Raw genomic sequence first — 101,701 nt, 5'->3', positions numbered from 1 at the left:
TGTTCGCCCGCGGCGGCGTACCACCGTTCGGCCTCGGCCGGTTCGCCGAGCTGTTCCTTCAGCCGGCCCAGGTTGGCCATCCCGTCGGCGCTGCCGCCGCCGCTGTCGCGGTCGACCGTGACCCTCATCGGTGTGCCCGGGCTCGCCAGGCTTCGGCCTGGTCGGTGCGGCCGGTCGCGTCGAGTAGTTCGGCCAGCCGCTCGCTGGCGCCGAGGTGGCCCTGTTCGCCCGCGGCGGCGTACCACCGTTCGGCCTCGGCCGGTTCGCCGAGCTGTTCCTTCAGCCGGCCCAGGTTGGCCATCCCGTCGGCGCTGCCGACCTTCGCCGCCTCGGTGAACCAGCGCTCGGCCTCCCCGGTCACGCCCTGGAGCACGTACTGGATGGCCAGGTTGTTCATGCCGGTCGGGCTTCCGGACTCGGCGGCGCGCCGGTACCAGTCCATCGCCTCGTCGCGGCGGCCGGCGCGGCTGGCGAAGGTGCCGAGGTCGTTCATGGCGGCGGCGTGGCCCCCCGCGGCGGCCCGGCGGTACCAGTGCTCGACGTCGTCCTGCCGCTCGGGCCGGGGGAGCGAGGCGCCGAACTCGTACATCGCCCACGGGTCACCGGCCTCCGCGGCGCGCTCCAGCCACCGGACCGCCTCCTCGTGCCGGCCCGTCGTCCTGGCCAGCCACAGCAGGCACTTGACCGAGGTGACGTCGCCGCGCTCGGCCGCCGGGCGGAAGTGCCGTTCGGCGGCCTCCACCATGCCGAACTCGGCGAGCCGCGAGCACCACACGGTGACCTCGAACTCGTCGTCGACGGCGGCCGCCTGCGGCAGCACCGTCATCGCGGCGGGCCCGATGCCCCGGCCCAGTATGTCGTCGTCGCTCATGGCGCCAACCTACCGAGCGTGCCCCTGCCGGCCAGGAGAAAGCGCGGCGGCGAGCTGGCAGGAAGTGGCCGCCGCGACGCGCGCCGGCGTAAAGCGGACGCAACAAACCGCCCGAACGTTCTTCACGCCCGGGACGTACGGTGCGTGCTGCCCGCCACCCGTCAGAAAAGGGGCGAGAGGCGGGCATCCTTCGCACCTCATGAAGTAAGGCCCGACGTGACGACATTCCCCCGGCGTGTGAAACGCCTCGCCACCCTGCTGGCGCTCGCCTGTTGTGCGGGCCTCGCCGCCCCGGGCGTCGCCTCCGCCGCCCCCGGCGACGCCGACCCCGAGGTGGCCTCGGGCCCGTCCTGGTCCGTGACCCGTGTCGCGGGCGGTTTCGAGGTCTCCCTGGAACTCGACAGGACGCCGCCCGTCACGGCGAGCGCGCCCACCCTCGCTGTCGACGGCCGCGTCCTCGGCCCCGCGACCGAGTCGGCCGACGGGCGCACCCTCTCCCTGGTCACCAACGACCCCTCGGTGGCGGACGCCACCGAGGTCACCACCGACGCCTTCGGCAGTGAGGCGCCGGCCGGCGACGGCGAGCAGGTGGCACCCGCGCCGACCCCCGCCGGCGACCAGGAGGCGCTGGCCGCCGACCCGGCGCGCCGCGGCGACCACGAGGTGTACGAGGCCGAGTACGACTTCGGCGACCAGGCGGTCCCGCTGCTCAACATCGGCGGCATCCGCGGCGAGATGACGGGCAAGATCTACCTCCCGGACGGCCGCGGCGAGGCGCCCGTCGTCGTCTTCCTGCACGGCCGGCACACCTCCTGCTACGGCTCGGGCGCCGCCAACCCGGCCCGCTGGCCCTGCCTGGCCTCGCCGGACAGCACCGAGCAGCGGTTCCCCATACCCAGCCACCTCGGCTACGAGGACCCGGCCCGCGCGCTGGCCAGCAACGGCTATGCCGTCGTCTCGATCTCCGCCAACGCGATCAACGCCAACGACAACCAGCTCTCCGCCGACCACGGCGCCCAGGCCCGCGGTCAACTCGTCCTCGACACGCTGCGGATGCTGGAGCGCGCCAACGACGGGCAGGCCGTCGGCTTCCACGACGCGTTCACCGACCGGGACGTCAGCCTCGACGACGCCCTCAGCGGCGACCTGCGGCCGGCCGATCTCGTCGGCCGCCTCGACCTGGACGACATCGGCCTCATGGGCCACTCGCGCGGCGGCGAGGGCGTGGTCGCGGCCGCCACCCTCAACGACGCCCGGCCGGTGGCGCGGCAGTACGGGATCGACGCGGTGCTGCCGCTCGCGCCCGTCGCCTACGACCGCATCACGCTGCCCAACACGGTGACGGCGACGATCCTCCCGTACTGCGACGGCGACGTGGAGAACCTGATGGGCCAGCACATCGTCGACGACTCGCGGCACGCCTTCGACGACGACGTGCTCCGCTCGGCGGTCCTGGTGATGGGCGCCAACCACAACTACTTCAACACCGTCTGGACGCCGGGACTCTTCCCCGCGGCCACCGCCGACGACTGGGCCTCCTTCGCGCCGGCGGGCGACGACCCGACCTGCGACGCCGCCGCGGCGACCACCACCCGCCTCACCGCGGCCGAGCAGCGGGAGGTCGGCGTCGCCTACCTGGCCGGCTTCTTCCGTCTCGCGCTGGGCGGGGAGGAGGAGTTCCTGCCGCTCTTCGACGGCTCGGACGTGATCGCCCCCTCGACGGCCCCGTTCGCCACCATCACGGTCACCGCCAACCAACCCGCCCGCTCCCGTATGGACATCGCCACCTTCGAGCGGACGTCCACGGCCGTGCGCGCCTCGGGCGACGCCACCGCCGAGGTGTGCGCCAGCATGGGCGGCCAGGGCGGCGTCACCCTGCCGCAGCCCCGGCCGTTCTGCGCCACCACGGTCGACCAGGCGGCGCTCCCGCACTGGTCACCGGCCCTGTGGGCGCCGAACGTCCCCGCCTCGCCGATGCTCCACCTGTCGTGGACCTCGGGCGAAGGCGATCTCCGGGTGAGCCTGCCGCGCGGCCGGCGCGACCTCGGCGACTACGAGCGGATCGCCGTGCGGATGGCGGCCGACGCGTCCGTCGCCACCGCGACCGACGTCACCGTCAGCGTCACCGACGGCGACGGCGAGACGTGGTCGGCGCCCGTCTCGGAGCTCAACGCCGACGCCGTCACCCGGCTCCCCGGCGCGGGCCACCCCTGGCTGCGCAAGATCATCCTCCAGCAGGTCAGCATCCCGACCGCCGCCCTCGACGGGCTCGACCTCACCGACGTGCGCGAGGTGCGCTTCACGCCGGCCACGGACTCCGGCGGCGTCTACCTCTCCGACCTGACCGCCGAGAACCCGGCCGTCGGCGCCCGCCGCCCCGCCCGGCAGGCGACCGTCGACATCGCGTCGACCCGCGTCGAGGAGGGCTCGGGCCCCGGCACCGCGCAGGTCGCGGCCGTGCTCTCACAGCGCGTCGGCCACCCGGTCACCGCGTACGTCAGCGTCTTCGGCTCCGCCCAGGGGCGGGCCGGGGTCACGATGCGGGAGGTCACCTTCGCGCCCGGCCAGGTCTGTGTGCCGGTGTCGGTCCCCACCTACGGGGACACGCTTCCGGGCGCGACCGCGACGACGTCCTTCAAGGTCTCGGCGACCAACGTCTCGGGCGCCGTGATGGGCGACGCCGGCTTCGGCACGCTGACCGTCCGCGAGGACGACGGCGTCACGGCCGGTTCCCCGGCACCGGAGGTCGGCGAACAGGGCGACGTCTGCGCCGAGTACGCCGCCGCCGGGCGCACCGGCGGGCTGCGGCTCTCGGGACCGGTCACCGCCGGCTCGACCGTCGAGGTCGGCGCGCGGGGCTACCGGGCGGGCGAGAGCGTGGAGTTCACGCTGGGCGCCACGTCCCTCGGCCGGTCCTTCGCGGACGACCGGGGCGCGGTCGCCTTCGAGGCGGCGGTCCCGGCCGGCGCCCCGACCGGCGAGGCCACGCTCACCGCGACCGGCGCCGGCTCTGGGTACACCGCCGAGGCCCGGGTGCGGGTGCGGCCCGCGCGCTGACGCCCCGTCCGCCCCGCGACCGTGGTCGGGCCCTCGACGAGGGGCCCGACCACGGTCAGGGCTTGGCGGGGCCCGTCAGGCCCGTCACGACCTGTCAGGGCTTGAACGCGACGCCGGCCAGCAGGCTGACCTCGGCGTCCGTCATCGTCTCCCGGGCCAGCACGTGCAGGCGCGCGCTGGACTCGTAGGGGCGCCAGCGGTGCGCCACCTCGAGTCCCGGCTCCACCAGGTCGAGCCCGGCGAAGAACCGCTCGACCTCGGCCCGGGTGCGCACCTGCGCCGGGGTGCCGCTGGCCCGGTAGATCTCGACGGCCTTCGCCGTGGCGACGGGGTCGAAGTCCGGCGTGGCGTGGCTGATCGTCAGGGCCGAGCCGGACGGCACGGCGTCCAGCAGCGTCCTGACCACGCCGTAGGGGTCCCGGTCGTCCGGCATGAAGTGCAGCACCGCGCAGAAGCTGATGGCCACCGGCTGGCTGAGGTCCAGCGTCGACGTCAGCTCGGGGGCGGACAGGATCGACTTCGGATCCGTGCCGTCCGCCCTGATATACGCGGTGCGGCCCTCGGGGGAGCTGTCCAGGAGCGCCTGCGCGTGGGCCAGCACCAGCGGGTCGTTGTCGACGTACACCACCCGGCACTCGGGGGCGACGCTCTGGACCACCTCGTGCAGGTTGGGGGAGGTGGGGATGCCGGTGCCGATGTCGAGGAACTGCCGGATGCCGGCCTCGGCGAGCGTCCGCACGGCCCGGTGCATGAAGGAACGGTTCTCCCTGGCGAGCGTGATGATGCCCGGGTAGACCGTCAGGGCCTGTATGGCGGCCTTGCGGTCCGCCTCGTAGTTGTCCTTGCCGCCCAGGAAGAAGTCGTACATCCGCGCGGAGTGGGGCCGGCCGAGGCGAAGGTCCTCAAGCCCCACCTCGGGGATGGCGGCGGTGGCGGGCTCGTTGCCGTCCATGACAGCCTTTCGTCTCGACGCTGCGTGCGCTCACGGTGCCGCCATGGTAGTCGCGCGGCGCACCGCGACAACAAGCAACTCCCTTGCGCACCAGGCGAGTCAGGGCCGTCGTGGCGCACCGAGCCAGTCGAGGTCGACGATCGGCGTGCCGGGCGCGTGTGCCGTGACGGCCGCCACCAGCGCGGCCCGGTTCAGGCGCCAGGACTGGAAGGCGCGGCTGAGGGCCAGGACCTCGGGGGCGACATACAGCCCCGACACGGTCCTCACCGGGGAACCGCTCGGTCGGGGAGCGCCCGGAGGCGGTGGCGCGCCGGGACGGAGCCGGATCCCCAGGTGGCCCATCTGGTAGTCGCCCATGTCCGCCGTGAACAGCGCCAGCTCGGCGATGTGCGGCCAGGGCACGTGCACCTCGCGGCGGTAGACGACGCCCACCACGCGGCCCAGCGTGACGCCGTGCGCGTCGACGCGCAGCGCCACCCTGCCGGTGACCACCGCCACGGTGGGCACACCGACGAGGAGCAGGCCGAAGGCGACCATCAGCACGATCATCGTCGGCGATTCGCCGGTGAACGGCGCCATTCCGACGCAGACCAGGCCGATGGCGGCGAAAGGGACTTCCCGGTCGTGCCAGCCGTAGCGTTCCTCGTACATCGGACCCCCCGTTGCACCCTTGGTCAGAGCGTAGCGGGCGACCTGGGCAAGCGCCTCGCCCTGACGGCGTATTCGTACGGGCGCGCCGCTCGCGCCCTCCCGCGCGTCTTCACGCTCCACCCCGGCCGGTGTGGCGAGTCGTGCCGTGACGCACATACCCGTTATCCGCGGACCGAGCCGCGTCCGCGGGGTGTCGGGGGAGTCAGGGGGGTTGTGCCCATGACGTGGAATCCGCTGCTGCACTACGACTTCGTCACCCACGCCGCGTTGGACGAGACGGGACACGGCTTCCACGGCCGCGTGGAGCTGCCCGCGGCCGACCGCTGGGTGGACCGGCCGGTCGACGCGATCGCCACCGCGGTGCGTTACGACCATCCGGAGTCCAAGATCGTGACCGGCACCCGCCCCGAGTTCGCCGGTTGGCGCGGGCTGCGGGTGCGGGCGTACTTCAGGGCGGAGGACACCGTTGTCTCCCGCCGGCTCAACCTGGTCGAGGGCGACGGCTCGTTCGCCCTGTTCACCGAGCCGGGCGGGGTACTGTCCGGCACCATCAACGACGGCTCGCCCAGTTGGTGGGGCGTCTCCAGCCCGGTCGGCCGGCTGCGCGCCGGGCAGTGGCACCTCGCCGAGCTGCTGTACGACTCGGGGCAGGTGCTCACCCTCAGCGTGGACGGGCAGCTGCTCGGCGCCAGGACCACGGCCGGGCTGCCGATCCGCCCGGTCGGGGAGAACGGCATCCGCATCGGCTACTGGCCGGGCGGCGACTCCCGCTACACCTTCGACGGGCTGCTCGGCCCGGTCTGGGTGGACACGCTGGACGAGCGGGAGGAGCTCGTCCTGCCCCTCGCCAAGCTGCTCTGCGCGGGATCGGACGGCACCAGCCGGATGGAGCTGTGGGACGCCGCGCTGCGGCGGGAGCTCACGGGCGCGGAACAGCAGGCGCTCAGGGAGTTCGGCAGCACCGTCGCGGCCGGGGTGCGGCGGCTGGCCGGCATCCTCGTGGGCCAGGCCGCCGACCCGGCGGCCGCGCTGGACGCGCTCATGCCGATCGCCGTGGACATCGCCAAGCTGACCCAGGAGCACGAGCAGGCCGGCACCGACCTGTTGAAGGATCCGGCGCTGGCCCGGCTGTTGGAGCGGTTCCTGACGACGGCGGGCCAGGACAACCCGGCCGCGCAGCAGGCCTTCGGCTGGGAGGCGCTGCGGCTCGTCGCGGCCAATCCGCTCTCCCACGCGCGGTGGGAGCAGATCAGGCGGGGCCACCCGGAGTGGTGCGTGAGCACCTTCCCGGCCGGCGTCCCCGGCGGCGGCCCCGGCGCGTACGACTGGCTGGTGGAGTGGCTGGAGCGCTGGTGCGAGGACCAAGGTGGCCGAGGCCCCGGGGGGCCAGGAGGTCCCGGTGCTCCAGGAGGTCCAGGAGGCCCCGGCGGTCCCGGCGGTGGCCCGGGGCACGGCTGCGGCTGTGGCGGCCGTGGTGGCCGCGGCGCCTCCGAGGACCGCCCCGCGACGCACATCCACATCCACTGCGACCACCACGAGCCGGGGAGGCCGGCATGAGCAGGCTCGACACCATCCGTGCGTACCTCATCGAGCGCTTCTTCGAGATCCTGACCAGCGACCCGGACCTCGCCGGGCTCACCGAGCCGGCCGAACTGTTCGACCAGGACGGCCGGTTCGACGTCCCGGCCACCCCGGCGGGCTTCGTCCGCATCCCCACCACCACCGCCCTCGACGCCCGCGCCGACGCCAGCACCGACCCGGAGCAGCGGGAGCAGCTGGAGCGCTTCCGCTCCGTCCTGCAGAACACCCTCGCCGAGCTGTTCGGCCTGCTCGGCTACGACGACCGCGACACCGCCGACGTGTTCACGGCGGTGGCCGAGCGCTGCGCGCCCGTGCTGCGGCACCCGGACAGCCAGACGTACTGGCCCGTGGACATCGCCCGCTACCTGGCGTTCGACGACGGCGTGCTGCGCGGCCGGCTGTACGGCGACGGCGGCGCCCGCCCGATCGGGCGGAACGCGTTCGACGTGCTCTTCGACAACCCGGAGGCGTGGCAGGGCCCGGCGCCCGAGGACGTCCCCGAGGGCGGGCGGCGGCCGTTCGCCGCCACCATCGGCATCGACGCCGGGGTGGCGCCCTACCCCGACTCGCCGCTCACCGCCGGCCACCTCAACTTGCCGGCCGGCGACGCCCGGCTCACCCCGGGGCGCCTGGTGCCCACCCTGTTCACCGAGGTCAAGTCGCCCGAGGCGGCCTCCCGGCTGAACCGGCACTACGCCGCGACGGCGGCCCGCGGCGGGCGCTTCGTCGAGCTGCGCAACAACCGGATCCACCTCGACCCGTTGCGCGAGGTGCGCTTCCCGCGCAACGGCGGCGAGCCGCTGATGTTCCTCTACCACGCCTTCTACCCGGCGGACGACGGCGCCCGGCGGCTGGCCGTCGGCGACGGCACCAACCGGGAGTTCCACCACCTCGCCGTCGGCCTGCTGATGGACCGCTTCCCCGGCGGGGGCGGCGAGGGCGAAGGGCCCGCGGTGCGGCGGTGCCGGGCCGATCAGCCGCTCAGCGGGCTGCTCTTCCTCAGCACCAGTCCCACCACCGCCTCCGTGATCCCGCTCGACCACCCGGCCGTGACGCTCGTCGACGACGAGGGGGCCGAGAGCCCCGAAGGCCGCCACCCGGTGGTCTTCGCCAACCTGCTGGCCGTCCAGGGCCTGCAGAACCAGGTCAGCTACGACACCGTCCAGGAGGGCGGCCCGGGGCTCGCCGGAATCCCCCCGACCGACAGCGAGTTCTGGGCCGGCATCGGCGCCGCGCTGCCCGTGTTCGCCGTCGGCGGCGCGGGCATCGGCGCGGTGATCGGCGGGCCGGTCGGCGCGGGCATCGGGGCGGTCGTCGCGGTCGTCCTCGTGATCGTGGTCCGCCTCCTGGCCTGGCTGGTGGCCTGGCTGCTGAACAAGATCTTCGGCGGCGTCAAGGACCGGCAGTCGAACTACACCGACATCGACGGCTACTACGGCGACAAGAAACCGCTGGAGTCGTTCCGCAACCCGGCGCAGCAGGACATCGGGCCACCCGGCGTCGTCTCGGAGACCGGCGGCGAGACGCCCGGCCGCTCCTACACCCTGCGGAACGTCCCGCACTTCCCCGCCGAGAACCTCTACGGCCTCGACTTCAGCACCGGCGACACCTTCCGGATCGTGGACGACGCGGCCCGGAACGAGAAGCTCGCCTGGCGCGCCTTCACCGGCGGCGTCGGCTACCAGTTCCAGCGCCCGGTCCCCGGCAGGACCGACGTCTCGGGCGCCTCGCTGCGCGACTACTTCGAGCTGTTCAGCGCCAAGTACGAGGAGCTGCGCGCCGCCAGGGAGCAGGTGGTCTACTTCGGCGAGTGAGACGGGAGCGACGAGGTCACGGCCGCAGCCGCGTCGCCGGGGTGGCGTCGCGGGTGCGGCGGCCGCGGATCAGGGTGTCGGCGGTGAGGGCCAGCAGCAGGACGAGGCCGGTGACGATGTAGCGGGAGGCCGTGTCCAGGTTCAGCAGCGTGAGGCCGCTGGAGATGGACGTGATGACGAGCACGCCGACCAGCGCCGACCAGGCGCTGCCCCGGCCGCCGAAGAGGCTCGTGCCGCCGATCACGGCCGCGGCGATGGCGGTCAGGAACGTCTCCGTGCCGCCCGTGCCCTGGTTCGCCGCGGCCAGCCGCCCCGTCGCGAGGACGCCGCCCAGCGCGGCGAGCGTCGAGCAGGCGACGAAGCACGACACCGTCGTGCGCCGCACCGCCACCCCCACCAGCAGCGCCGACCTGGGGTCGCCGCCCACCGCGCGCACGGCTCGGCCCCAGCGGGTGCGGCGCAGCAGCACGTCCACCACGACGACGAGCCCCACCAGCAGCACCACCGGGTAGCCGATGCCGCGCTCCGTGCCGAGGTAGCCGACGGTCACGACCAGCACCGCGGCCAGCGCGGCCACCCGCAGCAGGAGCCGGGCCAGGCTGATCACCGGCAGCTCGGCCCTGATCCGCCGGGCCCGCTCCGCCAGCTGGGCCACGGCGACCACGGCGACCGAGACGGCCACCAGGCTCCAGGCCGCCAGCGGGGAGAGGAAGCTCTCCTGCGCGAACCGCACCAGCCACGACTCGAAGGGCAGGTTGATCGACCCCTGCGCGCCGAGCACCCGGAGCTGCACGCCGGCGAGGGCCAGCAGCCCGGCGAGCGTCAGCACGAAGCTGGGCAGCCCGAGCCGGGTGGCCAGCAGGCCGTAGCCGAGGCCCACGACGACGCCCACGGCGAGCGCCAGCAGGACGCCGAGGGCGATCGGCCACTCCGCGGACACCGTGGTGACCGCGACGACCGCGGCGGCGAGACCGCTCACCGAGCCGACCGACAGGTCGATCTGCCCGACCAGCAGCACCAGGACCACGCCGAGCGCGATCACCCCGGTGGGCACGGACTGCAGGGTCAGGTTCACCAGGTTCTCGGCGGAGAGGAACGCCGGGTCGATGAGCGCGAACACGCCCCAGATCAGCACCAGGGCGCCGGTGACCGGGACCATGCCGAGCTGGCGGTCGGGGATGCGGTGCAGCAGCCGGTGCCAGGGCTCGTCGCCGGTGAAGGTGGCCACGAGCGGGCGCTGCTGCGGCGGTGCGGTGGTTCGGCTCATCGGGGCTTCCTGCCGCTCGGCCGGCTCACCCCGGTCATCGCGGCCAGCAGATCCTCGTACCCGACGCTGGCGGCGTCAAGCTCGCCGCCGACGCGGCCGAGCCGCAACACCGCGAAGCGGTCGGCGACCGCCTGGAGGTCGGCTGCCTGGTGGCTGATGAGGACCACCGCGTGCCCGCGCTCGCGGAGCCGCTCCACCAGGTTGAGCACCTCGGCGGTCTGCCGGACGCCGAGCGCCGCGGTCGGCTCGTCGAGGACGACGACCCGGGGCGAGCCGAGCAGCGCCCGCGCCACGGCGACGACCTGCCGCTGCCCGCCGGACAGCGCCCGCACCGGCACCCGGACCGACGGGACGCTGGTGGCGAGCTGCCCGAGCAGCTCCCACGCCCGGCGCTCCATCGCGACCTCGTCGAGGAACCCGCCGCGGGTCGGCTCGTGGCCGAGGAAGAGGTTCTCGACGACGTCGAGGTTGTCGCAGAGCGCGAGCTCCTGGAAGACCGCGGCGATGCCCAGGCCGCGGGCGACGGCGGGGGAGGCGAGCACCACGGGCGCCCCGTCGAGCAGGATCCGGCCGGCGTCCGGCCGGTACACGCCGGCGATCACGCCGGCCAGCGTCGACTTGCCGGCCGCGTTGTCGCCGACGACGGCCAGCACCTCGTGCTGGTGGATGTCCAGGTCGACGTCGATCAGGGCGCGCACCCCGCCGAAGTTCTTCGAGACCCCGCGCAGGGACAGCACGGGGGTGGTTCTGGCGCTCACGACCCCTCCCGGGCCAGGCCCGTGTCGGCGCAGGCCGCCGCGTAGTAGGGGGTGCAGATCTCCTCCGCCGTGTGCACCCCGCCGTCGACGAGGACGCGTTCCACGTCGTCGACGCCGACCGCCCTGGGGGCCAGCAGCAGGCTGGGCACGCCCTGGATGGTGGCGGTGGTGCGGGGGGACTCGCCGCGCAGCACGCGCACGGCCAGCTCGGCCGCGGTGCGGGCCTGCTCGGTGGTCGCCTTGAACACGGTCATGTACTGGTCGCCGGAGATGATGCGCTGGGCCGCGGCCAGCTCGCCGTCCTGCCCGGTGACGGGCGGCACCGGGTGGAACCCGGCGGCCTTCATGGCGGCGATCGCGCCGCCCGCGATGCCGTCGTTGGCGGCGTAGACGCCGTCGATCCGGTCGCCGAACCTGGCCACCTGGCTCTCCACCCAGTCGGTGGCCATGTCCGGGCTCCAGTCCGGGGTGTCGTACTCGGCGAGCACCTCGATGTCCTCTCCTTCGAGGGCACGGTCGACGCCGGCGGCGAGCGCGGCGGCGTTGGGGTCGGTCGGCGAGCCGTGGACGAGGAGGACGCCCGGGGGCCGGCCGTCCGCCCGGGGGCCCCGCTCCCTGACGGCGTCCTCGACGGCGGTCACCAGCGAGACGCCCTGCAGGTAGCCGATGAGCTCGCTGTCGAACGACACGTAGTAGTCGATGTCGACGTCGGCGATGAACCGATCGTAGGCGATGACGGGCACGTCGTGCCGGCGAGCCTCCCGGACGATGCTGACGGCCGCCGAGGTGTCGACGGCGTCGAGGACCAGCACGTCGGCGCCCCTGGCGAGCATCGACTCGGCCTGCTGCTGCTGGGTCGCGGCGTTCTGGTCGGCGTTGGCGTAGTACACCTCGCAGCCGGGGCAGCGCTCCTCGACGACATGGACGAACGTGGGACGGTCGGTCGTCTCGTAGCGGGCGGTCTTCACCTCCGGCAGCAGCAGCCCGATGGCGCCCTCCGGCGGGGCGCCAGGGCCGACCGCCCCGCACCCGGCCGTCGCCGCCAGCAGGAGCGCGGCGACGCCGAGCGCCGCGACCCGGAGCCGGTGGAGGCGGTGGAGAGGGCGGCGTATCACGGGGTCACCCCCAGCGCGCCGCTGATCCGGGCCGTGTCCAGGGCGACGGCCAGCGCGCCGCGCACCTCGGCGGCGGCGCCGAGCTCTGAGGCGACCACCCGGACCGGGCCCGCCGTGCTCGGCATGGTGCGCTGCTCGACGACGGTGCGCATCGGGCCGAGCAGGATCTCGCCGGCCCCGGCGAGCCGGCCGCCGACCACGACGATCTCGGGGTCGACGAGGTTGCACAGGTTGGCGGCGGCCACGCCCAGGTGCTGCCCGGTGTCCGACAGCACCCGGCGGCAGCCCGGGTCGCCCTCCCTGGCGCGGAGGATGACGTCGTCCAGCGTGAGGTGCCCGTGGCTGGCGGCGAGCATCCCGAGCAGGGCCGGCGCGCCGACGAACGTCTCCAGGCAGCCCCGGTTGCCGCACCGGCAGATCGGCCCGTTCTCGTCGACCGTCACATGGCCTATCTCGCCGGCGCCGCCCGCCCGGCCGTGCACCAGCTGGCCGCCCATGACGAGGCCGCCGCCAACCCCGTGCGAGACCCGCAGGTAGGCGACGTTCTCGTGCCCGGCGGCGGCACCGAGCCGGGTCTCGGCGAGGGCGCCGAGGTTGGCGTCGTTGTCGACCGCCACCGGGGCGGCCAACTCCGCGCCCATCACCTCGGGCACCACCACGCCGTCCCAGCCGCGCAGCATCCCGACCGTCGTGATGCGGCCGGTGCGGCGGTCGACCGCGGTGGGCAGGCAGACGCCCACGGCGAGCAACTCCTCGGGGCCCGCGTCGAGGGACTCCAGCATCTCCACGATCAGCAGCGCCGCGCGGCGCAGCCCGGCGTCGGCCCGGTGGTCGGGCGCCAGGGGCATCCGCTGGTCGGCGAGCACCTGCATCGCGGCGTCGGCGAGCGCGACCCGCAGGGACCGGCTGCCGAAGTGCACCCCGGCGACCAGGCCGAGACCCCGGGCGAGCGTGACCTGGAGGGCGCGCCGCCCGCTGCGGGTGGACGGGGAGGTGTGCAGCACCCCGCTGGCGGCCAGCTCCTTGACGATGTTGGAGACGGTGGCCGGGGACAGCCCTGTGACACCGGCCAGTTCTATCTGCGTGAGCGAGCCGTGCCGCTGGACGGCGCTCACGATCCGGGCTCGGTTGGCCTCACGTAGTGAAGTCTGCGAGCCGGGAGTCACCCGGTCAGTGCGCACGTCGGGCAGCTTACCCGCCGCACCCGCGCCCGGTCAGGACCGCGTTGGCCGCCGCCCGCCCCGCGACGCCCGCCCACCAGCCCTTTGGGTACAGGAGCTGACCGCACATAACGATTAGAGGCTCCTTTGAATTTACTTCTTGATTTCAACGAGGGTCGGCCCTTGGATGACCGCAGACACCAAGGACGCCCCCGGGGCGTCCCCCGGTACGGCAACGAAGGCGTAGGGAACACCCATGCGTGTCAATCGCAGGACCAGCACGATGGTGGCCGGCGCGGCCATCGCCGCCCTGACACTCGGGGCGTGCAGCGGTTCGAGCAACGGCGGCGGCGGTTCGAGCGGCGGCGGCGGTTCGAACGACGAGGTCGAGGTCTTCACCTGGTGGGCGGCCGGCTCCGAGAAGGCCGGACTCGACGCCCTGGTGGGCGCGTTCGAGGAGCAGCACCCCGATATCGAGTTCGTGAACGGCGCGGTCGCCGGCGGCGCCGGCTCGGCCGCCAAGGACCTCCTCCAGTCCCGCCTCCAGGCCAGCGACCCGCCGGACACCTTCCAGGCACACGCCGGCATGGAGCTGCTGGACTACATCAACGCGGCCCAGATCGAGGACGTCTCCTCGCTGTACGACGAGTTCGACCTGCGCGAGGCGTTCCCGTCGGACCTGATCGACCTGCTGACCCAGGACGGGCAGATCTACTCCATACCCTCCAACGTCCACCGGGCGAACGTGATGTGGTCCAACTCCGCGGTCCTGGAGGAGAACGGCATCGACCCGAACCCCAGCTACGCCTCGCTCGACGAGTGGTTCGAGGACCTCGACGCCCTCCAGGACGCCGGCGTCACCCCGCTGTCGGTCGCGACCGCCTGGACCCAGGTGCACCTGCTGGAGACGATCCTCCTCGCCGACCTCGGCCCCGACGCCTACACCGGCCTGTGGAACGGCTCGACCGACTGGGAGGGCGCCGACGTCACCGCCGCCCTCGAGGACTTCGAGCAGGCCATGAGCTACACCAACGGCGACCGCGACGGCCTCGACTGGCCCGAGGCGACCCAGATGGTCATCGACGGCAACGCCGCCTTCAACGTGATGGGCGACTGGGCGGTCGCCGCGTTCGAGGAGCAGGGCCAGGAGCTCGGCACCGACTTCGCCGCGGTCCCGGTCCCCGGCACCGACGGCGTCTTCGACTTCCTCGCCGACTCCTTCACCCTGCCGACGGGCGCCCCCAACCCCGAGGGCGCCCGCGCCTGGCTGGAGACGGTCGCCTCCCTGGAGGGCCAGACGGCGTTCAGCGTGGCCAAGGGCTCCATCCCCGCCCGCGTCGACGCCGACCCGGCCGACTTCTCCGAGTACCAGCAGACCGCCATGGAGTCCTACGGCCAGGACACCATCGTCTCCTCCCTGGCGCACGGCGCCGCCGTCCCGGTCTCCCAGCTGAACGCCATCACGGACGCCACCAGCAGGTTCACCTCCGGCGCCGCCGACCTGTCGACGTTCCAGTCGGAGCTCGCCGCCGCGACGGCCACCAGCTGATCGCCGGCATCGACCCGGAACACGTCACGGTGCGCCGCCGGCCCTTCCCCGCCGCCGGCGCGCCGTGACGACCCAAGGGAGACACGACACCGATGACACACACCCTGAAACGCGTCGGGCCGCCGCTGCTGTTGCTCGCCCCCTCGCTGGTCCTCGTGGGCGTCTTCGTCTACGGCCTGATCGCCGTGAACTTCGGGACGTCGACGACCGACATCCACACCGCGGCCCAGACCACGGGCCAGGAGCCGTCGACCACCGTCTGGTTCGACAACTACCTCGACCTCCTCGGTAACGACGCCTTCCAGCACTCACTCCGCAACCTGCTGCTCTACACCCTGGTGTTCCTGGCCGGCACCATGGTCATGGGCTTCCTGTGGGCGTGGCTGCTGGAGCGGCCGATCAGGGGCGAGGGGATCTTCCGCTCCATCTACCTGTTCCCGATGGCCGTCTCCTTCGTGGCCTCGGGCGTGGTGTGGCGGTGGCTGCTGAACTCAGGGCAGGACGAGTCCGCGACCGGCCTCAACCGGCTCTTCCAGATGACCGGCCTCGACTTCCTCCAGAACAACTGGTGGAACAACGTCGACTACGGCATCACGGCCATCGCGATCCCCGCCATCTGGCAGCTGTCGGGCTACGTGATGGCGCTGTTCCTCGCCGGCTTCCGCGGCATCCCCGACGAACTCCGCGAGGCGGCGCGGATGGACGGCGCGACCACCTGGCAGCTCTACCGGCACGTGCTGTTCCCGCAGCTCTCCCCGGTGGCGCTCTCCGCGCTGATCATCATCGGCCACATGTCGCTGAAGTCCTTCGACCTGATCATGTCCATCTCGAAGCCGGCGAACTACCAGACGAAGGTCCCCGCGGTGGACATGTACGTCTTCAAGTCCAGCTTCGACTACGCCAACGCGGCCGCCGTCGGCTCGATCCTGCTGGTCCTGGTGGCCGTCGTGGTCGTGCCCTACCTCGTCCGCACCAACCGCAGGGAGCGGTGATGGCAGCCACCCTCTCCACGACCACCGCCCAGCCGACCACCAAGCGTCCCGCGCCCCCTTCGCGGCGCCCCGCCGGCTTCCCCCTGGCCCGCACCCTGCGCTACGCCGCGCTCCTCTTCTTCCTCCTCATCGTCCTGATCCCGGTCTACGTGCTGCTGGTCACCAGCTTCAAGGGCCCGGGCGACGCGGCCCCGTCCCGCGCCTGGAGCCTCCCGTCGACCTGGACGCTGGACAACTGGCGCACGGCCGCCGACACGTTGACCCCCGCCATCGGACGCACCCTCCAGATGGTGATCCCCTCGGCGATCATCTCCGCGCTGCTCGGCTCGATCAACGGCTTCGTGCTCTCCCGCTGGTCCTTCCGCGGCGCCAACCTGGTGTTCACGCTCATCCTGTTCGGGATGTTCATCCCGTACCAGGCGGTGATCATCCCGCTGAACGAGCTGGTCCTCGACCTGTCCCTGCCGAGCGGTGTCCCCACCCTGATCCTCCTCCACGTCGTCTTCGGCATCCCGATCACGACGCTGATCTTCCGCAACTACTACCAGACCGTCCCCCACGAACTGGTCGAGGCCGCCCGCATCGACGGCGCCGGCATGCTGCGGACCTACTGGTCCGTCATCCTGCCGATCTCCATCCCCAGCTTCGTGGTCGTGCTGATCTGGCAGTTCACCTCGGCCTGGAACGACTTCCTGTTCGCGGTGTTCTTCTCGTCGAGCCAGAACGGCCCGGTCACGCTGGCGCTGAACAACCTGGCCAACGGCGCGCTCCTCCAGGACTACGGCGTCTCCATGGCCGGCGCGCTCTTCGCCTCCCTCCCGACGCTCGTCGTCTACATCGTCCTCGGCCGCTACTTCGTCGGCGGCCTGATGTCGGGGTCCGTCAAGAGCTGACGCCCCAGGGCTGGCTCGGTCGCACGAGGCGCGGTGGTCGGGATCGCGGAAGCGGTCCCGAGCACCGCGCCTCGCGATCGCCGTTCGGGTGGCGTTCGCGGCCACGCTGCGAGCCCTTAGCGCTTTTCCGGGGCGTGGGCGGCGAAGCCCTGGTAGTCGTACTCCTCGGCGAACACGACGACCAGGACGTTCCCGTCCGCCGAGGCGACGAAGAGATCGTCGCCCAACGCCCCGCGAACGATCGTGGCCCAGCCGCTCTCGGGCAGTTGGCACTCCAGCCAGGGGAAGAACGCCATACCGGTCCTGAGCAGCACGTGGGTGCCCAGGCCCTGGCCGTGAGCGAACGCCTCGAGCCAGGCGTTCACCCGCTCCGGCCCCGCCTCCTCGCTGATGGCCGTGGCGGGCACCGAGTCGGTCCTGGTGAACTCTCCGATCTTCGCGGGGATCCAGTCGGGTAGGTCCGCCGCCTGTCGGTAGCCCAGGCAGCGCACTCCGGCAAGCCGCCCGGGCAGGACCTCGGATTCCTTGCGCTCCCTGGTTTCCTGAAGCCTGAGGCGTAGTTCTTCGCTCGGCATCCGGTGTCATCCCGTGTAGGAGAAGTGGTGCTTGTCGCCGACCTGTTGGTAGGACGCCCAGAGGCCCTCGATGTCGTCGCGGAGCCACAGGGGGATCTCGACGCAGGGCCGGGGGGGCCGGTCATGGATGCCGAGGCGCGTTCCGTCGCGGGACCGGGCCGGGGGGAACGGATGGTGGCAGCACCCAGCGCATGGGTTCCCAGCCTCGCCTCGCGAAGAGGTTCCGAAAGTACTGCGCCCCTTCGAGGTTGGATACCGCGTACTGGACGCTGTCACCGCCGACGCCGTCGTTGAGTCCGAGCCGCTGCGTGCGGGCCTCCGCGTATCGCTGGATATCTGAAGCGGCCCCGCTGCGGAGCCTACTCGTAGACGAACGCGGCGCTGAAGATCATCGCGATGAGAGCCCAGTCAGGCTGTTCCGGAGTCTCCTTTCCTTGGTTGGCGAAGAAGCCATGCATAGAGCGAGTCCAGTACGCCGCAGCTCTGACGTAATCGACGGATCGCTCGTTCTCCTGCCTGAGTTCTCCTCGTTCGACTCGCTGCGCGAGTTGGAGCAGATATGCGGCAAGATCTTGCCGAGAGGTAATGCCGGAAAGATCAGGGGTTGGCATCGTCACGGGATGTTCCACACCTCGTCTCGTTCGCGTATCACAATGGACATTCCGTCAGTCACTGTCGTGAACTTCCAGGACTCGTTGATGGCCTCATCGGCGGTCGCCATGCGGAAAGGAATAGGGGTTCCCGCCATCTGGAAGGCCACCAGGCGCCGGTTGTCCAGGGTGAACAGGTTACCTTCTCTCACGACAAGCCTGATGGGTGGGAAGTCGGCGGCGTTCAGCCAGCCTGACCTCAGTCCTGATGCCACGTGGGCGATCGTCATCCCGTCGGAGAACCGGTAGCTCACTTCGTCCTGGGAGAACCGCACCAGGCTGGGGTTGATGCCAGGTGTTTGGTGGGCCGCGAGACCGAACGGGTCGGACCACGTGTGGGGGTTGTCGACGTAGGCGTAGTGGTTGGCGCTTGGTTCGAGGCCCAGTGGATCCGGTGTCGTGTAACGCGCAGTCTCGGGATCGTAGTGGCGATGGAAGTTGTAGTTCCAGCCTGTCTCCGCGTCCGCGTACTGGCCCGGGAACCGGAGGGGAATGGAGACGTGCCCGCCGGTTGACGTGCGAGTCACTCCCCAGAGCGTGGACCGCGCACTCCACTCTATCCGACCGTTCTCATCGATGAGATCGGTCGGCGCTCCGATCAGATCCGTGACGATCGCGTGGAACCGTGCGTCGACTTCCTCCTGAGGGGGTTCGGAGGACCGTTTGTTCCTGGTCTGCGCGATGGGGCGGCCAGCCTTGTAATCCCATGTGAGGCTGACCGAGAAGGCGTTCTCTGCCTCGGTGGTCGTCTGTTCCACCAACTCGGTGCCGAACCAGGTGAATTCCGTCCGCTCCACCACTTTATGAGAGGCGTCAAGTCGCTCTTTCGTGGTGCGACGCCCCAAGGGGTCGTAGCGGTACCGCCATGTGGTGCCATCAGGCGTGACGACCTGTGTCAGACGGTCTTCCGCATCCCAGCGGTATCGCCAGACCTCCGCCTTACGGGAAAGCCGTGTCTTCCGCCTCAGGGTGATCCGCCCCGCGTGGTCATACTCGTAGTGCGTGCGCCCAGCACGCACGATACGCATGCCGACGACGGATCGCTCCCCCTGACTTCCGCCGTCGTCCGTCGGGTCCCACTCGGCGGCCGTCTGGTTTCCGGCAGCGTCGTACTGATACCTTTCGCGCCACAGGGGAGTCCGGACCTCGGTGATGCGGCCCAGGGTGTCCGGCAGGAAGCTCACATCGCCCTCGTCGAGCCGAGTGATACCGGTGAGGACGTGGTCGGCTCGATAGGTGTATGAGCGCTCTCGTAGCGTTCCGTCGTGCGTGGTTACGGTCTCATGGGTCAGTCGGCCGAGCGCGTCCCAGGTGAACGCCATGTCCAGCGCGGAGCCGATGGTCCGGTGCGTCTCGCGTCCGGCGGCGTCGTGGGCGAAGGCCAGGGTGTGGCCACTCGTCGCCAGAGCTGTTTCGCGTCCCACGATGTCGTATGTCCATGTGCTCGTGTGCCCGGTGGGCGAGACGCGGACCAGCGGATGTCCCAGGTCGTCGTAGGACTGGGTGACGGACCTGCCGTTGAACGTCTCCCGCAGCACGCGGCCGATCCGGTCGCGCTCGATGATCAGCTCGCCTTCGGAGGCTGCCGCCTGTACCAGCCTGCCGACCTCGTCGTATCCGTACGTCGTGACGAGGCCGCCTACGTCCTTCCGGACGATCCGGCCGTTCGAGCCGCGGGTGAGGAGGACCGACTCGCCCGCGGCGTTGGACCGGGCGATGAGCTGCCCGGTCGCGTCGAGGGTGTAGGTGAGGGTTCGGCCGTCGAAGTCGGTTTCGGAGACCAGGCGGTTTGCTGTGTCGTACTCGTAGGACCACCTCAAACCATGAGGCCCCGTCACCCCGATGAGTCGTAGCTCGGTGTCACGGTCGAAGGTGTAGTGAGAGCCGTCTGGGTTGGTCTGCGAGATGGGTTGGTCAAACGGGCCGTACGAGAAGCGGGTGGTGCCCCCGTGTTCGTCGACGTGGGTGAGGCAGTTGCCTTCGGCATCCCAGGTCCACGTTTGGACGGCGCCCTGCGGGTCCGTAAGGGAGACCTGCCGGCCTTCCACGGTGTAGGTGGCCTGGTGCTCGCGACCCAGTGGGTCCGTTACCCCGACGAGGCGGCCGAACGCGTCTCGGGTGTAGCGCGTTGTTTCGCCCATGGCGTTCGTGACGGAGACGGGCAAGCCCGTGGCGTCGCAGCGGACCCGCGTGGTGTGTCCCGTCGGGTCGGTGACGGACGCCACGCCACCATGCTCGTCGTACGTCATGCGGGTACGACGCCCCTCCGGATCCGCCGTCGCGACCCGGTTTCCCGCGGCATCGTAGGCATGCCGCCATACGGTGCCGTCCGCCTGTGTGACTTCCACGGGAAGTCCGAACTCGTTGTACTCGGACCGGACACGGGAACCGTCGGGACGGGTGATCAGGGCTACGTTGCCGTGATCGTCATGCTCGTAGCGGGTCGTGCGGCCCAGGGGGTCGGTATGGGCGGTGAGGCGGTTGTTCTCGTCCCATTCGCGGTAGGTCGTGTGGCCCAGCGGGTCGGTTTCGGCGACCAGGCGGAAACGGTCGTTGAGCTGGTAGACGGTGGCGTGTCCCAGGGAGTTGGTCGCGGTGGTGCGCAACGCCGTCTCATCGTAGGAGTAGTGATACTCCAAAGCCCGGTCGGTGCCGGTGGTGAACACGCAGTGCCCCGATGCGTCGTACTCGTACCGGTACCAGGTGCCGTTGCGGTCCTCCCAGCGCGTCATCCGATGTTGGTCGTCGTAGACGAACGTGAGCGGTAGCCCGGAGGAGTTGTACACCTTGGCGAGGTTGCCTGCCTCGTCGTACTCGAACGCTCGCAGCAGCGGCGTGTCCGGGGCGGACAGCAGGGTGAGAGCGGTGATCCGGTCCTCGTGCACCGCGACACCGACCTGGTAGCCACCTGAGTGCGCGAGCTCGCGCGGTGCGCCTGCCGCGTCGTACGTCACGTCGATGCGGTTGCCGTTCCGGTCCGTGATGGCAACCAGGGGCAGCTCGCCGGCTGGCCGGCCGGGAACCGGTGCGAAGTGGAGAGCCTGGCCCGTTGCCTGTTGGTGGAGGGTGAACACCCCGCCTGGCTGGCCGTCCCAGGCCAGGCCCCAGCGCGGTCCGGTGACCGGCAGCACCGGGTACTCGGGGTCGGCCAGGGGAACGGGGTAGTGCAACCGCATCCCGTCCGCGGCGTAGAAGTCCACCCCGTACTCGTCCAACCTCAGCCGTTGATCCAGCGTCGAGGCCCACGACGGGCCGAACCAGTGTCCGTGCCGGTAGCCCGTGAGGTGCTCGCGCTGGAGGATCAGGGGCAGAACGCCGGGGAGTTCGAGGTCGACGTTGTGGAGCGTCATCTCCCCGGTGGCGATGTCGATCGGGTCCCCGATGAGTACCCTCCCCACGCCACGGATGCCTTCTGCCTCCCACATTCGGCCCAAGTTCCGCAGATTGCCCGCGTAACCGCGCAGCCCGGTTCGCGCGGCGCTGAGGCCGCCGCGTAGTCCGCGGGCGAGGCCGCCGAGGGTGGTGAGGCCTTTCATGCCGGGGATGCAGTCGAGGGCGGCGAAGGCGACGTCCCAGAGGGTGGCGCGGCCGTTGGCGTAGTCGTAGAGGGTGTCGGCGAGGACGACGAGGGCGGCGGCGAGGACGACCCAGGCGAGGGGGCCGCCGATGATCATCACCACGATGCCCAGCACCGCGACGACGACCTTGCAGATTTCGACGATGGTGTCCCAGTTTTCTGAGACCCAGTGGATGGCGTCTTCCCACCAGCGGCGGTTCTGGATGCCGGCGTCGGAGGCGGCGTCGATCTCGGAGGCGCAGGTGCGGGCGGCCTCCTCGCGCATCTCCTTGGCGTCTTGGGCGAGTTGGCGGGCGGCGGAGAGGGCTTCCTCGGCGGAGTCGACGCGGGACTGGGCGGAGGTGGCGGCTTCGTTGGCGGCGGTGGCGTCGCGGGTGGCGGCGCGGACCTCGGCTTCGGAGGGTGGTTCGACGTTCTCGCGTTCGCCCTCGCGTTCCAGGCGTTCGGCCTCGTCGCCGGCGCGGGAGACCCAGTCCTGGGCGTCGGTGAGCGCGGCTTGGGCGGTGGAGAGGTCGGCCTGGGCGGCGATGGCGCGGTCCAGGGCGCGGTCGGCCATGCCCTGGGCGGTCTCCAGCTTGGGCCAGTAGGTCTGGAGGGCCTGGGCGGCCATGTCGTAGGAGGTCTGGAGTTTCTGGAGGTTGGGCGGCACGCCGTCGAACTCGGAGCGGAAGGCTTCGGCGGACAGTCCCGCCCAGTCGAGGACGGCCCGGTCCTCGGCCATGCCACGGATGCGGCCGAGCGCCTCGCCGACGTCGTCCGCGAAGGTCTGGAGGTCGTCGGCGAGTTCCCGTACCTCGTCCGGGTTTCCGGGTGTCGGGTCCCGGTCCATGTCGACAGGTGACCAGTCAGACGGACGTGCCACGATCTTCCCCCCCGTGGTGATCAAGCAACGTTCAGACGCTCAACCACCACGTAAGTAAACAGGACATCAGAGATCAACAGCCATGCCCTCGGCAACAACCCGGTCAGCACTCCGTGGACTCGACCTGACCGGGCTGTCCGTCGCTCGTCGGTGGTGCGATACCGCACCACCGAACGGAGCGGAGGCTGGTCGCGGCTACAGAAGGTGGTCGGCCTTGCCGGCCTTGATGTCAGTGATCAGGGTGCGGAGCGCTTCGACGGTGTCGGTGAGGTAGTGCCCTTCTTGGCCGTTGACGGCTATGTAGGCGTTGCCTTCCGTGTCGGTACCGAGGCGGAAGCACGAGTTGCCCTCGCCGCAGAACGGCGCTTCCCAGGTGATGTCAGACATCGGATCCATCCTCACAGTTGACGGGCGATATCGCGGATGAGGTCACGGGAACTGTCCGGAAGCAGGGCCAGCTCTTCCAGCCAGTCGAACTGCTCCCGGTACTTGGCGAGCTGACTGTCGGCATGCAGGAATGCGGGCCCATGCATGCTGTCCACCTGCACCGTATCCAGTTGGGGGACCGCGCCCTCGGCGTAGAGGGCGTTCTGGCCGGCACCCGGGAAGGCGCCCCGTGCGAAGGGCAGCACCAGCACGGTCACATTGTCCCGCTCGGACATTTCCACCAGGTGTTCCAACTGGGCCCGGGCGACCTCGGGGCCGCCGAAGCGCATGCGGAGGGCGGCCTCGTGAATGATGGCGACGTACGGGGTCGCGCAGTCCCCCGTGATCACCTGCTGACGCTCGGAGCGGTGCGCCAACCTGAGCGCCACCTCGTGTTCGGGGAGGCGTGGCACCACGACGCGGAAGACGGCCGTCGCGTGCTCGGGGTCTGGAGCAGGCCCGGGATGTGCACGGTGTTCGCGACCCGCATCCGCACCGTCGATGACTCCAACTCGGCGATGTCCAGCATCCCCTGCGGGAGGCTGCCGCGATACCGCTCCCACCACCCGGCCCGGGCGTCGGCCATGGCCACGAGGTCTTCCACGTACGCGGCGTCTCCGCATAGGTAGTGGGTGGCCAGCTTGCGTACGCGTTCCGCGTTGATGGTTCGCGTGCCGGACTCCATGTTCGCGATACGCGTCCGGTCCATGCCCAGCAGCCCGGCCGCGTAGTCGGTGGTGACGTCTGCGGCGAGCCGGAGCTTGCGCAGTTCGGCGCCCAGGCGTTTCTGACGCTCGGTCGGTGTGCGTCGCGTTGACATGCGGTTCCTTCCGCTGCTCTGTGCCAAGTCTGGCGGGTAGCGGGCCCCGCCCACCCTCCTTGGGGGGTAATTGCCTCTCTTCGGCGGACAATTAGCACGCCCTACGCTGGCTTGGAGTCACGCGTAGGTCGCACTCGGCAGTTGCCGGAAGCGCACCGCGCGCGCATGCCCGCCCGCCCTGGGGTGGGTGTGCCGCGTCCAGGGCGGCGAGCCACCGGCAGACGCGTCACAAAACCGCGTCGCCGCATCGGAGTTCGCCATGCCTGACATCCCGCTCGTGCCCGCCCTCTGACAGTTCCCCGCTCACCCGGCCTCGGTGGGCCGCGCCCGTCGCGCCGTCGCCCAGACGCTTCCGTCGGGCCTGCCGAGCTGTCTCGCCGACGACATCGGCCTGTTGACGTTCGAGCTGGTCACCAACGCCATCCGGCACGGGACCAGCCAGCAGGATGAACGTGTCGAACTCGTTCTGTGGCCCGCCGAGGGCCACTACTGGCTCGCCGTCTCCGATCCGGGCACGGCCGCGCCGACTCGCGCGGGCCCGGACGGTGAGGGCGGCAGGGGCCTGCTCCTCGTCGATCGGCTGGCCGCCGCCTGGGCCGTCCGGCCCCGGCCCCTCCGTGGCACGTCCGTCGTCGCCGGTCTTCCGCTCCGCCGGGAGGTCAGTTGATGATCGCCACGACCTGGACGGGGAGGTCCGTGTCGTCCTGCTTGGCCCCCAGGATCAGGCGGCGGGGCGCGGAGGTCCAGGCGGTGTGCCAGCAGAACTCCTCGGCCTCCTGCTCGTCGAGCTCGGTTCCGGTCAGCGAGGTGGTGTGACCGCTGGCGGCCACCTGTTCCGCGAGGGCGCGTCCCGCCGTCTCGGCCTCCGCCCAGAGGCCCTCGACGTAGTCGAAGTCCTCGGCGTCGGCGGCGGCCTGCTCGTCGTAGTCGCGGAGCCACAGGGTGATCTCGATGCGAGGCCGAGGGAGCCGGTCCTGGATGCCGAGGCGTAGGCCGTCGCGGGACCAGGCCCGGGGGACGGGCGGTGGCGGTACCCGGCGCACGGGTTCCCAGCCCTGCCGCTCTAGCGCCGGGCCGACATCCTCGGCGGTGAGGGCGGGCAGATCGCGCAGCGCCTGAACGAGGTTCAGTACGTCGTTCATCCCCACATTCCGTTCGCTGGTACGTGACACCGGGGCGTGCGACCGGCACCTCATCCTCTCGAACACCGGCTCTGTGAGAATGACCGGCAGTTGGGCGGGTGTGGAACGGGGGTTCGGTTCGGTGCAGTCGGTGGTCGCGAACATCGCGATAGGTCTGGTGACCAGCCTGCTCGGTGGTGGGTTCGTCTGGCTGTGGGAGCGGGCCAAGCGGGCCCGGGCCGTGAACCGGAGGGCGGACTTCTTCGGGGTGCGGCCGGAGGAGACGTGCCTCGTCGTGGTGGGCCGCAAGCACGACGCCCCTGGCAGCCCGCACTACCGGGACGTTCGGGCGGTCGTCGAGCTGACGCTGCTGGCGGGTGAGTTGGGCTGCCGGGTCTCGGTGGAGCCGGGCACGTTCCGGGGGAGTAACGGCGACCGTACCGAGTTCTGTGTCGGTGGCCCGCTCGGGGAGGTCAATGCCCGGGCCAGTGGCCACCTTGCCGCGCATCTGCCGGGGGTCGTCTTCCATCCCTACGACGGCAGGCGTCGGAACTCGGTGGCCATCGAGGTCGGCGGGGAGAAGTACCAGTACGAGCCCGACGCACGGGAGTACGCCGTGGTCGCCAAGTTCACTCCCGTCGAGTCAAGTCGTCCCGTCTTCCTGGTGTGTGGCCAGTCGTCGATGGCCAATCTGGCCGCCATCCACTTCCTGCGCCGGGAGTTCGCGGCGGTCGCCAGAGGGCTGAGGTCGACCGAACGCTTCTGTCTGCTGATCCGGGTCTCCGACAGCGCGACGTACGAGCACCACCGCGCGGAGTTGGCGAAGGACGTGTCGGTGGCCGCGTTCGCCAGGTGAGGGAGACTCCGGCGACGCCACGGCGGCGGGCGCCGAGGCCGGCGTGGGTCAGGACTGGGTCAGCCAGCGCTCGGCGCCGAGCCGGTGCCGCCAGTCGACGGAGGTGAGGGAGACGCCGTGGCCCACCAGGACGACCTGGCACATGGTCTGCGTCTCACCGGCGTCGATGCTGATCACCCGGTCCGCCCCGGGGGAGGCGCACCAGTCCGGCAGCCCTACCGCCGAGAGGGCGTTCTCCGGCTCGAACGGCCCGCCGTCGTCGGCCTGGACCAGGAGGGAGCCGGTCGGATCGGGCCCCTCGTACGGGCCGCTCTCGTTGGTGAGGGACAACTGGACGTAGAGCGGGTCGAAGCCCGGGTGGTCCTCCGCGACGAGGTCGGTGCCCGCCAGGTCGTCCCAGCTGCCGCCCTCGACCCGCTCCACGGTGACGTCGAAGTCCCAGGCGTCGCCGAAGGAGTTCTCGTGGAACATCCTCGGTCCTGAGGGCTCGCCCAGCGCGTGGGTCGTGACGGCGGTCTCCGTGGACTCGCCCGCGTCGGCGGGAGGGGGGTCCTCGTCCTCGGTCGCCGCGCCGCCGGAGGCGTCCTCCGGAGTCTCCTCCCGGGTCGGAGTCTCCTCCTGGGTCGTGCCGGCGTCGTCCGGGGGCTGCTCCTCGTCGGAGTTGCAGGCGGTAAGGGTCAGGGCAAGGGCCACGACGGGGCCGATCGCAGAGCGCCAACGGTGCTTGTGTGCTGCCATGAGTGCTGAGTTCCCTCTGTGCAAGCGATGGTTGTTCCGTCCGAGCGAGCTCGCCGTCTGGATCGAGTGTTCCCGGTCGCGAACGCCCCGAAGCCCCGCCGAGCCGCGGTCTCGCCGCCCGAACCCGGCCGGCTGCCGCTGATGGCGGCCGGTGACCGGGCGCCGCGGACGGTACCGTGCGGTCCGTGGGGGAGCAGTGGTATCGGGACGGAGAGAGGGCATCGTGACGGAGACCCCGCCCGAGGACGTCGCGCCGGTCATCGGCTGTGACGAGCCCGGCAGTTTCGCCCGGGACGTGCTGGTGACGCGGCATCCGGCGCTGATCCGGCAGGTCCGCGACGCGCATCCCTACACTCCGGCGCAACTTCTCGCGTTGGACGCGCTGTTGGGCGAGATCACCGAGGGCGTCGTGCGGCCCCTGCCGCCCGAGGCGCACGACCACGCGGTGTGGAGGCACTGGCGCATGGCCGAGCACGTCGGCCGGTCCTGGTTCGACGCGTCGTTCCTGTGGGCGGAGAGCTACTTCTACCGTCGCCTCCTGCAGGCCGTGGACTACTTCGGCCCCGGGCCCTGGCAGGGCATCGACCCCTTCGCCCCGGCCAAGCGGGCCGAGCTGCACAGCGCGGCCGTCGACGAGGAGCTCCACGCGCTCGACACCCTGCCCGGCCTTTCCCGGGCGGACGAGGCCGCCGCGCTGATCCAGGCCGCCCTCTGGGGCAACCGTGCCGACCTCGGGTTCCTCACCACCGCCGCCGAGTCCGCCCGGTCGACGTCGGGCCTGGTCGCCGACGACACCGACCGGCTGTGGGCCCTGCTCGGCGCCGAGCCCCCCGGCACCGTCGCCGTGATCGCCGACAACGCGGGGCGTGAGCTCATCCCGGACCTCGTGCTCATCGACCACCTGCTGCGCCACGGCCACGCCCATACCGTGGTCCTGCACCTCAAGCCGCAGCCGTACTACGTCTCGGACGCCACCCTCGCCGACCTCGTCGACGCGCTGCGCCGGCTGGCCCGCGCCCCGGGGCACGCCGGCCAGGTCGGCGACCGGCTGTGGCAGGCCATGGCGACCGGGCGGCTCCGCCCCGCCGCCCACCCCTTCTTCTGCGCCCCGCTGCCCTACTCGGCGATGCCCGACGACCTCCGCCGGGACCTGGCCGGGTGCACGCTGACCATCCTGAAGGGGGACCTGAACTACCGGCGGTTGGTGGGCGACCGGCTGTGGCCGCCCACCACCCCCTTCGAGCGGCTGACGGCGTACTTCCCCACCCCGGTGGCCGCCCTGCGCACCCTGAAGTCCGACGTGATCACGGGCCTGACCGCCGACCGGGTCGCCGAGCTCGACGCCACGGGCGACCGCTGGCGCGTCAGCGGCAGCCACGCCCTGGTCCAGGTCCGGGGCGCCTGACCCGAACGGCCCACACGCGGCCCCCGCCGCCGGTGGCATGTGTCTCCTGGCGTCCGTCGCGGGCACGGACGCCGCGAGCCGAGCGCCGGGAGGAACCGCCGTGCCAGAACCCACCCCACCGGAAGCCCACTGGCTCTTCGGCGACCAGCTCGGCCCGCACTTCCTGCCCCGCGGGCGCCCGCTGCTGATGATCGAGGCGCGGTCCGTGCTCCGCCGCCGCCGGTTCCACCGGGCCAAGGCGCACCTGGTGCTCTCCGCGATGCGCCACCGCGCGGCCGAACTCGGCGACCGGGTGCGCTACGTGCGGGCCGACACCTACCGCCAGGGCCTGCGCGAGGCCGCCGACCTCGGCCGGCTGACGGTCCACCACCCCACCTCGCACGCCGCGCTGGCCCTCGTCACTCGGCTGGACCGGGTCGACGTGCTGCCCGCCCGCGGCTTCCTCGTCGGCCAGGAGGAGTTCCGCGCCTGGGCCGAGACCCGTGCCCTCCGCCAGGAGGACTTCTACCGCTGGGTGCGCCGCCGCCTCGGCCTGCTGATGGACGGCGACGAGCCGGCCGGCGGGCGCTGGAACCTCGACCGCGAGAACCGCGAACCGCCGCCGTCCGACGCGGCCACCCTGGACGCCCCCGGCCCCTACCGGCCGCGCGAGGACGACATCGACGCCGAGGTCCGCGCCGACCTCGACCGCTGGGAGCGCGCCGGCGACGTCTCCTTCGTCGGCCGGGACGGACCGCGCCGCTTCCCCGCCACCCGCCGCGAGGCCCGGGCGGCGCTGCGGCGCTTCGTCCGGCACCGGCTCGCCGGCTTCGGCCCGCAGGAGGACGCGATGCTCGCCGACGACCCGGTGATGAGCCACAGCCTGCTCTCCTCCTCGCTCAACCTCGGCCTGCTGGACCCGGCCGAGTGCGTCGCCGCCGCCGAGGCCGCCTGGCGGGCCGGCGACGCCCCGCTGCGCAGCGTCGAGGGGTATGTGCGCCAGGTCGCCGGCTGGCGCGAGTACGTGTGGCACCTCTACTGGCACTTCGGCCCCGACTACCGTCGGGAGAACGTGCTGGGCCACACCGCCCCGCTGCCCGACTGGTTCACGGAGCTCGACGCCGACGTGGTGACGGCCCGCTGCCTCGCCATCGTCCTGGCCCAGGTGCGGGACGTCGGCTGGACCCACCACATCCCCCGCCTGCTGGTGCTCGGCAGCCATGCCCTGCAGCGCGGCTGGGACCCGGCCGCCGTCACCGACTGGTTTCACCGCTGCTTCGTCGACGGCTACGACTGGGTGATGCTGCCCAACGTCGTCGGCATGTCGCAGTACGCCGACGGCGGCCGGATGACCACCAAGCCGTACACCACGGGCGGCGCCTACCTGAACCGGATGAGTGACTACTGCGGCCCCTGCGCCTACCGCCCCGACGTCCGGGTCGGCGACGACGCCTGCCCCTACACCGTCGGCTACTGGTCCTTCCTGGACCGGCACCGCGACCGCCTCGCCGGCACCCCCCGCATGGCCCGCACGATCGCGAACCTGGACCGGCTCACCGACCTCGACGCGGTGCGGGAGGAACACCGACGGCGCGCCGGCGGGGCGCCGTGACCCACGGCGGAGCCGTCAGCGCACGTCGGCGGAGGCGAGCCGCACGAAGTGTTCCAGCGCCTCGCGTGCCCGGTCGCTCAGCCCGCTCAGCTCGGTCTTGTCGGTCGCCTTGTGGGTCCCGCTCGTCAGTTCGTACGCCTGGCGGGCGGCGTCGACGAGCGGTGGGCCGCTCGCGATGAGCTGCACCCGGAACAGCGCGTGCAGGGCGACGCCGCGAAGGCGGTACGCCTCGATGCGGGTCTCGTGCGCGGCGGGGCCTTCCGGGGCCTCGTCCCCGCGGTGCCAGCGGTCCTGCTGGCCCCGCCTGAACTCCGTCACCGCTCCCGCGAAGTCGCTGTACACGGTCATGCGTTCGGAGCGGAGTTGCTGCCGGGCCTCGAACGCCTGGTCACGCGCCGCCGCCTGACGCTGGGACCGCTGGGTCAGGGCGACGCCGAGCAGGGTGCCGAACACCGCTATGAGAGCTGAGAGAACACCGGCCACGGGAGCAGGACACCACAGGATCGGCCGGGAGCCCAGTCCGCGGCCGCCCCACCCGCTCCGGGGCGCGCGGCGACGGCCCCGGAGCGGATTTCCCCCTGGAGGCCGTACGCCGCGTCGACTGGGGAGAAGACGAACGGCCCGCACCCAGTAGGCCGGTCGCCGCTTTCACCGCGCTTTCACGCCGAGGCGGGCCGGCTGGCGGCGTCGAGGACCGCGGGGAGGGTGAGGCCGAGCCGGGCGAGGACCTCGCCGTGGTCGCCGCCCTCGGTGGGCCAGGAGTGGCCGGCGTTGACGCCGGTCACCGCGTGGTCCGGGAGGAGCAGCGCCAGGGCCTCGGCCACGCCGCCCGCCGGGCGGTGCTCCTCGACCACCACGAATCTCCGGTGCAGCGGGGCGAGTTCGGCGGCGGCCGCGGCCAGGTGCTCGTGGTCGAGGTAGCACAGGTGCGCGTGCGCCAGGCCGGGATCGCGTTCCCTGGCCGCCACGCACAGCCGGGTGCCCTCCTCCCCGACCGACACCAGGCAGGTGGCCCCGGGCGGGCCGCGGTGGTCCCAGACCACCGGCGGGATCCGCCCGTCGCCCGTGCCCGGCAGGCTCTCGTAGGCCGCGTTGCGGCCGGTCCGCACGTAGTGCGGCCGGCCGGACGCGGCGGCGTACTCGATGACGGAGCGCATCTCGGCCTCGCCGTGCGGGGCGGCGACGACGACGCCGGGGATGGCGCGCAGCACGGCCAGGTCCTCCAGGCAGTGGTGGGTGGTCCCGAACCAGGCGCCGGAGACGCCGGCGTAGGGCGCGACGACGGTGACGCCCGCCGCCAGGTAGCCGAGGGTCAGCTTCAGGCTCTCCGCCGCCCGCAGGGCCGCGAACGGCGCGAAGGTCGAGACGAACGGCTTGTAGCCGGCGACCGCCAGGCCGGCGGCCATGTCGATCATCGTGGCCTCGGCGATGCCGAGGTTGAAGAAGCGGTCCGGATGCCGTTCCGCGAAGGGGTGCCGGCGGCCGCCCAGGTCGGCCTCGAAGCACAGGACGCGGTCGTCGGTCTCGGCGATCCGGGTGAGCGTGGCGCGGTAGGCGTCCCTGCCGGAGAGCGTCACCTGACCACCCGCTTCCACCTGGCGGCCCTGGCCGCGTCGATCGTCACGTAGTGCGAGGCGGCCTTGCCCTCCACCGCGGGCACGCCCTTGCCTTTGACCGTGTGGGCCACCACGGCCAGCGGCCGCTCGGCGCCCGACCGGTCGTCGGCCAGCACGGCCGCCAGGGCGCCCAGGTCGTGGCCGTCGACCTCGGCGGTGTCGAAGCCGAAGGCGGCGAACCTGCCGGTGAGGTCCGGCAGTGGCGAGATGTCGGCGACCAGACCGTCGTTCTGGCCGCCGTTGCGGTCGACGACGAGGACCAGGTTGCCGAGCCGGCGGGCCGCGGCGACCTGGCAGGCCTCCCACACCAGCCCCTCCTGCAGTTCGCCGTCGCCCGCGACGGCGATGCCGAGGCCGGCCGCGCCGGACAGCCGGCGGGCCATCGCCCAGCCGGCGGCGTACGGCACGCCGTGGCCGAGGCTGCCGGTGGGGAACACCACGCCGGGCACCTTCGGCCCCGGGTGGCCGGTGTAGGGGTGCCCCGCCCGCCCGTAGTGCGGCGCGGGATCCTCGGCGAGCACGCCGCTGACGTGCAGCGCCGCGTAGAGGCCGGCCGCGGCGTGGCCCTTGCTCAGCACGACCCGGGTGCCGTCGTCGCGGGCGGCGCGGTCGAGCGCGGCGACGAGGATGTCCAGCACCGACAGGCTGCCGCCGAGGTGGCAGCCCGTCGGGGTGGCGGCCATGTCGACGACCAGCCGGCGGGCCCGCAGGGCGCGTTCGGCGAGCAGCTGGGTGTGTTCCACCACGAGCGTCATGGCGTGCCCCCGCTTCCCGTGCGGCCGGTGACGGCGAACCAGGTGGCGACCGCGTCGGCCAGCACGCGGCGTGCCGTGCGGTACTCGGCGGCGCCGATCCGTTCGGCGTCCGTGTGGTCGAGCGCGGAGTCCCCGGGCCCGTAGGCGACCATGGGGACGCCGCGCCAGGTGGTGGCGAGCGTGTTCATGTCCGAGGTGCCCTTCTTGACGACGAACGTGGGCCGGATGTCGGCCCGGCCGAACGCCCGGGTGAACGCCCTGGTCAGGGGCGTGGACCGGCCGCCGACGTGGCCCGGGGTGGCCCGCAGCACGTCGATGGCGAGGTCCGGCGCCCGGTGGGCGAGGGCGGTGGCGCGGAGCTCGTCGAGGTCGGCGCCCGGTGGGACCCGGAAGTTGAGCACCCCCGCGGCCCGGTTGACCTCGCGGCCCGGGTGGGTCGACAGGTCGATGACGGCGGCGAGCGCCTCGGGCGCCGCCTTGAGCACGTCGTCGCGGATCTCCTCCAGGGCCCGGACCAGCGCGTCGGGGGCGGTGACCGCCCCCATGCCGGCCGAGTGGCCGCTCGGCACGGCCGCGGTGACCCGCAGCTTGAACAGCCCGAAGTAGCCGAGCGTCAGCTTGCGCGCGCCGCTGGGCTCGCCGACGACGACCGCGTCCGCCGGGTAGTGGTCGCGGGCGTGGAAGGCGCCCCTGGACGAGGACACCTCCTCCTCGACGGCGCCGACGACCCGCAGTTGGCCGTCCTCGGGGACGTCGGCGGCGGCGAGCACCTCGAGGAACGCGGCGAGGCTGGACTTGGCGTCCACGCTGCCCCGCCCTGACAGTTCGTCGCCCGGCAGCCAGCTGACCGGCCAGTGGAACGGCACGGTGTCGAGGTGGCCGAGCAGCAGCAGCCGGCGCGGTCCCGTGCCGCGGGTGGCGACGAGGTTGCCGACCTGGTCGATGCGGGCGTCGATGCCCCGCCGCCCGCACCAGTCGAGCAGGTAGTCGGCCAGCTCGCGTTCGTCGCCCGAGGTGGCGGGGACGGCGACGGCGCGGCTGAGCAGCGTCAGGTCCTCGGCGGGCGGCGGCTCGCGCCAGAACCGGGTCCAGCCGTGCCGGTCGGCCAGCGTGTGCGGTCCGGTGATCGCCACGTCCGCGCTGCCGGCCAGGGCCTGTTCGGCGGCCCGCACCTTCTGCCGCATGCGGCCGGACGCGAACTCCGCGCCCTCGCCCGGGTGCAGGTCGCGCAGCGTGGACGCCGGGTCGGCGGGGTCGCGCAGCAGCCCAGCGGTGCCGGTGACCAGGCGCAGGTGGTCGGCGCCGAGGGCGCCGGCGAGCGCCGCGGCCAGCATGTCGGCGTCCACGTTCAGCGGGGTGTTCAGAGGGGTGTCGCCGCCGGCCTCGTCGCGCACCGGGGGCGACAGGCACACCACGTCGTAGGCGTCGAGCAGCACCCGCAGCCGTGCGGTGTCGACCTCGCTCGGGACGCCGGCCCGGTGGTCCCGGACCACGCTGGCGCGGCCCTCGGCCGAGACCGCGCGCAGCGGCCTGTTGGCCCGCCCGGTGACGAGGCCGCCCTGCGCGGCGACGGCGGTGAACACCGAGCGTCCGTGCGCGGCGAGGCCCGCCTCGACCTGCGGCAGTGTCACCTGCTGGTAGGCGCCGATGATGTGCGGCAGCTCGGCGGGCGGGCAGTAGCGGACCGAGTCGCCGCCGGCCAGCCGCAGCCGGGGGATGGGCCTGCCGAGGGCGCGGTAGTGGCGCTCGATGCCGGTGGCGCCGCCGGCGACCAGCAGCACCCGGGCGCCGCGCGCGACGAGGTCGCTCAGCTCGCCGTGGATGGCGGCCCGGTCCAGCGTGGCGCTTCCCACCTTGACGACGTACAGCGGCCTCATGGCGCCACCGCCGTCCACGGCAGCCCGGCGCCCTCGTCGAGGCCCGCGAGCAGGTTCATCGCCTGGACGGCCTGGCCCGCCGCGCCCTTGACCAGGTTGTCGAGCGCCGCGACCGCCACCACCCGGTCGTCCCGCACGCTGGCGGCGACCTCGGCGACGTTGGAGCCGACGACGGCCTTCAGCATCGGGAAGTCCCGCGGTGTCCTGGGCGACGACTGCACCCGCACGAACGGCCGGCCGGCGTACGCGCGGGCATAGGCGCGCTTGACGTCCAGGGCGGTGACGCCGGGCCGCAGCCGGGCGTAGCCGGTGACCACGATGCCGCGCGGCACGTCGAGGCTGTAGGTGGAGAACTGCAGGTCGAGGTCGGTGCCGCTGAACTCGGCGACGGCGCGGCGGATCTCCGGCAGGTGACGGTGGCCGTGCGGCCGGTGCACCCGGAAGTTCCCGAACCGTTCTGCGGGGTGCTCGGCGGTGTCGCGGCCGCCGCCCGTGGAGCCGGTTTTGGCGTCGACCACGACCCGCGGCTCGGCCAGCGCCCCGGCGTAGAGCGGGTGGAGGGCGTAGAGCGAGGCGACGGCCATGCAGCCCGGCAGGTTGACGAAGCGGCCCTCAGGTGGCGCGTCGGACAGCTCGGGCACGTAGTAGGTGAAGGAGAACGGGCTGTCGGCGGAGGCCGGGTAGTGCGCGCGGATCTCGTCCGCGTCGCGCAGCCGGAAGTCGCCGGCGAGGTTGAGCACCCGCTTGGCGCGCTCGGCCACCCGGGGCAGGACCGCGGGCAGCCGCCCGGCGGGCAGGCAGCAGAACGCGACGTCCACGTCGGGGAGTTCGTCGAGCGGCCGCAGCGTCACCCGGCCGGCCGCCGGGTGGTTGCGCAGCCAGGGGTGCACCGCGCCGAGCGCGGCGCCGGCGTGGCGCTCGGCGGAGGCGAACGTGACCTCGGCGGCGGGGTGGTCCAGGAGCAGCCGGACGAGTTCGCCGCCGGTGTAGCCGCTGGCCCCGACGACGGCGGCGCGGAGGAGTGTGTCAGCCAAGGCGGGCCGCCTTCTCGTACGGCCGCCGGTAGTCGCGGTCGGCGACGAGCTTGCGGATGGCGTCCGGCCGGCGGGCGACCTTGTGGAAGGCGTCGGCGTACCGCCGCACCCGCTCGTACTCGACGGGCGAGCGCAGCTCCCGGCAGAGCACGAGGGTGGTCTCCAACATCCGCAGGGTGACCGGGAAGTCCTCGGGACGGTGGTCGGTGACCGCCTCCGGGTTGAGCGTGAACGGGTACCCGTTGCCGAAGCCGGCCCGGTGCCGGAACGGGAGGTGGCACGGGATCGGGGTGTTCTGCCACTCGCGGGCGGGCACGCCCTCGGCGACCAGCAGCTCGTGCACCGCCTCCTTCACCGCGTGCGCGGGGAGGTCGTCGAGGCCGACGGCCTCCGGCACGAGGGTGACCCGGTACATGTTGTAGGCGTGCGTGTGCCCGTCGGGCACGTGCGGCGGCCGGAAGAGGCCGGTGGCGTCGAGCGCCTCGGCGAGCAGGGCGGCGTTGCGGGCCCGGATGGCGTCGTAGTGCGGCAGGCGCCTGAGCTGGCTGGCGCCGAAGGCGGCCGCGATCCACGACACGCGGTAGTCGATGCCGTGCCGCTCCAGGTAGTCGACGGCGCGCCGGTGGGCCTCGGCGGTGGCGAAGAAGGCGATGCCGCCCTCGCCGCCGAGCGGGAAGTTCTTGTCGGCCATCAGGCTCTGGCCCGCCGCGTCGCCGAGCGAGCCGGCGACGGCGTCGCCGATCCGGGCGGAGTGCGCGTGCGAGGCGTCCTCGACCAGGGCGAGGCCGTGGCGCTCGCACAGGGCCCGCAGCGCGGGCACGTCCGCCGGCAGCCCGTGGACGTGTACGGGCATCACGGCGCGGGTCCTGCCGGTGACCGCCGCGGCCGCCGCCCGCGGGTCCATGCAGTAGGTGTCGGGGTCGATGTCGACGAAGACGGGGACGGCGTGCGCGGCGACGACGGCCTGCGCGGTGGCGATGAAGGTGAACGCGGGGACGATGACCTCGTCGCCGGGGCGTACGCCGGCGCCGACGAGCGCCAGGTGGAGGCTGGCGGTGCCGCTGGCGGTGGGGAGGGCGTGCGCCGCGCCGACGTACGCCCGGTAGGACTCGGCGAAGTCGGCGACGACCTTCTCCGGCGCCTGCCGCTGCGCGAGCAGCAGGCCGAAGACGTCCTCCTTGGTGATGACGGGGAACGGCGTGCGCCGCGCCTCCCGGGGGATCATCGGCTCGCCGCCCAGCGCGGCGAGTTCGCCGGTGACGTCCTCCGGCCGGGGCAGGGGTAACGGGAGGTCGGGGAAGTCGGTTATCACAGCGGGGCTCCAGAGGTGACGGGCGGCGTGCCGGCGCGGGTCAGGGCCATCCGCACGCAGGCGGCGACCAGCGGGCTCAGCCGGTAGTTGAACTGGACGCCGGGGACCAGCTCCGGGTCGGCCTCCTCCTGCGTCCACATGGTGCGCAGGTCGTGGGCGCCGAAGATCTTCAGCCGCTCGGCGCGGGCCCAGACGGTCTCGTCGTCGGTGAGGACGGCGGCGGCCGGGCCGAAGCCGAGCCCCGTGAGGTCGACGACGAGCGCGGGGGCGGTGACCCGCGCGGCCCACTCCCGGAGGTCGCCCGCGGTGTCGGGGCCGAGCGCGATCTCGTCGAACGTGGCCGGCCCGCCGGGTCGCACCCGGACACCGAGCCAGTCGAGGAACGCGGAGGTGCGGGCGTCGATCCCGGGCTGGGTGATCTCGTCCCCGTGGCCGACGCCGAGGCCGGTGAGCGCGGCGTGTACGGCGGCGGTGCGGCTGTTGAGGAGCACGGCCCTGCGGCGGGCGGTCTGCTTGCTCAGCAGGCGTTCGAGGCCGGGCAGTTCCCGGTCGCTCTTCTCGATGCTCATGACGACGCCCGAGGTCAGCGCGCGGGCGAGCACGAGCGCGGTGTCGAACGATGGCATGGTGGCTTACTCCGTCCAGGACGGTCGGCGGAAGTCTCAGGCGGTGACCCGCGCGGAGCCCTCGTGGGCCAGTTCGGCCACGTGGTCGGCCAGGTGGTCGGCGATGGGCACGCCGTGGACGGCCGAGGAACGGGCGAACTCGGGGTTGGCGTTGACCTCGAGGACCTTCAGCCGCCCGTCGGCGGTGTCCCGCAGGAGGTCGACGCCGTAGAAGCCGTCGCCGAGGACCTCGACGGTCCGCCGGCACAGCTGGGAGATCTCGGCGGTGACGTCGGTCCTGGTGACCCGCGCGCCGAGGTGGGTGTTGGTGCGCCAGTCGGCCGAGGCGCGTTCGATGGCGACCACCGGGGTCCGGCCGACGACCACGACCCGCAGGTCGTGCCCCGGCTTCGCCACGTACTCCTGGAGCAGGACAGGGAACGCCTTGCCCGTGGCGTCGACGGACTCACGGCCGCCGATCCACGCCTCGACGCTGTCCCGGTCGGGCAGCAGCGTCACGCCCCGACCCCAGGAGCCGCTGACCGGCTTGACGACCACGGGGTGGCCGACCTCGGCGGCTGTCTCGCGGACCTGGTCGAAGCTGAAGGCGTGGTGGGAGACCGGGTGCGGTATCCCGTGCCGGGCGAAGAGCAGGGCCTGGAGGCCCTTGTCGTTGCAGACGTCGATCGCGGTCGAGGTGTTCAGGGTCGGGACGCCCGCGTGCTCGAGACGGCGCGCGACGGCGGCGCCCTCGGCGTGCGAGAGGTTGCGGACCACCACCAGGGCGGGCGGCTCCCGGCGTCCGGACAACACGGCCGCCAGGTCGTGGGGCAGAGCGAGCTCCGCCCGCAGACCGCGCGCGAGGAGAACGTCGAGCAGCGCCTTCTCCTCGGGCCGCCGCATGGTCGCGGACACCAGGATCTGCGGAGAGGTCACTCGCCCCAGTCCTCTTCCAGCTCGGGCGCGAGTTCGACACGGACCGCGCCGTCCCGGAGTTCGGTGACCTCGTGCTCCTGGCCGCAGCCGGAGCACTCGATGATCTCTCCCTTTTCCCAGTCGGCGGCGACCGTGAAATCCGTGTCGCACACCAGGCACTGCGGAGCGGGAATGCTCGTGGTCATTTTCTCGTCTCCCCATTTTCGCATGGCGGTGCCATGAGCTGCTTTAACGAGAGCTGATGACGCGAAAGCGCGGCGCGCGAGGGTCATTGCGCGCGCACCAGTAACGGTAACGGGTCTGCTCCCCTGGTGTCACGGGTGTCAGACGGTAAAATCTCCTTTACCGTCGGGAAACAATAAGGTGGTGTTGCGGAAAGGCTTCGCCGCATGTCTGTTTCCACAATAAATTCGTGTGAGCGCGACCCGCGCATTCGATCCGTTTTTTCGCATGCCGAAATGATCGACGGCGTGAAAGCCCGTCGAAAACGCGCCGAAAACGCGTCACACGGAGGTGGCGGTGGCCTTCTCGGCCGCGGGCAGCGGCCGGGCGCCCCGCCGGGTGTACCAGAGGGCGCCGCCCGCGAGCGCGACCGGGACCAGCAGGAAGATCCCGGAGAAGAGCAGCACCACGCCCATCACGGCCGCCGCCAGGATGGCGCCGTACCACACCGGCCGGCGGCTGGGCAGCAGCTTCACGCCCGCGACGAGACCCGCCACGGTGACGGCGATGAAGCAGGCCGAGGCGGCGAGCATGACGGAGCCCAGATCGGCCCCGACCAGCAGCGAGACGGCCGAGACCAGAACCGAAAGCACGGCGAGCACGCCCAGGCTGCGCCGGGGGATCTCGCCTGGCAGGTTGCCCTTGGCCATCCAGGCCGGGAGCGAGCCGTCGCGGGCGAGCGCCGCGCCGAGCCTGCTGGCGCCGGCCAGGTAGGCGTTCATGGTGCCGAGCGTGAGCATCGCGGCGAGCGTCGCGGTGAACGCGTTGGCCGCGCCGCCGATCCCCGCCTCCAGCAGGAGGCTCAACGGCACCTCGCTCTCCGCCAGTTCGGGTCCGAGGACCAGGACGCAGGTCAGCGCGAGACCCACGTAGAGGACGCCGATCACCACCAGCGTGAGCAGGGTGACCAGACGCAGGTCCCGCGCCGGGTTGCGGAACTCCCCGGCGAGGTGGGTGACGGCCTCCCAGCCGGCGAACGAGAAGAACAGCAGGCTGGCGGCCGGTCCGACGGCCAGCAGCCCGTGCGGGGCGAACGGCGTCATGTTGCCCGGGTCGGCGTCGGGTAGGGCGAGCAGGCAGGCCGTCAGCAGCAGCAGGCCGAGAAGGCCAACGAGGACCAGCTGGACCCGCCCGGAGACCCGCAGGCCCACCGCGTTGGTGCCGAACGCAGCCGCGAGCAGGCAGCCCGCGAACCCCAGGGCCGCGCCCTGGCCGCCGCCCACCGCGTCCGCGACGTACTGGCCCCCGACGTACGCCGTGACGGGCGCGCCCGCGGGCAGCGCGAAGTAGAACCAGTACCCGACCATGGCCGACGCGCGGTGGCCGTACGCCTTGGACACGAACGTCGCGACGCCGCCGCCGTCCGGATGGTGGGTGCTCATCGCCGCGAAGCTGGCCGCCACCGGCACGCAGAACAGCAGCAGCAGCGCCCAGGCGAGGACGGATGCCGGGCCCGCCTCCTGGGCGGCCAGGGAGGGCAGGGCCAGGATGCCCGCCCCCAGGATCGCACCCACGTACAGCGCCGTGCCCTGACTCACACCGATGCGTGCCGCGCTCAAGCCAACCCCCAGGCTGCTTTCTTTTATGAGAAAGACGCGATGCTAAGCTTCGTAAAACACAGAGCCGGGAGCATGATGCCTCAAAATCTTAAGAGCGACAACCCGGTCTCGCGGGAGCCCCAGCCCACGCTCGACCCGGTCGACCGGGCGCTCGTCAGGCTGCTCCAGGAGTCGGGCCGGATCACCCTCACCGAGCTGTCGCGCCAGGTGGGCATGAGCCCGCCCGGAGTCTCCGAGCGGCTGCGCCGCCTGGAGAAGGCCGGCGTCGTCACCGGCTACACCGCGGTCGTGGACCCCGAGCACCTCGGGTACCGGCTGCGCGCCTTCGTGCGGCTCGCCACGTTCCAACCGCTGGCCAGCCGCCCGGCGTTGGACCGCGTGCTGACCAGGCCGGAGGTCGTCGAGGCCCACCACGTCGTCGGCGAGGACTGCTGGATCTTCAAGGTGCTGGTGCGGGACACCCGGCACCTGGAGGAACTGCTGCTCGCCTTCGCGGCGGTCGGCACCACGACGACGTCCATCGTGCTGTCCTCGCCGGTCGACGGGCGCCCGCTCGTGCCGGCGGACGAACTGGAAGAAGGAGCGGGTGAGGCGCCGTGATCCGGGTCTGTGTCGCCGGAGCGACGGGCTGGACCGGCAGCGCGGTGGCGCGTGCCGTGCTGGACGCGCCTGACCTGGTGCTCGTGTCGGCCGTGAGCCGCACGCACGCGGGCGCCGACCTCGGCGCGGCCTGGGGCGGCGAACCCCTCGGCGTCCCCGTGACCGGCACCGTCAGCGAGGCCCTGCCCGGGGCCGAGGTGCTGGTGGACTACACCTCGCACGAGGCCGTCGGAGCCCACGTGTCCGCCGCGCTCGACGCGGGCGTCGCGGTGGTCGTCGGCTCCTCCGGGCTCTCCACCGCCGACTACGCCGCCATCGACGCCACGGCCACCGCCCGCGGGCTCGGCGTGGTGGCCGCGGGCAACTTCTCGATCACCGCGGCCCTGGCACAGGCCGCCGCCCTCCTCGTCGCTCCCCACCTGCCGTACGCCGAGGTCATCGACTACGCCTCCGAGGGCAAGCGCGACGCGCCAAGCGGCACCGCCCGCGAGCTGGCCGAGCGGCTCTCCGCCACGGACCGTGCCCAGACGCCGCCGTCGGACGGCCACCCCGAGGCGCGCGGCGCCACCATCGGCCGCGTTCAGGTCCACTCGCTGCGGGTGCCGAGCTTCGTGGTGTCCACCGAAGTCGTGTTCGGCCTGCCCGACGAGCGCCTGACGATCCGGCACGACGCCGGCTCCTCGCCCACGCCCTACGTCGCCGGCACTCTGCTCGCGATCCGCGCCGTGCCCGGCCGCGTCGGACTCACCAGGGGCCTCGACGCCCTTCTCCTCGATGCGATCGACCCTCGTTGACAATCCGAACGATCACACCGAGACTCGATCGCATGTATGAGGTCCCGCTCCTGACCAGCGAGCGCTGTGTCGACCTCGTCCGCGTGGCCAGCGCGCGCTGTTGATGCGGCCATCAGCCCCGCGCCGCGCCACCCGCTCACCCAGACGCGATCCCGCCTGACCCTCGCGTGCTGCCACTCGCGCCCGTGGCGCGGCCCGACGCTCTCACCCCCTCAGCGATCGAAAGCAGCACGATGAGCCTGGAATTCCTCTGGTACATCCCCAACACCGTCGAGCCGGGCCACCGCGGCGACGACACCACCGCCGGCTGGGGATCGATCGAGTACTCCACCGAACTCGCCCACGCCGTGGAGGAACACGGCTGGGGCGGCGCCCTGCTCGGCACCGGCTGGGGACGTCCCGACACCTTCACCGTCGCCACGGCGCTCGCCGCCCGCACCACGACCTTCAAGCCGCTGATCGCCGTCCGCCCCGGCTACTGGCACCCCGCCAACTTCGCCAGCGCCGCCGCCACGCTCGACCAACTCAGCCGGGGCCGCGTCCTGGTCAACATCGTCAGCGGCCTCGACAACCCGGCCGCGTACGGCGACACCAACGTCGACCCCGCACAGCGGTACGCCCGCACCAGGGAGTTCCTGCACCTGGTGCGACGGCTGTGGACCGAGGAGGGCGTCACCTTCCACGGCGAGCACTTCCAGGTCACCGACTCCACCGTCGCGCCCCGCCCGTACGCGGTCGGCGGGCGGAAGCACCCCACCCTCTACTTCGGCGGCGCCTCCGCGGCCGCCGAGGAGGTGTCGGCGGCCGAGGCCGACGTCCAGCTCTTCTGGGGCGAGCCGCTGGACGGCATCGCCGAACGCGTCGACCGGCTCAGGACGTTGAGCGAACGCCTCGGCCGCCGGCACCGGCCGCTGGAGTTCGGGCTGCGGATCACCACCCTGGTGCGCGACACCACCGAGGAGGCGTGGCGCGCGGCCGAGGAGAAGGTCGCCCGGATGGCCGGCAACACGTTCGAGGGCGCCACCTGGGCGGGAAACCGCCGGACGGCCGTCGGCCAGCGGCGACTCCTCGACCTCGCCGAGCGCGGCGAGGTCCTCGACACCTGCCTGTACACCACCCCCGGCAAGTTCGGCGGCGGCGGAGCCGCGACCACCTGGCTGGTCGGCTCCGCCGCCGACGTCGCGGCCGCGCTGGAGAACTACCGCGCGCTGGGCGTCACGCACTTCGTGCTGTCCGACACCCCGTACAAGCAGGAGATAGCCCGCCTCGGCGACCAGTTGCTGCCCCTGCTCACTGCGCGAACAGCCAGTCGATGACGGTGTCGTTGGTGTAGGTGGGTATCCAGGAGGCGTGGCTGAACAGGGGAGTGGTGCCGGCGGGGAAGGTGGTGAAGATGTGCCTGCTGCCCGCCGCCTCCGCGCGGCCCCTGGCGTCGGCGGCCGCCGCCTCCTGGACCCGGTCAGGCGCCGTGCCGGCCCACTCGCTCCAGGTCGTCGGGCGTCCTGCGGCCTCCAGCGCCCGGAAGATCCGGTAGTCGGAGCCGGGGGCGTCGTAGGGCACGACGGCGTCGTCGGCGGAGTGCAGGGCCCAGATCGGGAACGCGCCGAGGGCCTCGACGGCCGCCGCCTCGTCGCCCGCGCCGCACACGAGGACGGCGGCGGTGAAGAGGTCGTGGTGCTCGGGCAGCAGGGCCCAGGAACCGTAGGAGCCCATGGAGAGGCCGGTCAGATAGACCCGGCCCGGGTCGATCGCCGGGTTCCGGGCGATGGTCGCCCGCACCAACTCCAGGACTCCTGCCCGCACGTCGGGGCGCCACCACCCTCCGCTGCCCGGTGTCCCCTGGGGCGCCTGGGGGGAGAGGACGAAGGCCGGGTGCCGGGCCTGCCGCGCCGGGTCGGCGAACGCCACGGAGATCTGGTTCCCGGCGATCTGCGCGAAGTTGTCGGCCCCGCTCTCCCCGTGGCCGTGCAGGGTCACCACCAGCGGATACCGCCGCCCGGGCCGTGCCCTGGGCGTGAAGAAGCGGTAGTCCACGGTCACGCCCGATTCGGCCTCGAACGTCGCGGCGGCGTAGTCGTCGACGAGCACGTTCCGCACCCCGGAGTTGACGACCGGTGCGTCGGTCCTGGCGGGCACCCGGGCCGTGAGGTTCTCGACCTGCCGGACCTGGTAGGCCCCGGTCAGGTCGTAGAACCGGGTGAACGTCTCGTTGTAGGCGCCGGGCGCGAGCGGGTCGTCCGGGTCGAGTTCGAGCACCACGTACCTGCCGGGACGCTGCCGTCCCGTGAACCCAGGGGCGTCGTTGGTGTAGGCGCGGACGACCGTACGAGCTCCGGTCCGCGGTTCCGCTCCCGGCCGCGTGAGCGTCACCGTGACCTCGAACGCGCTCGTGGCCACCCGGCCCCGGCCGAGGTCGACGACCCCGTCGTACTCGACCGCGAGGCCCGTGACCTGGTAGCCCTCCGGCCTCACCTCCGCGATGACCGTGGCGTCGATCGCCCGGAGCTCGCGCCCACCGCCCCGCCCCGCCGCCGTCGCCCGCCCCGCGGCGCCGACGACGCCCGGCAGCGACGCGACAAGTCCGGCTGCCCCGAGCATGGTTCGTCTTCTCATGCGGCTACTCCTCGTTGAGTTCGAACTGCCGTGCAGGCTACTCAGCGACGCATGTCTATTCAATATTGAATTAATATTCAGCCGGGATCGAGGACGGCCGAAGGCAGTGGCGTCGGCCGTCCTCACCCGCTCTCGTCCGTCCGTCAGGAGGTCCGTCGGGCCGGCCCGGCCGGCTCGCCGTAGATGACGCCCCGGCCGTTGGTGCCGAAGTAGACCCGGCCGTAGACGCGTGGGTCACCGGTGATGGTGTTGCCGGTCCAGGCGTACTGGTGCTGGTCGTCGTTGATCCGGGTCCACGTGGCGCCGGCGTCGTCGGAGCGGAAGACGCCACGCACACCGCCGATGCGGAGGCTGGCGTAGACGGCCGGATAGGAGGATCCGGGCGCCGGCCTGCCGAAGCCCACGTTGTCGCCCTCCTCGACGCCCGGCAGACGGGTGAAGGAGGCGCCGGCGTCGGTGGAGCGCCACAGCCCGTAGACGCCGCCCGCCTCGCCGCCGCCCAGCCAGATGTCGCCCTCGTGGCCCGGGACCGGCTTGAACCGGACGTTGCCCTCGGCGGGCAGGCCGGTCGCCGGGGTCGCCGTGAAGTGCTCGCCGCCGTCGGTGCTCCGGTAGAAGGTGCCGGCGTGACAGGCGTAGAAGACCACGGGGTTGACGCGGTCCGCGCGCACCAGCGCGCCGGAGGGGACGCCCTGGCAGGCGGTCCACGTCTGGCCCGCGTCGGCGCTCCAGCTCACCGGCGCGCCCGCCGGAGCCCACACGACGCGGCCGCCGTCCGCCGCGATCGCGACGGCGGTGTCCGCGACGCCCGGGTCGGTCAGGCCGGCCGGTTCGCTGCCGGAGGGGGTCCAGGTCGCGCCGCCGTCGGTCGAGATGGCGAAGTGCTGCGCCCAGGCAGCGGTGGGGTGGCCGACCCGGACGATCGTGTGGGGCACGTTCTCGGCGTAGTCCAGCGCGACCGTGGTGCTGAAGGTGGGCGTGTCGTACATGCGCGTGGGGCGGCCGAGGTCCGTGTGCCGGAAGCCGCCGATGTCCCCGAGGCCGGAGAGCAGGTGCGCGCCGGCCGGCGGGCTGATCAGGGAGAGGACCGCGGTCTCTTCCAGGCCCTGGGCGCGGACGTCGATCCGCACGGTGCCGCCGGTGTCCCAGTCGGTGAGGTTGTCGGAGCCGTGGATGGTGGCGCCCGTGCCGTACATGAAGTGGTCGGAGTTGAAGGGGTCGATCGCCAGCGCCTCGGTCATCCAGCCGAGCTTCGGCGTGAACTCGGGTGGGGTGGGGTTGCCGTTCCAGGTCAGCCAGGGGGAGGCCGAGATGTCCATGGTGTAGCGGAAGGTGCGCTCGTTGTTCGCGTCCAGGTCCCAGGCGCGGGTCCAGCTCGCGCCGCCGTCGGTGGAGCGGAAGAAGATGACGTCCGGGTACCAGAGGATCTGGGTGGCCACCATGAGGGTGTCGGGGTTCTGCCGGTCGATGGACAGTCCTGAGTAGCCCCACTGGCAGTCGGGGCTGGTGGACGGCACCGGGCTGACGCGCGTCCAGGTGTCGGTGGCGGTGTCCAGCTTCCACACGTCGCCCTTGGAACCGTCGTACGGACCGGCGGTGTTGCTCGTGGCGAGGTAGAGGTAGCCGTTCTCGTGGTCGAGGACGGCCGTGTGCGGGATGTAGCCGGTGGGCTGTCCTGGCACCCGCTCCCAGGTCCGGCCCGCGTCGGTGGAGCGGTAGAGGATGTTCTCGGTGTCGGCCACCGTGACGTACAGGGTCCGCGTCGCGCGCCCCCGCCGGCCGGCGCGCTTGTCGAACAGCACCTGGAGCACGCCCAGGTTGTCGCCGTTGGGGCCGCCGGTGTCGTTGGGGTCAGGGACGAAGTTCCCCACGTTGGGGAAGCTCTCGACCCTCGCCCAGGTCTCGCCGTGGTCCCCCGAACGCCACAGGCCGTTGCCGCCGCGCACGCCGAGGTACAGGACGCTGTTGCGATGCGGATCGACGGCCAGGCGCTCGCCGATGCCGCGGCCCGGCATGTTCCCGCCGAGACGGAAGGGCAGCATGGTCCTGCGCCAGGTGCGGCCCCGGTCCGTCGAGCGCACGATCGCCGCCATCGTCGGATCCCAGTCGGGCATGGGGTACGTGCCCACGGCCGCGTACACCCGGTCGGGGTCGAGCTCGTCCGTCGCGACGCTGATCACGCCGGTGTGGCCGTAGTGCTCCCAGTCGACCCAGTCGAGCAGGGGAACCCAGCGTCCGGTGCGCTGGTCGAGCCGGTAGGCGCCGCCGATGTCGGTGCGCGCGTAGACCAGGCCCGGCTCGCGCTGGTTGAAGACGATGCCGGTGACGAAGCCGCCGCCGACGATCTCCGCGTTGCGGAAGACGTACCCTCCGGAGGACCGGGCCGAGGCGTTGGCGGTGCGGGCGGTGGCGGTCGGCGCCAGAGAGACGCCGCCGGCGGCGGCCGCGATGGCCGTCGCCGAGAAGAGGACGGCGCGTCTGCCGGGACCACGTGGGGCCGGGGAGGAGGGCGGGGGAAGAGGGGAACTCGGCATGGCGCTCACCTTTCAGGGACGGATGGATGTCCGGCGGGCCGCCGAGGCGGGCGGCACCTCACGCGGAGGAGACGGGGGCGCGCCGAACAGGGGTGGCGAAGGGACCCGCGAGGGCGCGGGGTGATGGCGGCCGGCCGCCGCGCGGGCGCGGGTCCGCGCCCGGGCCCGCCGACGGCCGGCCGCTCGGCGGAAGGCGCCGGCGTCGTCAGCCGGCCGTGCCGGTGACGGTGGTTCCCGACCTGGTCAGCGTGTAGGTGACGGTCTCGCCGCTCCAGAAGTGGAACGTGAGCCGCACCGTGGAGTTGTCGTCGACCGCGTCGAAGAACGCCTGGGGCAGGGTGATCCGGCCCGCTCCGTAGTCGGGCGAGAAGGCGACGCCGAACTCCTTGTAGGACGTCCAGTCATGCGGTCCCGCGTTGCCGCCGCCGGCGTAGACCGCCTCCATGGTGGCGAGTTGGTCGCCGTTGAACGCGGTCGGGATGGTCAGGCCGCCGGTGGTGCCGGAGGCGTTCACCAACTCGGGAGTGGCGTAGCTGATGACGTCCACGTCCCACGGCGCACCGCCGTCGAACTGAAGCGACAGCGTCGCGTTGACGCCGTGCCCCCGGCCCTCCGTGAGGCGTGCCAGGGTCGCGGCGGTGACGGTGAGTTGGTCGCCGTTGACGGTGTAGTCCTGGCCGCGCACCAGCTCCGCAGAGCCGTTGCGGACGGAGGTCAGGTTGTTGCCGTTGGGGTTCAGCGTGAGCGTCGCGTCTGCCGGGGCCTGGCCGGCGCGGACGAAGATCTGGTCGCTGGAGGCCGTCGCCGAGTCCGTGGTCCAGCTGGTCCTGATCTGCCGGTACAGGCTCGGGTCCCGCCAGGTGAGCGTGGAGCGGTCGAGGTGCTGGCCGTTGTCCCACCACATGGTGGTCAGCTGCCGCTGGCGGGCGTAGGAGCCGAAGTACTCGAAGAACTTCAGCATCTCGCCGTGCTGGATGGTGCCGACGCTCCGGTCGAAGCCGAGCAGCCCGTACTCGCCGACGATGACCGGGATGCCCTGGGAGACGAACGTGTCGTACACGCGGTCGAAGTTGGCGGTCACGTCCTGTCGCACCTCGTCGTCGAAGCGGGTGTAGCCGGCGATGTTCGTGCTGAACGGCCAGAAGCCGTAGTAGTGGACGGTGGCCGCGAGGTTGGGGTCGTCCAGCGCGGCGATGGTGTCGACCAGCGGGTCGAGCCTGGCCTGCTCGGAGTTGGTGTGCAGGGTCGGCAGGACGAGCACGCGGTCGGCGTTGTTGCCGCCGGTGCCGCGGACGATGGTGTGGAAGGTGGTGTTGAGCTCGTCCAGCAGCTCGAACTCCTGGGCCTCACCCGTGCTGCCCCGGAACTGCGGCTCGTTGACGCTCTCCAGCAGCAGCTCGGGGGGCGCGTCGCGGAAGCGTTCGGCGATCTGGGTCCAGGTCGCGGTGTAGCGGTCAAGCACCGCGTCGTGCTGGGTCGGCATGTCCAGGATCCACTGCCACGAGTCGTGGTGGGTGTTCAGCAGCACGTACAGGCCCTCGTCCAGGGCCATGTCCACGACCTCCTCGACCCGGTCGAGCCAGGCCGGGTCGATCGGGTAGTCCGGGGCCCCGCCCTGGTGGTCGGTCCAGGTCACGGGCAGCCGGAGGCTGTTGAAGCCCTGGTCGTGGATGGCGGCGAGCAGTTCGCGGGTGATCCGCGGATTCCCCCACGACGTCTCGTCGGGGATGGCGTCCAGGGTGTTGCCCACGTTCCAGCCCGGCTGCATGGCCGCGACCGTCTCCTCCGCGGTGGATACCCGGGGTGAACGCTCTCGCTCGGCCGCCTGGGCCCCGCCCGGGGCGGTGGCCAGCGCGGTGGCCGGGATGGCCGACAGGCCGAGCAGGGCCACCACGAGGGTGGCCAGGAGACTGTGCCTTCGTTGCTTCACCGTCGTCCCTTTCTACGGGGGTGGGGGTCAGGGCGGCTCGTGCCCCAGCGAGGTTGACGAGGAACGACCGCCCCCGGGCGGCGCCTCGGCGTGCCCGGCGGCGGTGGGCGGCGGCATGCGACCGGCCGCGGCGGAGGCGATCGGACACGGGGCGATCGCGCTGGCGGCGATCGCGTTGGGGGTGGGGGAACTTTCTCCGGCTCGGTCCGGGGTGTGGGGTCGGCATGGCGTCAGCGCCCCTCGCGGCTCTGCCTCGTCGCGCGATTCGTCATACGTGTGATGCAAGGTCGAAGCGCTTCAACGTTGGCTGAGGTTAGGAGCCCTCGGCGGGTCGCACAAGCCCTGCGGCAGAACTTCGACGGGGAGCAGTCGGCGACAAGGCCAACGGAAGGCGGCGGGCGTGTCGGGTTGTTGGCGTAGAAGCCTTGACGGAGGCATGGCCAGCTTCGATCATCGAAGCGCTTCGACACCCACGCCCGGGTGGGCGTGGGCGGTGCCTCAGCGCCGGCTCAGCGCGGTGAACGCGAGGCGGAACTCCGTCGGCGCCACCGTGAGCTGGTACTGCGGGAGCGGGCCGTCGTCCCAGGGCTCGGAGCCGAGGCCCTGCTGGGCGTCGTCGACGTTGACCCAGACGGTGTCGCCGGGAACGAGGTCCGTGGTGTGCTCGGCGGCGTCCAGCTGATGGCTGGTCCAGCGGCGGGCGGTGAACCAGAACGAGTCGGTCAGGGCGGTGACACGCACCCCTTCGCCGGCGGCGTCGCGGAGTTCGGCCCAACGGACGTCGGAGCGGGCGCCGTTCTCCTGGGGGCGGACATAGGGGGTCTGTAGGTCGTCGACGGACATGGCGTAGCGGCCGAGACGGGAGGCGGCGCAGGAGTCGGGGTACGCCTCTCCCCGGCCGCCGCCGTACCAGGCGGCGCGGTCGTACTCCGCCGGCAGGCCGAGCAGCAGGCCAAGGCGAGGCAGCGGGCAGGGCCACTCCCCGTCGGGCGTGACGGCGACCTCGAGCAGCAGCTCGCCGTCGCCAGCCGTCCAGCGGTAGTCGGCGTACAGGCCGAGGTCGGTGGCGGCCGGGGCGACCCGGGTGCGGACCGTCAGGCTCTCCTCGTCGACGTCGACCGCGTCGACGCGGTGCCGCATCCGGTGGAGGCCGATCCTCCGCCACGTCGTGCCCAGGGGCTCCTCCGCGAGCCAGGGGGCGCCCCGGTCGTTGTCGGTCGTGGCCCGCCACACGTCGAGGCGCGGGCCCTGGCGGAGGGTGAGGCCGCCGAGCGCGGTGAGCGTGCCGGTCGCGGCGTCGAACACGGCCGGGCCGAGACGCAGGGCGCCGGCCTCGCGGCGCGGGGCGGCGCGGGCGGCGGGCGGCTCGGGGAGGCGTCGGGGCACGGCGGTGAGCTGGGCCCAGGCCACCTCGTGGCCGCGTGCGGCCCACGGGGTGTCGGCGGCGAGCTCGGCGCCGATGGTCCACACGGCCTCGCCCACCAGGTCGCCGCCGGGTGGGGCCGGCAGTTTGACGTCGGCGGAGGCGCCGGGGGCGAGCGGCGGGACGGTCAGCGTGCCGCTGGCCACCGCCTCGCCCTCGACCTCGTAGGTCCAGGTGAAGGCGAGATGGGAGGTGTCGGCGAAGTCGTGGCCGTTGGTGACCGTGATCTCGCCGGCGGTGGTGTCCCCGGTGATGTGGACCGGCTCGATGACCTTCTTGTACTCGACGAGGCCGGGGGAGGGGCTGCGGTCGGGGAAGAGCAGGCCGTCGCAGACGAAGTTGCCGTCGTGGAGTTCCTCACCGAAGTCGCCGCCGTAGGCGAAGTAGGGGCGCCCGTCCGGGGTGCGCCTGGGCAGGCCGTGGTCGATCCACTCCCACACGAAGCCGCCCTGGCAGCGCTCGTAGGTCTCGAACAGGTGCTGGTAGTCGGCGAGTCCGCCCGGGCTGTTGCCCATGGCGTGCGCGTACTCCACGAGCAGCAGGGGCAGCGAACGCCGACGGGCGTCCGACTCGGGGTCGTCAAGCGGCGGCTCCTCGCGGCGGCCGATGGCCTCCACCTCGTGGTGCGGGACATACATCCGGGAGTAGAAGTCGCTGTCGCGGTAGGAGGGGTCGTTCTCGTAGTGGACGGCCCGGGAGGGGTCGCGCTCGCGGATCCAGGCCGCCATCTCCGACAGCCCCTGCCCGGCCGAGCACTCGTTGCCGAGGGACCACACCACCACGGAGGGGTGGTTCTTGTCGCGTTCGACCATGCGCCGGGCCCGGTCGAGCAGGGCGGGGGTCCACCGCTCGTCGGCGACGGGGTTGCCACGCCAGCCGGGGAACGCGCAGAAGCCGTGCGTCTCCAGGTCGCACTCGTCGACGACCCACAGACCCAGCTCGTCGCACAGGTCGAGAAACGCCGGGTGCGGCGGGTAGTGGCTGGTGCGGACGGCGTTGATGTTGTGCCGCTTCATCAGCAGGAGGTCGCGCCGCATCGTCTCCAGATCCAGCGTCCGCCCGGTCTCGGGGTGGAACTCGTGGCGGTTGACGCCACGGAAGAGGATCCGCCGGCCGTTGGCCCTGAACAGGCCGTCCACCACCCCGACGGTGCGGAACCCGATCCGCAGCGGGACGCGCTCGCCCGAGGTCGCCAACTCCCCGTCGTACAGCCTGGGCACCTCCGCGCTCCAGGGCTCGACGGCTACGCTGACCTCCTCACCGGTCCCGAGATCCAGGCCGAGTTCCGGCACGATGACGCGCCCTGGGACGTCGCAGTCGACCCGCAGGGTGCCCAGGCCCGTGGTGTGGTCGTACGCCGCGTGCACGAAGAAGTCGGCCGGCGAACCGGCCGGCCGGTGGTGCAACGTCACGTCGCGGAAGATGCCGGGCAGCCACCACATGTCCTGGTCCTCCAGGTAGCTGCCGGCCGACCACTGGTGGACCCGGACCGCCACCACGTTGCCGCGCCGCCGCAGCAGACTCCCCACCGCGAACTCGTGCGGCAGCCGCGAGCCGGTGAACCATCCGAGCTCCCGGCCGTTGAGCCACACCCGGGCGCAGGACTCCACGCCCTCGAAGCGCAGCACACTCTCCCCGTCCACCGGCCAGTCGTCGGGCAGGTCGAAGACGCGCCGGTGGTCCCCGGTGGGGTTCTCGGTCGGCACCCGCGGCGGGTCGACGGGGAAGGGGTAGTCGCTGTTGGTGTACGCCGGTGCCCCGTGGCCCTGGAGCACCCAGTGGCCGGGCACGGTCACCCGGTCCCAGCCGGCCGTGTCGGCGTCGTCCGCCACGAACCGGGTGTCGGCGCCCTCGGCCGTGTCCGAGAGCCGGAACGCCCAGGAGCCGTTCAACGACAGCCGCGCGGCGTCGGAGCCGGCGTACCAGGCGCGGGCGGGGAGCGTGCCGCTGCCGGGGGAGCGGTCCTCGTAGTAGGGAAGCCGGTCGTCCGCGAGCCGGAAGTCCATGCGTCTCCTCGATGTCGCGCGGCGCGCCCCTCGTGGCCACGCGCCGCTGGTCCTGTCTGAGCTGTCGGGCACCGCCGAGTCGCCAGGGGCAGGCGCGACCGCGGCCCGGGCGGGACCGGCGGGGACGGCTCCCGGCGGTTCGGCGGTGCCGATCGGCCGATCGCTACCGGTCGTCGCGGAGATCCACGAGCTTCTCGAAGAAGAACTCGTGCTTGAGGAAGGACACGTCGTACTCGTGGCCCGGGTAGGGCGGGATGAGCTGGGCGGCCTGGAAGAGGCGCCAGCCGTCGCGCAGGGCGGCCACGCCCGTGGCGTACGGCGGCTCCTCGCTGTCACCCGTGGTCGGGGACGTGCGGCCGGTGCCGTCGTAGCGTGCCCAGCCGAGGACATCGGAGTCCAGCGCGGACGTCGACAGGTACAGCACCAGCACCTGCTGGCGGACGGCCGGATCGGGGACGGGGCTCGCGGCGCTCATGCGGCGGCCGTCCGCGGCCGGTTGGAGACGCGGGTGACCCAGTGTTCGAGGTCGAAGTCCGCGTCGCCGGTCAGGGCCCGCCAGAGCAGGACGCGGTTGTAGCGCTCGAGGCGCCCGGTCGCCTGCTCGTACCAGGGGAAGTGGGCGTCCAGTTCCGCCGCCACCCGCGGATCCGCCAGGTCCGAGGTGTCCCACAGCAGCCGCTGCGGCACGGTCGGGTTGAAGCGGATCTTGAACATGTAGCGCGGGGTGTCGCTGTCGTTGCGCCGGCCGCCGTGCCACAGGCCGTGGTGCAGGAACACCACGGTGCCGGCCGGGCAGACCAGTCGGCTCTGGCCGCGGAGGTTCTGGTACCGGCCGGTGTCGCTCTCGTTGGTCCGCCGCAGGTGGCTGCCGGGAACGCTGAGCGTGCCGCCCATCTCCAGCGTCACCTCGGCCGGGTAGTACATGAGCTGCACGTCGAACGCGTCCGGCCGGACGTCGATGATCGCGTCCGCGTGCAGCGGCTGCGCCTGGCCCTCGCGCGGCTCCCGGACGTGCACCGCGTGGTGGTCGATGTTCGGGTCAGGACCGACGAGGCTGCGCAACGCGCCCGCCACAGAGGGCAGTTCGATGAGCCGTCGGACGAAGGACCCCTCGGGATAAGCCTCGTTCACCGGCGTGCCGTACGGCACCGACGGGATGCCGACCGGCAGCACGTCCAGCGCCTCGGCGTTCAGCTCCGCCGGCACCACCGCGTCCAGCCGCAACGACCCGTGCGCCACGAAACGCGCCATCTGCACCGAGGTGAGCAGATGATCCGTGATTGTCGTTCTCATCATGCGCAGCACGCTAGGCGCGTCTCACGTCCCGCGCGTGGGCCCCGTTCACCCACTACTGGTAGTTTCTCACCGTGCTGGAGGCCGTGGTGTGCCTGGACGAGCCGCCCGTCGTGACAAGCGTCGGCATCGCGGTCCACGGCCTCGCCAGTGACACCGACGTCTTCCGCCTGCCCGACCTGTGGCAACTACACCTCTACCAGTACGCCGCCGACCTGACCGTCGACGGCACCCACCACGCCATCCGCCCCGGCCGCGTCAGCCTCGTGCCCCCGGCCACCACCGTCCGCTACCGCTACCGGGGCCGCTCCCAGCACCTGTACGCCCACCTGTCGCTGCCCACCACCGGCCGGCTCCACACGGTGCCGGTCATGCAGGACACCGGCCCCGAACTGCCCGTGCTCTCCGCCCAGCTGCACCAGGCCCTCGCCGCCTGGCCCAGCACCCCCGTCCGGGCCGCGGCCGAGATCTGGGCCACCCTGTGGCGCGTCGCCCACCTCACCCCGCCCGGCCCACAGGGGCGCCGCGACGGGCAGCACGCCGCCGTCAACACCGCGCTCGCCCACATCGAGGCCCACCTCGCCGACCCCCTCACCGTCCCCGGCATCGCCCGCGCCGCCGGGGTCTCCCACAACCACCTCACCCGCCTCTTCCGCGCCCACACCGGCACCACCGTCATCGCCTACATCCGCCAGCGCCGCATCGCCCGCGCCCGCCACCTGCTGCGCGAATCCACCCTCTCCATCTCCGCGATCGCCACCCAGGTCGGCATCCCCGACCTCCAGGCGTTCAACAAGGCCTGCCGCCGCGAACTCGGCGCCTCCCCCCGCACCGTCCGCCACGGCGGCGGCCCCACCGCGAGCCCTCCACCGGCCCGCCCGCGGTGACCGGCACCCACCCGGACCGCGGCGCGAACACCCCGCTCGGCGGTCGGCGGCAGGACATCGTGACCGAGTGGCATTGCTCTTGCGGCCCGGAAGAAGCGACTGGCACTCTGCCGTGGAGGCTTGAGGGGGGCGTGAATGCCCGCTGCCGGGGGGGTGGGGGGGCAGCACGTGGAACGCGTTTCCAGGATTTCCTTGTGGCTTAGCGTGGCGGCATCAGTCGTGGCCCTGCTGGCCTTTCTCGGAATCGAGAACTACGAGGAGCTGCGGCGGGCGCTCAGCGATGACGCCGAGAATTCCCCGTCGCCCGGCCCGGAGGGGCACGGACCTCTCCGCGACGGGCGGCGCCGACACGGGAGGCACGCCAGATGACGGCTCGGGCGACGGCTCGACAGGGACGTCGGAGTCGAACGGCGACAACAGCGGCGTCCAGTGGACTCCGACGCCGGATCCGACGCTTGAGGCGTACCAGGAGGTCGACGCGGGCGACTGCCTCCACAACTGGATGACCGGGGAGAGTAGTTGGTCCACCGAGGTGCCCGAGGTCGTCGCCTGTGGCGCCGATGGCGCGGCGCTCTGGGTGTCGTACGTTTCGGACACGACCGGCAGTTGCCCGTCGGACGCGGGACGGAGCCACCTGTCGTACACGAGCGACGAGGGCGAGACGGTGGCGCTGTGCGTCAGCCGAAGGTTCGAGGTCGGGCAGTGCTTCCTCGGCGTGCCGGACGGTGGCGCCAACCTCATGAGCTGGGTGGATTGCGACAACAGCAGCGTGCCCGAGCCGTACAGCCAGATATACAGCGTCACCGGTGTCTACGCCGCCCCGGCGAACCACACACCGGGTGAGTGCGCTCGCACGCAGAATGACCAGACCAGCTATGCGTCCTGGTCCGTCGAGGACGAGACTGTTCTGGTCTGTGCCGTCGTGTACGCCAACTGAGCCGCCTCCCGCTCCCGGCGCCACCCGCGCACACAGCGAAGCCCCGCACCAACCAAACAGGCTGGTCGCGGGGCTTGTTGGCACCTCGTGCGAGGTGCCCCCGGCAGGATTCGAACCTGCGCACACGGCTCCGGAGGCCGTTGCTCTATCCCCTGAGCTACGGGGGCGACGGGAAGAACAGTACCAGCTCGGGGAGGGGGGTCCGCACCGCGGTTTCCGTACGTGGGTGCGGGAGGGGCTACTCCCGGGTAGAAGTTGGGGAAAGGCCGGACGGGGAGGGTGGTACGCGCTTACTCTGGCTGTGTGCCAGGCGCTTCAGGGCGGGTTCTCGTCGTCGACGACAGCAAGGTCGTCCGGCAGTTGATCAGGGTCAATCTCGAGCTCGACGGGTTCGAGGTCATGACCGCGTCCGACGGCGCCGAGTGTCTGGAGGTCGTGCGGCTCTTCCGGCCCGACGTGATCACGCTGGACGTCGTGATGCCGCGGCTCGACGGGTTGGGGACCGTGGGCCGGTTGCGGCTCGATCCGGTGACGTGGGACATCCCGTTGGTGGTGGTCAGCGCCAGCGTCGGTGGTGGGCGGCGGCTGCCGGAGGGGGTCGACGCGGTGGTGGCGAAGCCGTTCGAGCCGGCCGAGTTGGTGATCCTGGTGCGCCGGCTGTGTGAGGAGCGGCGGCGGGAGGCTGTCCAGCTGGCAAAACGGCTCGCGTAGCGGGGGAGCGGTTCTCGTACGCTGGCTCCGTGACCCCCGATGTGATTGCCGGTGCGCTGCGTGACGCCGCGCGCGAGTTCGGCGTGGGGGAGGCCAGGGTCGCGCTGCGCTGGCGGGGCGGGGTCTGGACGACCGGGGTGGCGCTCCAGGTGGCCCAGCGGGCCGGGCGGTCGGCCGGGGAGGTCGTGGGGCGGCTGCGGGAGGCGTTGCTGGACGTGCCCGGGGTGCGGGCCGTGGAGGTCTCCGGGGGCGGGTTCCTCGGGGTGCGGCTCGCGGAGGGCGGCGAGGCGGCGCTGGTCGAGGAGATCGTGCGGCGGCCGCGCGCGGTGGCGGTGGCCGAGGATCCGCGACGGGATGTCGAGCGGTGGGCCGCCGTGGCAGGTGGCGGGGAGTTGCTGACGCAGCGGGAGCGGAATCCGCTGTTCCGGGTGCGGTATGCCCAGTCCCGGGCGTGCGCGCTCGTCAGGGAGGCGGCCCGGATAGGTCTTGCGCCCGAGCCGGGGCGCGTGCCGGGGGAGGACGCGCTGGTGGGGGCGCTGGGGGAGCACCCGTGGCGCGGGGAGCCCACACGGGTGGCGCGGTCGCTGGTGCGCGTCGCGGACGCGTTCGGGGGGAGCGAGGCGATGCGGCGGGCGCTGCCGTGGGGGGACGAGAAACCCTCGGCCGTCCACCGGGCCCGGCTGGCCCTCGCCCAGGCCGCCGGGGTGGTGCTGGTCGACGGCCTGACCCAGCTGGGCGTCAGTGCACCCGAACACGTGTGAGAAGTGTGAGAAGAGAGTCCCATGAGTCGTTCCGCCCACCCGGCAGGACCCAGGCACGGCGACGTACTGCCCGAGGGTCACTACTCGGCGCCGCCCGCCGACCTCAACGCGCTCGACGAGAAGGTCTGGGCGCGGACCGTGGAACGTGACCGGGAGGGGCAGGTCACGGTCGCGGGCGTGGGGGTGAAGGCGCTGGCCGAGGAGTTCGGCACGCCGGCGTACTTCCTGGACGAGGCCGACTTCCGGGCCAGGTGTCGGGCCTGGCGGGAGGCGTTCGGCGCCGACGCGGACGTCTTCTACGCCGGTAAGGCCTTTCTGTCCCGCGCCGTGGTGCGCTGGCTGACGGAGGAGGGGCTCAACCTGGACGTCTGCTCGGGCGGGGAACTGAGCACGGCGCTGGCCGGCGGGATGCCGGCGGCGCGGATCGCGTTCCACGGCAACAACAAGTCGGTGGTCGAGATCGAGCGCGCGGTCGGGGCCGGGGTCGGGCGGATCGTGGTCGACTCGTTCGAGGAGATCGAGCGGGTGGCGGCGGCCGCGCGGGCGGCCGGCGTGGTGCAGGGCGTGCAGATCCGGGTGACGGTCGGCGTCGAGGCGCACACCCACGAGTTCATCGCCACCGCGCACGAGGACCAGAAGTTCGGCCTGTCGCTGGCCGGCGGGACGGCGGCCGAGGCGGTGCGCCGGGCCCTGGCCGAGGACAGCCTGGAGCTGCTCGGGCTGCACTCGCACATCGGTTCGCAGATCTTCGACATGTCGGGGTTCGAGGTGTCGGCGCGACGCGTCGTCGGGCTGCTGGCCAGGATCAGGGACGAGCACGGCGTGGAGCTCCCGGAGATCGACCTCGGCGGCGGGCTCGGCATCGCCTACACCTCGGACGACGACCCGCAGGGCCCGGCGGAGATCGCCAAGGCGCTGCGCGAGATCGTCGGCCGGGAGTGCGAGGTGGCGGGCCTCGCCATGCCGCGGATCTCGGTGGAGCCGGGGCGGGCGATCGTGGGCCCGACGGCGTTCACGCTCTACGAGGTGGGGACGATCAAGCCGCTGCCCGGGCTGCGCACCTACGTGAGCGTGGACGGCGGCATGTCGGACAACATCAGGACGGCGCTCTACGACGCCGAGTACGCGGTGGCGCTGGCCTCCCGCGCGTCCACGGCGCCCCCGATGCTGGCGCGGGTGGTCGGCAAGCACTGCGAGAGCGGCGACATCGTGGTCCGCGACGCCTACCTGCCGGCCGACACCGCCCCCGGCGACCTGCTCGCGGTGCCGGCCACCGGCGCCTACTGCCGCTCCATGGCCAGCAACTACAACCACACCCCGCGCCCGCCCGTGGTCGCGGTGGCCGACGGCCGGGCCAGGACGATCGTGCGGCGGGAGACCGAGGAGGATCTCCTGCGACTCGACGTCGGCTGAGGAGAAGTAGTCCGCATAGTGAACCGCGGTGCGGGGATCTTTCGCGGGTGCGTGAGACTGGAAACGACACGTGAGCTGAAAGGCGAGGTCGGATGGTGCGTACTCGGCCGTTGAAGGTGGCGCTGCTCGGATGTGGAGTCGTCGGCTCCCAGGTGGCCCGCCTGATGACGACGCACGCCGACGACCTCGCCGCCCGCATCGGCGCCCCCGTCGAGCTGGCCGGGGTGGCCGTGCGCCGCCCGTCGAAGGCGCGTGGCGGGGTCGCCCCGCACCTCGTCACCACGGACGCCGCGGGCCTCGTCGGGCGCGGCGACATCGACGTGGTGGTGGAGCTGATCGGCGGCATCGAGCCGGCCAGGAGCCTGATCGATGCCGCGTTCGAGGCCGGCGCGAGCGTCGTCACCGCCAACAAGGCGCTGCTCGCCCAGGACGGCGCCGCGCTGCACGCGGCCGCCGAGAAACACGGCGCCGACCTCTACTTCGAGGCCGCGGTGGCGGGCGCGATCCCGCTGCTGCGGCCGTTGCGCGAGTCGCTGGCCGGCGACAAGGTCAACCGGGTCCTCGGCATCGTCAACGGCACCACCAACTTCATCCTGGACCGCATGGAGTCCAGCGGCGCCGGCTACGGCGAGGCGCTGGAGGAGGCCACCGCGCTCGGCTACGCGGAGGCCGACCCGACGGCGGACGTCGAGGGCTTCGACGCCGCCGCCAAGGCCGCGATCCTCGCCGGTATCGCCTTCCACACCCGGGTCCGCCTGGACGACGTGCACCGCGAGGGGATCACCGAGGTCACCGCGGCCGACATCGCCAGCGCCCGCAAGATGGGCTGCACCGTCAAGCTGCTCGCGATCTGCGAGCGCGCCGAGGACGGACGCTCGGTGACGGCGCGGGTGCATCCGGCGATGATCCCGCTCGCCCACCCGCTGGCCTCCGTGCGGGAGGCGTACAACGCGGTCTTCGTCGAGGCGGACGCGGCCGGGCAGCTGATGTTCTACGGTCCTGGCGCCGGCGGCGCGCCCACGGCCTCGGCGGTGCTCGGCGACCTGGTCGCGGCCTGCCGCAACAAGCTCACCGGCGGCCGTGGGCCCGGCGAGTCGGCGTACGCGCGGCTGCCGGTCAGCCCGATGGGCGAGGTGGTCACCCGCTACCACATCAGCCTCGACGTCGTTGACAAGCCGGGTGTGCTGGCCCAGTGCGCCACGGTCTTCGCGGACCACGGGGTGTCGATCGACACCGTCCGTCAGACCGGCAAGGACGGCGAGGCGCAGCTCGTCGTCGTCACCCACCGGGCGCCCGACGCCGCGCTGAGCGGGACCGTCGAGGCGCTGCGCAGACTGGACACCGTGCATGGCGTCGCGAGCATCATGCGCGTCGAAGGGGAGTAGGACCACCGCATGAGCAGCATCACCACCAGCACCAGCCGTCAGTGGCGCGGCGTGATCGAGGAGTACCGCGACCGGCTGCCGGTGACCGACGCGACGCCCGTGGTGTCGCTGCGCGAGGGCGGCACCCCGCTGGTGCACGCCCAGCAGGTCTCCGAGCGGGTCGGCTGCGAGGTGCACCTCAAGGTCGAGGGCGCCAACCCCACCGGATCCTTCAAGGACCGCGGCATGACCATGGCCATCTCCAAGGCCAAGGAGGAGGGCGCGCAGGCCGTCATCTGCGCCTCCACGGGCAACACCTCCGCCTCCGCCGCCGCCTACGCGGTGCGCGCCGGCATGGTCTGCGCGGTGCTGGTCCCGCAGGGCAAGATCGCGCTCGGCAAGATGGGCCAGGCGCTGGTGCACGGCTCCCGGATCCTCCAGGTGGACGGCAACTTCGACGACTGCCTGACGCTGGCCCGCGGCCTGTCGGAGAAGTACCCGGTGGCGCTGGTCAATTCGGTGAACCCGGTGCGCATCGAGGGCCAGAAGACGGCCGCGTTCGAGATCGTCGACATGCTGGGCGACGCGCCCGACATCCATGTGCTGCCGGTCGGCAACGCGGGCAACATCAGTGCGTACTGGAAGGGTTACCGCGAGTACGCGGCGGACGGCCCCGCCACTCGCACCCCGCGCATGTGGGGCTACCAGGCCTCGGGCGCGGCCCCGATCGTGCGCGGCGAGCCGGTGAAGGACCCGTCGACGATCGCCACCGCCATCCGCATCGGCAACCCGGCCTCCTGGGAGCTCGCGGAGCGCGCGCGGGACGAGTCGGGCGGCCTCATCGACGAGGTGACGGACCGTCAGATCCTCGCCGCCTACCGGCTGTTGGCCGCCGGCGAGGGGGTGTTCGTCGAGCCGGCGTCCGCGGCGTCCGTCGCCGGGCTGCTGAAGGCGGCCGAGCAGGGCCTGGTCGACCCCGGCCAGCGCATCGTCTGCACGGTCACGGGCAACGGCCTGAAGGACCCGGACTGGGCAGTCGCGGGCGCGCCCCGGCCGGTCACCGTGCCGGTCGACGCGGACGCGGCGGCCGCCCGACTCGGCCTGGCCTGACGCGCGACCGACCGTGGGAGGGCGGCGGGGTGAGCGGCGACACCACGCCGCCCTGTATCGCGTCTGAACCTTCCTTCGATAGGCTGGTATTCGTCCTCCGCAGTGGGGCACCACTCGCGCCAGACGTCAGCGCCCCGGACAGTCAGTTCCGTCCACCGGCGCGGTGCGGGGAGGGGGACATGCCGCACATCTCACCAAGGAGAGTCATCAAGCGATGGCCCATCCCGCCTTCCGCGCCGCCGCCGTGCGGGTGCGCACCCCGGCGACCAGCGCCAATCTGGGCCCGGGTTTCGACGCGCTGGGTCTGGCCCTCGGGCTCTACGACGACGTCGTGGTCCGGGTGGCGGACGCGGGGCTGCACGTCGACATCGCCGGCGAGGGAGCCGACACCCTCCCGCGCGACGAGCGCAACCTGCTGATCCGCACGCTGCGCACCGCCTTCGACGCGCTGGGTGGTCAGCCGCGCGGTCTCGAGGTCGTCTGCGCCAACCGCATCCCGCACGGCCGCGGCCTCGGCTCGTCCTCCGCCGCGATCTGCGCCGGCCTGGTCGCCGCCCGCGCCGTGACCACGGGCGGCGAGGCCAAGCTCGACGACGACGCGCTGCTCGAGCTCGCCGCCGAGATCGAGGGTCACCCGGACAACGTCGCCGCCTGCCTGCTCGGTGGGTTCACGCTCGCCTGGGGCGAGGGCGGCTCGGTCCGCGCCATCCGGATGGACCCGTCGCCCGAGGTGACGCCGGTGGTGTTCGTACCGGCCGAACCGCTGGCCACCGAGACCGCGCGCGGGCTGCTCCCGCGCACCGTGCCGCACGTGGACGCCGCCACCAACGCCGGGCGCGCCGCGCTCCTGGTGGAGGCCCTGACCAGGCGTCCCGAGCTGCTGCTGCCGGCCACCGAGGACCGGCTGCACCAGGAGTACCGGGCCTCCGCGATGCCCGAGAGCATGGACCTGGTGAACCGGCTGCGGGCCGACGGCGTGCCGGCCGTCATCTCGGGCGCCGGGCCCACCGTGCTGGCCCTCGCCGAGGAGGGTGCCGCGGACAAGATCTCCCGTCTGGCCGGGGACGGTTGGACGGCGAACCGGCTCGACCTCGACACGGCGGGGACCTGCGTGTTGCCGCTGGCCGGGGCCGGGGCCGCCCAGTGACGCGACCGGGCGCCGAGCAGGCGGCGGATCGCGTTCCTGGCTGGGCGATCGGGCCAGATCGCCGCAGATCAGCCGGGATCGCCGGAGATCCCGAACCGATCGCCGAGAGGGGGAATGAAGGCAGGATCCGGTAGTGTTAATCTCATGTCTGCATCAGACGCCCTGGTGGGCGTCGTGCGGAATTCCGGGGTCCCACATCCTGGGGCCACCTCTTTCTTCCGGGAGCCTCCATCATCTGCCTGAGCAGCCTGCCTGGCGGTGCTGAGCACGCTCCGGAACGGTGCGGCGGTTCGCTGCGACGTCCTCCCGCACCACTCATGTACTGATCTTCCGCCGCGATCACAGGCGGGATTACCGCACCGGCCGGCCCGCCGCACAGGGGCCGAAGCCGGACAGCACGACCGGTCGCCGAGCCAGACAGGCCGACGTCCGCTCCAGGGAAGGACCCTTCGTGAGCGACACCACCGATCTGATGGGCGTGAGTGCCGACACCGCCGACAAGTCCGCCGGTGCTGCCACCGCGTCCGCCACGGACGCTCCTGCCGCCACCGCCGCGCCTCGGCGTCGGCGTGCCGGTACCGGCCTCGAGGGCATGGTTCTGGCCGAGTTGCAGCAGGTCGCCGCCAAGCTGGGGATCAGGGGCACCGCGCGGATGCGCAAGAGCCAGCTGATCGAGGTCATCAAGGAGAAGCAGGCCGCCGGGTCCGGCGGCGCCGGGGCCGCGAGCGCGGAGGCCAAGCCGGCCGAGGCCGCGCCCGCCGCCACCGAGAAGCCCAAGCGCCGGACCACCTCCCGGGCGCGCACGGGCGACGAGGCCACCGCTCAGCAGCAGATCGAGATTCCCGGCCAGGCGGCCGAGGGCAAGGCCAAGGCCGTCAACGGCACGGCGCCCGCCGTCGAGTCCGAGCGCGCCGGCGCCGAGGCCGCGCCGGCCGGTGACGCGGGCCGCGCCGAGGGACGTGGCGAGGGTGGCAAGGGCGACGGTCAGGGCGAGCGGCAGCAGTCCAAGCGGGAGCGCGGACGGCGCGACAAGGGCGGTGCCGGTCAGCACCAGGGCGGCCAGGGCGGCCAGGGTGGTCAGAACCAGGGCCAGGGCGGTCAGGGGGCGGCCAAGGACGGCCAGGGCCAGGGCAAGGACGGTCAGGGCCGGGGCGGTCGGGACCGGGACCGCGATCGGGATCGCGACCGGAGCCGGGACAACCGGGACCGCGACCGAGACCGTGACCGCGATCGGGACCAGGACGACGACTTCGACGGCGGACGCCGCGGTCGCCGCGGCCGCTACCGCGACCGGCGTGGTCGCCGCGGTCGCGACGAGGTCGCGGAGCCGCAGGTCGCCGAGGACGACGTGCTGATCCCCGTCGCGGGCATCCTCGACATCCTCGACAACTACGCCTTCGTCCGCACCTCCGGCTACCTGCCGGGCCCCAACGACGTCTACGTCTCGCTCGCCCAGGTCCGCAAGAACGGCCTGCGCAAGGGTGACCACGTCACCGGCGCGGTGCGGCAGCCGCGCGAGGGCGAGCGGCGCGAGAAGTTCAACGCGCTGGTCAGGCTCGACTCCGTCAACGGCATGGCCGCCGAATCCGGCCGCGGCCGCCCGGAGTTCAACAAGCTGACCCCCCTCTACCCGCAGGAGCGGCTGCGCCTGGAGAGCGACCCGGGCGCGCTGACCACCCGGATCATCGACCTCGTCTCGCCCATCGGCAAGGGCCAGCGCGGTCTGATCGTGGCCCCGCCGAAGACCGGCAAGACCATGATCATGCAGGCGGTGGCCAACGCCATCACCCACAACAACCCCGAGTGCCACCTGATGGTCGTCCTCGTCGACGAGCGTCCGGAAGAGGTCACCGACATGCAGCGCTCGGTGAAGGGCGAGGTCATCTCCTCGACCTTCGACCGGCCCTCCGAGGACCACACGACGGTCGCCGAGCTGGCCATCGAGCGCGCCAAGCGGCTCGTCGAGCTCGGCCACGACGTGGTCGTGCTGCTCGACTCCATCACCCGCCTCGGCCGCGCCTACAACCTGGCGGCGCCGGCCTCCGGCCGCATCCTGTCCGGTGGTGTCGACTCGGCCGCGCTCTACCCGCCGAAGAAGTTCTTCGGCGCGGCGCGCAACATCGAGGACGGCGGCTCCCTGACCATCCTGGCCACCGCGCTGGTCGAGACCGGCTCGCGGATGGACGAGGTGATCTTCGAGGAGTTCAAGGGCACCGGCAACATGGAGCTCAAGCTCGACCGCAAGCTCGCCGACAAGCGGATCTTCCCCGCGGTGGACGTGGACGCGTCCGGCACGCGCAAGGAGGAGATCCTGATGGGCAGCGAGGAGCTGGGCATCGTCTGGAAGCTGCGGAGGGTGCTGCACGCGCTCGACCAGCAGCAGGCGATCGAGCTGCTGCTGGACAAGATGAAGCAGACCAAGTCCAACGCGGAGTTCCTGCTGCAGATCCAGAAGACGACGCCGACGCCGAACGGCGACTAGCGCCCAGACGCCCTGGCGCGCGTCCGGCACACGGTGGTGGGGGCGTGGCCGCTCCCACCGGCGCCGCCGGTGCGGTGCTTTTCCCCGCCCACCCGCCCCTTTCCGGGGCGGGTGGGCGGTTTTCGTGCGGGTGCGGGCCCGCACCCGGGTGGGCGAGGTTCTACCCCACCCACCCGCCCTTTCTGGTGGCCCCGCGCCGCGGGTGGCCCGCTGTGCGGGCCTGCGGTCGGTGATCGACGGGCGGGAAGTGGGGGGCGCGGTCACACTGGGGAGGTGGCTCCACGAGTGGATGGCGCGTCGTCCAGACGGCGGCTGTGGCGCCTGGTGCGGGTGGGTGGGCTGTGTCTGGCGCTGCTGGTGCTGCTGGCGGGGGCTGGGCTGACCGCGCTCTACATCAAGTTCGACCGGAACATCTCGCAGGTCGACATCGACGGCGCCCTCGGCCATGACCGGCCGGCGGACAGTCCCAACGGTTCCATGGACATCCTGGTGCTCGGCTCCGACTCCCGCGCCGGCACCGACGGCGAGTACGGCCGGCACTCGGGGGCCAGGGCCGACACCGCGATGATCGTGCACCTCAACGAGGCCAGGGACGCCGCCACCGTCGTGTCGATACCGAGGGACACCCTGGTCGAGCGGCCGAGCTGTGGGGGAGAGCCGGCCAGGAAGCGCACCATGTTCAACGAGGCCTACAGCGTCGGCGGGCCGGTCTGCGCCGTGAAGACCGTGGAGAAGCTGACCGGCGTGCGCATGGACCACTACCTGGAGGTCGACTTCGAGGGCTTCTCGCGGCTCGTCGACACGCTCGGCGGCGTCGAGGTCACCACCACCCAGGCCATCAGGGACGAGGACAGCAAGCTCGACCTGGCGGCCGGCACCCACACCCTCGACGGGGAGCAGTCGCTGGCCCTGGTACGCACCAGGAAGGCGCTCGCCGACGGCAGCGACCTCGGCCGAATACGGCTCCAGCACTCGTTCGTCAGGGCCCTGGCCAGGCAGGTCGGCGGCATCGGGCTCTTCACCGACCCGCGCCGGCTCTACGACATCGCCGACACCGCCACCCGCTCCGTCACCACCGACTCGGGGCTCGGCTCGGCCGCGGACCTCGCCGGGCTCGCCCGCACCCTCAAGGGCATCGACGCGGAGTCGATGACCATGCTGACGATGCCCGTGACCTTCGATCCGAAGGACCCCAACCGGGTCGTCGCCATCGAGCGGCAGGCGACCCAGGTCTGGTCCGCGCTGCGCGCCGACCGGCCGGTGCCAGGCTCGGCGACCGAGGGCTCGGCGGCCCAGCCCCAGCCCAGCGAGCGCGAGGTGATCGCGAGGGAATAGCGGGGGCCAGGGGGCCGTTTTGGAGGGTGCGCACCAGTGCTGGCAGACTGGAGCGTCGGCCCCGGTTCACGGCGCGCATCCCGCGTGCCGACCCGGCGCCCTCCCGAACCTAGGAGAGACCCTTGAAGCGCGACATTCACCCGGCGTACGTCGAGACCCAGGTCAGCTGCACCTGTGGCGCCTCGTTCACCACCCGCTCCACCGTGAGCAGCGGAACCATCCGCGCCGACGTCTGCTCGGAGTGCCACCCGTTCTACACCGGCAAGCAGAAGATCATGGACACCGGTGGCCGCGTGGCCCGTTTCGAGGCGCGCTTCGGCAAGAACGCCGGGTCCAACCGCAAGTAGCGACCCCGACGGCGCCGGGCCCGGCCGCCCGTCCTGGGAGACCAGGAGGCGGCCGGACCGGCGCCTTTCGCGTCCCGCAAAGCCACCGTTACGCAGAGCTCAGGAGCAGTCACGATGTTCGAGGCGGTCGAGGAACTCGTCGGCGAACACGCCGACCTGGAGCGACGGCTCGCCGACCCCGGGATCCACGCCGACCAGGCCGCGGCCCGCCGGCTCAGCAAGCGGTACGCGGAGCTGACCCCGGTCATCACCACCTACCGCGCCTGGAAGGGCACCGGCGACGACATCGAGGCCGCCCGCGAACTCGCCGCCGAGGACCCGGAGTTCGCCGACGAGGTGAAGGAGCTCCAGGCCCGCCGCGACGAGTTGACCGACGAGCTGCGGCTGCTGCTCGTGCCCCGCGACCCGGCCGACGACAAGGACGTGATCCTGGAGATCAAGGCCGGCGAGGGCGGCGACGAGTCCGCGCTGTTCGCCGGCGACCTGCTCCGGATGTACCTCCGCTACGCGGAGCGCGTCGGCTGGCGCACCGAGATCATCGACGGCAACGAGTCGGACCTCGGCGGCTACAAGGACGTGTCGGTGGCCGTGAAGAGCCGCGGCACCCCCGCGCCGGGACAGGGCGTCTGGGCCCGGCTGAAGTACGAGGGCGGCGTGCACCGGGTGCAGCGGGTGCCGGCCACCGAGTCCCAGGGCCGCATCCACACCTCGGCCGCGGGCGTGCTCGTGCTGCCCGAGGCGGAGGACGTCGAGGTCGAGATCAACCCCAACGACCTGCGCATCGACGTCTACCGCTCCTCGGGGCCCGGCGGCCAGTCCGTCAACACCACCGACTCCGCGGTCCGCATCACCCACCTGCCCACCGGCATCGTCGTCTCCTGCCAGAACGAGAAGAGCCAGCTGCAGAACAAGGAGCAGGCGCTGCGCATCCTGCGCGCCAGGCTGCTCGCGGCGGCCCAGGAGGAGGCGGACCGCGAGGCGTCCGACGCCCGCCGCAGCCAGGTGCGCACGGTGGACCGCTCGGAGCGGGTACGCACCTACAACTTCCCGGAGAACCGGATCTCGGACCACCGGGTGGGCTTCAAGGCGTACAACCTCGACCAGGTGCTCGACGGCGAGCTCGACGCGGTGATCCAGGCCTGCGTGGACGCCGACTCCGCCGCGAAGTTGGCGGCGGCGCAGTGACCGTGAGATGCGTAGGGTGGGCAGCGTGACTGCATCAACCGGGCGGCCCGCCGGGGCGCCCTCCGGCCGCGGGGCGACCCGCTCCCTGCTGCTGGCCGAGGTGGCGCGGGCCACCCAGCGGCTGGCCGACGCCGGGGTGCCATCGCCGAGGTACGACGCCGAGGAGCTCGCCGCCTTCGTGCACGGCACCGAGCGCGGCCGGCTGCACTCCGTGCCCGACGCCGACTTCGACGCCCGCTACTGGGAGGCCGTGGCGCGCAGGGAGGCGCGCGAGCCGCTCCAGCACATCACCGGGCGCGCCTTCTTCCGCTACCTCGAACTCCAGGTGGGCCCCGGGGTGTTCGTGCCCCGGCCCGAGACCGAGTCGGTGGTCGGCTGGGCGATAGACGCGGTGCGTGCCATGGACGTGGCCGAGCCGCTGATCATCGACCTGTGCACCGGCTCGGGCGCCATCGCGCTGGCGCTGGCGCAGGAGGTGCCGCGCTCCCGCGTGCACGCCGTGGAGCTCGACGAGCGGGCGCTGGACTGGGCCAGGAGGAACGCCGAGGGCAGCCGCGTCGTCCTGCACCACGGGGACGCCCGCACCGCCCTGCCCGAGCTCAACGGGCAGGCCGACCTGGTGATCTCCAACCCGCCCTACATCCCGCTCGGCGAGTGGGAGCACGTGGCCCCCGAGGCCCGCGACCACGACCCGGAGCTCGCCCTGTTCTCCGGCGAGGACGGCCTGGACACCATCCGGGGTCTGGAGCGGGCGGCGCACCGGCTGCTGCGGCACGGTGGCATGGTGGTCATCGAGCACGCCGACACCCAGGGCGGCCAGGTGCCCTGGATCTTCACCGAGGACCGCGGCTGGGCCGACGCCGCGGACCACCCCGACCTGAACAACCGGCCACGATTCGCCACGGCGCGTCGGGTCGCGCGGTGAGAGGAGGACCCTCAGTCATGGCACGTCGTTACGACTGCTCGGACCCGGTCGACCGCAAGCACGGGCTGCGGGAGGCCGCTTCCGCCGTGCGGCGCGGCGACCTCGTCGTGCTGCCCACCGACACCCTCTACGGGGTCGGCGCCGACGCCTTCAACACCGGGGCCGTGGGCGACCTGTTCGAGGCCAAGGGCCGCAGCCGCGGCCTGCCGTCGCCCGTGCTGATCGGCTCGCCCAACACCCTGCACGGCCTGGTCACCGACTTCTCGGAACGCGCCTGGGAGCTCGTCGACGCGTTCTGGCCCGGCGCGCTCACCATCGTCGCCAAGCACCAGCCGTCCCTCACCTGGGACCTCGGCGAGACCCGCGGCACGGTCGCGGTGCGGATGCCGCTGCACCCCGTCGCGCTCGAACTCCTCAAGGACTTCGGCCCGATGGCCGTCTCCAGCGCCAACCTCAGCGGCCACCCGCCGCCAGTCGACTGCGACGGCGCGATGGACATGCTGGGAGACGCGGTCGCCGTCTACCTGGACGGCGGGCCGACGCTGGACACCGTGCCCTCCTCGATCGTCGACGTCACCGGGAGCGTTCCGGTGCTGTTGCGCGCCGGGGCGGTGAGCGAGGAGGAGCTGCGCAAGGTCGTCCCCGATCTGGAGACCTCGCATTGACCCCGCCCGCGGCCAGCCCCGCGGACACCGGCAACACCGGCATACCGGCCCCCGAGGTGCCAGGCGGTCCGCGGCAGGTCTTCCGGATACTGCACGTCAGCACGGGCAACGTGTGCCGTTCCCCGATCACCGAGCGGCTGACCCGCCAGGCCATCGCCGACCGCCTCGGCGGCTACACGGGCGGCCTGGTGGTGGAGAGCGCCGGCACCTGGGGACACGAGGGCGCGCCGATGGAGGAGCACGCCGCCCAACTGCTCGCCGAGTACGGCGCCGACGCCGGGGGCTTCACCGGCCGGGAACTGCTCGACGAGCACGTGATTCAAGCCGATCTCGTGCTCACGGCGACCCGCGACCACCGGGCCCAGGTCATCTCCATGGGGCACTCGGCCGGGCTGCGGACGTTCACGCTCAAGGAGTTCACCCGCCTGGTGCGGGCCATCGACATGACCACGCTGCCGGCGGCCACCTCGCCCGAGGGCCTGGTGGAACGGGCGCGGGCGCTGTCGCGCGCGGCGGCCGCGCTGCGGGGGTGGCTGCTCGCCCCCAACGCTGAGGCCGACGAGGTGCAGGACCCGTATGGTGCGCCCCTGCCCTATTTCCGCAGTATCGGCGAGGAGATCAACGCGGCGCTTGATCCCGTCGTCACGGCTCTGACCGGGGTGCCTTCGCGCGCACCATGGCGGTCGAGGGGGGCGCGGGCATGAGAAGGTGTTCCGCGGTAGTCCAGCGAGACCACTGGGGCATCTTGTGCGCGAATACCTGTTGACGCTCTGCGTCACCGCCGCCGTCACGTATCTGTTGACGGGTCCGGTGCGGAAGTTCGCGATCGCCTGGGGCGCCATGCCGGCGATCCGGGCGCGGGACATCCACCGCGAGCCCACGCCGCGACTCGGCGGCATCGCGATGTTCGGCGGCCTGTGCGCGGGCCTCCTGGTGGCCGCGCAGCTGGAGAACGTCGGCGAGGTGTTCCTCTTCTCGCAGGAGCCGCGGGCGCTGCTCTCCGGCGCCGCGCTCATCTGGATCGTCGGCGTCCTCGACGACCGCTACGGCGTGGACGCGCTGCTCAAGCTCGGCCTGCAGATGATCGCGGCCGGCGTGATGGTGCTCCAGGGCCTGACCATCCTGTGGCTGCCGGTGCCGACCGTGGGCATGGTCGCGCTCACCCCGCTCCAGGGCACGCTGCTGACGGTGGCCATCGTGGTGGTCACCATCAACGCGGTGAACTTCGTGGACGGCCTCGACGGCCTGGCCGCCGGCATGGTCTGCATCTCGGCGGCGGCGTTCTTCCTGTACGCCTACCGCATCTGGTACGGCTACGGCATCGAGGCGGCCGCCCCGGCGACGCTCTTCGCGGCCGTGCTGATGGGCATGTGCATCGGCTTCCTGCCGCACAACCTGCACCCGGCGCGGATCTTCATGGGCGACTCGGGGTCGATGCTGCTCGGCCTGGTGCTCGCCGCGGGCGCGGTGTCCATCACGGGCCAGGTCGACCCGGACGCGATGGGCCTCGACCTGACCGGCCGGGAACGCACGGTGCAGCAGGTGCCGGTGTACATCCCGCTGCTGCTGCCGCTGACGATCATCGTGGTGCCGTTCATGGACCTGGTGCTGGCGATCGTGCGCCGGACGTGGAACGGGCGCTCCCCGTTCAGCGCGGACCGCGGCCACCTGCACCACCGGCTGCTGGAGATCGGCCACTCGCAGAGCCGTGCGGTGCTGATCATGTACTTCTGGTCGGCGCTGATCTCGTTCGGCGCGGTGGCGTACTCGGCGCAGGCCGCCAACGAGTGGGCCAGCGCGTGGATCGTGCCGACGGTGGTGGTGCTGAGCGCGGTCGGCCTGGTCGTGCTCCTCATGCCGCGCTTCACCCCCCGCGCGCCCCGCTGGGCGCAGAGCGTGGTGCCGCCCCGCTACCGGCAGGCGCCTGCCGGCGCGAGCGGCTCGAAGGTACGCGAGCCGGCGACGGCGGAGGCCGACACGGGCGCGCAGACGGCTTCGCCGGGTGGTGGGTCTTCGGCGGAGTCCGAGCGGCTTGCCGCTGGCGCGGCGGCGCTGCCAGCTGCGCCGGGGGGCGGGTCTTCGGTAGATGCCGAACGGCCTGCCGCTGGCGCGGGAGCGCCGGTCGCTTCGCCTGGCGGCGACGAACCGGCTTCGCCGGCTGGTGGGTCCCCGGCGGACGCCGACCCGCTGGCCGCTGGCGCGGCACCGACGGTTTCACCGGGGGTGGCTGAGGTGGATCTGTCCGCCGGATCGCCGGCCGCTGGCGCGGCGGCGGATCTGCCCGTCGACCAAGCCGCTGGTGCGGCAGCGCCGGTCGCCTCGCCGGGCACCGGCTCGTCGGTGGACGCCGAGCCGGCGGGTGCCGGCCTGGCGGCCGAGCTCGCCGGAGGCGGTGCCGGTTTGCCGGAGCACACGGTGGGTGACGCCGAGGCGGCCAAGCCCGCCGCGGGCGGGCGGCGGCCGCGGGGGGCCACGGCGGTCGGGGACCGGCAGCGGTTCGGACGCCGGCGGATCGACAGTCGGTCGTGAGGGCGGCTCAGGCCGGGTCGGCAAGGCCCTAGCAGATGACGATCTTCCCGTCAGCAGCGCAACGGTTTGATTACCTCTCCCGTGTGAGGTCCTGCACACGAACTGGGTAAAGACCTCATCAAATAGTTTGTGATAGCGTTCACGAAACGCTCGTCAACTCGTCAACGACGACAGTCCCCGAAGCCCGCCGGAGAAACACTTCCATGCAGTCCAACGACGCCGCGATCATCCGTGGCGCCGCGATCCCCACTGCCGCGGTAGGTGTACTCGCCGTCGCCATCGGCGCGGCGGTGGCCGCGGTCGACGGCGCCGTCGGAGTAGCCCTTGGTGTGCTCCTCGCCGCCTTCTTCTTCGGCGGTGGCCTGCTCTCCCTCGGGTACGTGGGCCGGCGCTGGCCCGAGTTGTTCTTCGGCGCGGCCTTCCTGATCTACACCACGCAGATGGTGCTGCTGGCCGCCGCGCTCTTCCTGCTGCGCGACGCGTCGTTCCTCAACGCGCGTGCCTTCGCCATCGGCGTCGTCGTCGGCACCGTCGCCTGGCTCGGGGGACAGGTTCGGGCGCATGTGCGCATCAAGACCCCCTACGTGGTGCCCGAGTCCGCCGGTAGCCCGCCTGGTGGGCGGCCATGAGCGGCAGCGGCGACCGCGGGGGCTGTATAACGAGCCTCGTCGCGGGCTGCTATCGTCCGTCGCCGAGAGCCGAGTCGAGACCGGCGCGCGTGCTGTGCGGGACAGCGGTGCATGTGCCGACCGGCGTTTCTCCCGCCACACCCAGTCCAGTGCCGTTCCGTGGCATGCCGCCACGCCGACACGTAGAGGTTGCCGTATTCATGCGTCACGCCGAGGGAGCTCACGGTGAGTAACGAGGAAGTGCTCGCCTTCGAGACCGATTGCCACCTGTTCCAAGACTGCGGCTTCCCCGCCCCGTCGGTGTGGTCGTTCCTCTTCGAGCCGATCGCCCACATCGGTCCGATCGAGTTCAACAAGATCATGCTGCTGGCGTTCCTCGGCACGGCGCTGATCCTCACCTTCTTCTGGGCCGCCTTCGCCAGCCCGAAGGTGGTGCCCGGCAAGCTCCAGATGGTGGCCGAGGCCGGCTACGACTTCGTGCGCCGCGGTGTCGCCCGAGAGATCATGGGCAAGAAGGGCGAGCCCTTCGTCCCCTTCCTGGTCTCGCTCTTCTTCTTCGTCTGGGTCATGAACCTCTGGGCGGTCATCCCGTTCGCCCAGTTCCCCGTGACCTCGGCCATCGCCTTCCCGGCCGGCCTCGCCGTCGTGGTGTGGGTCACCTACATGACGGTCACCTTCCGGACCAACGGCTTCGTCGGCGGCCTGCGCAACCTCTGTGTGCCCAGCGGCCTGCCCAAGCCGATCTACGTGATCCTGACGCCCATCGAGTTCATCTCGAACGTCTTCCTGCGGCCCTTCACGCTGGCGGTCCGGCTCTTCGCCAACATGTTCGCCGGCCACCTGCTGCTGCTGCTCTTCACCATCGCCTCCTGGTACATGCTGGGGAGTTTCGTCGGCACGCTCTACGCGATCCCCTCGCTGACGCTGGCGCTGGTCCTGACGGCCTTCGAGATGTTCATCCAGGCCCTGCAGGCTTACGTCTTCGTCGTCCTGACCGCCAACTACCTCTCCCAGGCGCTCGAAGAAGCGCACTGAGAGCACCAAGCACAACCCTCCGGTGGGCGCTCACACCCCACCGGCCCACCACAGAGAAGGAATACAACGGACATGTCCGCAGCTCTCGAGACCCTCGCCGCCTCCGGTTCGATCGGCGGCAGCATCAACACCGTCGGTTTCGGCCTCGCCGCCATCGGCCCCGGCATCGGCGTCGGCATCGTCTTCGGTAACGGCGTCCAGGCCATGGCCCGCCAGCCCGAGGCGGCCGGTCTGATCCGGACCAACATGCTGCTCGGCTTCGCCGTCATCGAGGCGCTGGCGCTGATGGGCTTCGTGCTGGCCTTCGCCATCTCCTGAGCTTCCCGCACGAAGCTCTAACAGACGAGAGGTCCACCAACATGATCACGATGATCGAACTGGCGGCGGAGGAGCCCAACAACCCGCTGCTGCCCGTGTGGCCCGAGGTCGCTGTCGGTCTGATCTGCTTCGGCATCATCTTCTTCGCCTTCTACAAGAAGCTGCTGCCGAACATCAACAAGACCCTCGAGGAGCGCCGCGAGGCCATCGAGGGCGGTATCGAGAAGGCCCAGTCCGTGCAGGCCGAGGCCCGCCAGACGCTGGACAGCTACAAGGAGCTGCTGGCCGAGGCGCGGCACGAGGCCGCCCGGCTGCGCCAGGAGGCGCAGGAGCAGGGCGCCGCGCTCATCTCGGAGATGCGTGCGGAGGGGCAGCGGCAGCGTGAGGAGATCATCGCCGCCGGTCACGCCCAGATCGAGGCCGACCGCAGGCAGGCCACCGAGCAGCTGCGGCAGGACGTCGGTCAGCTGGCCATCGAGCTGGCCGGCCGCCTCGTGGGCGAGTCCCTGGAGGACCACGCCCGGCAGAGCCGCACCATCGACAGGTTCCTCGACGAGCTCGAGGAGCAGGCCAGCGGCTCGGTCCCGAGCCGTTCCGAGGCTGGTCGATGAGGTCGACCGACAGCAGGGCGAGCCGCCGGGCCGGTGCCCGGCGGCGTCCGGCCTGTGAGCAGCAGCGAGTGAGAAGGGGTGACTGAGAAATGATCGGAACGGCGAGCCGCCGAGCGAGCGGCCTCCGGCGCCTGGTCTCCCTTCACACGCGAGTGAGAAGGGGAGCGTGACCAGAATGATCGGAGCGAGCCGTGAGGCCGTCGAGGCCGCGCGCGAGCGGCTTGACGCGCTGACCGACAACACCCGCGTGGACGCCGCCGCGCTGGCCGCCGATCTGGCCGCGGTCACCGTGCTGCTCGATCGCGAGACCGCGCTGCGGCGGCTGCTGACCGACCCGGCGCAGCCGGGCGAGGCCAAGGCGGACCTGGTCGGCCGGCTGCTCACCGGGCAGGTGAGCGGGGAGGCCGTCGACCTCGTCTCGGGCATGGTCAGGTCCCGCTGGTCCAGCTCCCGCGACCTGGTGGACGCGGTGGAAGGGCTGGCCGACAGCGCCGACCTGATCGCGGCCGACGAGGCTGGCGTGCTGGACACGGTGGAGGACGAGCTGTTCCGGTTCGGCCGGATCGTCGTCACCTCGCCGGAGCTGAGCGCGGCGCTCAGCGCCAAGGACACCGACGCGGAGCGGATCGCCGCCCGGGCCGGGCTGATCCGGGAGCTGCTCGGGGGCCGTGCCCACGAGGTCACGATCCGTCTCGTCACGAGGCTGGTGGAACGGCCGCGGGGACGTAGCCTGGACAGTGGGCTGGACGACCTGTGCTCGCTGGCCGCCGCGCGGCGTGGCCGCTCGGTCGCCGTCGTCACCTCGGCGGTGCCGCTCAGCGACGCGCAGCGGGACCGGCTCGGCGACACGCTGGCCCGGCTGTACGGCCGGCCCATCCAGCTGAACCTGGACGTCGACCCGGCGGTCATCGGCGGGATCTCGGTCCGGGTGGGTGACGAGGTCATCCACGGCACCATCGCCGACCGGCTCGACGAGGTCAACCGGCGGATGGCCGGCTGACCCGCCGACGCGGGGGAGCGCCACCTGACGGCGCCACCAACTCAAGAAGCAGTACTAGCGGCCCGAGTTGGGCCGTAGTGGACGTACTTACGGGCCCAACAAGGAGAGCAGGGAACCCAGATGGCGGAGCTCACGATCCGGCCGGATGAGATCCGGGACGCACTGGAGAACTTCGTCCAGTCGTACACGCCGGACGCGGCCTCGCGCGAAGAGGTCGGGACGGTCAGCGTTGCCGGCGACGGCATCGCGAAGGTCGAGGGACTTCCCTCGGCCATGGCGAACGAGCTGCTGGAGTTCGAGGACGGCACCCTCGGCCTCGCCCTCAACCTCGAGGAGCGGGAGATCGGCGTCGTCGTCCTCGGTGAGTTCAGCGGCATCGAGGAGGGCCAGCCGGTGCGCCGCACCGGCGAGGTGCTCTCGGTGGCCGTCGGTGACGGTTACCTGGGCCGGGTCGTGGACCCGCTGGGCAACGCGATCGACGGTCTTGGCGAGATCGAGACCACCGGGCGTCGCGCCCTGGAGCTGCGTGCCCCCAGCGTGATGCAGCGCAAGTCGGTGCACGAGCCCATGGAGACGGGCTACAAGGCCGTCGACACCATGACCCCGATCGGCCGCGGCCAGCGCCAGCTGATCATCGGCGACCGCCAGACCGGCAAGACGGCGCTCGCGGTCGACACGATCATCAACCAGCGCGACAACTGGCGTTCCGGCGACCCGAGCAAGCAGGTCCGCTGCATCTACGTGGCGATCGGCCAGAAGGGCTCCACCATCGCCTCGGTGCGTGGCGCCCTGGAGGAGGCCGGCGCGCTGGAGTACACCACCATCGTGGCCGCCCCGGCGTCCGACCCGGCGGGCTTCAAGTACATCGCCCCCTACACCGGCTCGGCCATCGGCCAGCACTGGATGTACGACGGCAAGCACGTCCTGATCATCTTCGACGACCTGTCGAAGCAGGCCGACGCCTACCGCGCCGTCTCCCTGCTGCTCCGCCGCCCGCCGGGCCGCGAGGCCTACCCGGGCGACGTGTTCTACCTGCACTCCCGGCTGCTCGAGCGCTGCGCCAAGCTGTCCGACGAGATGGGCGCCGGCTCGATGACCGGTCTGCCGATCGTGGAGACCAAGGCCAACGACGTCTCCGCGTTCATCCCGACCAACGTGATCTCGATCACCGACGGCCAGTGCTTCCTTGAGTCCGACCTGTTCAACGCGGGCCAGCGCCCGGCGCTGAACGTCGGTATCTCCGTCTCCCGCGTCGGTGGCTCCGCGCAGCACAGGGCGATCCGGCAGATCACCGGTTCGCTCCGCGTGGACCTGGCCCAGTACCGCGAGCTCGAGGCGTTCGCCGCCTTCGGCTCCGACCTGGACGCGGCCTCCAAGGCCGCCCTGGCCCGTGGCCAGCGCATGGTCGAGCTGCTGAAGCAGGAGCAGTACAACCCGTACCCGACCGAGAACCAGGTCGTGTCCGTCTGGGCCGGCACCAGCGGCCTGATGGACGACATCCCGGTCGGCGACATCCGTCGCTTCGAGCGTGAGCTGCTCGACTTCCTGGGCCGTGAGCACAAGGGTCTGATGACCTCGATCCGCGAGGGCGGCAAGATGTCGGACGACACGCTCGAGGCCGTCGCCGCCGCCGTCAACAAGTTCAAGTCGCAGTTCGAGACGGCGGACGGCAAGCTGCTGGGCGAGGGCTGATCCATGGGCTCCCAGCTTCGGACCTACAAGCGGCGGATCAGGTCGGTCTCGGCGACCAAGAAGATCACCCGCGCCATGGAGATGATCGCCGCCTCGCGGATCATCAAGGCGCAGCGCCGGGTGGCCGCGGCCACGCCGTACGCCGACGAGCTCACCAACGCGGTGACCGCGGTGGCGTACGGCTCGGAGGTCAAGCACCCGCTGACCACCAAGCTCGAGCGGCCGCGCCGCGCCGCGATGCTGCTGATCACCGCGGACCGCGGCCTGGCCGGCGGGTACTCGTCCAACGCGATCAAGGCGGGCGAGCACCTGACGGGCGAGCTGGTGGCCGCCGGCATGGAGGTCGACACCTACATCGTCGGCCGCAAGGGCGTGACGTACTACGGGTTCCGTGAGCGCCCCTTCGTCCAGTCCTGGACGGGGTTCACGGACAGCCCGACGTACGAGGACGCCAAGGAGATCGCGGCGCCGCTGATCGAGGCGATCCGCAAGGACTCCGACGAGGGTGGCATCGACGAGCTCCACATCGCGTACACGGAGTTCGTCTCGATGATCAGCCAGACGCCGGTCGAGCAGCAGCTGCTGCCGATGGAGCTCGGCGGCTCCGCCGAGGAGTCGGCCGAGACCTTCAAGCGCGGCGGCGCGCCGCGTCCGCTCTACGACTTCGAGCCGTCGGCCGAGCAGGTCCTCGACGCGCTGCTGCCGCGGTACGTGGAGAGCCGGATCTACGTGGCGCTGCTGCAGGCGGCCGCCTCCAAGCACGCCGCGACCCGGCGGGCCATGAAGTCGGCGACGGACAACGCGGACGAGCTCATCAAGTCGTTCACGCGGCTTGCCAACGCGGCCCGCCAGGCCGAAATCACCCAGGAAATCACCGAGATCGTCGGTGGCGCGAGCGCCTTGGCCGACGCGACCGCGGGAAGTGAACGCTAACCATGACCACTGCTGCTGAGGCGGCCACCAGCAAGGCCGCGGCCACGGGCCGGATCGCCCGAGTCATCGGTCCGGTCGTCGACGTGGAGTTCCCCGTCGACGCCATGCCGGACATCTACAACGCCCTGACGGTCGAGGTCGCGGACCCGGCCGAGAAGGGCACCACCAGGACGCTGACGCTTGAGGTGGCGCAGCACCTGGGCGAGGGCCTGGTGCGCACCATCGCGCTGGAGCCCAACGACGGTCTGGTGCGTCAGGCGCCGGTCACCGACACCGGCCGTGGCATCTCGGTGCCGGTCGGCGACGTGACCAAGGGCCGGGTGTTCAACACCCTGGGCCAGATCCTGAACGAGCCGGAGGCCGAGTCCGAGGTCACCGAGCGGTGGGACATCCACCGCAAGGCGCCGGCGTTCGACCAGCTCGAGTCCAAGACCGAGATGTTCGAGACCGGTCTGAAGGTCATCGACCTGCTGACCCCGTACGTCAAGGGCGGCAAGATCGGCCTCTTCGGCGGCGCCGGCGTGGGCAAGACGGTGCTCATCCAGGAGCTGATCATCCGCGTGGCCCGGCTCCACGAGGGTGTGTCGGTGTTCGCCGGCGTCGGCGAGCGCACTCGTGAGGGCAACGACCTGATCGAGGAGATGGCGGAGTCGGGCGTGCTCCCGCAGACCGCGCTCGTCTTCGGTCAGATGGACGAGCCGCCGGGCACCCGGCTCCGGGTGGCGCTGGCCGGTCTGACGATGGCGGAGTACTTCCGCGACGTCCAGAAGCAGGACGTGCTGTTCTTCATCGACAACATCTTCCGCTTCACCCAGGCCGGCTCCGAGGTCTCCACGCTGCTGGGCCGCATGCCGTCCGCGGTGGGCTACCAGCCCAACCTGGCCGACGAGATGGGCGTGCTGCAGGAGCGCATCACCTCCACCCGCGGTCACTCGATCACCTCGATGCAGGCGATCTACGTCCCCGCGGACGACCTGACCGACCCGGCGCCGGCGACCACCTTCGCCCACCTGGACGCCACCACGGTGCTCTCCCGTCCGATCTCGGAGAAGGGCATCTACCCGGCGGTCGACCCGCTGGACTCGACCTCCCGGATCCTGGACCCGCGGTACGTCGCGCAGGACCACTACGACTGCGCGGCCCGCGTCAAGGGGATCCTGCAGAAGTACAAGGACCTGCAGGACATCATCGCGATCCTCGGTATGGACGAGCTGAGCGAGGAGGACAAGCTCACCGTCCAGCGTGCCCGCCGGATCGAGCGCTTCCTGTCGCAGAACACCCACGCGGCGAAGCAGTTCACCGGCCTCGACGGCTCGGACGTGCCGCTGGAGGAGACGATCGCGGCGTTCAACGCGATCGCCGACGGCGAGTTCGACCACTTCCCCGAGCAGGCGTTCTTCATGTGCGGTGGCCTGGACGACCTCAAGGCCAAGGCCAAGAAGCTGGGCGTTTCCTGACCCTGGTTCGGTCCCGTGGGGCGGGGTACCCGATGTCGATCGGGGGCACCCCGCCCCACGGGTGCCAGGGGACGCCAACTATTCTTTGAGCAAGGAGAGAGGGGAGCCATCGTGGCTGAGCTGCACGTCGAGTTGGTCGCCGCGGACCGTCAGGTCTGGTCGGGCGAGGCCAGCCTGGTCGTGGCGCGCACCACCTCCGGCGACATCGGCATCATGCCAGGGCATCAGCCGCTGCTCGCGGTGCTCAAGCCGGGTCCGGTGACCATCCGCACGTCCGGCGAGAGCGGTCAGGGCAGTGTCGTGGCCGCCGTGCACGGCGGGTTCGTCTCCTACACGGACGGTAAGCTGTCGCTGCTCGCGGAGATCGCCGAGCTGTCCGAGGAGATCGACGTGGAGCGCGCCGAGCGCGCCCTGGAGCGGGCGAAGGCGGAGGCCGACGCTCCCGCCGAGCAGCGTGCCGACGTGCGGCTGCGGGCCGTGGCGGCGAGTCGCTGACGCGCGGCCGGCCGCCAGCGGCCGGCCACCATCTTCTTCGGCAGGCGAAAACGGGGCAGCCGGCACGGGACACGGCACGAGGCGAGGAGGTCGATCAGGATGGTCCTCGCGTTGGTCGTGGCCGGTGCGGCGCTCGCGCTGCTGGTGCTCGGGCTCTTCGGCTTCGGAGTGCGGCGCCGGGTGATCCAGCGGTCCGGTGGCACCTTCGACTGCAGCGCCCGGTTCACCGCCCCGCGCGCCGGCCAGTCGCAGGGCAAGGGCTGGCTCTACGGGGTGGCCAGGTACAACGGGGACCACGTGGAGTGGTTCCGGGTCTTCTCCTACGCGCTGCGGCCGCGCCGCACCCTCCAGCGTGACCGCATCCAGGTGCGGGACCGGCGGCAGCCGATGGGCGAGGAGGAGCTGGCGCTGTTGCCCGGCGCCGTGGTGCTGAGCTGCCGCCACGACGAGTGGGACGTGGAGCTGGCGATGAGCGAGGACGCCCTGACCGGCTTCCTCGCCTGGCTGGAGGCGGCCCCACCCGGCCAGCGGGTCAACGTGGCCTGAGCGGTCGAACATGGTGCGCGGCCGGGACGGCGTGCGTTCAGCCGTCCCGGCCGCGGTCCTTCAGCCCCGGCCGACAAGTGGGCTGTGCCGGCCGGGAGCTTCGGTACTGGCCGAAGGTGGTGCGCCCTCAGGGGCGCGGGGCGGGTCGTCGTCGTGCGGCTCCGCCGCGTGGGCGCGACCAGCCCCATGAGCGCCGCAGGTCCGGACGGCCTAGCCGCCCAACCCCCGGCTTATGGCGTGCGCCAGGGCACCGTCGCCGCTGTCGCCGGAGAACTCCCAGAAGAAGGCGCCGCCGAGGCCGCGTTGGCGTGCCCAGGCCATCTTGCTCGTGACGGTCGCCGGTGTGTCGTAGCTCCACCACTGGTTGCCGCAGTGGGCGTAGGCGGTTCCCGCCACCGTGCCGGTGGCCGGGCAGCGGGCGGCGAGGACCTTGTAGTCCTCGATGCCCTGTTCGTAGGTGCCGGGCGCGGGTCCTGTGGCGCTGCCGCCCGGCGCGCTCTGACTGACGCCGGTCCAGCCGCGCCCGTAGAAGCCGATGCCGAGCAGCAGCTTGTTCGCCGGGACGCCCTGCGCGATCAGCGCGTTGATCGCCGCCTCGGAGGTGAAGCCCTGGGTGGGCAGCCCGTTGTACGAGGTCAGCGGCGAGTGCGGGGCGGTGGGACCGGTGCCCGCCCAGGCGCCGAAGAAGTCGTAGGTCATGACGTTGAGCCAGTCGGCGTACTGGGCGCCGTAGGCGTAGTCGGAGGCGGAGATCCGGCCGCCGGACGAGGCGTCCGCGGTGATGGCCGCGGTGACCAGCTGGTCGCCGAAGACGTCGCGGAAGGCGCGTATCATGTCGCCGAAGACCCGCGGGCCGCTGCTGTCGCAGCTCAGGCCACAGGCGTTGGGGTACTCCCAGTCCAGGTCGATGCCGTCGAAGACGCCGGCCCAGCGCGGGTCGTTGACCAGGTCGTAGCAGGACTGGGCGAAGCGCTGCGGGTCGCGCATGGCCTCGGTGAAGCCGCCCGACCAGGTCCAGCCGCCGAAGGACCAGAGGACCTGGATGTGCGGGTAGCGCTCCTTGAGCTGGCGCAGCTGGTTGAAGTTGCCGCGCAGCGCGCCCGGGTCCCAGGTGTCGGCGACGCCGCTGACGCTCTCGGCGGCGCTGTAGGCGCGGTCGTAGGCGGCGTAGGAGTCGCCGATCGCGCACTCGCCGTTGGTCACGTTGCCGAAGGCGTAGTTGATGTGGGTGATGTCCTCGGCGGTGCCGGAGTCCACGATGTCCTTGACGTGGTAGTCGCGGCCGTAGACGCCCCACTCGGCGAAGTAGCCGAGGTTGATCCGGCCGTCGGGCGGGGTGCCGCCGTTGTCGCCCCCGTCGTCTCCGCCGTCGTCGCCCCCGTCGTCACCTCCGTCGTCGCCGTCGCCGCTGCCGTCACAGGGCTGGCCGTTGAGGAGGCAGTTGGCCGGGGCACCGGCGCCGCTGCCGTTGAAGCCGAAGCTGGCGGTCTGGCCGGGGGCCAGGGAGCCGTTCCAGCCGGCGTCGCGGGCGGTCCAGTGGGTGCCGTTGTTGGTGACGCGGGCGTCCCAGGCGGAGGTGACGGCGGTGCCGGAGGGGAAGTCCCACTCCAGCGTCCAGCCACTGAGGGGCCGGTCGCCGGTGTTGCTGATGGTCCACCGGCCCTCGAAGCCGGTGCCCCAGTCGGAGGTCTTGGTGTAGGTGGCGGTGGGGGTGGCGCCCTGGGCTGGGCCGGCCACCGCCACGATCCAGGCGAGGGGAAGGGCGAACACCGCGAGCAGGGCGGTGATTCGGCGTCTGACGCGTGGCAAGGAAGGCTCCTCGAGTCGGCCGGGTGAGATGTGGGGGAGCCCCGGGTGGCGGGGCGGTTCCGTGCCGTGGAGCGGTACGTCGACCGCGTTCGATAGCCGTGAGAGTAGAATGGTCCAGACCAACGGTCAAGAGGTCTGTACCACAGGCGAGTTGGGGCCTGGCCCCGGGGGGCTCAGCGGTCCTGGCCGCCGGTGACGCCCGCCTCCTGGGCCAGCACCGCCGCCTGCACCCGGCTGCGCAGCCCCAACTTGTGCAGGATCCGGCTCACATGGGTCTTCACCGTGGCCTCGGCCATGCCGAGCCGGTCGGCGATCCGGGCGTTGGCGAGTCCGGCGCCGACGTGCGCCAGCACCTCGCGCTCCCTGGGGGTGAGCGTGGCCAGCCGGCTCTGGTCGGCCGCTGGCGCCCGTGGCGCCGGCGCGGTGCGGGCGAACTCGGCGATCAGCCGGCGGGTCACGGCGGGCGCGATGGTGCCCTCGCCCGCCGCCACCGTGCGCACGGCCGCGATCAGCGAGGTCGCGTCGCTGTCCTTGAGCAGGAAGCCGCCGGCGCCGGCGCGCAGCGCGCCGAAGACGTACTCGTCGAAGTCGAAGGTGGTGAGCACCAGCACCTCGGCCAGCCGCTCACCGGTGATCCGCGCCGTCGCCGCGACCCCGTCGAGCACGGGCATCTGGACGTCCATCAGCACCAGGTCGGGCCGCAGCTCGCGGGCGAGTTCGACCGCGTGCTCGCCGTCGGCCGCCTCGCCGACCACCTCGATGTCGGGGGCGCTGCCCAGGATCAGCACCAGGCCCTGCCGCACCGCCGCCTGGTCCTCGGCGACCACCACGCGCACCGTCACGAGCCCGCCAGGGGGAGCGTGGCGCGCACCCGCCAGCGGGGCGCGCGGTCGGGGCCGGGCGTGGGTCCTGCGGCGAAGGCGCCGGCGAGCAGTTCGACGCGCTCCCGCATGCCGATCAGGCCGGTGCCGGAGCCGGGGGCTCGGCTGGGCGCGTCCGCGCCGTAGGGGCTGGTCACGGTGACGGTCAGCGCCTCCTCGTCCTGGTCCAGGGCCACCTCGACCTCGCCGGGCGCGGCGTGCTTGACCGCGTTGGTCAGCGACTCCTGGACGATGCGGTACGCGGCGAGCTCGACCGGGGTGGGCAGCGGGGCGTCGGCGCGGCGCTCGTCCCTGGCGGTGAACTCCAGCCGGCCCGCGCCGCCGTCCCTGGCGCGGCGCAGCAGGGCAGGCAGCCCGTCGAGGCTCGGCACGGCCTCGGGCTGGTCGTCGCCGTCCGAGTCGCGCAGCAGCCCGATCAGCCGGCGCATCTCGGTGAGCCCCTGGGTGCTGTTCTCCCGGATCACGGACAGCGCGCGCCGGGTCGCGTCCGGCTCGTCCAGGGTGAGCGCCGCGGTGGAGTGGATGGCGATGGCCGACAGGTGGTTGGCCACCATGTCGTGCAGCTCCCTGGCCATCCGGGACCGCTCGCCCGCCACCGCCTGGGCCCGGTCCATCTCGGCCAGCAGCGCGGTCTGCTCGGCGCGCAGCCGCTCGGCGGCGGCCGCCTCCCGGTGGTCGCGGAGCATAAGACCGGTCCATGCCGGGGTCGCGGTGACGCCGGCGCACACCACGCCGAACAGCACGGCCTCCGGGGTGCGCAGCCAGACGATCGCGCCGACGGTGACGGTGATGCTGAGCACCACGCTGCCGTGGGTGACGGCCCGGCCGAACCGGGGGCGGCCGTAGAGCACCGCCGCGTAGACGACGTCCGTGAACATCACCAGGACGGCCAGCAGGCCGCCGGTGGCGGCGTCGACCGCGAAGGCGGCGACGGCCACGGCCAGCGCCAGCCGTGGCGCGGTGCGGCGCAGCAGCTCGGCGCCGCACATGGCGAGCAGCCCGACCAGCACCAGCGGGCCGTGCGGGCGGTCCGGCACGATCGTGTACATGTTGAAGGCGAGGCCGAAAAGACCGCCGGCCAGGCCGGCCACGGCGATCCACACGTCGTGGCGGTGCGGGCGGGACGGTCGGGGCATGGCTCCATCGAAGCACGTCGCGGGCGGTGTCGGGACCCTCCACCGGCCTACATCGAAGGATGCAGACGGGGGCCCGCGGATCACCGGCGAAGCGGACGCGGCGGCCGTCGGCGACGGTCGAGCATGGAGGCGACGGGGGAAGGAGTCGCTGTCGTGATCGTCGCATTCATCGTGGCCGCCGAGATCGCCTTCTGGGTGGTGCTCGCGGCCGGCCTCGCGGTCCGCTACCTGCTGCGCAGGCAGCGGGCGAGCACCGTGCTGCTGCTCGCCGTTCCGCTGATCGACGTGGCGCTGCTGGCCGCGACGGCCTGGGATCTGAGGTCCGGCGGCGAGCCGTCCTACACGCACGGCCTGGCCGCGCTCTACCTCGGCTTCACCGTCGCCTACGGGCACTCGGTGATCGCCTGGGCCGACCGGCACGCCGCGCACCGCCTGGGCGGCGGGCCGAGGCCACCCAAGCTGGAGCTGTACGGGAGGGAGCGCACCGCCTACGAGTGGCGGATCTGGACCAGGACGCTGCTGGCCGCCGCCGTCACGGTGGTGGTGATCGAGGCGATGATCCTCTTCGTCGACGACCCGGACGCGGCGACCCCGCTCCGCTCGACCGAGGGCGCGGCCGCCAGGGCGGTCGGCATCCACGCCCTGGTCGCCCTCTACTACACGATCTGGCCCGGCAAGGCGCCGAGCGGGCTGGCGCCCGGGGAAGCGGTGCGGCGAGACGTCGGGTGAGTCGGTCGCGTCGCGGCCCGTCCGGCGGGCCTGGCCGTCCGCCGGCCTCGCCAGCGGAGCGTCACCGGTTCTCGCCCGGCACCCACTGGATGTCGCCGGTCTCCTTGTTGGCCGTCCTGGCGAGGATGAACAGCAGGTCGGAGAGGCGGTTGAGATAGGTCGCGGTCAGCGGGTTCATGGTGTCGCCGTGCCGGTCGAGCGCGGCCCAGGTGCTGCGCTCGGCGCGGCGGACCACGGTGCACGCCTGGTGCAGCAGGGCGGCGCCCGGGGTGCCGCCGGGGAGGATGAAGCTGCGCAGCTTGTCGAGGTCGGCGAGGAAGCGGTCGCAGTCCGCCTCCAGGCGGTCCACGTAGCCCTGCTCGACGCGCAGCGGCGGGAACTCGGGGTCGGGGACGACGGGTGTGCACAGGTCGGCGCCGACGTCGAAGAGGTCGTTCTGTACCCGGACGAGCACGGCGCGCACCTCGTCCGACAGCTGGCCGAGGGCCAACGCCGTCCCGATGACGGCGTTGGCCTCGTTGGCGTCGGCGTACGCCGCGATGCGGGCGTCGGTCTTGGGCACCCGGCTGTTGTCGCCCAGCGCGGTGGTGCCCTGGTCCCCGGTGCGGGTGTAGATCCGCGTGAGATTCACCATGGACAGAGCGTAGGCGCTCCGTTGGACGCGCCACGACGTGCCGTTCCCGGCCGCGCGGTCGGCACGACCGCGCGGCCTGACCAAGCGGAGCGCCTACGCCCCGGCTTTGCGGAAGATGCGGGTGCCGAGGGTGATGGAGACGGCCGCGAGGCCGAGTGCGACCAGCGCGCCGAGGGCCATGTCGCCGCCGTAGTCGCCGACGAAGGCGGCGCGGACCGCGTCCACCAGGTAGCGGAACGGTACGAAGTGGGAGACGGTGTCGAGCCACCCGGGGGCCAGGGCCATCGGCAGCAGGATGCCGGAGAGCAGCATCGCCGGCAGGTTGATGGAGTTGATGACCGGGGCGAACTCCTGGATGGTGTTGACCCGCATGGCGAAGGCGTAGGACAGCGAGGCGAGCGAGACGCCGAGCAGGCTGACGAAGGCGAAGCCGATCACCACGCCGAGGACGGGGGCGCGCAGCCCGAAGGCGACGCCGAGCAGCACCAGCAGCAGCGACTGGACGAGCAGCTGGGTGGCGTCCCGCAGCACCCGGCCGAGCAGCAGCGCGAGCCGGCTGACCGGCGTCACCCGCATCCGCTCCACGATGCCGAGCTGCTTCTCCATGATGATGCCGAAACCGGCGAACGCGGCGGAGAACAGGCCGAGTTGGACGAGCAGGCCGGGGACGAGGGTCTGCCAGGAGTCGCCGCGGCCGCCCAGCGGCACGTCCTCGAGCAGCGGCCCGAAGAAGGCGAGGAAGAGGGTGGGTTGGAGCAGCCCGAAGACGAGGCTGATGCGGGAGCGCAGCGTCTGCCGGAGGTAGCGGCCGTAGACGACGCGGGTGTCGGCGAGCAGGTGGGACATGGTGGCGGTGGTTCCTTCGCTGGGACGGTCCTGGACGGCCTTGACGGTCAGAGGGCGACGGGCGCGAGGTCGTCCTTCTTGGGGCCGCGCCCGGTGATGGCGATGAAGGTGTCCTGGAGGGAGGCGTCGGGCGAGCCGCCGTGGCGGGTCTTCAGCTCGCGCGGGGTGCCCTCGGCCGCGACCCGGCCGCCGTCGACGACGACCAGCCGGTCGGAGAGCTCGTCGGCCTCGTCCAGGTAGTGGGTGGTGAGGAAGACGGTGGTGCCCTGCTGGCCGCGGACGCGGCGGATCAGGTCCCACAGGTCGGCGCGGCTGCCCGGGTCGAGGCCGGTGGTGGGCTCGTCGAGGAAGAGGACCTCGGGGCGGTGGACGAGCGCCAGGGCGATGTCGAGGCGGCGCTTCTGGCCGCCGGACAGCTCCGAGCACTTGCGGCCGAGCAACTCGGTCAGGTCGAGCTCGGCGGCCAGCTCCGCCGCCCTGGCCTCGGCCTCGGCGCGCGGCAGCCGGTAGAGGCGGCCCTGGAAGACCAGCTCGTCGCGGACGAGCTCGTCGGGGGCGACGCCGCTGGACTGCGCGACATAGCCGATGACCCGGCGGACGGCCTCCGGCTCGCGGGCCAGGTCGTGGCCGGCGATGGTGGCGCTGCCCCTGGTGGGCGCGAGCAGGGTGGTGAGCATGCGGAGGGTGGTGCTCTTGCCGGCGCCGTTGGGGCCGAGGAAGCCGAGGATCTCGCCGGGCTCGACGGACATGTCGATGCCGCGGACGGCCTCCACCGTGCCGCGCTTGGTCTGGAAGGTACGGGCGAGGTCGTGGGTGGTGAGGATCGGTGCCATGACCCCCAGAAAAGCAGAGACACTGAAAGATTGCAACGCCTCCAAGTTTTAAGTTGGTCAAGGATGGCTACGATGAGGTCATGAGCGGCCTGAGAGAGCGCAAGAAGCAACAGACGCGGCAGCACATCTCCGACGTCGCGACCGGGCTGTTCATCGAGCGGGGCTTCGACGCGGTCACCGTGGCCGAGATCGCCGAGGCCGCCGAGGTCTCCGTCAACACGGTCTACAACTACTTCCCCGCCAAGGAGGACCTCTTCTTCGACCGCGCCACCGACAGCATCGAGCGGCCCGCGCGCCGGGTGCTGGAGCGGTTCCCCGGCGAGTCCGCGACCGAGGCCATCCTGCGCGGGATCAAGCAGGACATCGAGGAGCGCCAGCCGTGGGTCGGCCTCGGCGAGGGCTACGGGAGGTTCATCCGCACCGTGTTCGGCTCCCCGGCCCTGCTGCACCGGCTGCGCGAGATGCAGCAGCAGACCGGCCAGCGGCTCGCGGAGGTGCTGCGCGCCGAGGCCGGCGCCGCCGCCGACGACCGCATCCCCGAGCTGATCGCCGAGCACCTGATGTCGGTCCAGGCCAGCGTGTTCCGCACCGGCGGCGCCTGCCTGCTGAACGACGAGCCGGTGCCCGAGGTCGCCAAGCGCATGCTGGAGATGCTGGACGACGCCCAGTGGCTGATGAGCGACCGCGTCCTCGACTACGCCCGGCGCCCCGCCGCGTGACGCGCGTCTCTTCCCACCCGTGCGCCGTGCCGAACGGCTACCGGTGGGTAGTAGGGTCGTGCACCCCTTAACTCGCACCGGATCGAGGGAGATCACGTGGCCAGGGAGCTCGCCGTCATCGGCGCCGGACTGATGGGTTCCGGCATCGCGCAGGTCGCCGCCCAGGCGGGTTGGCGGGTCACCGTGGTCGACACCACCGAGGATGCGCTGCGCCGCGGCGTCCAGGGCGTCCAGGCGTCCTGGGCCAAGTTCGTGGAGAAGGGCAAGCTCGCGCAGGACGAGGCGGCCGCCGCGCTGGAGCGGATCACCACCAGCACCGAGCTCGACGCCGTGGCCCACGCCGACATCGTCGTGGAGGCCGTCTTCGAGCAGGTCGAGGTCAAGCACGAGCTGTTCCGCACCCTGGACGGCCTGGTCAAGGACACCACGGTGCTGGCCTCCAACACCTCGGCCATCCCCATCACCAAGCTCGCCGCCGCCACCCGCAACCCCGAGCGGGTCGTCGGCACCCACTTCTTCTCGCCGGTGCCGCTGATGAGCCTGTGCGAGCTGGTCCGCGGCCTCAAGACCAGCGACGAGACCCTCGCCACCGCCCGTGAGTTCGCCGAGTCCACCGGCAAGACCTGCATCGTCGTCGAGCGCGACGTCGCGGGGTTCGTCACCACCCGGCTGATCTCGGCCCTGGTGGTGGAGGCCGTCAAGCTCTACGAGGCCGGCGTCGCCTCCGCCGAGGACATCGACCTCGCCTGCAAGCTCGGCTTCGGCCACGCCATGGGGCCGCTGGCCACCGCCGACCTCACCGGCGTCGACATCCTCAAGCACGCCACCGAGAACATCTACGCCGAGTCCAGGGACGAGAAGTTCGCGCCCCCGGAGCTCATGCGCCGCATGGTCGACGCCGGCGACTTCGGGCGCAAGACGGGCCGCGGCTTCTACGCGTACTGAGCCGCCAGTGACCGGCCGTGCCGCCGCCGGTCACTCGCCCGGGTGATCGGGGCGCCGGTTTCGGTATCGGTTTGAGCACGGCTGGCAACCCCGCCACCCACGGCACCGTCTGCTGTATAAGTCTGAAACCTTGAACCCTGAAGCACCGTCAGCCCAGTCAGCACCGTCAGCCGCTGTCACCACCACCGAACCGGGGGAGTCATCCATGCACATCAGGGGCGACCACGCGAGGCTGGTCGTCGCGGGCCGGCTCGACGTGCGCAGCGCGGCCGACGCCAGAACCGCCCTGCACCGCGCGGTGGACGCCGGGGACGGCGACCTGGTGCTCGACCTGGCCGGGCTCGACTCGTGGGACGCCACCGGGCTCGGCGTCATCATGGGCACCCACCGCAGGGCGGGGCGTTGCGGCCGGCGCCTGGTGCTGCACGACGTACCGCCCCGCATGCGGCGGGTGTTGGTCGCCACCCGGCTGCACCGCGTCCTCACCATCGCCCCGTGATCCCGCACCGTGATCCCACGGTGACCTGCCCACTTGTGCGAAGCGTCGGTCGGCGGCGGTAGCGTGGGGACAGCCAAGCTCCCCGGACCGCGCGTGAGAGACACTGACCATGGACCTCAACCACCCCGTACCCTACGGCGAGCCGCCCCGGGACTCGGACGGCTCTGACGACGGTCCGCGCCCGATGGTCGAGTTGGTCGCGGGGGACTTCCTCCTCACCGTCAACCCCGTCGACGGCAGCGAGATCGTCTCCTGCCCTCCGGGGCGTCGCCCGATAGCCCCGCGCCGGGCCCCCGGCGGCGAGGGCCCCGCGCCCGCCCACGAAGGACCGCTCCTGGAGCGCGAGGAGGAGCGGCACCGGCTCTACCGGCTGGTGGCGCGCGGCCGCTCCGTCCGCCTCACCGGACCGGCAGGCAGCGGCCGCAGCACGCTGCTCGCCGCCGTCGCCCGCGACTGCGCCGAGCTCGCGCCCTACGGCGTCATCCGGCTCAGCGGCTACCGGCGCGGCCCCAAGGACCTGCTGCACGAGCTGTACGCCGCCGTCCACCACACCCCCGGCTACCGCCCGGGACCCACCGAACTGGTCGCCGAGCTGCGCGAGGTCGGCGCCGTGGTCGTCATCGACGACATCGAGTTCGGCGGCACCGCGCTCGACGAGATCCTGGAGGCCACCCCCGAGTGCGCCTTCCTGATATCCGCGCGCCCCGGCGTGCCGGCCCCCGGCGAGCGCTCAGGGGTGACGGAGGTCACCATCGGCGGCCTCAGCCGCACCGCCTCCCTGGAACTCCTCGAACTCGCCGTCGCCCGCCCACTCACCGACGTCGAGGCCGACTGGGCCGGCGACCTCTGGTTCCACAGCGAGGGCGTGCCGCAGCGCTTCGTCCAGGCCGGCGCGCTGCTGCGGCTGCGCGGCGAGACGTCCGGTGCCGCCGAACTGCCCGAGCCGGCCGACCTCGTCCGCGCGCTCGCCGAAGCCCTCCCCGAGGGCGCCCGCGAGATCCTGCGCCTCGCGGTGGCGCTCGGCGACGTCGTGCCGGGCCCCGAGCGGCTGCTCGCCCTCGTCGCCGACCCCGCCGCCCCCGACCACCACGCCGAGCTCGTGGCCAGCGGCCTGCTCAGCCCGATCGGCGCCCGGCACCGGCTCACCTCCGCCGCGCTCGGCGACCTGCTTGGCGCCGGCTACGCGGAGGGCGCCGAGGCCAGGTCGCTCGCCGCGGCCCAGCACTACGCGGCGTGGTTCGGCCGCCGCGGCGCCACCGGCGCGGATGCCGCAGCGGAGGCCGAGGTGCTGCCGAGCGTCGTCCAGGCCGCGCAGCGCGCCGGCCACGCCGCCGCCGTCGCCGACCTCGCGCGGGTCGCCGCGCCGGCACTCGCCGCGTCGCTGCGGTGGAACGTCTGGGAGCGGGTGCTGCGCAGCGGCGCCGAGTCGGCGCGCGGCGCCGGGGCGGTCGCGCAACAGGCTTACTTCCACCACGAGTTGGGCGTGCTCGCCATCTGCCAGGGGCAGCTGGCCCGGGCCCGCGCCGAGCTGGAGGCGGCCACGGCGCTGCGCGGCGTGCTGTCCGACGCGGGCGGCACGGTCGCCGGCCGCCGGGCACTGGCCCTCGTCGACGACCTCAGCCGGCCGCTCGCCCTGCCGCCGGCCGCCCAGGATGTCACCCAGCCGCTCGCCCTCCCGCCGGCCGCCAGCACGGCGGAGCTCCCGGCGGTCACCGCGACCGCCTCGCCGGCCGGCGCGGGGGCCGGTGACGGTGACGGTGACCGGGAGACCACCCGCCTGACGCCCGTCGGCCCCGCCGCGCCCCCGGCCACGCGCGACCGCCGGCGCGGCATGCGGCGCAACGTGGCGGTCGCCGGCGCGGCGGCCGCGCTCGCGGCCGTCCTCGGCACGGTGGTCGCCTTCGGCCTCAGCGGCGACGGCGACAACCCGGACGACGGCGGCCGCCCCGAGCCCTCGCCCACCGACGACGACGCCCCCCTGACGACGGACGCCGACCCCACGGAACCGACGCCCAGCGAGTCCCCGTCCCCGAGCGACGACCCCACCACCCCGTCGGAACCGACCGGCGACGCGACGACGCCTCCGGCCGAAACGGCACCGACGTACGACGACCCGACGTACGAGACGCAGAACCCGACGACCCCGAGCGAGCCGACGACGGACGAGCCCAGCACTCCGGGCTCCACGGGCGGTTCGACCGGCGGCAGCACGGGCGGCTCGAACGGAGGCGGCGACACCGGCGGTTCCTCGGGCTCCACCGGGGGCAGCCCGACGGGCGGCACCGACGGCGGCGCCACGGACGGCGGTGCCGCCGACGGCGGTACGACGGATGGTGGCCAGACCGACGGCGGTACGACGGACGGCGGCGCTACCGACGGCGGGACGGACGAGGGCACCACGGAGGGCGAGACGGACACCGGCGGCACCGCAGGTGAGACGACCACCACGGCGGGTGCCCAGCCGACGCCCACCGAGACGCCGACGGAGACGCCGACCGCGTGATACTCCGCGGCCGCAGGCCGTGCGCCGTCCGCGGCCCGCAGGTCGGCGCCGTGCGCCGTGCGGCCGCGCGCCGCACGGCTTACCCCGCGCCACTGTGCGTGGCCCGCCTCCCGGCGGCCGCGCTGGCGTCGGCTGTGCTACCCCACGGAGTGACCCCGCCGTCGTTCCGTCATCGCGGCGGCATCACACAGAACTCGTTGCCGTCGGGATCGGCCAGCACCACCCAGTCGACGTCGCCCTGGCCGATGTCGAGACGCGTCGCGCCGAGGGAGAGGAGACGGTCGACCTCCGCCCGCTGGTCACCGTCGGCGGGTGGTACGAGGTCGAAGTGCAGCCGGTTCTTCCCGGACTTCGGCGCCACCGGTGGGCCGCCCCAGGTGATCTTCGGGCCGCCGTGCGGCGAGCGGATCGCCGTCTCCTGGTCCTGGTCCCAGACCAGCGGCCAGTCCAGCGCCCGGCTCCAGAAGTAGCCGACCTCCTGCGAGCCGTCGCACGCGAGCGCCCCGACGAACCCGCAGTCGGCGAGGAAGTTGTTGCCCGGCTCGATGACGCAGAACTCGTTGCCCTCCGGGTCGGCGAGCACCACGTGACCCTCCTCGGGGCGCTGACCGACGTCGATGTGCCGGGCGCCGAGTTCGAGCGCCCGCGCCACGACCTGCCGCTGGTCGTCGAGGGAGGTGCTGGTGAGGTCGAAGTGGGCCTGGTTCTGGCCCCGCTTCGGCTCCTCGGAGGGGAGGAAACGGAGCCGGAACCCGGTGTCGTCGCTCGGCAGGAGCGCGACGGCGTCGTGCGGGTCGTCGTCGGCCGTCTCCCAGCCCAGGACGCCCGCCCAGAAGCGCGCGAGACGTTGTGGTTCGTGCGCGTCGAAACTGAGCGCGTGAAGGTGGGCGGTCATCCCCGTGACATCTCCGATCCGCTGGCTCACAGCCGCAGCAGCGCCATGCTAGGGAGGCGGGGACGGGCGGGCCAAGCGAATAAGACGCCAGGGGACGGTCAGAACAGCCGCAGCTTGTCGTCCTCGATGCCGCGCAGCGCGTCGTAGTCCAGCGTCACGCACCGGATGCCACGGTCGGTCGCCAGTGTGCGGGCCTGCGGCTTGATCTCCTGGGCCGCGAAGACGCCCTTCACCGGCGCGAGATGCGGGTCGCGGTTGAGCAACTCCAGGTAGCGGGTGAGCTGTTCGACGCCGTCGATCTCGCCGCGCCGCTTGATCTCGACCGCGATGGTCGTGCCCTCGGCGTCGCGGCCCAGGATGTCGACCGGGCCGATCGCCGTCGGGTACTCGCGGCGGATCAACGTGCTGCCCTCGCCCAGGGTGTCCATCCGGTCGGCCAGCAGCTCCTGGAGGTGCGCCTCGACGCCGTCCTTGATCAGCCCCGGATCGACGCCGAGTTCGTGCGAGGAGTCGTGCAGGACCTCCTCCATCGTGATGATGAGCTTCTCGCCGCCCTTGTTCTCGACGGTCCACACCGCCTTGGCGTCGCCGTCTCCCTCGGCCTCCTTCAGAGTGCACGGCGGCGACATCCAGTTGAGGGGCTTGTAGGCCCGGTCGTCGGCGTGGATCGAGACCGATCCGTCGGCCTTGACGAGGATCAGCCGTGGCGCGGAGGGGAGATGAGCGGTGAGGCGGCCGGCGTAGTCGACCGAGCAGCGGGCGATGACGAGACGCATGCGCTCAGCCTACGGGCCGGGGAAGGGCGCCCGTGCCACCCCTCCTGATCCGAGGGCGCGACGGTCCGGCGGGACGCGTCGCGGAGGTCATCACCACCCGACGGGTGCCGAGCGGGAGGACGCGGGAGTCGGGCTCCGTGAATCCGCCGGCCGCCGCCAGTTCGTCGGCCTCTCGCGCCGAGCGGGGCAACGGCACGTCCGGGGCGAGGAGTTCGGCGATGGGCCCCGAGGGACTGAAGTGGGTGGCGAGGGGGAGGGTGAAGACCGCGCGGCCACCGGGGCGCAGCACACGTCGCCAGTCGGCGAGGGCCCGGCGTCCGAGGAAGTGCAGGGCGGAGGCGCAGAACACGACGTCGAGTGCCTGATCGGCGACCGGCAGCGGCACGGCGTCGCCGACGCGCCAGTCGATCGCCGAGGTGACCTCCAGGTCGGCGGCGCGGGCCCTGCCCACGGCGATCATCCGGGGAGACAGGTCGACGGCCAGCACCGGCCGGGCCGTGTCAGGACGGTTCGCGGCGAGGTGCAGGGCGACGGCGCCGGCCCCGCACGCCACGTCGGCGACGGCCGCTGTCGTGGACGGGGCCACCCACGCGACCACGGCCCGCGCGATCTCCTCGTGGCGCTCGTGGTCGTAGCCGTCGGCCAGTTCGTCGAAGTTCGCGGCCAGCGTCGCGGTCCTGGTCATCGGCCCACCCTAGGGCCTGCCGTGCGGCGGTCAGCGACCGCGTGCCGCCCGGATCTGGCCGAGCCACTCCCTGCCAAGGCGGCGCCCGTCGGGGAGTTGGTCGCCCCGATCCCAGCGCCATGTCGTGATCATCGCCAGCACGAGGAGCCGGCAGTCGCGCAGCAGGTCGTGGTCGACACCGGGGTAGTGCGCGCCGATCTCCTCGGGGACATGGGCGAGGTCGAACTCGACCGGCCCGCGGCAGCACGTCTCGAAATCTATGAACAGCAAGCCGTGCTCCGTGGCGAGCACGTTGCCCGGGTGCGGCTCGCCGTGCAGCGGCTGCTCGGCGCCGCCGCGCTCGCCGATCACGTGCCTCAGCGTTCGCAAGGTGTCGCCGAGCAGCTCCCGGTCAGCGTCGGCGAGCGCCGGGGTGAGGTCGCGGTCCGCCACGAGGCGTTGGGCCTCCTCGACCCGGTCCGTGAACCGGGGCATGGGGACGTCGAGGTCGCGCATGCCGGCGTGCAGCCGCCGGAGCGCGTCGGCGAAGTCGGCGGGTGGGACCTCTCCTGGTGACGCGGGTTCGTAGTGGGTCCACAGGGTGATGTCGAAGCCGTCGCGCTCATGGACGCGCGGCTCCACCCGGGGGTCGGGGACGGCGACGGGGCACCCGGACTCGGCGAGCCGCTGGGCGAGCTCGACCTCGAACCGCGCGATCTGGTGCGCCACGGGCGCGACCCGGGCCACGACATCGCAGGGCAGCAGCCGCAGAGTGAGTTTGTTCGAGTCATGAAGGACGACCGCGTCGTCGACCGTCAGGCCGAGCGACGAGGCGGTGGACCTGGCCGCGGCCGTCGCACGACGGGCCTCTGTCGCCTGCATCGTCCGCCCGGCCCCTCTCCCTCTCCACGCGCTGAACGCGCGCACCCTACCAAGGTGGCACCGTACGCGACGCCGGCGCGCCCCCCTCGCCACGCGGCGAGGGGGGCGCGTCCGGCACGGAGTGGTCGAGGGTCAGACGCCGGCCGGCTCCTTCGGCTTGGCGAGGTCCGGCTTCGCCGGCTCGGCCGCCGGCGCCCCGTGGCCGTCGTCGACCATCGTGGCCTCGTCGAACGGCAGCTCGCCCTTGAGGACCAGGGACATCCGCTCCTTGTCGACCTCCTTGGTCCAGGTGCCGATGATGACCGTGGCCACCGCGTTGCCCGCGTAGTTGGTGAGGGCGCGGGCCTCGCTCATGAAGCGGTCGATGCCGACGATCAGGCCGACGCCGTCCAGGAGCTCGGGCCGGTGCGACTGGAGGCCGCCGGCCAGGGTGGCCAGGCCGGCGCCGGTGACGCCCGCCGCGCCCTTGGAGGCGATGATCATGAAGCCGAGCAGGGACAGCTGTTCGGCGATGGACAGCGGGTCGCCCATCACCTCGGCGATGAACAGCGAGGCCATGGTCAGGTAGATCGCGGTGCCGTCCAGGTTGAAGGAGTAGCCGGTCGGCACGGTGATGCCGACGACCGGCTTGCTGACGCCCGCGTGCTCCATCTTGGCGATCAGGCGCGGCAGCGCCGACTCGGACGACGAGGTGGAGAGGATCAGCAGGAACTCGCGGCCCAGGTAGCGCAGCAGCGAGAAGATGTTGACGCCGGCGACCACCCGCAGCAGCAGGCCGAGGATGCCGAAGACGAAGACCACACAGGTCAGGTAGAAGCCGATCATGATGACCGCGAGCGAGCGCAGCGCGTCCACGCCGGTCTCGCCGACCACCGCCGCGATGGCGCCGAAGGCGCCGACCGGGGCGGCCCACATGATCATGGCGAGCACCCGGAAGACGAGCCGCTGGATGTGCTCGATGCCGCGCAGCACCGGCTCGCCGGCCGAGCCCATGGCCTGCAGCGCGAAGCCGGCGAGCAGCGCGATCAGCAGCGTCTGCAGCACCTCGCCCTCGGTGAAGGCGGAGACCATGGTGGTCGGGATGATGCCGAGCAGGAAGTCCGTGGTGGACTCGGAGGCGCCCTCGGCCTGCGAGGCGCCGACGTCCGCCGCGGCCTCGGTGATGTGCAGGCCGTGGCCCGGCTCCAGGATGTTGCCGACGACCAGGCCGATGGCCAGCGCCAGCGTGGACATCGCCATGAAGTAGCCGAGCGCCAGGCCGCCGACCGCGCCGACCTTGGCGGCCTTGCGGACCGAGCCGATGCCCAGCACGATCGTGCAGAAGATGACCGGGGAGATCATCATCTTGATCAGGTTGACGAAGCCGGTGCCCAGCGGCTTGAGCTCGACACCGACGTCGGGGACCGCGAGGCCCACCACGATGCCGGCGACCACCGCCGCGATGACGGCGATGTAGAGGTAGTGGGTCCGATCCCGTCTGGTCTTGCCGCCCTGCTCGGGCGCGGTGGGGGTCTGCGCAGCCACGGTTCTCGTCTCCTCGTCCTCGTGGAGTGGTGCGGCTCTCGTGCCGGGTCGCCGAACGTTGCCGAACGGAGGCTCCGCCTCGACGTCCAGGTGAATATGCACCCCCCCTGTGACCGGGGTCACGCTTACGTTCATTACGTTCATGACGGCCGCGTGATCGCGCGTGACGGGCGGGTTTCGGCCATCGTCATAATCCGGGCACACTGGCGGCATGTACCTGCCCCGTCCCTTCCGGCTGTCGCGCCCGCCGCGGCTGCCGAGGCCGCGCAGCCTGGCCGGCCAGCTCTTCGCCATGCAGGTGGTGCTGGTGGCGGCCGTGGTGGCCGGTTGCGCGGTCTTCGCCTACGTCACCGACCGCGACCAGGCCGAGGACGCGGCGCGTGACCAGGTGACGGCGGCGGCGGTGGCCGTGGCCAACTCACCGGCCGTGCGGGAGGCGGCGGTCGGCCCGAATCCGTCGGCCGTGCTCCAGCCCTATGCCGAGCGCGTGATGGACGGCGGCGGGATCACCTTCGTCACGATCATGGCCCCGGACGGGGAGCGCTGGACCCACCGCGACCCGGCCCGGATCGGCGACACGTTCCTTGGCCACACCGAGTCGGCGCTGCGCGGCGAGACCTTCACCGAGACCTACACCGGCACCCTCGGCCGCTCGGTCCGCGTCGTCACCCCCGTGCAGGACGCCGACGGGCAGGTGATCGGCCTGGTCAGCGCCGGGATCACGGTCGACGAGATCAGCGCCAGGCTGGCCGGCCAGGTCGCCGCGCTGCTCGCCATGGCCGCCGGCGCCCTGGTGCTCGGCGGCGTCGGCACCTATGTGATCAACGCCCGGCTGCGCCGGCACACGCACGGCATGAACGCCGCCGAGCTGAGCCGGATGCACGACTACCACGAGGCCAGCCTGCACGCCGTCCGCGAGGGCCTGCTGCTGCTCGACGCCCAGGGCAGGATCGCGCTGATCAACGACGCGGGCCGGGAGCTGCTCGGCCTCACCGGCGACCAGCTCGGCCGGCCGGCCGACCGCCTCGGCCTGCCGCGCCCGCTGACCGAGGCGCTGCTCTCCACCGAGCCCCGGGTCGACGAGGTCCACGTCACGGACGAACGGATCGTGGTGCTCAATACGTCGCCGGTCACCGGGGGCGAGCGGCACGGCACCGTGGTGACCCTGCGCGACCACACCGAGCTCCAGTCGCTGGCCGGCGAGCTCGACTCGGTGCGCGGCTTCGCGGAGGCGCTGCGCTCCCAGGCGCACGAGGCGGCCAACCGGCTGCACGCCGTCGTCTCGCTGATCGAGCTGGGCCGGGCCGAGGAGGCCGTGGAGTTCGCCACCGCCGAGCTGGAGCTGGCCCAGGCGCTCACCGACCAGGTGGTGGGCGCCGTCGGCGAACCGGTGCTGGCGGCGCTGCTGCTCGGCAAGGCGGCCGAGGCCAACGAGCGGGGCGTGGAGCTGCTGCTCACCCCGGAGAGCCGGATGGACGACGGGGTCCTGCCGCCCGACCTGGCGCCCCGCGACCTGGTGACCATCCTGGGCAACCTGATCGACAACGCGGTGGACGCCTGCGGCGACGGCGCGGCCCCCGGCCGGGTCGGCGTCACCGTCCGGGCGCTCGACGGCGAGCTGCTGCTGAGCGTCGCCGACACCGGAGCCGGAATCGCGCCGGAGGCCGTGGAGGACGCGTTCCGCCGCGGCTGGTCCACCAAGACCGGCAAGCAGGGCGTCGGCCGCGGCCTCGGGCTCGCCCTGGTCAGACAGGCGGTGCGGCGCAACCGGGGCACGATCGAGATCTCCCGGGCACCGGCCGGCGGAGCGCTGTGCGTCGTCCGGCTCCCGCTGCGGGCGGGGGTGGCGGTGTGACGGACGAGATCGGGGTGCTGGTCGTCGAGGACGACCCGCTGGCGGCCGAGGCGCACGGCCGCTACGTGGAGCGGGTGCCGGGGTTCGCGGTGCGGGGCACCGCCCACTCGGGAAGCGAGGCGCAGCGGCTGCTGGAGCGCACCCCGGTCGACCTGCTGCTGCTCGACCTCTACCTGCCGGACGGCCACGGGCTGCGTCTGGTCCGCTCGCTGCGGGCCGCCGGGCACGGCGCCGACGTGATCGCGGTGACCTCGGCCAGGGACCTGGCGGTGGTCCGCGAGGGCGTGTCGCTCGGCGTCGTGCAGTACGTGCTCAAACCGTTCACCTTCGCGACACTCCGTGACCGGCTCGTGCGGTACGCGGAGTTCCGGGCCGCGGCGGGGGAGGCCGGCGGCCAGGAGGAGGTCGACCGGGCGCTCGCCGCGCTGCGCGCGCCACGGCCGGCCGAGCTGCCGAAGGGGATGAGCGGTCCCACGCTCACGTCCGTGACCCGGGTGCTGCGGGAGGCCGGGGAGGCGGGCGTCACGGCCTCGGCGGCCGGGGCGGCGGTCGGCATCTCGCGGATCACCGCGCGCCGCTACCTCGAGCACCTGGTGGACAGTGGCCGGGCCGAGCGCCGCCCGCAGTACGGACAGGTGGGACGCCCGGAGCTGTGCTACCGCTGGCTCGCCGAACGGTAGCGCGAGGCGCTGGCCGGCGCGCGTGCCCAAGGGGCGCGTGTGGCTTGGGAAATGGTGGGGATTGGTGGGATTCGGTGATGGCCAGTTATCTGCCCGTTCCACTGACATGTGCGGGCCAGGGCGCCTACCGTTGGCCACGGGATGTCGCCGCCTGAACGCACCCGTGCCCGTGTTTGGACGCGGTGACGGGCGGCGCGGTTCCCGCGGCCCGTCCGCCAGACCCCCTCGCCAGGGGTCCGAGAGGAGAATCCGATGTCGCTCGACGTCTCACCGGTGCTGCTTGAGCAGGCCGAGCGAGGCGAGGTCGACGAGAAGGAGTTCGTCGACTGCGTCAGAACATCCCTGCCCTTCGCCTGGGACATGATCAGTGATCTGGTCGCCCGGCTGAAGGTCGACGGGGGCGAGTTCGCCGACAACACCACACCCCCGCCCAGCGAGCACGCCCGTGGACAGCTGCTGCGGGCGCTCGCCAGCGACGCCATCCGGGGCGCGCTCGAGCGGCACTTCGGGGTGAAGCTGGCCTTCCAGAACTGTCACCGGGTGGCGGTGTTCCCCCTCGACGCCGCCTCCGACCACGCCCATGCCAGGTTCACGTCCGTGAGGAGCCAGATACTCAACCAGTCGCCGGAGCTGCGGGACTGCTGACGGCGTCGGACGGGCCGGCCGCCTCCGCCGCCGGCCCGTCGGGTGCCGCCAGACCCGCCCTGGCCGCCGCTTCGGCCGCCCGGTGTGGCAGGAGCGGCAGCACCTCGTCCGCGAGCCGCCGGATGTTCGTCTCGGTCACGGCCGCCTCGCCCGAGCCCTCGGCGAGGAGCGCGAAGCGGCTGATGCCGGTGCGCTCGGCGGTCGCGGCGATCCGGTCCGCGCACAGCTGCGGATCGCCGACCGGGTGCAGCTCACACAGCAGTTCCGTGTACTCCAGCGGGTCCCGCATCCGGCGCGGCCCGCCGTCCAGCGTCTGGTGCGCGGACAGACCGAGGCGCAGCCAGCCGGGCAGGGCCCGGCGCAGAACCTGGACGGCCTCCGAGTGGCTGTCGGCGACCTGGAACACCCCGGCCGACACGTGTCCCGCGGTGGCGATCTCCTCCGGCGGGTGCCCGGCCGCCGCGGCCCAGGCCCGCCACATGGCGACCATCTCGGCCTTCTCCTCGTCGCCGACGTGCATCCCGAGCAGCATCGGCAGCCCACGCTCGGCGGCGGTGCGCACCGTGCCGGGTGAGGTGCAGGCGACGACCACCTCGGGTGGCTCGGCCGGTCTCGGCACCACCGGCACCTCACGGAACCGGTAGCGCTCGCCGGCCGCCGCCACGCGTGGCTCGCGCAGCCAGCGCAGCAGCAGGTCGAGGGACTCCGGGAAGCCCCGTTCGAGGGCCGCGGCGCCGCCGCCGAACACCTCCAGGTCGACCCAGGGGCCGCCGCGCCCCACGCCCAGCGTGAACCGGCCGCCCGAGGCGAGGTGCAGCAGCGCGGTCTGCTCGCCGAGCGCGACGGGGTGCGTGGTGGTCAGCACGGAGATCGCGGTGCCGACCCGGATCCTGCGGGTGCGCCCGAGCAGCATCCCGGCCAGGGTGGTGGCGGACGGGCAGACGCCGTAGGGCACGAAGTGGTGTTCGGCGAGCCAGACGGCGTCGAGGCCCACCTCGTCGGCGACCACCGCGGAGCGCATCGCCCGTGCGAGTGCCTCTCGGTGGCTCTGCCCCGGATACTGACCGGCCAGCACAAATGTCCCTATCCGCAGCGTGTTCATCACCGTCGCCCTTCTCGCCAAGCCGTGCGGTGCCTCCCTGAAACAAGGGGTGCCCCCTTGGAACAACGGGTGACACGTGCCAAGGGCACGGGCCAATGGCATTTTTTTGTGATGATCGGTTGATTATGGGTGCAGTGCGGCCCCGGGAAGGGCCTCCGGAGCTGCGTAGACTCGATACACCGGCCTGTTCACCGGCGAGCCAGCCGCCCAGACCATCCGAGGTGCCCCGTGTCCCCGCGTCGTAATCGGCCCTGTCCGCGATCCCAGCCGACCCCGCGCGTGTACGGCATGGAGAGCACGGACACCTGGCGCGGCGAGGAGTGGGTGGTGCGCCGGGTCACCGGCGCGGCGGCGGTCAAGCACTACCGCTGCCCCGGGTGCGACCAGGAGATCCCGCCCGGCGTGCCGCACGTCGTCACCTGGCCCCAGCTCGGCGCCGTCGAGGACCGCCGGCACTGGCACGCACCCTGCTGGGCGGCCCGCGACCGCAGGACCGCCCGTCAGGCGTCCCGCCGCCGCAGCACCAGGTAGCCGCCGAGCAGCGCCGCCACCACCCACAGCACCATGATCCCGAGCCCCGCCCACGGACCGTAGGGCCGGTCCCCGGTGTTCACCACCGACATGATCCACGAGCCGGCCTGGTCCGGCAGGTAGCGGCCCAGCTTCTTCGTCGCCGACACGTTGGCCAGGATGCTGGAGATCATGAAGAAGAACGGGATCAGCACCCCGAACGACAGCATCGGGCTGCGCAGCATCCACGCCACCCCCATCGCGAACAGCGCGATGAGGCCCATGTAGAGCCCGCCGCCGAACACCGCCCGCAGCACGTCGGGTTCGCCGAGGTTCGTGCGGTGCGAACCCAGCATCGCCTGGCCGAGCAGGAACGTCAGGAAGCTCGTCGCCATCCCCACCGCGAGCGCCAACACCGTCGCCACCGCGACCTTCGCGGACATCAGCAGCCCGCGCCGCGGCACCGCCGCCAGCGAGGCCCGGATCATCCCGGTGCTGTACTCGCCCGACACCACCAGCACCCCGAACGCGATCATGGCCAGCTGCCCGAGCGAGGTGCCGGCGAAGCTGGTCAGCGTCGGGTCGAACGTCACCCGGTCCCGCGGTGACATCTCGTCGAAGGTGTTCCTGACCAGCAGACAGATCAGCATGCCGAAGCCCACCGTCACCACCAGCGCCGTCGCCAGCGTCCACACCGTGGACCGCACCGAGCGGATCTTGGTCCACTCGGAGAGCAGCACCCGCCCCGTCTCACCCCGGCTCATCGTCGCCACCACGATCGTGCGCCTGGTACTCCACCGTCCCGTGCGTCAGCCGCATGAACGCCTCCTCGAGCGACGCCTGGCGCACGCTCAGCTCGTGCAGCGTCAGCCGGTGCCCGGCCGCGAGCTCGCCGACCCGCGCCGCGTCACCGCCCTCCACCTCCAGCGCGCCGTCCGGCCGCCGCGTCGGCGCCAGACCGGCCCCCGTCAGCACCTCCCGCAGCCGCTCCGCCTCCGGCGAGCGCACCAGCACGAACGTCCGCGCGTTCTCCTCGATGAACCGCGCCATCGACGTGTCGGCGAGCAGTCGCCCCCGGCCGATCACCACCAGGTGCTCGGCCGTCAGCGCCATCTCGCTCATCAGGTGGCTGGAGACGAACACCGTCCGCCCCTCCGCGGCCAGCCGCTTCATCAGGTTGCGGATCCAGTGGATGCCCTCCGGGTCGAGACCGTTGACCGGCTCGTCGAACATCAGGATCCGCGGATCGCCCAGCATCGCGCTCGCGATGCCGAGCCGCTGCCCCATGCCGAGCGAGAACCCCCTGGGCCGCTTCCGCGCCACCGCCGTGAGACCCACCAGGTCCAGCACCTCGTCGATCCGGCGCTCCGGGATCCCGTTGCTCTGCGCCAGGCACAGCAGATGGTGGCGGGCCGTGCGCCCCGGATGCACCGCGCGGGCCTCGAGCAGCGCCCCGATGTACGTCAGCGGATCCCGCAGCTCCGCGTAGCGCCGCCCGTCGATCCTGACCTCGCCGCTCGACGGGTGGTCGAGCCCCAGCATCATCCGCATGGTCGTCGACTTGCCGGCGCCGTTCGGCCCCAGGAAGCCGGTGACCACGCCGGGCCTGACGGTGAACGTCAACCCGTCCACCGCGGTCTTCGCGCCGTACCGCTTGGTCAGGCCCGACAGCTCGATCACGCTGAAACGCTAAGACGGCGCAGGGACCGCCGCCCGGTGGGGCGGCGGTC

Annotated in this window: 90 protein-coding genes, 1 tRNA gene and 2 pseudogenes; 48 read left to right on the top strand and 45 right to left on the bottom strand. The window is 72.4% G+C overall.

The window, feature by feature from the left end:
• Window positions 1-124: 124 nt before the first annotated feature.
• On the bottom strand, window positions 125-871 hold the full coding sequence (locus tag ACFWI8_RS09690) for a tetratricopeptide repeat protein (protein ID WP_387087804.1): 747 nt from the start codon (window positions 869-871) through the stop codon (window positions 125-127).
• Between the two features lie 237 nt (window positions 872-1,108).
• Here ACFWI8_RS09690 and ACFWI8_RS09685 point away from each other — a divergent pair, with 237 nt between their 5' ends.
• Window positions 1,109-3,928 carry a hypothetical protein gene (locus ACFWI8_RS09685; RefSeq protein WP_387087801.1) on the top strand — a complete coding sequence of 940 codons (2,820 nt, stop codon included), beginning with the start codon at window positions 1,109-1,111 and terminating at the stop codon, window positions 3,926-3,928.
• 94 nt (window positions 3,929-4,022) lie between these two features.
• On the opposite strand, the gene ACFWI8_RS09680 is transcribed toward ACFWI8_RS09685, so the two are convergent.
• Both ACFWI8_RS09680 and ACFWI8_RS09675 read right to left on the bottom strand, forming a co-directional pair.
• A complete protein-coding gene (locus ACFWI8_RS09680) occupies window positions 4,023-4,880 on the bottom strand; it encodes an SAM-dependent methyltransferase (RefSeq protein ID WP_387087799.1) in 858 nt (285 codons plus the stop codon).
• A gap of 99 nt (window positions 4,881-4,979) precedes the next feature.
• Entirely contained in the window at window positions 4,980-5,531 is a 552-nt protein-coding gene (locus tag ACFWI8_RS09675; RefSeq protein ID WP_387087796.1) for a hypothetical protein, read from the bottom strand.
• Between the two features lie 219 nt (window positions 5,532-5,750).
• On the opposite strand from ACFWI8_RS09675, the gene ACFWI8_RS09670 reads away from it, so the two are divergent.
• Together ACFWI8_RS09670 and ACFWI8_RS09665 are read left to right on the top strand one after the other, a co-directional pair.
• Window positions 5,751-7,088 (top strand): hypothetical protein, encoded by a 1,338-nt coding sequence (locus ACFWI8_RS09670; protein ID WP_387087793.1) that lies wholly within the window; start codon window positions 5,751-5,753, stop codon window positions 7,086-7,088.
• Entirely contained in the window at window positions 7,085-8,926 is a 1,842-nt protein-coding gene (locus tag ACFWI8_RS09665) for a hypothetical protein (protein ID WP_387087791.1), read from the top strand. Before ACFWI8_RS09670 ends, ACFWI8_RS09665 begins: the two co-directional genes overlap by 4 nt.
• 16 nt (window positions 8,927-8,942) lie before the next feature.
• Here the strand turns inward: ACFWI8_RS09665 and ACFWI8_RS09660 are convergent, their stop codons facing one another.
• Genes ACFWI8_RS09660 through ACFWI8_RS09645 form a run of 4 tightly spaced genes read right to left on the bottom strand, consistent with a single transcriptional unit; the run spans window position 8,943 to window position 13,181 of the window.
• A complete protein-coding gene (locus ACFWI8_RS09660; RefSeq protein WP_387087788.1) occupies window positions 8,943-10,193 on the bottom strand; it encodes a sugar ABC transporter permease in 1,251 nt (416 codons plus the stop codon).
• Window positions 10,190-10,951 carry an ATP-binding cassette domain-containing protein gene (locus tag ACFWI8_RS09655; RefSeq protein ID WP_387087786.1) on the bottom strand — a complete coding sequence of 254 codons (762 nt, stop codon included), beginning with the start codon at window positions 10,949-10,951 and terminating at the stop codon, window positions 10,190-10,192. Before ACFWI8_RS09655 ends, ACFWI8_RS09660 begins: the two co-directional genes overlap by 4 nt.
• Window positions 10,948-12,066 carry a substrate-binding domain-containing protein gene (locus ACFWI8_RS09650; protein ID WP_387087783.1) on the bottom strand — a complete coding sequence of 373 codons (1,119 nt, stop codon included), beginning with the start codon at window positions 12,064-12,066 and terminating at the stop codon, window positions 10,948-10,950. The genes ACFWI8_RS09655 and ACFWI8_RS09650 overlap by 4 nt, the downstream gene beginning before the upstream one ends.
• The gene (locus ACFWI8_RS09645) at window positions 12,063-13,181 is read right to left on the bottom strand and encodes an ROK family transcriptional regulator (RefSeq protein WP_387087780.1); all 1,119 of its coding nucleotides are present in this window, start codon (window positions 13,179-13,181) and stop codon (window positions 12,063-12,065) included. The genes ACFWI8_RS09650 and ACFWI8_RS09645 overlap by 4 nt, the downstream gene beginning before the upstream one ends.
• Before the next feature lie 301 nt (window positions 13,182-13,482).
• Between ACFWI8_RS09645 and ACFWI8_RS09640 the strand changes: the two genes are divergently transcribed.
• The 3 genes from ACFWI8_RS09640 to ACFWI8_RS09630 all read left to right on the top strand — a co-directional run bounded on the left by ACFWI8_RS09640 (window position 13,483) and on the right by ACFWI8_RS09630 (window position 16,660).
• Window positions 13,483-14,775 (top strand): ABC transporter substrate-binding protein, encoded by a 1,293-nt coding sequence (locus ACFWI8_RS09640; protein ID WP_387087777.1) that lies wholly within the window; start codon window positions 13,483-13,485, stop codon window positions 14,773-14,775.
• A gap of 92 nt (window positions 14,776-14,867) precedes the next feature.
• Window positions 14,868-15,767 (top strand): carbohydrate ABC transporter permease, encoded by a 900-nt coding sequence (locus tag ACFWI8_RS09635; RefSeq protein WP_387087774.1) that lies wholly within the window; start codon window positions 14,868-14,870, stop codon window positions 15,765-15,767.
• Window positions 15,767-16,660 carry a carbohydrate ABC transporter permease gene (locus tag ACFWI8_RS09630; RefSeq protein ID WP_387087771.1) on the top strand — a complete coding sequence of 298 codons (894 nt, stop codon included), beginning with the start codon at window positions 15,767-15,769 and terminating at the stop codon, window positions 16,658-16,660. Before ACFWI8_RS09635 ends, ACFWI8_RS09630 begins: the two co-directional genes overlap by 1 nt.
• Before the next feature lie 116 nt (window positions 16,661-16,776).
• Here the strand turns inward: ACFWI8_RS09630 and ACFWI8_RS09625 are convergent, their stop codons facing one another.
• The 5 genes and pseudogenes from ACFWI8_RS09625 to ACFWI8_RS09605 form a co-directional block, all read right to left on the bottom strand.
• A complete protein-coding gene (locus ACFWI8_RS09625) occupies window positions 16,777-17,235 on the bottom strand; it encodes a hypothetical protein (protein WP_387087768.1) in 459 nt (152 codons plus the stop codon).
• Between the two features lie 359 nt (window positions 17,236-17,594).
• A complete protein-coding gene (locus ACFWI8_RS09620) occupies window positions 17,595-17,852 on the bottom strand; it encodes a hypothetical protein (RefSeq protein ID WP_387087766.1) in 258 nt (85 codons plus the stop codon).
• Window positions 17,849-22,291, bottom strand: a complete 4,443-nt coding sequence (locus ACFWI8_RS09615) for an RHS repeat-associated core domain-containing protein (RefSeq protein ID WP_387087763.1) — start codon at window positions 22,289-22,291, stop codon at window positions 17,849-17,851. The genes ACFWI8_RS09620 and ACFWI8_RS09615 overlap by 4 nt, the downstream gene beginning before the upstream one ends.
• Window positions 22,292-22,519: 228 nt before the next feature.
• Window positions 22,520-22,711, bottom strand: coding sequence for a hypothetical protein (locus ACFWI8_RS09610; protein ID WP_387087761.1), 192 nt, complete (start codon window positions 22,709-22,711; stop codon window positions 22,520-22,522).
• An 11-nt stretch (window positions 22,712-22,722) separates the two neighbouring features.
• Window positions 22,723-23,570: pseudogene (locus ACFWI8_RS09605) on the bottom strand (helix-turn-helix domain-containing protein).
• A gap of 316 nt (window positions 23,571-23,886) precedes the next feature.
• Here ACFWI8_RS09605 and ACFWI8_RS09600 point away from each other — a divergent pair.
• The gene (locus tag ACFWI8_RS09600) at window positions 23,887-24,237 is read left to right on the top strand and encodes an ATP-binding protein (protein ID WP_387087758.1); all 351 of its coding nucleotides are present in this window, start codon (window positions 23,887-23,889) and stop codon (window positions 24,235-24,237) included.
• Here ACFWI8_RS09600 and ACFWI8_RS09595 read toward each other — a convergent pair.
• Complete coding sequence (locus ACFWI8_RS09595) at window positions 24,230-24,712, bottom strand: hypothetical protein (protein WP_387087755.1); 483 nt, start codon at window positions 24,710-24,712, stop codon at window positions 24,230-24,232. The two genes, ACFWI8_RS09600 and ACFWI8_RS09595, sit on opposite strands and share 8 nt — an antisense overlap.
• 121 nt (window positions 24,713-24,833) lie before the next feature.
• Here ACFWI8_RS09595 and ACFWI8_RS09590 point away from each other — a divergent pair, with 121 nt between their 5' ends.
• Window positions 24,834-25,547: a hypothetical protein gene (locus ACFWI8_RS09590; protein WP_387087752.1), complete on the top strand. Its 714-nt coding sequence runs from the start codon at window positions 24,834-24,836 to the stop codon at window positions 25,545-25,547.
• Between the two features lie 48 nt (window positions 25,548-25,595).
• On the opposite strand, the gene ACFWI8_RS09585 is transcribed toward ACFWI8_RS09590, so the two are convergent.
• Window positions 25,596-26,285: a hypothetical protein gene (locus tag ACFWI8_RS09585; protein ID WP_387087750.1), complete on the bottom strand. Its 690-nt coding sequence runs from the start codon at window positions 26,283-26,285 to the stop codon at window positions 25,596-25,598.
• A gap of 223 nt (window positions 26,286-26,508) precedes the next feature.
• Here ACFWI8_RS09585 and ACFWI8_RS09580 point away from each other — a divergent pair, with 223 nt between their 5' ends.
• Complete coding sequence (locus ACFWI8_RS09580) at window positions 26,509-27,690, top strand: damage-control phosphatase ARMT1 family protein (RefSeq protein WP_387087747.1); 1,182 nt, start codon at window positions 26,509-26,511, stop codon at window positions 27,688-27,690.
• Window positions 27,691-27,790: 100 nt separating this feature from the next.
• On the top strand, window positions 27,791-29,281 hold the full coding sequence (locus ACFWI8_RS09575; RefSeq protein WP_387087743.1) for a cryptochrome/photolyase family protein: 1,491 nt from the start codon (window positions 27,791-27,793) through the stop codon (window positions 29,279-29,281).
• Between the two features lie 15 nt (window positions 29,282-29,296).
• On the opposite strand, the gene ACFWI8_RS09570 is transcribed toward ACFWI8_RS09575, so the two are convergent.
• From ACFWI8_RS09570 to ACFWI8_RS09525, 10 genes are all read right to left on the bottom strand, one after another.
• Window positions 29,297-29,764, bottom strand: a complete 468-nt coding sequence (locus tag ACFWI8_RS09570; protein ID WP_387087740.1) for a hypothetical protein — start codon at window positions 29,762-29,764, stop codon at window positions 29,297-29,299.
• Window positions 29,765-29,940: 176 nt separating this feature from the next.
• Complete coding sequence (locus ACFWI8_RS09565; RefSeq protein WP_387087737.1) at window positions 29,941-30,858, bottom strand: transketolase; 918 nt, start codon at window positions 30,856-30,858, stop codon at window positions 29,941-29,943.
• Window positions 30,855-31,652: a 1-deoxy-D-xylulose-5-phosphate synthase N-terminal domain-containing protein gene (locus ACFWI8_RS09560; RefSeq protein WP_387087734.1), complete on the bottom strand. Its 798-nt coding sequence runs from the start codon at window positions 31,650-31,652 to the stop codon at window positions 30,855-30,857. The genes ACFWI8_RS09565 and ACFWI8_RS09560 overlap by 4 nt, the downstream gene beginning before the upstream one ends.
• Complete coding sequence (locus ACFWI8_RS09555; RefSeq protein WP_387087731.1) at window positions 31,649-33,529, bottom strand: M20/M25/M40 family metallo-hydrolase; 1,881 nt, start codon at window positions 33,527-33,529, stop codon at window positions 31,649-31,651. The genes ACFWI8_RS09560 and ACFWI8_RS09555 overlap by 4 nt, the downstream gene beginning before the upstream one ends.
• The gene (gene argC, locus ACFWI8_RS09550) at window positions 33,526-34,563 is read right to left on the bottom strand and encodes an N-acetyl-gamma-glutamyl-phosphate reductase (protein WP_387087728.1); all 1,038 of its coding nucleotides are present in this window, start codon (window positions 34,561-34,563) and stop codon (window positions 33,526-33,528) included. The genes ACFWI8_RS09555 and argC overlap by 4 nt, the downstream gene beginning before the upstream one ends.
• Window positions 34,556-35,875 (bottom strand): DegT/DnrJ/EryC1/StrS family aminotransferase, encoded by a 1,320-nt coding sequence (locus tag ACFWI8_RS09545; protein ID WP_387087725.1) that lies wholly within the window; start codon window positions 35,873-35,875, stop codon window positions 34,556-34,558. Before ACFWI8_RS09545 ends, argC begins: the two co-directional genes overlap by 8 nt.
• Window positions 35,872-36,501, bottom strand: a complete 630-nt coding sequence (locus ACFWI8_RS09540; RefSeq protein ID WP_387087722.1) for a degT/DnrJ/EryC1/StrS aminotransferase — start codon at window positions 36,499-36,501, stop codon at window positions 35,872-35,874. Before ACFWI8_RS09540 ends, ACFWI8_RS09545 begins: the two co-directional genes overlap by 4 nt.
• A 36-nt stretch (window positions 36,502-36,537) precedes the next feature.
• Window positions 36,538-37,416 (bottom strand): RimK family alpha-L-glutamate ligase, encoded by an 879-nt coding sequence (locus ACFWI8_RS09535; RefSeq protein ID WP_387087719.1) that lies wholly within the window; start codon window positions 37,414-37,416, stop codon window positions 36,538-36,540.
• On the bottom strand, window positions 37,413-37,601 hold the full coding sequence (locus ACFWI8_RS09530; protein WP_387087717.1) for a lysine biosynthesis protein LysW: 189 nt from the start codon (window positions 37,599-37,601) through the stop codon (window positions 37,413-37,415). The genes ACFWI8_RS09535 and ACFWI8_RS09530 overlap by 4 nt, the downstream gene beginning before the upstream one ends.
• 318 nt (window positions 37,602-37,919) lie before the next feature.
• Window positions 37,920-39,197: an APC family permease gene (locus ACFWI8_RS09525; RefSeq protein WP_387087714.1), complete on the bottom strand. Its 1,278-nt coding sequence runs from the start codon at window positions 39,195-39,197 to the stop codon at window positions 37,920-37,922.
• A 75-nt stretch (window positions 39,198-39,272) separates the two neighbouring features.
• Between ACFWI8_RS09525 and ACFWI8_RS09520 the strand changes: the two genes are divergently transcribed.
• From ACFWI8_RS09520 to ACFWI8_RS09510, 3 genes are all read left to right on the top strand, one after another.
• Entirely contained in the window at window positions 39,273-39,797 is a 525-nt protein-coding gene (locus ACFWI8_RS09520; RefSeq protein ID WP_387087711.1) for an Lrp/AsnC family transcriptional regulator, read from the top strand.
• A complete protein-coding gene (gene dapB, locus ACFWI8_RS09515; RefSeq protein WP_387087708.1) occupies window positions 39,794-40,591 on the top strand; it encodes a 4-hydroxy-tetrahydrodipicolinate reductase in 798 nt (265 codons plus the stop codon). The genes ACFWI8_RS09520 and dapB overlap by 4 nt, the downstream gene beginning before the upstream one ends.
• A 233-nt stretch (window positions 40,592-40,824) precedes the next feature.
• Window positions 40,825-41,907, top strand: coding sequence for an LLM class flavin-dependent oxidoreductase (locus tag ACFWI8_RS09510; protein ID WP_387087705.1), 1,083 nt, complete (start codon window positions 40,825-40,827; stop codon window positions 41,905-41,907).
• Here ACFWI8_RS09510 and ACFWI8_RS09505 read toward each other — a convergent pair.
• The 6 genes from ACFWI8_RS09505 to ACFWI8_RS09480 form a co-directional block, all read right to left on the bottom strand.
• Window positions 41,882-43,204 carry a phospholipase gene (locus ACFWI8_RS09505; RefSeq protein ID WP_387087702.1) on the bottom strand — a complete coding sequence of 441 codons (1,323 nt, stop codon included), beginning with the start codon at window positions 43,202-43,204 and terminating at the stop codon, window positions 41,882-41,884. The two genes, ACFWI8_RS09510 and ACFWI8_RS09505, sit on opposite strands and share 26 nt — an antisense overlap.
• Before the next feature lie 143 nt (window positions 43,205-43,347).
• Window positions 43,348-45,738 carry a WD40/YVTN/BNR-like repeat-containing protein gene (locus tag ACFWI8_RS09500; protein WP_387087700.1) on the bottom strand — a complete coding sequence of 797 codons (2,391 nt, stop codon included), beginning with the start codon at window positions 45,736-45,738 and terminating at the stop codon, window positions 43,348-43,350.
• Between the two features lie 205 nt (window positions 45,739-45,943).
• Entirely contained in the window at window positions 45,944-47,668 is a 1,725-nt protein-coding gene (locus tag ACFWI8_RS09495) for a cellulase family glycosylhydrolase (protein ID WP_387087697.1), read from the bottom strand.
• A 498-nt stretch (window positions 47,669-48,166) separates the two neighbouring features.
• A complete protein-coding gene (locus tag ACFWI8_RS09490) occupies window positions 48,167-51,097 on the bottom strand; it encodes a glycoside hydrolase family 2 TIM barrel-domain containing protein (RefSeq protein ID WP_387087694.1) in 2,931 nt (976 codons plus the stop codon).
• A 163-nt stretch (window positions 51,098-51,260) separates the two neighbouring features.
• Window positions 51,261-51,572, bottom strand: a complete 312-nt coding sequence (locus tag ACFWI8_RS09485) for a hypothetical protein (RefSeq protein ID WP_387087691.1) — start codon at window positions 51,570-51,572, stop codon at window positions 51,261-51,263.
• Window positions 51,569-52,393 carry a phytanoyl-CoA dioxygenase family protein gene (locus tag ACFWI8_RS09480; RefSeq protein WP_387087688.1) on the bottom strand — a complete coding sequence of 275 codons (825 nt, stop codon included), beginning with the start codon at window positions 52,391-52,393 and terminating at the stop codon, window positions 51,569-51,571. The genes ACFWI8_RS09485 and ACFWI8_RS09480 overlap by 4 nt, the downstream gene beginning before the upstream one ends.
• 71 nt (window positions 52,394-52,464) lie before the next feature.
• Between ACFWI8_RS09480 and ACFWI8_RS09475 the strand changes: the two genes are divergently transcribed.
• Complete coding sequence (locus tag ACFWI8_RS09475) at window positions 52,465-53,277, top strand: helix-turn-helix domain-containing protein (protein ID WP_387087685.1); 813 nt, start codon at window positions 52,465-52,467, stop codon at window positions 53,275-53,277.
• A 280-nt stretch (window positions 53,278-53,557) separates the two neighbouring features.
• Complete coding sequence (locus ACFWI8_RS09470; RefSeq protein WP_387087682.1) at window positions 53,558-54,214, top strand: hypothetical protein; 657 nt, start codon at window positions 53,558-53,560, stop codon at window positions 54,212-54,214.
• Between the two features lie 95 nt (window positions 54,215-54,309).
• Here ACFWI8_RS09470 and ACFWI8_RS09465 read toward each other — a convergent pair.
• Window positions 54,310-54,381: transfer RNA gene (locus ACFWI8_RS09465), tRNA-Arg, on the bottom strand.
• A gap of 136 nt (window positions 54,382-54,517) precedes the next feature.
• Between ACFWI8_RS09465 and ACFWI8_RS09460 the strand changes: the two genes are divergently transcribed.
• The 24 genes and pseudogenes from ACFWI8_RS09460 (at window position 54,518) to ACFWI8_RS09345 (ending at window position 78,904) form a co-directional block, all read left to right on the top strand.
• On the top strand, window positions 54,518-54,925 hold the full coding sequence (locus ACFWI8_RS09460) for a response regulator (protein ID WP_387087679.1): 408 nt from the start codon (window positions 54,518-54,520) through the stop codon (window positions 54,923-54,925).
• 29 nt (window positions 54,926-54,954) lie between these two features.
• Window positions 54,955-55,686 (top strand): hypothetical protein, encoded by a 732-nt coding sequence (locus tag ACFWI8_RS09455; protein ID WP_387087676.1) that lies wholly within the window; start codon window positions 54,955-54,957, stop codon window positions 55,684-55,686.
• A gap of 21 nt (window positions 55,687-55,707) precedes the next feature.
• The gene (gene lysA, locus ACFWI8_RS09450) at window positions 55,708-57,099 is read left to right on the top strand and encodes a diaminopimelate decarboxylase (protein ID WP_387087673.1); all 1,392 of its coding nucleotides are present in this window, start codon (window positions 55,708-55,710) and stop codon (window positions 57,097-57,099) included.
• 92 nt (window positions 57,100-57,191) lie between these two features.
• Window positions 57,192-58,484, top strand: a complete 1,293-nt coding sequence (locus ACFWI8_RS09445) for a homoserine dehydrogenase (RefSeq protein ID WP_311597231.1) — start codon at window positions 57,192-57,194, stop codon at window positions 58,482-58,484.
• Window positions 58,485-58,493: 9 nt separating this feature from the next.
• A complete protein-coding gene (thrC, locus tag ACFWI8_RS09440; RefSeq protein ID WP_311597233.1) occupies window positions 58,494-59,573 on the top strand; it encodes a threonine synthase in 1,080 nt (359 codons plus the stop codon).
• Between the two features lie 214 nt (window positions 59,574-59,787).
• Window positions 59,788-60,720 (top strand): homoserine kinase, encoded by a 933-nt coding sequence (thrB, locus tag ACFWI8_RS09435; protein ID WP_387087668.1) that lies wholly within the window; start codon window positions 59,788-59,790, stop codon window positions 60,718-60,720.
• A gap of 451 nt (window positions 60,721-61,171) precedes the next feature.
• Window positions 61,172-63,202, top strand: coding sequence for a transcription termination factor Rho (gene rho / locus ACFWI8_RS09430; RefSeq protein WP_387087665.1), 2,031 nt, complete (start codon window positions 61,172-61,174; stop codon window positions 63,200-63,202).
• 273 nt (window positions 63,203-63,475) lie between these two features.
• Window positions 63,476-64,537 (top strand): LCP family protein, encoded by a 1,062-nt coding sequence (locus tag ACFWI8_RS09425; protein WP_387087662.1) that lies wholly within the window; start codon window positions 63,476-63,478, stop codon window positions 64,535-64,537.
• Window positions 64,538-64,659: 122 nt separating this feature from the next.
• Window positions 64,660-64,884: a 50S ribosomal protein L31 gene (gene rpmE, locus ACFWI8_RS09420; RefSeq protein ID WP_387087659.1), complete on the top strand. Its 225-nt coding sequence runs from the start codon at window positions 64,660-64,662 to the stop codon at window positions 64,882-64,884.
• A 114-nt stretch (window positions 64,885-64,998) separates the two neighbouring features.
• Window positions 64,999-66,069, top strand: a complete 1,071-nt coding sequence (gene prfA / locus ACFWI8_RS09415; RefSeq protein ID WP_311599228.1) for a peptide chain release factor 1 — start codon at window positions 64,999-65,001, stop codon at window positions 66,067-66,069.
• Between the two features lie 25 nt (window positions 66,070-66,094).
• On the top strand, window positions 66,095-66,994 hold the full coding sequence (prmC, locus tag ACFWI8_RS09410) for a peptide chain release factor N(5)-glutamine methyltransferase (RefSeq protein WP_387087656.1): 900 nt from the start codon (window positions 66,095-66,097) through the stop codon (window positions 66,992-66,994).
• 17 nt (window positions 66,995-67,011) lie between these two features.
• On the top strand, window positions 67,012-67,659 hold the full coding sequence (locus ACFWI8_RS09405; RefSeq protein WP_387087653.1) for an L-threonylcarbamoyladenylate synthase: 648 nt from the start codon (window positions 67,012-67,014) through the stop codon (window positions 67,657-67,659).
• Between the two features lie 41 nt (window positions 67,660-67,700).
• A complete protein-coding gene (locus ACFWI8_RS09400) occupies window positions 67,701-68,363 on the top strand; it encodes a protein-tyrosine-phosphatase (protein WP_387087909.1) in 663 nt (220 codons plus the stop codon).
• Between the two features lie 43 nt (window positions 68,364-68,406).
• Window positions 68,407-69,628 (top strand): annotated as a pseudogene (locus ACFWI8_RS09395) (MraY family glycosyltransferase); the annotation flags it as partial.
• Between the two features lie 763 nt (window positions 69,629-70,391).
• A complete protein-coding gene (locus ACFWI8_RS09390) occupies window positions 70,392-70,817 on the top strand; it encodes a hypothetical protein (RefSeq protein ID WP_387087651.1) in 426 nt (141 codons plus the stop codon).
• 240 nt (window positions 70,818-71,057) lie between these two features.
• The gene (gene atpB / locus ACFWI8_RS09385; protein WP_387087907.1) at window positions 71,058-71,852 is read left to right on the top strand and encodes a F0F1 ATP synthase subunit A; all 795 of its coding nucleotides are present in this window, start codon (window positions 71,058-71,060) and stop codon (window positions 71,850-71,852) included.
• 72 nt (window positions 71,853-71,924) lie between these two features.
• Entirely contained in the window at window positions 71,925-72,170 is a 246-nt protein-coding gene (gene atpE / locus ACFWI8_RS09380) for an ATP synthase F0 subunit C (RefSeq protein ID WP_387087648.1), read from the top strand.
• 50 nt (window positions 72,171-72,220) lie between these two features.
• The gene (locus tag ACFWI8_RS09375; protein WP_311599243.1) at window positions 72,221-72,781 is read left to right on the top strand and encodes a F0F1 ATP synthase subunit B; all 561 of its coding nucleotides are present in this window, start codon (window positions 72,221-72,223) and stop codon (window positions 72,779-72,781) included.
• 175 nt (window positions 72,782-72,956) lie between these two features.
• Window positions 72,957-73,781: a F0F1 ATP synthase subunit delta gene (locus ACFWI8_RS09370; protein ID WP_387087904.1), complete on the top strand. Its 825-nt coding sequence runs from the start codon at window positions 72,957-72,959 to the stop codon at window positions 73,779-73,781.
• A 120-nt stretch (window positions 73,782-73,901) separates the two neighbouring features.
• Window positions 73,902-75,473, top strand: coding sequence for a F0F1 ATP synthase subunit alpha (gene atpA, locus ACFWI8_RS09365; RefSeq protein WP_387087646.1), 1,572 nt, complete (start codon window positions 73,902-73,904; stop codon window positions 75,471-75,473).
• A 3-nt stretch (window positions 75,474-75,476) separates the two neighbouring features.
• On the top strand, window positions 75,477-76,406 hold the full coding sequence (locus ACFWI8_RS09360) for a F0F1 ATP synthase subunit gamma (RefSeq protein WP_387087643.1): 930 nt from the start codon (window positions 75,477-75,479) through the stop codon (window positions 76,404-76,406).
• A gap of 2 nt (window positions 76,407-76,408) precedes the next feature.
• Entirely contained in the window at window positions 76,409-77,863 is a 1,455-nt protein-coding gene (gene atpD / locus ACFWI8_RS09355; protein WP_311599214.1) for a F0F1 ATP synthase subunit beta, read from the top strand.
• Between the two features lie 111 nt (window positions 77,864-77,974).
• Window positions 77,975-78,358 carry a F0F1 ATP synthase subunit epsilon gene (locus ACFWI8_RS09350; protein WP_387087641.1) on the top strand — a complete coding sequence of 128 codons (384 nt, stop codon included), beginning with the start codon at window positions 77,975-77,977 and terminating at the stop codon, window positions 78,356-78,358.
• Window positions 78,359-78,457: 99 nt separating this feature from the next.
• Complete coding sequence (locus ACFWI8_RS09345; RefSeq protein ID WP_387087638.1) at window positions 78,458-78,904, top strand: DUF2550 domain-containing protein; 447 nt, start codon at window positions 78,458-78,460, stop codon at window positions 78,902-78,904.
• Between the two features lie 210 nt (window positions 78,905-79,114).
• On the opposite strand, the gene ACFWI8_RS09340 is transcribed toward ACFWI8_RS09345, so the two are convergent.
• From ACFWI8_RS09340 to ACFWI8_RS09330, 3 genes are all read right to left on the bottom strand, one after another.
• Window positions 79,115-80,713, bottom strand: a complete 1,599-nt coding sequence (locus ACFWI8_RS09340; protein ID WP_387087635.1) for a glycosyl hydrolase family 18 protein — start codon at window positions 80,711-80,713, stop codon at window positions 79,115-79,117.
• Between the two features lie 173 nt (window positions 80,714-80,886).
• Window positions 80,887-81,555, bottom strand: coding sequence for a response regulator (locus tag ACFWI8_RS09335; RefSeq protein ID WP_387087632.1), 669 nt, complete (start codon window positions 81,553-81,555; stop codon window positions 80,887-80,889).
• Entirely contained in the window at window positions 81,552-82,730 is a 1,179-nt protein-coding gene (locus ACFWI8_RS09330) for a sensor histidine kinase (RefSeq protein ID WP_387087629.1), read from the bottom strand. Before ACFWI8_RS09330 ends, ACFWI8_RS09335 begins: the two co-directional genes overlap by 4 nt.
• Before the next feature lie 153 nt (window positions 82,731-82,883).
• On the opposite strand from ACFWI8_RS09330, the gene ACFWI8_RS09325 reads away from it, so the two are divergent.
• Window positions 82,884-83,459 carry a hypothetical protein gene (locus tag ACFWI8_RS09325; RefSeq protein WP_387087626.1) on the top strand — a complete coding sequence of 192 codons (576 nt, stop codon included), beginning with the start codon at window positions 82,884-82,886 and terminating at the stop codon, window positions 83,457-83,459.
• A 61-nt stretch (window positions 83,460-83,520) separates the two neighbouring features.
• Here the strand turns inward: ACFWI8_RS09325 and ACFWI8_RS09320 are convergent, their stop codons facing one another.
• The 3 genes from ACFWI8_RS09320 to ACFWI8_RS09310 all read right to left on the bottom strand — a co-directional run bounded on the left by ACFWI8_RS09320 (window position 83,521) and on the right by ACFWI8_RS09310 (window position 85,772).
• Complete coding sequence (locus ACFWI8_RS09320; protein WP_387087623.1) at window positions 83,521-84,093, bottom strand: cob(I)yrinic acid a,c-diamide adenosyltransferase; 573 nt, start codon at window positions 84,091-84,093, stop codon at window positions 83,521-83,523.
• 93 nt (window positions 84,094-84,186) lie between these two features.
• The gene (locus ACFWI8_RS09315; RefSeq protein ID WP_387087621.1) at window positions 84,187-84,939 is read right to left on the bottom strand and encodes an ABC transporter permease; all 753 of its coding nucleotides are present in this window, start codon (window positions 84,937-84,939) and stop codon (window positions 84,187-84,189) included.
• A gap of 47 nt (window positions 84,940-84,986) precedes the next feature.
• Window positions 84,987-85,772 carry an ABC transporter ATP-binding protein gene (locus tag ACFWI8_RS09310; protein WP_387087618.1) on the bottom strand — a complete coding sequence of 262 codons (786 nt, stop codon included), beginning with the start codon at window positions 85,770-85,772 and terminating at the stop codon, window positions 84,987-84,989.
• Window positions 85,773-85,852: 80 nt separating this feature from the next.
• Here ACFWI8_RS09310 and ACFWI8_RS09305 point away from each other — a divergent pair, with 80 nt between their 5' ends.
• From ACFWI8_RS09305 to ACFWI8_RS09290, 4 genes are all read left to right on the top strand, one after another.
• Complete coding sequence (locus ACFWI8_RS09305; RefSeq protein WP_387087616.1) at window positions 85,853-86,491, top strand: TetR/AcrR family transcriptional regulator; 639 nt, start codon at window positions 85,853-85,855, stop codon at window positions 86,489-86,491.
• A 96-nt stretch (window positions 86,492-86,587) separates the two neighbouring features.
• Entirely contained in the window at window positions 86,588-87,436 is an 849-nt protein-coding gene (locus ACFWI8_RS09300; protein WP_387087613.1) for a 3-hydroxyacyl-CoA dehydrogenase family protein, read from the top strand.
• Window positions 87,437-87,641: 205 nt separating this feature from the next.
• Window positions 87,642-87,935: an STAS domain-containing protein gene (locus tag ACFWI8_RS09295; RefSeq protein WP_387087611.1), complete on the top strand. Its 294-nt coding sequence runs from the start codon at window positions 87,642-87,644 to the stop codon at window positions 87,933-87,935.
• A 109-nt stretch (window positions 87,936-88,044) separates the two neighbouring features.
• Window positions 88,045-90,438 (top strand): ATP-binding protein, encoded by a 2,394-nt coding sequence (locus tag ACFWI8_RS09290; protein ID WP_387087608.1) that lies wholly within the window; start codon window positions 88,045-88,047, stop codon window positions 90,436-90,438.
• A gap of 169 nt (window positions 90,439-90,607) precedes the next feature.
• On the opposite strand, the gene ACFWI8_RS09285 is transcribed toward ACFWI8_RS09290, so the two are convergent.
• The 5 genes from ACFWI8_RS09285 to ACFWI8_RS09265 form a co-directional block, all read right to left on the bottom strand.
• On the bottom strand, window positions 90,608-91,333 hold the full coding sequence (locus tag ACFWI8_RS09285; RefSeq protein ID WP_387087605.1) for a VOC family protein: 726 nt from the start codon (window positions 91,331-91,333) through the stop codon (window positions 90,608-90,610).
• Window positions 91,334-91,431: 98 nt separating this feature from the next.
• Window positions 91,432-92,109, bottom strand: a complete 678-nt coding sequence (gene nucS / locus ACFWI8_RS09280) for an endonuclease NucS (RefSeq protein ID WP_387087603.1) — start codon at window positions 92,107-92,109, stop codon at window positions 91,432-91,434.
• 4 nt (window positions 92,110-92,113) lie between these two features.
• A complete protein-coding gene (locus ACFWI8_RS09275) occupies window positions 92,114-92,794 on the bottom strand; it encodes a class I SAM-dependent methyltransferase (RefSeq protein ID WP_387087600.1) in 681 nt (226 codons plus the stop codon).
• A 30-nt stretch (window positions 92,795-92,824) separates the two neighbouring features.
• Entirely contained in the window at window positions 92,825-93,655 is an 831-nt protein-coding gene (locus ACFWI8_RS09270; protein ID WP_387087598.1) for a phosphotransferase enzyme family protein, read from the bottom strand.
• A gap of 132 nt (window positions 93,656-93,787) precedes the next feature.
• Window positions 93,788-95,179, bottom strand: coding sequence for a cation:dicarboxylate symporter family transporter (locus ACFWI8_RS09265; RefSeq protein ID WP_387087596.1), 1,392 nt, complete (start codon window positions 95,177-95,179; stop codon window positions 93,788-93,790).
• A 211-nt stretch (window positions 95,180-95,390) separates the two neighbouring features.
• Between ACFWI8_RS09265 and ACFWI8_RS09260 the strand changes: the two genes are divergently transcribed.
• The 3 genes from ACFWI8_RS09260 to ACFWI8_RS09250 all read left to right on the top strand — a co-directional run bounded on the left by ACFWI8_RS09260 (window position 95,391) and on the right by ACFWI8_RS09250 (window position 98,359).
• Window positions 95,391-97,034 carry an ATP-binding protein gene (locus tag ACFWI8_RS09260; protein ID WP_387087594.1) on the top strand — a complete coding sequence of 548 codons (1,644 nt, stop codon included), beginning with the start codon at window positions 95,391-95,393 and terminating at the stop codon, window positions 97,032-97,034.
• A complete protein-coding gene (locus ACFWI8_RS09255) occupies window positions 97,031-97,714 on the top strand; it encodes a response regulator (RefSeq protein WP_387087592.1) in 684 nt (227 codons plus the stop codon). The genes ACFWI8_RS09260 and ACFWI8_RS09255 overlap by 4 nt, the downstream gene beginning before the upstream one ends.
• Before the next feature lie 252 nt (window positions 97,715-97,966).
• Complete coding sequence (locus ACFWI8_RS09250; protein ID WP_387087590.1) at window positions 97,967-98,359, top strand: SCO5389 family protein; 393 nt, start codon at window positions 97,967-97,969, stop codon at window positions 98,357-98,359.
• Here the strand turns inward: ACFWI8_RS09250 and ACFWI8_RS09245 are convergent.
• A complete protein-coding gene (locus ACFWI8_RS09245; RefSeq protein WP_387087901.1) occupies window positions 98,328-99,452 on the bottom strand; it encodes an LLM class flavin-dependent oxidoreductase in 1,125 nt (374 codons plus the stop codon). The two genes, ACFWI8_RS09250 and ACFWI8_RS09245, sit on opposite strands and share 32 nt — an antisense overlap.
• A gap of 297 nt (window positions 99,453-99,749) precedes the next feature.
• Between ACFWI8_RS09245 and ACFWI8_RS09240 the strand changes: the two genes are divergently transcribed.
• Window positions 99,750-99,992 (top strand): ATP/GTP-binding protein, encoded by a 243-nt coding sequence (locus ACFWI8_RS09240; protein WP_387087588.1) that lies wholly within the window; start codon window positions 99,750-99,752, stop codon window positions 99,990-99,992.
• Here ACFWI8_RS09240 and ACFWI8_RS09235 read toward each other — a convergent pair.
• Complete coding sequence (locus tag ACFWI8_RS09235; protein WP_387087586.1) at window positions 99,962-100,735, bottom strand: ABC transporter permease; 774 nt, start codon at window positions 100,733-100,735, stop codon at window positions 99,962-99,964. The genes ACFWI8_RS09240 and ACFWI8_RS09235 overlap by 31 nt on opposite strands.
• A complete protein-coding gene (locus tag ACFWI8_RS09230) occupies window positions 100,722-101,651 on the bottom strand; it encodes an ATP-binding cassette domain-containing protein (RefSeq protein ID WP_387087584.1) in 930 nt (309 codons plus the stop codon). Before ACFWI8_RS09230 ends, ACFWI8_RS09235 begins: the two co-directional genes overlap by 14 nt.
• Between the last annotated feature and the right edge of the window lie 50 nt (window positions 101,652-101,701).

It is taken from the genome of Streptomyces sp. NPDC127098 (assembly GCF_042722465.1).
GTDB lineage: Bacteria > Actinomycetota > Actinomycetes > Streptomycetales > Streptomycetaceae > Streptomyces > Streptomyces millisiae.
Note: the sequence above shows the minus strand (reverse complement) of the source record. Positions and strands in the feature narration are given on the sequence as shown.

Bases quoted from the DNA above. Each gene is read 5' to 3' on its own strand.
- ACFWI8_RS09690 (WP_387087804.1), bottom strand. From the start codon at position 871: ATGAGCGACGACGACATACTGGGCCGGGGCATCGGGCCCGCCGCGATG.
- ACFWI8_RS09680 (WP_387087799.1), bottom strand. From the start codon at position 4,880: ATGGACGGCAACGAGCCCGCCACCGCCGCCATCCCCGAGGTGGGGCTT.
- ACFWI8_RS09675 (WP_387087796.1), bottom strand. From the start codon at position 5,531: ATGTACGAGGAACGCTACGGCTGGCACGACCGGGAAGTCCCTTTCGCC.
- ACFWI8_RS09670 (WP_387087793.1), top strand. From the start codon at position 5,751: ATGACGTGGAATCCGCTGCTGCACTACGACTTCGTCACCCACGCCGCG.
- ACFWI8_RS09665 (WP_387087791.1), top strand. From the start codon at position 7,085: ATGAGCAGGCTCGACACCATCCGTGCGTACCTCATCGAGCGCTTCTTC.
- ACFWI8_RS09660 (WP_387087788.1), bottom strand. From the start codon at position 10,193: ATGAGCCGAACCACCGCACCGCCGCAGCAGCGCCCGCTCGTGGCCACC.
- ACFWI8_RS09640 (WP_387087777.1), top strand. From the start codon at position 13,483: ATGCGTGTCAATCGCAGGACCAGCACGATGGTGGCCGGCGCGGCCATC.
- ACFWI8_RS09635 (WP_387087774.1), top strand. From the start codon at position 14,868: ATGACACACACCCTGAAACGCGTCGGGCCGCCGCTGCTGTTGCTCGCC.
- ACFWI8_RS09630 (WP_387087771.1), top strand. From the start codon at position 15,767: ATGGCAGCCACCCTCTCCACGACCACCGCCCAGCCGACCACCAAGCGT.
- ACFWI8_RS09625 (WP_387087768.1), bottom strand. From the start codon at position 17,235: ATGCCGAGCGAAGAACTACGCCTCAGGCTTCAGGAAACCAGGGAGCGC.
- ACFWI8_RS09615 (WP_387087763.1), bottom strand. From the start codon at position 22,291: ATGGACCGGGACCCGACACCCGGAAACCCGGACGAGGTACGGGAACTC.
- ACFWI8_RS09610 (WP_387087761.1), bottom strand. From the start codon at position 22,711: ATGTCTGACATCACCTGGGAAGCGCCGTTCTGCGGCGAGGGCAACTCG.
- ACFWI8_RS09595 (WP_387087755.1), bottom strand. From the start codon at position 24,712: ATGAACGACGTACTGAACCTCGTTCAGGCGCTGCGCGATCTGCCCGCC.
- ACFWI8_RS09585 (WP_387087750.1), bottom strand. From the start codon at position 26,285: ATGGCAGCACACAAGCACCGTTGGCGCTCTGCGATCGGCCCCGTCGTG.
- ACFWI8_RS09560 (WP_387087734.1), bottom strand. From the start codon at position 31,652: ATGACGCTCGTGGTGGAACACACCCAGCTGCTCGCCGAACGCGCCCTG.
- ACFWI8_RS09555 (WP_387087731.1), bottom strand. From the start codon at position 33,529: ATGAGGCCGCTGTACGTCGTCAAGGTGGGAAGCGCCACGCTGGACCGG.
- ACFWI8_RS09540 (WP_387087722.1), bottom strand. From the start codon at position 36,501: ATGCCATCGTTCGACACCGCGCTCGTGCTCGCCCGCGCGCTGACCTCG.
- ACFWI8_RS09530 (WP_387087717.1), bottom strand. From the start codon at position 37,601: ATGACCACGAGCATTCCCGCTCCGCAGTGCCTGGTGTGCGACACGGAT.
- ACFWI8_RS09520 (WP_387087711.1), top strand. From the start codon at position 39,273: ATGCCTCAAAATCTTAAGAGCGACAACCCGGTCTCGCGGGAGCCCCAG.
- ACFWI8_RS09510 (WP_387087705.1), top strand. From the start codon at position 40,825: ATGAGCCTGGAATTCCTCTGGTACATCCCCAACACCGTCGAGCCGGGC.
- ACFWI8_RS09505 (WP_387087702.1), bottom strand. From the start codon at position 43,204: ATGAGAAGACGAACCATGCTCGGGGCAGCCGGACTTGTCGCGTCGCTG.
- ACFWI8_RS09500 (WP_387087700.1), bottom strand. From the start codon at position 45,738: ATGCCGAGTTCCCCTCTTCCCCCGCCCTCCTCCCCGGCCCCACGTGGT.
- ACFWI8_RS09490 (WP_387087694.1), bottom strand. From the start codon at position 51,097: ATGGACTTCCGGCTCGCGGACGACCGGCTTCCCTACTACGAGGACCGC.
- ACFWI8_RS09485 (WP_387087691.1), bottom strand. From the start codon at position 51,572: ATGAGCGCCGCGAGCCCCGTCCCCGATCCGGCCGTCCGCCAGCAGGTG.
- ACFWI8_RS09480 (WP_387087688.1), bottom strand. From the start codon at position 52,393: ATGATGAGAACGACAATCACGGATCATCTGCTCACCTCGGTGCAGATG.
- ACFWI8_RS09470 (WP_387087682.1), top strand. From the start codon at position 53,558: ATGACGCCGAGAATTCCCCGTCGCCCGGCCCGGAGGGGCACGGACCTC.
- lysA (WP_387087673.1), top strand. From the start codon at position 55,708: ATGAGTCGTTCCGCCCACCCGGCAGGACCCAGGCACGGCGACGTACTG.
- ACFWI8_RS09445 (WP_311597231.1), top strand. From the start codon at position 57,192: ATGGTGCGTACTCGGCCGTTGAAGGTGGCGCTGCTCGGATGTGGAGTC.
- thrC (WP_311597233.1), top strand. From the start codon at position 58,494: ATGAGCAGCATCACCACCAGCACCAGCCGTCAGTGGCGCGGCGTGATC.
- thrB (WP_387087668.1), top strand. From the start codon at position 59,788: ATGGCCCATCCCGCCTTCCGCGCCGCCGCCGTGCGGGTGCGCACCCCG.
- prfA (WP_311599228.1), top strand. From the start codon at position 64,999: ATGTTCGAGGCGGTCGAGGAACTCGTCGGCGAACACGCCGACCTGGAG.
- ACFWI8_RS09405 (WP_387087653.1), top strand. From the start codon at position 67,012: ATGGCACGTCGTTACGACTGCTCGGACCCGGTCGACCGCAAGCACGGG.
- ACFWI8_RS09390 (WP_387087651.1), top strand. From the start codon at position 70,392: ATGCAGTCCAACGACGCCGCGATCATCCGTGGCGCCGCGATCCCCACT.
- atpE (WP_387087648.1), top strand. From the start codon at position 71,925: ATGTCCGCAGCTCTCGAGACCCTCGCCGCCTCCGGTTCGATCGGCGGC.
- ACFWI8_RS09375 (WP_311599243.1), top strand. From the start codon at position 72,221: ATGATCGAACTGGCGGCGGAGGAGCCCAACAACCCGCTGCTGCCCGTG.
- ACFWI8_RS09370 (WP_387087904.1), top strand. From the start codon at position 72,957: ATGATCGGAGCGAGCCGTGAGGCCGTCGAGGCCGCGCGCGAGCGGCTT.
- atpA (WP_387087646.1), top strand. From the start codon at position 73,902: ATGGCGGAGCTCACGATCCGGCCGGATGAGATCCGGGACGCACTGGAG.
- ACFWI8_RS09360 (WP_387087643.1), top strand. From the start codon at position 75,477: ATGGGCTCCCAGCTTCGGACCTACAAGCGGCGGATCAGGTCGGTCTCG.
- atpD (WP_311599214.1), top strand. From the start codon at position 76,409: ATGACCACTGCTGCTGAGGCGGCCACCAGCAAGGCCGCGGCCACGGGC.
- ACFWI8_RS09345 (WP_387087638.1), top strand. From the start codon at position 78,458: ATGGTCCTCGCGTTGGTCGTGGCCGGTGCGGCGCTCGCGCTGCTGGTG.
- ACFWI8_RS09330 (WP_387087629.1), bottom strand. From the start codon at position 82,730: ATGCCCCGACCGTCCCGCCCGCACCGCCACGACGTGTGGATCGCCGTG.
- ACFWI8_RS09320 (WP_387087623.1), bottom strand. From the start codon at position 84,093: ATGGTGAATCTCACGCGGATCTACACCCGCACCGGGGACCAGGGCACC.
- ACFWI8_RS09315 (WP_387087621.1), bottom strand. From the start codon at position 84,939: ATGTCCCACCTGCTCGCCGACACCCGCGTCGTCTACGGCCGCTACCTC.
- ACFWI8_RS09310 (WP_387087618.1), bottom strand. From the start codon at position 85,772: ATGGCACCGATCCTCACCACCCACGACCTCGCCCGTACCTTCCAGACC.
- ACFWI8_RS09305 (WP_387087616.1), top strand. From the start codon at position 85,853: ATGAGCGGCCTGAGAGAGCGCAAGAAGCAACAGACGCGGCAGCACATC.
- ACFWI8_RS09295 (WP_387087611.1), top strand. From the start codon at position 87,642: ATGCACATCAGGGGCGACCACGCGAGGCTGGTCGTCGCGGGCCGGCTC.
- ACFWI8_RS09290 (WP_387087608.1), top strand. From the start codon at position 88,045: ATGGACCTCAACCACCCCGTACCCTACGGCGAGCCGCCCCGGGACTCG.
- ACFWI8_RS09285 (WP_387087605.1), bottom strand. From the start codon at position 91,333: ATGACCGCCCACCTTCACGCGCTCAGTTTCGACGCGCACGAACCACAA.
- nucS (WP_387087603.1), bottom strand. From the start codon at position 92,109: ATGCGTCTCGTCATCGCCCGCTGCTCGGTCGACTACGCCGGCCGCCTC.
- ACFWI8_RS09275 (WP_387087600.1), bottom strand. From the start codon at position 92,794: ATGACCAGGACCGCGACGCTGGCCGCGAACTTCGACGAACTGGCCGAC.
- ACFWI8_RS09270 (WP_387087598.1), bottom strand. From the start codon at position 93,655: ATGCAGGCGACAGAGGCCCGTCGTGCGACGGCCGCGGCCAGGTCCACC.
- ACFWI8_RS09260 (WP_387087594.1), top strand. From the start codon at position 95,391: ATGTACCTGCCCCGTCCCTTCCGGCTGTCGCGCCCGCCGCGGCTGCCG.
- ACFWI8_RS09250 (WP_387087590.1), top strand. From the start codon at position 97,967: ATGTCGCTCGACGTCTCACCGGTGCTGCTTGAGCAGGCCGAGCGAGGC.
- ACFWI8_RS09240 (WP_387087588.1), top strand. From the start codon at position 99,750: ATGGAGAGCACGGACACCTGGCGCGGCGAGGAGTGGGTGGTGCGCCGG.
- ACFWI8_RS09235 (WP_387087586.1), bottom strand. From the start codon at position 100,735: ATGAGCCGGGGTGAGACGGGGCGGGTGCTGCTCTCCGAGTGGACCAAG.